This window comes from Lysinibacillus sp. NPDC093688 (genome assembly GCF_050280145.1).
Lineage (GTDB): Bacteria > Bacillota > Bacilli > Bacillales_A > Planococcaceae > Lysinibacillus > Lysinibacillus xylanilyticus_B.
Map to the genome: position 1 here is coordinate 1 of NZ_JBNNUX010000022.1, position 82,522 is coordinate 82,522.

Sequence of the window (82,522 nt, forward strand, 5' to 3'; positions counted from 1 at the left end):
TCCTTACATCCATTTTCTATTCCCTCCAATCATATATAATCCCTTTGTTCAATATTCATTTGGGGCGTGTCGTTTTGGCATAACTAATAATTTCGGGATGAACCATCTGATTACCTCCCTTACTCCACAATCTGGCCCGATTGTTGAACAACAAGTTAAAAAACACTCTTCAACTAACCTGCTTCGTTAGTACAAAAAGCGTTTGCTCTAATTAAACAAACGCACCCCGTTGTTTTAAGAAGAAAAATTACTTTTCTCCATATTTTCCATCTCTAATTGCTTTTCGATACTTTCCATCTTCTTCAATAGCTATCGCTTCATCCGTATTAATGCCTTCTATTGAATAATACTTAGTCCCCTTTTTGTACTTGTTTGAAAAGTTTCCAGAGTAAGTCCCTTCCTTATCCGAATGCTTGGTAACATGACCAATCTCTTCATTTATTTCAATTACATACTCTTCGCTAATTTCATAAATATAGCCATCCCAAATAACAAATGATGAATTCCAGTCAGCACTTGAAGAACAGCCTGCAATAACCAGAATAGAAAATATAAGTATACTGAAAATAGAATGTTTAACCTTCACAATTTCCCCCCTTGAATTTTGATATTCAAGCAAGTCTCATTCTTGAACTAACCTGCACTGTTAGTTCAATAAAGTAAAAAAGAGCTGCCTATGCAACTCAATGATCTTTAATTAACGCCCGCATTAGTGTTTAAGTGCAATGGTTCACAATCTTTTTTATTTAGTGGGTTCCAGCATAGCAGTACATTAGAGAAACGATAAAGATAAAAGTTAAGAGTGCTCCTATAACATTTTGGTTATGAGTGCTTTTTCCATTCTTTAAATTCTTCAAAAAAGTAGTGAAATTTAAAAACCACAAAACTCCTAATAATGGTACGACAAGCAAAAGTATAAATATCATAAATTAGTCCTCTCCATCCCATTTACAAAATCTTATTCAACAAAACTTCCCCGTTAGCCATCCATGTAGCGCAAAATCAACACTACACCACAGAAAATGAAAGATTTTTACGTTCTTTCATGGGAGTTTAATAATTTCTACCCAAAATTTCTATCCAAAAACAGAAGCATATAACTACCTGCACAAAGATAAATGGCAACTTGAGTTATGACATAAATCGAAATTTCAAATAAAGTTAATTTTCTTTCTCTCCTAATATTCTTAAAGTGTCTATAGTAATAGAATGAACATAGTAGTAATATTATTGCCGATACTTGGAATATGTTTTCCAATAAACTAATCAAAAAATCATCTCCTCACTTTAATAATATTTTTCATTTAACTCTTATGTTCCTACTTCAATAAATATATAAATTCCCCTTAAAATGGATAAATCCTTCTTCAACTATTCTGCGCCGTTAGTTCAATAAAGAAAAAAAGAGCTGCCTATGCAACTCAATGATCTTTAATTAACGCACTCCGTTAGTACAATAATGGGACTCGTCAGATTTATTCGGATTTACAACGATAAGACTTCAATTTTTATCACGATTTTATTCATCAAAGACTATGGTGCAACATTACTTCAAATGCTTCAAAACCTTTGCTATGACTGACTTTTAACAAAAGTGCATAAAACAACGCATAAACAATATTCATAAGAAAAGCCACGAAACGTTGTTTTAACAACATTCGTGGCTTCTTGGTGTATTTCCAAACTTGCATTTGGAAACGTAATTAGGTTTATTTATGTATACGTTATAAATCCTTGTTGTACTAAGCACCCATTAGTTGTACATAAAGATTTACACAATCATTGCACATTATATTAATGATGCGACAATAAGTAATTATTTTTTATTTTTCAGTTCTAAAAGTATAGGTGCTATATTTAGTAAAATAGAAACAATTGTCAGAAACCATAACGCCTTTTCCATAGTAGGTACAACATCCATTAAAGCCGACCAATCTTCACCTTTTACCCAATTAGATACAAGGCTATGTTCTGCACAGAGTGTCAATGCTGTAAATGATAATCCCATTGCCATCGCAAGTTTATAATCTTTTCCTGTTTTATACATATAAAAATTTATAAAAGTTGCTACTATAGCAATAAGTCCTAATATTAACCACATAATTATACCTCCATCAAATTTTTATTTAAGATGAACATTTATCTACAAATATATATTAAAAGGTCCAGTTATTTTATTTCGAAATCTGGCCCGTTTGTTGAATACAAGTAGAACACTCCGTTAGTTAAAAAAGGTTTTGTGGTTTCAGCCTAAAAATCCAATTATTTAGCGAAGTTCCTCTACCTTTACCTTTAGTTTTATATCCATAGGAAACCCTTCTTCTTCTACTAGGTAAGATATGACATAAGCGCCTTCAGGGAATCCGTCAAATACCTTCTCATAACTTTCATTACTTTTTAAAACACCATTTGCTACATTTGTTTCTTTATCTAGATTTTGAATTTTGTATAAAAAGTTTTCAGTACCAGTATTTAATAAGGTTATTTTAAATGGACTATCACCAGAATGAGTAAAATAAGATTTACTTTGACCTATAGGAGACGCTATCTCTTCATCAATCTCAAGAGGATAAAAACCTCTTATTGGTTCTTCTTTCCCCATATCCGTGACATCTAAGATAACAGGTTCCTTTTCTACAACTTCTGTCACTTCTTCTGACGTTACTTTTAAAGATGGTTCTTCTGTTTGAGAGGAAAATGCATTACACCCTGATAAAAGTATAATAAAAGTACTTATACAAGATATTTTATAACTTCTTATAACTTCTCCTATCCAAATGATTAATAGTTACAATATCACCATAAATTACAGGTTATTATTTAGTTTAAATTCGACATCTCCCACTTGATTTGACTACGTAAAATTAATGTGAATTACATTTCCTTCTTCAACTATCCTGCGTCGTTAGTTCAACAAAGAAAGAAGAGCTTCCTATGCAACTCAATGATCTTCAAGTAAAGCACCTCGTTACTTTAAGTACAATTTTTCACAAAGTAGTTGGCTCCTTAAATCAAATACACTTTACTTTAAAAACATCAATTTTTTCGTATTTATCATCAGAAACGGTTTCAAGATAGATCCATCCTCTATTTCTATAATAGTCAGATGCATCTTCTGTTCTTAAATAAAGTTCATCAAATCCCAATTCTTTGACTACATCTATGGTTTTGGCTACTAACTTTTGTCCTACACCTCTGCCACGATACTCTGGTTTCGTATATAGAGATGCAAGCCAAGGTTTATACATATCTCTTATCTTTAAATCGTTTTCAAAGATTGATACTGTTCCTAAACATTCTCCATTCTCTAAAGCAACGAGTGTTATCGGAAATGCTTTGTCCTTTGTATTTGAAAAGTGTTTAACAACATCTTCAAACTCCATACAACTATCAGTTTTTACCACAAATTCCTTAAAAATCATTTCAGAAACTTCTTTTATTTTATTGGGATGGTTTGATAAAAAATCAACATTCATACTAATCACCCTTTTTAATGTTATGTATATTTCTTTATTATATCGAATTGACCTTCTTAAAGTAACCTCCCTCTCTTTCGAACGTCTTACGTGCATTGGATTCACCATGACAAGTGGGATTCCGTATTGATCTAAGAAATAGGCTAAGTTCATCCAGTAGTGGCCTGAGGCTCAATCCCTATTATTACTTCAGTTTTCTTAGCTTCCTTCATCGTTTGAAGAATCTTTTCATACAAGTTTTCGAAGCCTTCTTTCGATTGATGTACCGCAAAAGCTTTTTCTATTACTCGCCCACGTTCATCGACAAAGCATGCGTAATGAATACGCTGGCAATATCCATGCCGACAAAGAGTGTATTTTCAGTAACTTGATTAATTTTATTATTCCATTTAAAATGCATAAAGGAGTCCTCTTTGTTTGATGATGGGTCAATGGTCATTGACACTCATGCATCATACTAGAGGGCTCCTTTTCTTTCAAGACCTCGAACATCCTTCAAACAGGAATGTTGCACCGTTAGTTGAAGAGCAACAATCTTTACGAAAACAGCCTTTTTAAAAAATGTATTTCAATCGTTTATTTCCTCTACCCTATCCAACCATTCATACATAAGGCTATTAAACAAATTAGCTTGTTCAATTTGCAAATTATGCCCAGCCTTATCTAAAATTGTGAAGGCTGCCCTTGGGAAATTATCTAAAATGGCAAAAGCGTCCTTAAAGCCAACAATCGAATCTTGTTTACCTAACAAGAAAAGACTTGGCTTGTCAAAAGTAAGTTCATCTACAGCAAAAGAAAAACGATAATTTTTCTGGACTTTTTCTAAAAACTCCATATTTGCGATTTCACACCCTGCTAACACTTCATTCGTATATCGATGACAATTATATTCATCTAAAACAACAAGATGTGAACTAAAGTCTTCTAGTTCCTCTTCCGTTAATGTCGATAAAAATTCATTATCCGACAAGACAATACTTTGTTCTGGTACTATTCGACCTTCTTTATCAGGGATAATCAAAGGACAAATAAAAGCAGCACCTAAAATTTGTTCATGATACTCCCTCATGATTCCTCGCACTAAATATCCACCATAAGATTCTCCTACCAATAAATAACGTTCGTTTGGTAGTAAGGAGTGTATTAGTTCAACTACGGCCTCTAACATTTCATCTGAGTTATTGATCTTTTCATAGTCTGTCGTATTGCCCATTCCTGGAAGGTCAATATAGATCCGTTTCCAGCCCTCCCTTTCTGTAAAAATGGGCTCCATACAGCCCTTCATTAGTCTATGATCTGGTGAATAGCCATGGAGCATTACGATTGGTGTTCCAGTTCCAATCACTTCATAGTAAATATTCGCCTTACTTACCTTACAAAATGACATAGTAGTTCCTCCAATTTTATTATAAAAATCCAGGTGTGTTGATTAACATTATTATCCACCCTAATTAATTTGAAGGCTCTGATTCCCGCTACGGGCTACGGGCTACTCGCTTTCCTGCGGGCGAGCGTCGAGCCGCTTCCTCCGCTACGCTCCGTGCAGGGTCTCGTCTGTCTCGCTTTCCCGCGGGAGTCGAGTAGCCCTACGCTACAATCAGTTAAAGATGGAAATATATCAGCAAAATAGCAACAAAAAAATCCTTTTTTCGCTAAATAATAAACCTATTTTTTCCCAATCGACACGCCTTATGAAAATTATTGAATAAGATACATAAATGTCCATAAAAAGTTGTTATGCCTTTCTCTTGTAGTAGCTGGCAGATTGGAGTGGAGACTGGGCGACTCCTTGGGGATTAGCGTCACAGATGAGACCCTGGAGCGAGCACATAAGGGAACTAAGGCTAAAAGCATCACATCCTGTGATAACTCCTTCGTGACCAACATCGTGTTGGCCCAAGCGGCTCATCGGACGCCCCCAGGAAAGCGCACAGTCGGAACGGAAATCAACCCCACATTATGGTAACACCCCAAAAATAACCAATTTTATAATTTACACTAACCCATTATTAAATCATAAACCACCATCGTCGATTCCATCGGTGTTGTATTTAGTTCACTTTTTAATTGCTGCACACATTTTTCATACCATTTTAGTGCGAGGGAACGGTTTTGTAATTGATAGTAACTATACATTAATAAGCGATAGCCTTCTTCCCATAATGCATCCTCACGAATCATTCTTTCTGCATACAAAATAGCTTGCTTATAATTTTGCTGTCGCGTCGCATTTTGTGCTAATCTTTCCAGTACTTCAATATATAATGACTGCAGCTTTTCACGATCCTGCATAAGCCAATCTAACTGCTTTTTTTCAGTATAAAGTGTATCCGTATAGCTCGTTTCAGCAAGATACAACCATTCGTTTGACAATTGTGGATCGAACTCCTCCATCCCTAATTCATAAAAATAGAGAAAGCGTTCGACATCAATTTGCAGAAATTGAATATGCTGCAATTGATACATGTTATTTTTACGCTGAATGAAAAAACTTTCTTGCCGTGCATTTCTATTAGGCTCAAGAACCTTTAATAACGTATTCAAGACAACTTTAAAATCTCGATCGAGTGATTCAACATTCCGCTCCGGCCATAATGCCTGTGCAATCTCTTCTTTTGGCGTAAAACGATTGCGATGACAATATAAATAGACAAAGAGCTCCTTCGATTTATCGCGCTGCCATTCTTTATCCTCAAGCTTTTGATGATTTCTGATTAAATCGATACTTCCTAAAAAATTCACTTGCATTTCCTCATGCGGATAAACGATATTGTCTTCCACTTGAAAATAGCTACGTATCGTCAAAATAGCGGCATTTTCCCCATCACACTTTCTACAAAATTGTAAAAGCTCATAAAAAATCATTCTATTTGGTGGACCGAGAATAGTTTTCCTTTGTAAAAAGTAGTCATAGCCATTTGTGATGCATAACTGGGCAAACTGCTGAAAATAATGATTGAATTGTTGCGGATTATTTTCTTTGAAGGCAATGACAGATTGGAAGAATAGTACATGCATCGCACCATTTTGATCGCCACAGTCGTGAAATAATCGCTGTGCCTTCATTAATAATTGTCGCGCTCGTTCATATTCATATTGAGAAAGAATGATCTTTACCTCAGCAATTAATATTAGAGCAGTCATCCAAGCATCTTGTACTTGCTCTGTTTCCTGTAAGCCAAGAGCTATATATTTTTTAGCTGAAATAATATCTCCTTGCGCATGTTTGACAATTGCTAGTCCCATGTAAGGCTCGGCTTTTACGCGAGAAATATTAATGGTATTCATTAATGTAAGGGCTTTTTCATAAGCATGGCATGCTCCTTGAAAGTCAGGAAAATCCACTAATAGGTAAGCATGTGCTTTGCGAATATAGCCAACAGCCTCAATAAAAACCGATTTTTCTCTTATTCCCCTACGAATCCCATGCTGAGCGGCATACCAAGCATCCTTCACCAGCCCTAATAGCGCATAGACAAATGATACTAACAGTTCACTCTCTCTATGTGTCGCAACAAGCTGTGGCGGTAATTCCAATCTCTTCGTCAGCAATTCCTTTGCTTCTAGTAGCTGCCCAGTTCTTAATAATATTCGAACATCGACATTTGCTCTTTGTAGCACTTCCTCCGTCAAAGCAACCTCATTTGTAAAAACTTGTGCGCCTTTCGCCTTTCCTAAATTCACCAGATTTTCAGCATACTGACGTTGCAATTCGAGAAGTTCCTCTCCGTTTAAAGGCGTATGATTCGCTAACTCTAAAGCCTTTTTTAAATGCGGCTCTGCCAATGCTGGCTGGATTGTGTCAAGGTAAATATGTGCTAAACCTGCTTGCGCTTTTGTCATAAAGAGATAATCATTCTTACTTTTTGCGATGTTTGCACAATGTTCATAGGCCTGCTTCGCTTTTTCGTAATAAGCACGATAGCGGTGGCACTCACCTTCAAAATAATACAATTTATAATATTCCAACTTTTCATCATATGTAAATCGGTTTATCTTTTCTAATAACCACTCAAATTGCCCAGCACGTACTAGACTTTCAGCATGATTTTGTAATTGCTCCCCACAAAAATCCTGATCATTCGTTTTAAATGCGTGATGAAGAACAGCTTGTATATTGTTTTGTTTTACATAATACAATGCAGCTTGTTTATGCAATGCAATATACTGTGAAGCATTTTGTTGTTGCCACTTTAGCTCTAAAAATCGACTGAACAAGGCATGAAAACGATATAAACCAACCTTCGTGATAGGTTGAATAAATAAATGCCGCTGAACAAACAGTTTTAAGGCCTGTGCAATTTCCGTACTATAAAATTGTGAAATAAACTCTTCTGAGAAAGTGGGGAAAATCGCCAGCTTTAATAATGCCTCTTGCTCAAATGCAGACATTTTAAGATAAACTTCCTCTGATAAATAAGTGAAAAGATCATTGGTAGAAATATTTAACCAATGAGCTAATGTCTCATTGTTCCATTGCTCAGCTAATAAAGAAATACTAATAGCCCATCCCTCTGTAATTTCCACAACCTTAGATATTTCATCTTCAGTTAAATGAACTGCTGCATAATCCTCGAAAAAAACAGCGATCTCCTCTGAGGAAAATGCTAATTCTCCTTCTGTAAGAACGAGTAATTTTTTTTGTAGCTTTAACCTCCTCGTAATATCCCATTTCGGCATCGTTCTAGAGGCGATGATAAAGTGTACATTCGGTGGTGAAAACTCAATTATTTTTTCCATCACATAATTTATATGAAATTCATGGTCAACGAGATGGTAATCGTCAATGACAATTAAAATCGGCCCTTCGATTTCACATAAACTATTGACAAACAGCTTAAACCAACGATTAAGTTCTTCTATTTTCGGAAAACGAGATAATTGATTCCAAGCATCAAATTCTTGGCCGAAGCCCGGAACAATTCGTGTGATACTAAAAAATAAATGCCTTAAAAACGGCAATATATTATCATCTTCCTCCGACACACTATACCAGGAAAACTTGCTTGATTGATCATGTAAAAATTGTGTAAGGATTGTTGTTTTGCCATACCCAGCTCCACTATGAATAAGTGTACAAGCATGGTCTAAGCTTTTTTTTAATGTTCTCATTAATGTAGCTCTACTAATACAATGATTAGACGGACTCGGTGGAATACATTTTGATTGAATAATAATGTCTGTCGTCATTTGGTGATAACCTCCCCATTCAACTGGTTATGTAAGGTTACAAGTCTTCAGAGTTAAAATCTTTTACATGATGAGTTCATCATTATAACGTGGGTTGATCTTGTATAATCCAATAATTTTACAATTAAGTATCAAATAAAAGCGAAAACTCACGTATCGCAATTGTTGCTAAGTCAAACCACGAGAGGAGTTTTCGCTTTGTTCTCCAAGTTTATCAAATTGATTTTACCGTTACCAACTTTTTTTCAAGTTTCTTTCCATCCGATGAATGATCAGGTTTAGCACAAATATTATTTATCGTATTTCTTAAACTCAGGAGTTTCCATTAGTCTTTGGAAAAAGATATCTTTAGCTTCTCTATAGTCATCCATTGATTTGGCTTCGTATTCTTTCTTCAATTTATCATATGCATCGCGATATTTATTATTTGCCAATAAAACTTCTCTAAATTTCCAAAAGAAATCAAACTCAGAATCAATTACAGTTAATTGAACTCCTAAAGGAGGATTACTTGTATCATCTTTAAATGCCCTAAATGTATCTGTTTTGACACTTTCATCATTTCTTTCATATAAATTTGATAATAGTTCTACTGCTTTCAAAAATTGTTCAGCACTAACACGTACTTGGATGTCTAAATCGCCTTTAGTAAAGCTATCAGGAATTGCTGAACTACCAACATGCTGGATATCAGCCTCGGGTAGTAATTCTTTTATTTTATTTTCGTGTATCAAAAAAGTTCTCTCAGCATTTTCATGAAATAGTTCACTATTAAAAAAATTTACTTTTTCCATATAAAACACCATCCCAATCTATCCTTTTTATACAAAGTAGCAACGTTACAATGTACAACTACTTTAGTAGATATTACTAAACTAATTTTATTGTAAGCGTAGTAATTTTAATTGGTACTTTATCCTTTATTTTACTATCATAGCCCACTTTTACCTATCGCCAATATGTAATGTTTCATCTGGATTCTTCGCAAGATTTATAATAATTATTCATGAAACTGCACTACCTACAGTTTTCGTTACATAAACTACTACACTTCGGGCTATCTTTTTAGCGATTGTGCCGGTCGTTAATCTTGTCATCCTAGCTTTTGGTTATGAGCCAAATTATTGACAGTTTACCATATACTATATGTTATTTAACATAATTGACTTCTTAAAATGAAAAAACCCGATTATCAACTATATGATAATCGGGTAGTTTAATAGGTTAAAATTATAAAAGTCCTTTACGTAATTCAGCAGCTGATTTTGGTGATAACAGACCGAATGGGATATCGAATACTGTTTTAGCACCTTTGTCGCCAGTTTGGTTTAAGCGATGTGCTGCACGCGCAAATGCTACTAGAACACTAGACGTGAAGTTTGGATTACTTTCAAGTTTTAATGAGAATTCTAGAATTTGTTTTTCGTTAGCGCCGCTTTCCCCACTACGAATAACGAATCCACCGTGTGGCATGCCTGTGTGGTTTGCTTTAAAGTCCTCTTCAGAAATAAAGTTTACTGTTGTGTTATACTCGTCAAAATAGTTTGGCATTGTCACAATTTCTTGCTCAACTTTTGCAGCATCTGCACTTTTCTCAAGAACAACCCAACATTCACGTGCATGTTTTTCACGAGTTGTCAGCTCAGGATTTTCGCCATTACGAACACGATCTACAGCTTCTTTAATTGGTAATGTGTACTGTACAGCGTTTTTAACACCTTCGATGCGACGTATAGCATCTGAGTGACCTTGACTTAAACCGTCTCCCCAGAAAGTATAAGTTGTGCCTACTGGTAGAACTGTCTCCCCGAGTATACGATTTAATGAGAATAAACCTGGATCCCAGCCAACTGAAATGACCGATACTTTACCAGATTTTTGTGCCGCTGCATCTACAACCTCGAAAAACTCAGGAATTTTCGCATGAGTATCAAAGCTATCAATTGTATTAAACCATTGTGCAAAGTGTGGTCCTTGCTCAGGTAAATCTGTAGCTGAGCCACCACATAAAATCATTACATCAATGTCATTTTGGAATTTTTCAGCATCATCCACTAAATATACGCTTGCATTACTTGCAATGTTTACAGTTGAAGGATCGCGACGTGTGAATACCGCTACTAATTCCATATCTGGATTTTGTGAAATAGCATACTCTACACCGCGCCCTAAATTTCCATAACCTACAATACCTACTCGAATTGCACTCATTAAAAATTCCTCCTCACGATTACGTGACTATGTGAAGTCCTTCACGTTAAATCTACTTACAATAATACGTTGTGTTAGGAAAATTCACAATAGTTTGAGTACGTGTTTTTCTCTTGAAATTATACAAGTTTTCTATGATATCTATTCGTTAATGGCATGAATACGGTTTCATAACTTCTTGCAGCGTACAAACATCCGCTGAAAGAAGTTAATGCCTCCGGCGGATGTCACGGAAATCGGAAAGGAGTTCTTTGTGCAAGCACAAAGCCGATTCCGGACGCAATTATGCCGAGGCATAATTGATTAACTAACCTTTAAGTTTTCGTTAAAGCCTTGTAAATGCAGACTTTTTCCACCGTATGTCTTGTACAATAAAACTAACGACAAAGGGGGCATGTTGAATGAAAAGTAATTGTTATTCACCAAGCACAACATTGGAACAAGGAGAATTACTTGCTTGTCCATTCCAAAATGCACAAAAATCTGCTAAAGCTCACATTGAAACTGAGGTAAAGCACAAAAAGATTCCACCCAACACACACCAATGTTTAAGGGTTATACCTTTTGGCGTTATAGAAGAAACCCTAAATATCTCCATACAAAACCAAAGAGTCAATGAGGCTAACTTTTACCATAGCGGAAAGGAGATTGCACGCTGGTTAGTAAAAAAAAGTGAGTACAATAAGTAATAGCTCTCCTCACTGTATTTCCTGTGCCAATTCAGAAAGACGCTCTTCATTTATAATGTGGTAGCCATTCTTTTTCTTCTCTAAAATTTTTTCTTCGCAAAATTGCGCAAGTACATATAATAAATGCCGATAGGAAACCCCTAAATATTCACAGATTTCAGTATGCTTTTCTTTATAGATACCTTGATCTGACGACAATTGGATAAAGGCAGCAAGTCGATTTTCAAGTGGATATGCTTGATTTTGTGTATATTTTGACGTCATTTTGGTCGCCTTTTCCCCTAAAAACACACAAAGTTTACGTAAAAAAAGTACATCCGTGAGTAACTTTTCTTTGCAGGACTGTGTAATCGAAAAACAAATCGTCTCGGTTACTGTCTGAATCCCCTTCGTATATCTCGCCTCATTTAGCAACTCAATTTCACCCATAAAACGCGGTGCCTCTGGGTATTCGATAAGCGAGACCTTTCCGTTTTTATGCGTCATATATATTTTCGCTTTCCCTTCAATCATGTAGTATAGCGTATCCGGAAATGATCCTTCGTTAAAAATCCATTCGCCTTTGTCAAACTTACATACCTCCAGAAATGGAGTTATATCAAATGAGAAAAAATCATCAATTGGATATTTATCGAGATAGTATGAACGTTCCTCAGCTGTCAGTATATGCATTTTTTACTCTCCTCTAAAAAAATGTGAGATATCTCACATTATTGTAACGATGAACGTGCTATTATTCAACATAGTTAATGGAGGTACGTAAAATTTATGAACAATCAACGATGGCTTTCTCAAAATTTCTTTGCATTTTTCTTTACTTGGGGTATTTTCTTACCTTACTGGACTGGTTGGCTTGTAGATGCCAAACATCTTACAGTTTCACAGGCTAGCGTCGTAATGGGCTGTGGTCTTTTAGCACGAGCAACATCAAATCTATTTTTCTTCCCGACGCTTGCAAAATATGTGAATAACAAACGACTCACTAGCATTCTAGCAATAGGTGCACTAATCACAACTTTACTTTACATACTAAGCACGAGCTTTATCTCGCTTCTTATTGTGACGCTTTTATTTAGCGTTTTCTATCCAGCACTGCTACCTGCCGTTGAAAGTAGCGCGGCAACGCTCGTACAGCATGGACATGTACACTATGGTAAAAGCCGCTCCTATGGTTCCCTTGGCTTTGTCATTGCAGTATTAATCATTAGTATGCTGACAGGTGCATTTGGCAATGACATTATCTTTTGGAGTATGGTGGTCGGCCTGATCGGTATGCTGTTGATGCAACAAATGGCTACTCCACAAGAGTTACTCGTTGTACCGACGAAAGAACAACGTGCAAAATCATTGTCGATGAAAACATTATGGTCTATTAAAGGCTTCCCTATCGTTTTATTAATCGTTATTTTATTACAAGGCGCACACGCTTCTTATTACAGTTACGGCTATATATATTTAGGTGATTTACATGTCGACCCATTCTACATGGGGATGATTATTAACATCGCCGTTATTTGCGAAATCTTATACTTTATGAAGGCTGATACACTATTTAACAAATGGCGCTCATCTTCTTTATTACTTTTAGCAGCTAGTGGTTCATCATTACGTTGGCTACTTATTTACCTATTCCCGAATGTCTGGGTATTTATCGCTTCTCAAACATTACATGCATTATCTTTTGCTCTCGCGCATTACGCTTTTATCAGCTATTTAACAAAAGTATTGCCGAAGGAGCAAATTCCAAATGCACAAGGCCTTTACTCTGCATTAGCAATGGGATTAAGTACAGCTATCCTTACATTTTTAGGCGGCTATCTATACGAAATTTCTCCTGGACTATCATTTGCAGCAATGCTTATTTGTACTGTTCCAGCAATCGGTATACTTCTTACTACTAGAAATAAATATCAATATTAAAATGAGCAGGTGAGATTTTCCTCACCTGCTTTTCTATATGCTCACCTTGGATAATACGAAAACCCAGGATACTTCACGACCGGCCACTTTTCCTTTCTTAACACTTGTAAGAGTTCAGGGCCAATATTTAAATTGCTTTGTACTAGCTCAGCTGGAGTAAGAGCCATCCATTGATTTAATGAAACATCTTGAAACCTATCACTTTTAAACATTTCAAGGAACCATAATGTCTCATTACCGGTATTCTCAATGTAGTGTCCATTTGCAAACGGCACGTATCCGACATCTCCTGCACGATAATCGAATGTTCTCGCCACACCATTAGCTGCAAATACTGTCATACGTCCTTTTCCTTGTAGGTAATATTGCCATTCGTCATTATTCGGGTGCCAATGCAGCTCTCTCATAGCACCAGGCTTAATCTCGACTAGTGCTGCCGCGATATTTTTAGAAATAGGAAAGTTTGTCGAATCCACAATTCTGACACTGCCACCGGGAGTTTTAATAGGAGTTTGTGCAAGCAGACGATGTTTGAAGGTTTGAGGGACCGTACCATATGGAGATTGCACTTTTTGTGTGTCAAGAGGTCCTGGAACTTGATCTTGATATATATAGACTTGTTCTTTCGGGATATGTTGAAAAGCGCTCATTGGAACACCAAAATTAGAGGACAGCACATCTTTAGGAGTATGGGCAAACCAATCAGATATTGAAAATGTACTAAGATCTGAAAAATGCCCATCGTCAAACACTAGTAAAAATTCACAGCCATCTTCAAGGCCCTGTATGGAATGAGGAATTCCGGGTGGGAAATACCATAAGTCCCCCGGGCCTACATCGGCTATAAAATTACGCCCATTTTGATCGACCGCTGTAATGCGTGCATGACCAAGAAGCATATACGACCATTCGGCTTGTTGATGCCAATGTAGCTCACGTACCCCACCAGGTGTCAAACTCATATTGACACCTGCCAATGTTGTAGCAATAGGCAGATCGCGAGCAGTAATTTCTCGAGACCAACCGCCATGCTTTAAAACCATATGCGTATCAGAAAACGAAAATTTTAAATTTGGTACAAGCCCAGCATCCGTTTTTGGAGGGACAAGCATATCAGGATTTTCCAAATCCCTCATAATATCTCTCGGCCCTTTATCCACCCCACCTGCACCATCTTTCCGAATAGGCTGCGGAACATAAGAATAGCCATCTGGCATGTTCTCCAAGTATTCACCTCTTCATAAAGAAATCGTTATTTACATATGTATGGATTATTTCGTTGGATTATTCTTTTCGATTTAGCTTGGTTGCGAGGATGGCAGAAGATGTTGGTGTTAAATAAATCTCTGTTGCTCTCAATTCCTTTTGATTTAACCAAAAATCCCTGACTTTATCAGGCTTTCCTCTCCATTCTTCTGGAAAATGTTTTTCTGGCGTAAAATCGTCCATCACTAACATATCACCAATAGCCAACGGATCCATTAGTTGAACGCCTTCAATCGTTTTAGCTGCAGCTGCATCCGCAAAAATAAATTGAAAAGGACCTTTTGCGATCGCCTCTTTCCAATCACCTACTAAAATTTCTGCTTGCTGATGACGAATTGTTTGAGCAGTAGCCTCGATTTTTTCCTTTGCATGATCCACTGAGACAAACTGAACGTTTGGTGCAATGGTAGAAAGAATCCAAGCACTCCCTACGCCATAGCCAGTCCCGACTTCAAGAATTTTCCCATGTGTGATTTGACCAACAAGTACAGATAACAATCTTCCAGCCTCATCCTAACAAGAATACTCAAAATGATGTCTTTGGGCTAACATTTTACTTGCTTTCACCAACTCTGGGATATAGGTATTGGAGCGATATTTCGTTACCATAATAACAAACCACCTTTTCGATTTTATTTCTTATTTCATATTCGCTTTTTTACTTAAAATTCCTTTTTAAATACATCGTCTCCCTAAATAGAAGTTTGTATCTACAAAAAAAATATATATGAACCATCTTAATTTAGTGTATAATAATACCTATAATTAAATAAAAATACAAAGGAGTGATGGTTTATGGAATTTATAGTTGAATCTGAGAATTTAGAAGATTACTTACTTGAATTAGATGTGGTCAATTACTCTAACCGAATTATTAAAGAGAAAATTGAGGAACTATTTAACTCAACTCAAACAGATGTTGAAAAAGCAAAGATTGCTTTTGAATTTGTTCGTGATGAAATATCACATTCTTGGGATATTCAAGGAGAAAAAGTTACTTGTCATGCATCAGATGTATTGAAGTACAAACAAGGTATTTGCTATGCAAAATCAAACCTTTTAGCAGCATTATTACGTTCGCAAGGTATTCCAACAGGTTTCTGTTATCAACGATTAATGTTGTTTGATACCCCCGAAAAAGGATATTCGATTCATGCTATGAATGCTGTATATCTTAAATCCCATAATAAGTGGATACGCTTAGATGCTCGCGGAAATAAAACTGGTGTTAATGCTCAATTTTCAATAGATGAAGAAAAATTAGCTTTTCCAATTAACAAGGAACTTGGTGAAAAAGATTATTCAGTTATTTTTATAAAGCCAAATCCCAAAACCATTGCTGTATTAAAGGAGCATACTAATTTATTGGAAATGTATAAGCACTATTTACCTGAAAGTATATAACAGCGGCTTAAATTAATTAACGTAAATATCATCACTCGTATCTATACTAAATCAAAATAAAAACGGTAAAAAAGATGCAATAGAAATTGCATCTTTAAGCATTTATTTTTTCCCAGTTGCTAGCGAGAAATTAGACTTATTCTTCAAAATGCTAGTCATTGGTGATCATCAATTATAGTCTAACTTTAACTTCAGTACCGTCCGTAGCTTTAACATCTACTAGCACAATTCCCTTATAATTTTTCAGTTCCTTGACGATAGGCTTTAGCGTGTTTTTATCTATAAGTGGAAAGGTAAAGTCTATTTTTTTTCTTTCGAAGTGCTCTTTTGTCCATTTGTTTAAATTTCGTTGCAAAAGTTTCGAAGACAAAATTGAAATAACAATGTTTAACATAGCATATGGCATTGGGATGTTAAGCCGAAAGCCTTTTGTTTTTACTTTTACATGCATCATAAGCAAATCACTATTCAATGATGACCGAAACGGTATCTCCGTTTGCTGATTTAATATCAACAATTTGGCCATCTAATTCATTTTCAATTGCTTCAATAATAAGGTTTATATCTATATCTTTAACGTATTTTTCCGCTTGAGGAACACTCGCTGCGATGCTGTGTCCAGCCAATAATACTACCTTGACAAGTTTTATAGGCAAATTGACCATGACATTATCATTTTCGGCTGATACAACACGGACTTTTAAAGTTTTATCTAAATATTTAGTCGGTTTTTCAATACTTGTTTCTTCTTTTTCCTTTAATACTTGAATCAGTTCTGATCCCTGTTCTGCATTAATCTTTCCTTCTTGAACCATTGTTAATACTTTTGCAATTTCCTCTTTCATGATAGATTCCTCCCTATTCTTCTTTTAAAAGCTTAATAGCTTCTTCTGGTGTGATTTCGCCATTTTCCAACATGGTCACAACTTTTTTCTCGTCTACTTCATTTTTCTTCTTCTGCACATATCCAAGGGATGAAATAATATCTGTTAGCTTGCCTCGAACCGTTGGATACGAAATCCCCAGTTCCTTTTCTACTTCTTTGATATTCCCTCTACAAGTTAAAAATACTTCTACAAAATGAAGCTGATCCTTTGATAAAGATGCCAGCTTAGATAATTCAAACTCATTTTCAATCGTTGTGTGACAATGAGAGCATTGCAACTTTGTAATTTTCAATGTTTTACTGCAAACAGGACAATTTGTGATAACTTGATAAGCCATAGTGATATCCCTTCCTTCTAGTTGATTTGATTATACAACAAGGAATTGAAAATGCAAATAATTAAATTTAAATATTTTAATGCTAAAAATCAATAATATTAATTAAGTGTTCAATATCATTAATTACCAACTTCTCAATTAACTTATAGACTATATCTTAACCCCGTCCAAAATGTAAAACGAGGTTTTGCTTGTTTTAGGTGTTGAAAAAATGATGACTTGTTTCCCATTTAATTCGAAAGCAACAATCCAGTCTTCTCTAAGCAAAAAATCAAAGCTAGTTTTTCAGTCCACAATTAGCTTGTCCAAATCCATTTAGGAATACCTGCTTTTGAATAATATTTTGGTTAACTTTGAAAAAACCTCAAATCACACCTTTATGGTTCCTATCTTAGAATTTCTCTTCAATAAAGGCTATACTTTCCGCTACAATATTATGGTAAAATATTTTTTAGTCTAAATTTTTCAAGAAAAGGAGGAAAGATATGGAGCATATAAAAGAAAAACCAAAAAAGACAAATAAGGACTTTAGCTCAAAGGACGCTGTTTTTGTATTCTCTTCTTTTACATTCATTTGTGCGGCAGCCATTTTTGTTCTTATCGTTTATGATGTATTCACGATACATAATTTCCTATCATTTAATCAACCATTCAGGATGGTATTGAGTATAGTTCTCTCTTCATTCGGTCTACTTTTGTTTGGCGTAATCTTAACAATGTATATTCCCTCGAATTACATGGACGAAACTAATAAAAGCTATCAAAACTATTCGTTGTTAGCTATTTCTTCCTTTATGTTTATAGCAGCATTATTTGAAGAAATGTTATTTAGAGGAATTATTCAAAATTTGCTTCTTGTATTTATTGAAAACAAATGGACTGCCATTATCATAACAACTTTATTGTTCTTAGGATTTCATATTCAATACTTCAAAAAACCTATTATGTTACTAAATATCGCCATTCCTAGTCTGATTTTCGGATGGATATATTTTGAAACAAACAATATCTTAGTACCTTTTCTTGCGCATTTTTTGATGAATATCGGAATGACACTGCTATTCAAATACAATGTAATAAGTATGAAAAGGTAATCGAGTAGGGGGGAGTGATTAGCTCCCACCTCTCACACCACCGTACGTACGGTTCCGTATACGGCGGTTCAATTAAGATAGAAAACGCTCTGATACACAATTATGTATTAAATAAAAAACAAGAATGCTAATATGAACATTCCTGTTTTATATACACTTATAAAAGTATTTATTTCCTGAAAATTCTGTATTTTCAATCGATAACTTAAATACTTTTTTAGCATTTCAATAGTTTTCATTTAATCTTATGCGTTTTTATATACTTTAAGATGTTATCAACATTTTCTGAATTATATTCTGCCTCTGTTAAAAGATAGTATCCACTTTTAGAAAAATCAATGTGATCAAGTGCACTTTTTAAGTATGGAGAAATCAAAACCAAAACGCCATCATTTTCTAATAATTCCTCTGGAGATTCAAACCCATGAGTAACTTCTACGTTAAAAGAACTCAAATTATTTTCTTTCAAAGAATTTTCTATACTTTTTTAGTCTCGTTGACCTTTTCTTCAAAAAGAATCCTTCTCTATCTAAACCTGTTGCAAATCCTCTAAACCCCATTGCTAATTTTGGATAAATATAAATCGTTTTCATTATGACCACCCTTTCAAAAAGAATTATGACCCTTTTAATACTAATCATAAATTTTTCTCCAACCATTCCTTTAAGTCAGATTAGGAAGCCCTATATTATCCTTCCATTCTATAATGTCATGTATTGAACCATTAGAAACATAAGCGTGAGGTTTCTCTGTTTTCTGTGTTCATTCATTCAAGATGGAATGCCAAGGGCTATTCTCTATTAGTTGTTCAGTCCTTTCGATTATTTCTAGACCCAATCGTACTATGACCTTGGCTAACCTCTACTTCTGTCTTCGTGTTCAGGACTTGCACACTATAGTTCATACCCACATTGGCGCACATTAAAAACATCACCCCCCTAAAGGTGTGATGTTTTTATTCTTAATGCCGTTTTACTACCGTTTCAACGACGCATTCAAATAATATTTCCAAGCCAACCTTTAATTCTTCATTTGTCGCATAGGCATATGATAATCGAATATGCTGGGTATCTTGCGGGTCATAGATATAGCCTGGATTAATAAGGACTTGTCGATGCAAAAGCTTAGTAAACAACTCTTTATCAACAATGGGTTCATGAAACTTTAGCCAAATATAGAAGCCCCCTTTTGGCTTAATCCACTCCGCAATATCATAGAATTTTTCTTGTAAAATAGTCTCTACATAATCTGCACTTTGCTGTAATTTTTGGCGTAAGCCGACGATATGCTTTTCATACTTTCCAGACTGCAGCCAATGCAGCACAATTTCCTGCGAGATGGCGCTTGATCCGTAATCTGTTTGCATTTTTATATCCGCTAACCGCTCAATAACGGTTGTTGGGCCGATTAACCAGCCAATTCTAAGGCCAGGACTTAATGTTTTTGAAACACTTCCAATATAGAGGACTTGCCCGCTTTCATCCATTGATTTTATTGGGGAAGTTGCCTCTTTAAAGAGCAATTCATGATAAACATCATCCTCAATGATGGGAATGCGAGATGCTTTACACGCTTCATAAAGCTGCTCTTTTTCAAACGTCGTCCACACGCCTCCAGTCGGATTGTTTAACGTAGGGACAGCATAAAATACAGCCTGCCTTTTTCTTTTTCGTTGAGCCAATGTTTGTGCAAGCTGTTCATCGCGATGGATAGACAGCATTTGCATACCAACAGACTGGAAAGGATGAACTGAATTTAAATAAGATGTCTGTTCCTGAAATACGATAGACCCTTGTTCAAGCAGTCCAACTGCTATAAGCTGCAATGCCTGTAGTGCACCAGAGACAATACAAACATTTTGAGGCTTTGTATGAATGCCCCTTGTTTTCACGTAGTCACAAATTGCTTCACGAAGTTTAACGCTTCCCTGCGGTGATGAATAGCCTAAAGCTTTCGACTGCAAAGATAGCTCTTTCAATGATGCTTCAATTTCAGCTGTCGGTAATAAACTTGGTGCTAGTTCCCCAGTACCTATTCGAATGACATCATCGCGCTGCTCGTATTCATTGATTAATTGAATGGTATGATAATTGGGCTTATGTAAGCTTGTGTCAATAAAGGATTGCCAATTTGGCTGTGATTGTGTAATTAAGGAATGCCAAGAATTTTGAGCTACAAATATACCTGAGCCTACTTTTGATTCCAATATTCCTGCTGCTTTTAACTCCTCTAACGCCTGCTGAACAGTACTGCGATTAACCCCAAACTGCATCGCTAGCTGTCTTTGTGTCGGTAGCTTTGTTCCTGCCACCCAATCTCCCCGTTCTATATGCTCAGTAATCCAAGTCACAATTTGTTGCTGTAATGTCATTTCACCTTGTCTTTTAGGTTGCCAGTTCATTCGTTTCACCTCAAACATATCAATTATGCCTCCGGCGGATGTTTAGGTACCCGCTGAAAGAAGATAAAATTGGATGGATAAAAAACCATCCAATTGGTCGTTTTCTTTTAGTTATAACACATCTAGAATAGTTAGTGAAAGGAGGGAATATCATTGGAAGCATTTCTTCATGGAATGATTTTAGCATTTGGACTTATTTTGCCATTAGGCGTTCAAAATGTCTTTGTCTTTTCTCAAGGTGCAACACAGCCTCATTTAGTTCGTGCCTTACCCGCCAGTATAACAGCTGCAATTTGTGATACACTTCTAATCCTACTTGCGGTATTTGGTTTATCAATAATCGTGTTGCAATTTGAATGGTTACGTATCGCCTTAATGACTGTTGGTATACTTTTCTTACTTTATATGGGCTATTCGATTTGGCGCTCAAATCCTGCATCTGCCGATAACAACGAAGCACTTCCTGTCAAAAAACAAATTTTATTCGCGGTTTCTGTATCTCTCTTAAATCCACATGCCATTTTAGATACTATAGGCGTTATTGGGACGAGTGCTTTAAAATATAGTGGGACAGAACAAATTTTGTTCACGGCTGCATGTGTTTTGATTTCTTGGTTGTGGTTTTTCGGCCTTATTATTGCTGGAGCATCGTTGAAAAGAATTGATAGCTCTGGGAAACTTATGAATATTTTTAATAAATGCTCAGCGATTTTTATTTGGGCAACCGCTCTCTATCTTTTTAGTGGAATACTATAACCTATTCACAAAAAACTTGCACTTAATATTTCAGTATCCTATATATAATGTACAACATTATAATATGCAATTTAGCTGAACTAATTTTGATATTAGTTCAGCTTTTGTTTGTGTTTAAAGATATAGCTTGAGTATATTTAAAAAAAGTATAGTATCTGTAATTTTTCTATCTGTAACGGTGCAATTTAGGTGAATAAATATCGAAGAAACAGATATATTTTTCGGAATATTTCATTTACAATTCCTTAATTTTATAGGATAATGCAATAAATTGGTATAAATTGTTATATTATGAAAGTTAGGTGAAGTTAATTGTTTAATAATTTAGGTATGTCTTTTTTATGGATGTTACTTGCTTATTCAGTCGCAACTTTAGTAGTTTTTATACATATGTTAATTTCCAATAAATTTTATGGTGTTCAAAATGCGAAACAGGCAGGCACAACTTTTTTAAAATCGCCAGTTTATGTTAAATCTAGACCCTATCAGGTTCTTTACAATGTTTTAATATTTCCAATTTTTCTTTGGCTATATAGTAAAGGGATTGATAATGATAATATAAAAGAATTTATGCTTAATACCGTTATCCAATGGACAACACTTTCAATAATAATTGACTATATTAGTTGGGTTTTAATTCCCCATAAATTTAGGTTAACACATAAAGAATTTTATATTGATTATCAACCTTATATTACTTTAATTTATGTTGCAATTTTTGTTAGTCATTATATAGTTGGATTTTTCATCTCGTAAATTTTGTAGGATTCATAAACCTTTATTTATCTTATATAGGGATACAATGATTGGAGAAGCTTTTTTTACTAACGAAGATGCTTTCCAATAATAAGTGAACTGAATGTTCTTAGTAAAATATATGAATTTGTGGATAAATGTACTTAAACAAACAGTGGCGTTAGTTGAACAACGTATAGAAAAATTCATATATACTATACTTTGTTAAATATTTTCAGACCATATCTTTATACACAAATAAGAGCTGAACTAATATCAAAATTAGTTCAGCTCGAATGTTGCACATTGTATATAGTGATACTGATCTCACCTGATCACTTCTTCTGCCTACCCGAGCAGTTTCCGGGCTTACCTAATCACTTCTTCTGCCAACCCAAGCAGTTAAAACTTAAAATAAACAGAAACTTTTTCATCAAACATTTCTGTCTCTATATATCGTTCACCATGATCGTCACTCACATAATGAATATCATGTAACAACACATTTGCCTTTAATAATGCTTCGTGCTGCTGGATGATCGTTTTTGCTTTAGCACTTCCAACAATTGAGATTGATATATACTGCTCAACAGGAAGTTGCCATTTTTTACGTGTATCTTGGATTGTGCGAATTAGTTCCCTAATTTGCCCTTCCTCAAGTAAGCTAGTTGTCATCTGAACATTCAAAAGGACTCGACAAGAAGCTTCTTCGGCTAAGATGTACTGGTCCTTTACAACGGATTCTGTTAATACGTGCGCTTTTAACAATGTTAGCTGTTCCCCATCAGTCGTTAACGCAACTGAACCTGTTTGTTGTAATAAATTTTTCTCATCATCACTTAAATTCACTACGTAATCTTTTACTTTGTTCACTTTTGCTCCAAATGCGGCACCTGCTGTTTTAAAATTAAGTTTATAATGAACCGTTTCATATGCAGAGAAATCATTTGTCCACAGGCATTCTTTTATGTTTAATTCATCTTTCACAAGCTCGCTATATGGTTGATAATCGGTTAATTCGCCGTCAACAGAGACAATCATTTCACTGAAAGGTTGCTTAACTTTAATGCCTTGACTATTACGGATGCTGCGGCCAAGTTCTACTATTGTTAAAATATTCGCCATCTCTTTTTCAAGATTCGTATTCATGAGCGCTTCATTGAATGTTGGATAGTTTTGCAAATGAACGCTATTTCCACATAATTGTCGATATAAATCCTCTGCGATAAATGGCGTGAAAGGTGCTAGTAATTGACAAATTGTCGTTAGTAACTCATACAGTGTACTATAGGCACCTCGTTTATCTTCTGACAATCCGTTAGCCCAAAATCTTGCTCGTGAGCGACGGATATACCAGTTACTTAGTTCCTCTACAAGCTTTCCGATTTCACGTGTTGCTTGTGTAAATTGATAATCGTCCATAGATTTTGTCACTAGCTGAATCGTATGATGCAATCGAGATAATATCCAATGATCTAGTTTTGTACGAGTACCCGTCTTATTAGCATCGTATTGGAAACCATCTATTTCTGCATAAAGCTGATAAAATTTGAACGTATTATCTAGCGTATCGACTAGCTTTGATTTCGCATCTATCACAATTTTCTTTGAAAAGCGTTTAGGATTCCAAGGAGAACTGTCGACTAAAAACGCCCATCTTAATGCGTCTGCTCCGTACTGCTGAATTAGTTCAACTGGCTCTAATGCATTACCTTTACTTTTCGACATTTTTTGTCCATGCTCATCTAAAACATGCCCTAAAGAAAGTACATTTTTATAAGGCGCCTTGCCCGTAAATAATGTCGATACGGCTAATAAACTATAGAAAAAGCCTCGTGTCTGGTCGATACCTTCGATGACAACATCTGCCGGGAATTGATTGTTAAACTTATCCTGATTACCAAAAGGATAATGATGCTGAGCAAATGGCATTGAACCACTATCAAACCATACATCAATCACTTCCGGTGTGCGTTCCATGTCGCCCTTACAGGTTGGACAAGTACACACAACCTCATCAATATACGGCTTGTGAAGTTCGATGTCAGCTACAGTACCTTTCGCTAACTCTTTTAAGGTAGCAATACTATTTGGTGCCTCTTCATGACCACAATCCTTACAAACCCACACATTGAGTGGCGTTCCCCAATAGCGATTTCGGCTAATATTCCAGTCCACAAGGTTTTCTAAGAAATTACCGAATCTACCGTGTTTAATGTGCTCTGGATACCATGTGACTTGATCATTATTTTGTAAAAGCTTATCTTTCAATGAAGACATGTTGATAAACCAGCTATCAGTCGCGTAGTAAAGCAAAGGTGAATCACAACGCCAGCAATGAGGATAGCTATGCTCATACTTTTCCTTATCAAACAGTAGCTCTTTTTTAGCGAGCATTTTAATAATATCGACATCACAATCTTTCACAAATTTACCGACAAGCTCTGGAACCTCTTCTGTATAACAGCCTTTCAAATCAACAACATTGACAAACGATAGCCCATTCTGCTGAACCGTTTTATAATCGTCCTCCCCATACGCAGGCGCGATATGGACAATTCCAGTTCCACTATGCTCTGTGACATAATCGGCCAGTACCACGACATGACCTTTATCAACAGCTACATATGAAAAAGGAGGATTGTACGATACACCTTCAAATTCATGCCCATTATGCTCACTTAATATTTCAACGGGTTCAGTAAACACCTTTTCCACTAACGATTTTGCCAAGATATATACTTTATCATGCTGCTTAACTCGAACATACACGAGCTTAGGATTCATAGCTAAGGCAACATTGGCAGGTAATGTCCATGGAGTCGTTGTCCACCCAAGAAAATACTCATCTTTGTCCTTCAGCTTAAACATTGCCGTTACAGATAAATCTTTGACATCCTTATAGCCTTGCGCAACCTCATGAGAGCTTAATGATGTTTGACAGCTAGGGCAATAGGGCGAAACACGGTGCCCTCTATATAAAAGTTTTTCTTTATGCACATGACTTAAAATATTCCAAACGGACTCAATGTAATCGTTACTTAGTGTTAAATAAGGGTCATCCATATCAATCCAATAGCCTAGCTGCTCTGTAAAGGAGCGCCATTTTTTCTCATAAGTAAAGACACTGCCCTTACATTCCTGAATAAATTGTTCAACACCATATTTCTCAATTTCTTGCTTACCTGAGATGCCTAGCTTTTTTTCCACGCCTAACTCAACAGGCAAACCATGTGTATACCAACCAGCTTTACGTTCAACTAAATAACCTTGCATCGTTTTATAACGTGCTACTACATCTTTAATCGTTCTGCCAAATGCGTGACCTACGTGTGGTAATCCATTTGCTGTTGGCGGTCCTTCATAAAATACAAATGGCTGCTGTCCAACACGATTTGTCACGGATGTTGCAAACGTGCCTTCTTGCTCCCACAATGCTCGAATCCTTGTTTCTCGTTCAACCGTTGTTTCCTTCTTTTGTTCTGCTTGCATATTAGTTCCTCCTATACAATTAATTTTGTATAAAAGGCATACAAAAAACCCCGTCCCAAGTAAGGGACGGGGTTAACCGCGAATACCACCCTAATTCTATTGAAGCAACGTTCAATAGCACTCAGCAACGTACAATCATACGTGTTCTTTTTAACGGTAGACACCCGGATCAGCCTACTATGTTCAGCTAATCTTCTCAGAGAGGATCTTCATGTAACACTTGCACACCGACTTCCACCAATATGTCGGCTCTCTGTAGAACAAAATGAAACACTACTCTTTCTCATCAACGAATTTGTATGCTTTTATTGTCACTCATCTTAACAAACTAATTTTCGTCTGTCAATAATTACAAAATACTAATATTTTGATAATTCCCGTTCCGACTGGGCGCTTTCCTGTGAGCGTTGATTCTCCACTCTAATCAACGCTTACACATGACATACGTTTTAATAAAATATCATCCTTAAACTTTGGTAATGTATTATTTCTTATAAGTCATCGAGACATGCTTCGATGCTTTTATGAAGAGCTGTGAACTTATGCTTTCCATTTGTTTTAATGTAAAAGCTTTTTAAAAAGCTTTTATAGTTAAAGAGTAAAATTCTGTGGTGCTGTACATCGAGCTGTTCCTTTCTTCCCTTTAAAGTTGCAGGTAGCTCTTGCAATAATTTTATGATCTCTTGCTCCTCTAAACCTTGCTCAAGCATTGTGAAAATAGGAACTAAAATCCGTTCATCTTCATTGTGAATGAAAGCATAATTTTCTTGCAAAACGGTGTTCCATAATGCGCTTACAATTTCCATATAAGAGGCTTTATTTAATTTTGGATTTTTCACTAATTCATCGATTGCATCAGCCATATGAGCAACACTATGAGCCCACCCTTTACCTGGCACGTAGCCTCTTACATCCGTTTCAGCTGATAAATAAGCTAGTAATAGATCTTTACAATCATTTAATTGATCCTTAGATAAAAACTCGCCTTCATGATCCCTATGTAAAATAAGTGCGATAAGAAGCGACGTAAATGTTCGAGTAAAAACTAAATCTGATTCTCTTTCAGTAATACCCTTAAAAAGCAGATTTTTCAGACTATAATCCAGAAGCTCCGTTAAAAGTGAATGCTCAAGTAAGTTTTTTTCTAAAATTAATTCGTAAAACGACCCATATATTAAGTCATCTCTCAGTTCACTATCTAATGAACCGATATGTAACATCATTGACTGTATGATATGTGTTTGATCCTCTTGCTGCCATGTTTTATTTCCAATGTTTATGTCTGTTAGTATTTCTTTTAATTCAATTTCATTAAGTAAGTCTTTATATACTATCATATCCAATCTTTCTCCCCTTGCCTTTTTGATTTGATAAAGAGTTTGCATATCATCTTTTACCACACCCTTTAATCATACAAATCCTTACAGCAATTGTACTCTAACCCAAATACAAAAGGAAATTAAAAAAGCTAGACATTCTTGAAATTTTTGAATGTCTAGCATTACATCACCTGATCAGATTTTCGACTACCGGAGCAGTTCCGGACTCAATTAGTCTAAATTTTCATCAGAAAAAGGCGCAATGACCGCTTTTTTAGTTGAAGAAAGCACAATATTCGTTGATGGCGTTCCATAAGGCATCGCATCATCAATAAACTGCTCTAGCGTTTCCACTGAATTGGTTGCAATTTTTACAATATAACTAATTTCACCCGCTACACGATAACATTCAAGGACATCGGGATGTTCTTTGCAAAAATTAGAAAGACTTTTACAATCAATTGACTTAAATAATATAATGGCTTGAATGTCACGATTGATCTTTTTTAAATTAACCCTAGCACCGTAACCTTCAATAACCCCTTGCTCTTCCAGTTTTCTTACACGTTCAATAACAGCTGGAGAAGATAAATGAACAGTAGCCGCTAATTCCTTCATCGACATTTTTGCATTTTGTTGTAATTGCTGTAAAATTTCACGATCTATTTGATCCATTTGTATCCACCTTTTTTTATAAATTAGTTTTAAGATAATCCCTTTCATTATAAAGTAAATCATCTAAATTACATTATACAGGTTCTGTCATTGAATGGCTTTATTCACTACAATTAAACATATAAAGGAGGCATTAACAACATGAAAAAAATATTATTACTATTAGCAAATGGTTTTGAGGCTGTTGAAGCGAGTGTTTTTACAGATGTACTTGGCTGGAATAAATGGGAGGGCGACGGTACAACAGAGGTCGTTACTGTAGGATTACATCAGCAATTGCAATGTACATGGAACTTTAACGTAGCTCCTGAAAAGTTGCTTCATGAAATATCATTAGAGGAGTTTGATGCACTTGCGATTCCTGGTGGTTTTGAGGAAGCTGGATTTTATGAAGATGCTTTTAGCGAGGAGTTCCAGGCTGTCGTTCGTCATTTCGATGAACACAAAAAACCGATTGCAACGATTTGTGTAGCTTCCCTCATTTTAGGTCATAGCGGCGTACTACAAAATCGAAAAGCTACTACTTATAATCACCCAACAAGTAAACGAATAGCACAGCTACAATCCTATGGTGCAGACATCGTCAACGAACGAATTGTTCAAACTGAACATATTATTACATCCTCAAATCCCGGTACTGCATTCGACGTTGCATTCAGATTATTAGAAATGCTGACATCTGTGGAAAATACAAAAAAGGTAAAGGATTTAATGGGGTTTAATTAATTTAATGAAGCTGTCTCAAAGCGTTAAATTGGGACAGCTTCTTTCCATTTAATTTAATAATAAATGTTGTAACTTCGATCCAAAGTCTTTGCTTTTTGTAACCAATGAAATTGTCCTTGTTCTTCCAAAATCATTAATTGGTAAGGCAAAAAGCTGAAGATGACCGATATTTTTTGCCATTAGCTCTGGTACAATCGTAATCCCCATTCCAGAGGTCACAGCCCCAAAAATAAAATCGCCAAAGTTCACTTCACTTATAATATTAGGTTTAAAGCCAAGCGTTTGTATTTGTTCTACTATATCCTTTCTTGAATCACATGGAGGCTGATGAACAATAAGCGGCTCCTCACACAATTCTGCAAGGTCAACTGCTGTTCTTGAATTAAAACGATGGTTCAAAGGAAACACAGCATAGTAAGGTTCCGTAAACAATTCGCAACTCCACAAAGATTCTCCCGTATATTTTGCATCCACAAAGACTGCATCAAGTCTACCTTTTTGTAAAGATTGCAACAGTTCATTAGAAGTATTTTGAATCATTAAGGTTATAGGTCGATCTAGTAGCTTAAGTTCATTCATTTTATTTGGCAAATAATAAGTGGCTAAGCTAGGCAGACCACCGATGGCAATTGGATTGCTCTGGTTAAATTGCTGTAATTCTTCACGAATGGCGGCTAGTTCAGTAATAACTGGTGTAATTCGAGTGTAAAAACGTTCTCCAGCTTCTGTTAATTCGATACCAATGGATGTCCTATGAAATAGCTCGATGCCAAGATTATTCTCTAAGTTTCGTATATGTTTACTTAGTGCGGGTTGGGAAAGATTCGTGATTTGAGCAGCTTTAGAAAAACTTTTTTGATTGGCAGCAGCAATAAAACTATGTAACCATTCTATATTCATTGTATTCCTCCGTACCCTATAACGATTTGTTATACCCTTATAAAATAGTGATTGTTCCATATTCAATGTTTTTTAGTAACCTATTAAATATAGAAGGTGCCTCGATTATAACATAACGTTATATGTTAGCATCTTTCATTTTATGGAGGTTCAATATATGAAAAATGTTTTATTATTATCCTTTGGCATGTTTGCCTTAGGTTTTGATGCTTATGTGATCGCAGGAATTCTCCCAGGAATTAGCGATACCTATCAAAAAAGTACATCGCAAGTTGGCCTGGCTGTGAGTATTTTTACTTTATTTTACGCTATATCAGCGCCGATATTTTCTTCTTTACTTGCAGGAAAACCAATAAAAAAAATTTTAATATGGTCAATGCTACTCTTCACACTAGCGAATAGCATCACAGCTTTAGCTCCGACCTTTTCTATTCTTCTACTATCGAGAGCAATCGCGGGGACTGGGGCTGGTTTATTTTCACCTTTAGCAGTAGCAGCTTCTACAAAGTTCGTTTCTAATGAAAAGAAAGGAAGAGCTCTAGGATTGACTATTGGAGGAATGAGTATGGGAACAGTGCTTGGCGTTCCTTTAGGTATCTATATATCTAACTTATTTGATTGGAAAGTAACACTTTGGCTATTAGTGATGATCGGTGGCATTTCTGTTTTATGTATGATTATTTTTCTGCCCGATTTCCCAATAACGCCTCCCCCTGCACTTAACGAACGATTAAAAATGTTCCTTGATAAAGGAGTAACGATAACTGTATGTATAACATTTCTCGCCAGTGTTGCTAGCCTTGGATTGTACACATATCTATCTCCCCTTTTAGAAGAAATGACAAGCTCTAGTAATTTAACAATGTACCTTTGGGCATGGGGATTCGGTGGCTTGGTTGGAAGTATAATGATTGGTTACTTAATCGACTATTTCGGAAAACCAAAAACTTTAGTTACAATCATTTTATTTACTTTAACCTTATCTATTATTTGTCTACCATTAATGCTTAATTTACCGATATTAAAATACTTACCATTCTTTGTGTGGGGAGCAATGGGTTGGGCATGCCAGGCACCTCAACAACATATTTTACTCTCATATCAGCCTAATAACGGAAGTTCGGCAGTGGCATTAAACAGTTCTGTAAATTATTTAGGCAGTGCAATAGGCGCAAGCTTAGGTGGGATTGTATTGACCTTAAAGATGGGAACAATATCATTGATTTATTTTGCGATAATTTCTATGATATTCGCAATTTGTTTACAATTTTATAGTATGAAGAAAAATTTTAGCGTATAAATTAATTTAATAATTGCGGCTCTTATCGTCTATTTGATAGTTCTATTCATCACTTCGATGGTTAGAGTCGCAACTTTGAAGACTCTATTCGTCAATTTGACGCTTCTATCAACCACTTTGGAGGTTCTATCCGCCATTTCAGCAGTTCTATCCTCGACTTTGACTTTTCTATCCACGATTTCGAAGGTTCTATCCACGATTTTAACGTTTCTATCCACGATTTCGAGGGTTCTTTCCACGACTTTAGCGTTTCTTTCCACGACTTCGATTAATTTCTAGACCGACCATTTCATTTTGAAAGAAGTGGATAAAAAAAACCGACTCCCCAGGAAATCGGTTCTGACCAAGTGCAACTGGCTACGGATACGGATGTTTTAACAACTTCCAATTTAATCCTCATTGATCTCACCATCTATAGAGATTGGAGACTTCTGTACTGTCGCTTTGCTTCCATATAAAAACCAATTCAATAAACATTACTGACAATAATTTCGCCAGTTGTTGCGTCAATATACCGGATAGGTAACCTAGTATGTCGATCACAAGCTTGATAGACAAGTTGATACGACTCTATTTCATCTTCGTAATTTTTGTCCCAAGCCAATTGAAAATCGATATTTTCTAGAAATCGACGATACGCTTTTTCCAAAGAAATAGCTGGTACTGTAGGTATTTGGCTAAGTTCATCCAAATCAAAATTCGGTCCACTATAATAATCAATCTGACCTGTTGTACGATTAACAGCAACCATAACTATATCAAAAATAAATATACCTTGATTATGGGCTTGGAATATAAATGATACTGATTCTCTTTCATCCTCTTCCTCATCTCCTCGAATTAATCGTTGAAGATAAGGATAATAGTCAGGAATTATTTTTAATAAGAAGTCTATTGCTATTTGATAACATGCTTCTTGACTAAGCTGTAAATTTCCTAAGCGTTCATGCATCCATCTAAAGCTTTGTATTTTCCCAGTTTTTTTTGAAATAAAAGCTTTTACTGTAGCTTCTGACTGCATTTTAAAGAAGCTGTTCATCGATAAATCTTTTTCTTTCATCTCCCAACTCCGCTTACGCCACACAATTCCTAGTTCTGGTCCTGTATCTACTTCTCGAATAAGCTCCAGTTCATCTGTTATGCCAATGATTGCTTCATTCGTAATTTCATTGACCATTAAGTTAGCTGGCAAAGGAGGAAGAGCTGCATAACTTTCAGGTTCATTTTCATCATGAATAATCGTTAAAGTTGGTTCTAATGCATCTGCTTTAAACTTTAAAAATGAATGCACCTCATACACGAGATGAAGTCCATCTTTCTTCACATTGTAAACATCGCGAGATATTTTTGTTATCACTAGTTGTAACGCCAACTTATTCCGCACATATTCCATCAGAGCTTCCTTCGAAACTAGCTTTGAAGGGATTTCAGGGCACGTCTTCAGTCCGTAGTAAGTAAATCCAACAATATTTCCTAATGGATCAACATCAATAAAACAACCAGCACGTGCTAATGGTACATCCATAACAAACTGTTCAAAATAAAAACGTTCTACAGACGACAGTTTTATTATTCGAGAACATGTTAAGTCTTTTAATGCTTCCGGATAATGATTCAGTAAAAATTGTTCCGCAATGCATCTTTTTTCCTCAATTGATAAAGAATCAGCCTTAGAAACAGTGTCATTAGTTTTAATTGATAAGTGTATGAGGTGACCGGTGCAATCTAACTCAACAGTCATACTTTCATCTTGTTGTTCATTAGCCCATAAGAACATCACTCGTTCATCTTCAGAATACTCTTCTATGATTAGTTTATAGTGACTTGTTAATGGAACAATGGATAAAGCCCGCCTTTTCAGTTCATCTTTTTGCAAACCAATGCCTCCCCGTACAATTTTTTTATGTATAGATAAAAACCGACCTCCTAAGAGATCGGTTTTTTATTTAAATGATTATTGAGCAGCTTTTGCGCGAAGAACCATTTGTAGGATACCACCGTGACGGTAGTAGTCTACTTCTACTTCTGAGTCGAAACGAGCTAAAGCTTGGAAAGTTTTAACTGAACCGTCTTCAGATTTAGCAGTTACTGTTAAGATTTCACGTGGTTTCACGTTGTCAGTAATGTTAACAGAGATTTCTTCTTTACCAGTTAAGCCTAAAGTATCAGCTGATTCACCTGACATGAATTGAAGTGGAAGAACACCCATCATTACTAGGTTAGAACGGTGGATACGCTCGTAAGATTGTGCGATAACTGTTTTGATACCAAGTAAGTTAGTACCTTTAGCAGCCCAGTCACGAGAAGAACCCATACCGTAGTCGTTACCAGCAAGTACTACTAAGCCAGTACCTTGCTCTTGGTATTTCATACATGCGTCATAGATGTACTCTACTTCACCTGTTGGCCAGTAAGTAGTGAAACCACCTTCTGTACCAGGAGCAACTTGGTTACGGATACGGATGTTTGCAAATGTACCACGCATCATAACTTCGTGGTTACCACGACGAGAACCGTATGAGTTGAAGTCACGGATTGCAACACCGTTTTCGATTAAATATTTACCTGCAGGTGTTTCTTTACCGATAGCACCAGCTGGAGAAATATGGTCAGTTGTAATTGAGTCACCGAACTTCGCCATAATGCGTAAGCCTTCTAAGCCTTTAATAGCTTCTGGCTCTTTCGCAAGACCTTGGAAGAATGGTGGGTTTTGGATGTAAGTTGATTTGTCATCAAATGTGTATAGAGACTCAGTTGATGTTTCAATTGCATTCCATTTTTCGTTCGCTGTGAATACAGTTTCGTATTCTTTTTGGAATAATTCACGGTTAACTACAGTACCTAATACTGCGTTAACTTCTTCAGTTGTAGGCCAGATATCAGCGAAGAATACTTCGTTGCCATCTTTGTCTTTACCGAATGAATCTTTTTGTAGGTCGACATCCACAGTACCAGCAAGTGCATAAGCAACAACAAGTGGTGGTGAAGCTAAGTAGTTAGCTTTTACAAGTGGGTGTACACGGCCTTCGAAGTTACGGTTACCAGAAAGAACTGAAGTTACGAATAAGTCGTTCTCTTTGATAGCGTCTTCGATTTCAGGAAGTAATGGACCTGAGTTACCGATACATGTTGTACAACCGTAACCTACAGTGTTGAAACCGATTTCGTCAAGGTAAGTTTGTAAACCTGAATCTTCAAGGTAACCAGTTACTACTTTAGAACCTGGTGCTAAAGAAGTTTTTACCCATTTAGGTACAGTTAGACCTTTTTCTACAGCTTTTTTCGCAACTAAGCCCGCAGCGATTAATACGTAAGGGTTAGATGTATTTGTACAAGAAGTGATCGCAGCGATTGCTACAGCACCTGTTGGGATTTCTACATCACCTTCAGCGAATTTAGCTACAGAAGTTTTTGCGAATTCATCTTCAGTTAAACCGAAACCTTGTGTACCTTGTGGTGCCACTACTGCTTCTTTGTAACGAGAACGCATTTGAGATAGTGGAATTAAGTCTTGTGGACGTTTTGGACCAGAAAGGTTTGGTTCGATATCAGCTAAGTTTACTTCTAATACGTCAGTATAAACTGGCTCTAAAGTTGGATCGAAGAACATGTGGTTAGCTTTTAAGTAAGATTCTACAACCGCGATGTGCTCTTCGTCACGACCAGTTAAACGCATGTAGTTTAATGATTCTTCGTCAATTGCGAAGAAACCACATGTAGCACCATATTCAGGAGCCATGTTAGAGATTGTCGCACGGTCAGCTAGTGGTAATTTAGTTACGCCAGGTCCGAAGAACTCAACGAATTTACCAACTACGCCACGTTGACGTAATACTTGAGTTACTTTTAATGCTAAGTCAGTAGCAGTTGTTCCGTTTGGAAGATCGCCAACTAATTTAACACCGATAACTTCAGGAATTGGGAAGTATGAAGGTTGACCAAGCATACCTGCTTCAGCTTCGATACCACCAACGCCCCATCCAAGAACGCCGATACCGTTGATCATTGTTGTATGTGAGTCAGTACCTACTACTGAGTCAGGGAATGTTTCGAAAGTACCGTCAGCATTTTCGTTTACGTGTACAACTGGAGCTAAATACTCTAAGTTTACTTGGTGAACGATACCAGTTGCTGGTGGTACAGCACGGAAGTTATTGTAAGCAGTTTGAGCCCATTTTAAGAAGTTATAACGCTCAGCGTTACGTTCGAATTCTAGGTCCATGTTTGCTGCTAATGCAGATGCATTACCGTATTTGTCAACTTGTACTGAGTGGTCAATTACAAGGTCAACTGGAATAGCAGGGTTGATTTTGCTTGGGTCGCCGCCCATTTCTTTCATAGCAGAACGTAGAGAAGCAAGGTCAACTACTACTGGTACACCAGTGAAGTCTTGTAATACTACGCGAGAAGGTTTGAATGGTACTTCAGCTTCTGGATCTGCACCGTTACCCCATTTTGCTAATTCGTTTACGTGCTCTTCTTTGATAACATATGCATCATATTGACGTAAAACTGATTCTAATAATACTTTGATTGAGTAAGGAAGGTTTGAAACTTTTGCAACGCCAGCTTTTTCAATCGCAGCTAAGTCATAGTAATTATAAGATTTACCATTAACTTCGAATGTTGCGCGGCTGTTGTGTAAATTACCTTGTGCCATTTGCGGATCCCCCTAAATATCTTTTTGAAAAGGCCTATATAAATTTTAAAGCATCTTTTCTCCAATACCCATGATAGCGCATTTATATTCATAAGTAAATTACATTAATATTATCTTTTTCAATAAGTAATCCTTATGACATTGATTTCTATCCAAATGTATTTAATTTTTTGATGTGCATGATATGAAGGTTTTACTGAAAGGAGATTTTTATACCTATGTATTGAAGTGTATTTAAATGTTTTTAACTGTGGTACAACTTGAGGTACAAACTGAGGTACAAGGAGTTTTTTATTAAAATTGTACCACAGCAAAATAATGGTAAATTAAAACTAAAATTTGGATTTCTCGGACAGGAAATTTATATAGTAGGAAATACAACTTACAACTCATTATTAAATTAGAGAAGCATGTCAAAAAAAGTAACTCATTATTTTTCAAATGAGTTACTTTTGTGTATTAATCGATCTCTTTTACATTACTTGCTCTTCAGATTGCTTCCATCATTTGTTCAGAGTAAACTTTTCTTTCAGACCCTGAATAATCCTGATAAGATTTTGTTAAGGAATGGAATAATTACTTTATCCGAAATTAAAACCAAAAAAGAAGTAATGTTGTTGTCATCATAATTTTATTGTTTCCCTTTTTCTTTTGCTAAGAACATCTCATATATTGATTTTAAATGTTCAGCTTGTAAATCAATATTATTTTCATGCATATACTTAATAGCATACCCTAGAGCCACTGTTGTCGCACCAGCTACACTTGCTCCTATTACCGACCCCGCACCAGGAACAACTTTCACAATTTGTCTAAAAATAGTTTTACCTATATTCCCAACGACTGTTGCAATTAGAAGTTCTTTAGCATTTTCTTTTGAAATAGGTTTATCATAAAGAGTGGATAGTTTAAGCATTAAACCCACTTGAACACCTGTTAGCGGAACAAAATCCGAACCTGGTATAGGTGAAGCCCCAATTACGGCTGAAGATGCTCCCCCAGCAAGAATCCAACGATTAGCAATTGAGGCTTTTTCCTTTAAATTCATCGCAAACATTAAATCTTTGGACTTTTTTTCCAATATATCAAATAGCTTATTTTGTAGCATAATAATATTTTCACCAGTCCGAGATGAAATTGGGGTTACAGGATATTTATAGTCGGTGTTATCTTGAATATATTTCACTAATGCAGGAATATCATCTGCCGCATCAATTTTGTTTAAGACAATGACGATATCTTGACTGACTTTTTCTATTTCCTTTAAATTTTTTAATTCATTTTCTGATAGGACGGTTCCGGCAGCATTTAAAAAGAATAATATTACATCTGAATTTTTATAGTATTTCAGAGTTACTTCCGTGTTTTCTTTAACTACATCGTCTAAACCGGGTGTATCAACAAAAATAATATTTTCTTTATAAGGGATTTCTTTTATTTGAATTGTTTCACCAGGTTTAGCTCCTACACTAACAATATCTTCTTTCATAAGTTTGTTAATAGTGGATGATTTACCACAGTTAACATCCCCTACCATTGTAATTAAAATTTTTCTATTTAACTGAGCATTAATTTCCTCACTTTTTTGCTCAAATGCTTCATCAAATGTCTTTTCAAATTCTTCATTAATTTCCACTATGAACACTCCCAAAATAATAAGTATGCTAAAAAAACATCTATAATAGTTAATATATATAATTGCTTATGATTTATGATGTTTATTTCAATATACGACTTGTAAACGGTAATGTGTATACAATCATTTATTTCTCACAAGCCCATCCATCACCATCACGATCCATCTTCTTGTCGTAGGCGGGGTGTCCTTCTTGCACACCATTAGGATAAACTTTGTTTAATTCTGTACAATTTTTAAAATATTCTTTTGTAGGTGTAGTTGGTTCTGGGGTCTGTTCTGGCAGTGGAGCTGGCTCTGTTGTATTAGTATCTTTCACTGGCTCACAAGCCCAACCGTCATTATCACCATCAAGTTTTGTATTATAAGCAGGATGTCCTACTCCTACCCCATCAGGATATACTTTTCTCAACTCAGTACAGTTTTTATAGGATTCTTTAACAGGCTCAGTAACAGGTGGAACAGGATTAACTTTAGGCGGGACAAATTCTTTTGCATTTATTGAATAAGTATTTCCGTCAGTAGTCACAACGATTGTCCCATCTTGTGCAGTAGCGTAAATCTTACTTCCTACAGCTTTTAAGTTAGATAGTACTTCTGCATGAGGATGACCATAACTATTATCCTTTCCATAACTTAAAATAGTTGCTTTAGGTTTAACTGCTTTTAAAAATTTCATTGAAGAACTAGTTTCTGAACCATGTTGTCCTGCTTTTAAAATTTGTACTTTTAAAGTATCGTATGAACTAACAAGTAAATCCTCTAATTCCGCACTTGCATCTGCCATTAATAGAAATTCCACGTTTTTATATCCAGTTTTCAATACAATAGAAGCATCATTTGTATCTGAAGCCTTTGCATTAACATACAGTGACTGTAAGTAAAAATCAGTATTCCAGCCCCCAATTAATAACTGTTCTATTTTCGGCTCGATATATTTAATATTCTTTTGTTCTACTAATTTTAATAACTGTTGATAGGTTTCTGTCGTATGTTCTTTACCGCTGTTAACAAATTGGCCTATAGAAATTGAATTTAATACAGCGATCAAACCACCAATGTGATCTTCATCGGGATGTGTTGCTACTACATAATCTAGCTTTTTAATGCCTTTTGATTTTAGGTAAGATACGACTACCTTGCCTGCTGATTTTGGCCCTCCATCTACTAAAATATTCTTTCCATCGTGAGATTGAATAAGTATAGAATCTCCCTGACCTACATCAATGAAATGTACTTTCATTTCACCTTTTTTAGTTGGTGCCGATGGTGAAGTTGATGTATTATTTTTCCCTGACACTACTGCATCGATTGAATCAGCATACTTTTTAAAGTCAGCATCACTCATATCACCATTCATTTGAAATAAAACTAAGTCGTTTTGGTGAGTATGTGAGTAGAATAACGGCCCCATATTACTTAATCCATCGTAGTATCCTTTAGCTTGTGCTAAACTTTTAGCGTCCTTAAAAATAAACAGCCTTCCACCAGCATCCTCACCAAGTGAAGGAATTAAAATTCGTTTACCTTCTTTGCGACCATTTCCGAATTCCTTATTAGGCAAATCGGAGACTTTGCCAACTTCTAATCCATCAGTTTTGAATTGTTTAATAATACTTTCTGTTGTGATTGATGCACTATTGTCTGTGCTTTTTTGAACAGCTTCTGTCTTGATTGGTAACGATAAAGCAATTACTAGAATAAAAGTCAGTAATGATAGTAATATTTTTTTCATGATTTCCCCTCTCCTTCAAAATAATTATACCTAATTGTGTTGAAATTGGTATAATTGTATTAATTTTCATTCATCATAGAGGGTAATTTCATATAAGAATATGGATGATTTTATATTATAAAATATCCCATAAAGTTGTAAAGAAGCTAAGGCAGCAGGATTCACAAATATTCACCAAGGACACCCAGCGTATTCATCCAAACTAGACAGAGACGGCGATGGAATAGCTTGTGATAAATAATTTCTAATAAAAATAACCAGGAGCTCACCTGCTGTTGGTTTAAAATATAGTTTGATTAAAGGCATGCTGCAAACATTGATTTTATAAATAACAATTAAGACCACCCCTCACGGAGTGGTCTTTTAGTTATTTATAAATATCTGTAAATACATTTATTTGACAACCAATTCTATTTCGGTACTTCATAATAGAACTTGCTCCCATCATCTGCTCGACTACCAAACTCACTCCCTGGTGGACTACCAACTTGATTGTTAGCCCAATAGCGATATGTCTCACCTTTTTTAAAATCATTATTTATTGTGTTTTTAGGCGATGATAAATTAAACTGCGCAATTTTACTTTTATCAACTAAAAAGTTGGAAGCAAAGTGTAAATCAGAACCATTGCTAATACTTTGAATACTAACGTCTCTGCTCGGTTTGAATGTGTACTCATAATAGATTGCAAAAATCCCTTTATTCAGTAGAATTGAATCTTCGGATTTTTCATTGAAAAACATGTCTTTAAAAATACCCTTTGGTTTAGAACCTGTTGTATCCACAAAAATGGCATGTTCAATTGTAGCGACACCAGTGTTGTTTAAATAAGTATGAGGTTTACCAAGAACATCTTCATATCCACCGTATTTTGATTTCTTGAAGTTAGAAATTGTTAAGATGTTTGTTCCTGTTTTAGCAACCTCAAGCAATTCTTTCATTCCTGTAAAGTCAGATGGTGCTTTCTTCAATGTATCCATGAAGCGGATAAGGATTATTGCTACCTCGGCACGAGTCGTATTGCCATTCGGTTTAAATGAAAAATCTTCATAACCAGAAAGTAATCCAGTCGCAAGTGCTACCCCGATATACGGAAGGTCCTTCTTGTTTCCCCCTCCACCATAAAACTCTGGAATCGGAATTAATGTAAGGCTTGAATTCGCCATTTCCTCAATCGCTTTTCCATATTCGGGATTAGCATGTGCTAATGCATTAGATAGCCAACGAGACATTTCACCACGCGTCATTGGTTTGTTAGGCTCAAATTTATTGTTCGCAAAGTCGCTCTCTCTAATAAATCCAACTGCTAATCCTTCTTGAATGGCATCAATTGCCCAATGTGAACCTACATCTTTAAACTTTACAGTAGTACGATCTTTCCCATCGAATACACGAGATAAGAAAGTCGCAAACTCTGCGCGTGTAACTTGAGCAGATGGCTTATATGTACCATCCTCATATCCTGTTACTAGACCTTTTTCAGCTACCTGTTTAATGGACTCATATGCCCAATGTGATCTAGTTACATCTTTAAATGTAGTCTTTGTTACTGAAGCCGCTTCCACATTTTCAGTTGCAACTGGAATAACGGCAGCAGCAGTCATAACACTCGAAGCTAGGGCTTTAAACATTAAATTATTTCTAGATGATTTCCTATGTAACATTCCATACCTCTCCCTTTTTACATACATGTACAATCCAAAGTTACCACATATGCCATAAATAGGGAATAATGAACTAAGGAAAAATACCTTCTTACATGTACTTCTATCTACTTACATTACAAAAGTGATTTGTCTTCCATAATAATAAAAAATCACCCATCAGAGCGGTCTTTTAAATTAATATTTTTTAATAGGATAATCAATAGAATTGGCTATCTCAATAAGCACATCAGATGTTAATTTATCAGAAACATCTTTATCAATACTAAACACATACTGCCAGTCATCTCTTTCAAAGACTAACATATTAAAATCAATCTTCGGATTGTCTATATATGCTGCATCACTACCATTTTTTAGCTTAAATACATCTGATATATATTTTTCAAATGGAATTTTATGCTGAATTGGTCGAATATTAATTTTAAAATGATTATGAGGGAATTGATCACTTATCATTGTCACTTCAAATTCATCATTGATATCGCCATCTATATTACTAAATCTTCCGAAACGATGGGTAAAACTTATTGGTGGTACTCTGAGTGGTAGCTTAAGTTCTTTTTTATAATGTTGTTCAAAATCTTTTAACGCAGACTCTACAGTTTTATATCCTATTTCAGGAAGAAATTCTTCAAGTGGTTGTGGTGAATCACTTGACTTTGCATCTACCGTTTCGTTAATGGTTATATTAATTAATACGCAACCAAATAACAATAATAACAAAAGAAAATATTTATTCATTTCATCCTCCTAAAATTTCATTTAGGAATATTTTCTCCAATTGAATAGTTAATATGCTTTTTATTTCCGCACAATATACCCTACTACACGAGGCACTATTACGGGGTTCTTCTTATCAACAGTTTTATTAACATCTATGGAAGGTTTTTAATTGGTTGTTCTATAAAATCATACATAGTCATTTGTTTTTGTTCTTCCATATCTTATATTCCCCTCTCTACCATTCCAGCCAATTTTCTAAGTTTGGTCTGCTATTAATTTGTGTACGATCATCACGTTCATTAAGCCAATTATAGAAATGGGACTTTGCACAAAGGAAGAAGTTATTAAGGTGTATGAATTAATCAGAATAGAAACGGATAATCCAGATAACTAATTACAGTTGTCTGTTTTTTATTTTCATTTTATTACTGACATTACCTGGGTAATTTGATATAGTTTCATAGTATCGTACAAATATATACATTTAAGGAGAGTATTTTACATGAAGAAATTACTATTTAGTTCTATGCTTGTTTTATCTTTGGGTTTAGCTGCATGCGGCAGTAGTGAAGGTGATGGGGATAAAACTAAAGTTCCTGCATCTGAAAAATCTGCAGAAGCTAAAACTATTAGCGAAGGGGATATTGCTAAACTATATACATCACCAAAGAAATATAAAGATTATAGCTATAGTTTCATTGGTAAAGTATTTACTACTCCTGAAAAAGATGATGACGGCGTGTATCTTCAAGTTTACGCTGATCCTCAAAAATCTGAGCATAATACTCTCGTTGCATTTGAAGACCCTGATTTTGAAGTAAATGATGGTGATTATGTTAAAATTGATGGAATTGTAAAAGATGAATTTAAAGGTGAAAATATGCTTGGAGGTAGTGTAGTAGCACCTTTAATTACAGCGAAATCAATCAAAGTAATTAGTTATGTCGATGCAGTTGCACCTACAATAGAAACGTTAACGTCCGGTGAAGAAATAAACCAACATGGTTTTGTTGTAAAGGTTGAAAAAATTGAATTCGCAAAACCTCATACTCGTTTATATTTAACAGTTACAAATAATACAAAAGATAAAATATCGTTTTATAGCCATAACGTAAAACTAGTATCTAATGGTACACAATTTGAGGAAGAAACTGATTATGAAGCAAATCTACCTAGCATACAATCGGAAATACTTCCTGGTGTATCATCTTCTGGCGTAATCACATTCCCTGCTATAGATGCTTCAACAACTACATTACAAGTAAATGCAGAAGGATACAGTGATAACTATGACCTTGATATTAAACCTTTTATATTTACAGTTGGTAAGTAACTAAATCACTCCATGAGTAGATTTTTATTTACAACCAAAAAGCCCAGGCTCAAAATTAATTGAGTACCTGGGCTTTGTTGTTACAAGGTGATTGATTTTATCATTTCACCTCATACAATTTTGTTATTTTGCTCTCGTTATTATAAACGAGCTTCAATCCTAATAAATCTGCAATTTCTCGCACTTGTACATGCGTCCTACCATCTATAATCACAGCAGGAATAGATTTTCTATCATTTAGCATTACTTTAGCTTCTGTAGTATCTTCCTTTGACTCAATTCCGTTTTTAATGTCTAACTTGAATTGTTCCTCTTTAATACCCATACTCGCTAAATATGAATATGGATCTTTATGTGTAGTACCTTTTAAATTGTCCGTAATCCAACGGTGTGATTTTATACCGTTGCCACTGCCATCTAGCGTAACAGGAATTCCAGCCTCTTTTGCCAGTTCTCTTAGAAGCCAAATGTAAGCAGCATAATCCTTTTTAAATTGCTCCTTATCATTTGTACGAGCCAATTCTACTTGTGCATAACTAAGTGGGTTTCATTTAGGACCACAACCGTACTGCACTCTATTTACAGGAGCAACTTGTACGATTTTGCCACCTCCACCTACCCAGTGAGACGTAAATGCATTTGTGGTAGTGACCCCAAAAGTTAGATTTTCGGTCTAACTTTTGGAGTATAGTTCATTTTTAGTGGCTTTTGTTTATTATCTTCTACATATTTGCGAGTTAAGAATGCAGTCAAATGAGCTCGAGTTATTTCTGTGTCGTAATGGTTTTGTTGAAGTCGTTCTTGAATTATTGTTAGTTCAACGTAATTGCAAATTCCGAGTTCGGCGCGCCAGCAAATACAACCGTTCCGTTCTTCGGCAGTTTTACTTTGTTATTGCCGCTCACAACAGTAAAATTGACGCATACACCATTCTCATCATACACCGCGAACGAACTCTTCGATGGCAACGCCACGGTCATCGTCTTCTCTGCTGCCGCTTGCGGGATCGTAAACCATTTCGCATGCCCATTTGCTTGCAGCGTAATTTTGGATGATTGGCCTGCATCCAGCGGTTTTACGTTGGATTCACTTACGTATAAAAATCCGGACATCTCCATATATTCATCGCCGCCTTCTGTATAGAAACGGGCTTCCGTCGTATCACGGCCTGTCATCACTGGAATCTGGAGCTGATGCGCAGCCGTATTTGGGCCTGTAATTTTTCTGCCGTCCCAATAGCCCTCTAGACCTTCATTGCGTTTAATAGTAAACATCATTGGTACGAGATATTGAGTAGAACTATATTTCTCGTTTACAACATAGAACTTGACACCTTCCCGCTTCGTCCATGCTGCTGTAGTTTCCTTCGATAACACGTTGTCTTCTAGTTTCTCGGCTAAATAGTAAGTCATCACTTCTTGCCCAAAACCTGGCAACGATATAAATGTGCTCTCCCTCAAATATGTTCGTCTATTCTTCTCTGTGACGAAGTTGAGCTTGGAGGTACCTTTCTCATTAATAAAGCTTCCATCCGCAGTATATACATATTTTTCTTGTGGATTAGATGTGAAGATCAGTTCTCCATTCTTCGTCATTTCTATTTTGAAATGACTGAAACTATTGCCGTAATAACCAGCTTTCGTTGCTACGTCTTGAGGCATCTTGGCCTTGACCGGCTTGCCAAAGGATTTGTTAGGCTTAATATCCTTAATTGTGCCCTTTTCTTTAAGGGCTGTAAGCAGTATATCAGTCGCCATCATTTGATTTGCAGTGCTACTACCGCCGGATGACAACACAGCCACTGCCATCTTCTGTTCAGGAAGTACGACCAGTGAAGCATGTTGCAGTATCGTGTCGCCGCCTTTAGCCAAGCCCTTTATCCCATATTCACTGAATGGATATAGTTTCACACTATCCCAGCCGAGACCATAGTTGACAATATTATCTCCATCCCCAGGCCACATTCCTTTTTTATATTCCTCTTGCTCCATCGCCTTGACTGCCTGATTAGAGAGGATCCCTTTTCCCTGTCCCATAAATAATTGTGAGAATCGCACCATATCTTCTGCTGTGGAATAGATCCCTCCCGTACCAATCACATTCAACGTTTCAGTAGGAAGCTGCTCTTGGTACGTTGGAGAATAAAGTCCAGCCAGCTTATCGTTTTCCAATTTGTCCTGCGGCGTTTTCGTATGGTTTAGCTTTAAGGGTTCTGTAAACCGTTGATGTATAAATTCGGTAAAGCTCATACCGCTGACTCTTTCCACCATAATTTCGGCTAGCGTAAAGCCGTCGTTGCAGTATACCGAGAACGCGCCAGGATCCGCCTTCAATTGCTGGTTGGACAATTGCAGCAACAAGTTATCATGGGCATAGGTATCATTATCTTTAAATAAAATTGTATTATTAAACGTACTACCTTGTAAGCCGGAGGAGTGGTTCAACAGCATACGTGGCGTAATGCTTTTGTAACGCTCGTCCTTCATCTTGAAATCAGGAACATAGTGGACGACAGGAGCATCCAAATCGACTTTTCCTTCGTCGACCAATTTCATCACAGCCGCCGCTACATACATTTTACTGACTGAACCAATCCCATATAGGGTATCTTTGGTCAGCGGCTGTTTCCCTTTCATATCGTTCTTGCCTGTCTGACCCGACAAAATAAGTTTGCCATTATCAATTAGCGCATATTGCACGCTAGTCGTCTCATAGGACTTCGTGAGTAGAGTAGCCTTCTCTGCCGCAATCTTTTTCAGTTCTTGATTAGCTAATTCTTGGCTAGCCACAACCGTAGTCTGACTGCTAGAAAACGCCATCGCCCCTGTTGGTAGGCTCATCGTTAACGCTAATGTAGCGGCTAACACCGCAGATAGTTTATTTTTTTTCATAAAATAACTGCCTCCTTGATTTCTAGAAATTCACTTTCTAAAACAATAATTAATGCCCCACAAATAAATTTTTTTGTTCACTTTAACACCTTTATTACTCCCTTCATCAAGAAATATTTTCCATTAATAGAATATCAAAGTTTTATTTACTCGTAAATACAATGATAGACTGATACCATATCGGGCTTAAGACTTATGGTTGATTATGACTAAATAATAAAAAAGACCAGCTCGGCTAAATTAGCTTTGCTGGTCATCTTCTATTGTGCTGCTACATTATTTACAACTTGCGCAAGTTTAGCTGTTTTTATTTTAGGCTGTTTTCAAAAAGATTGTTGCTATTCAACTAACGGTGCAGTTTAGTTGAATAGTGTTATCTAACTTATGTTCAACAATCGGGCCATTTTGTTGAATAAGAGTGGGAAATATAAATCCAAATATATAGTATTATCGATTCTAAGGAATATTCTATGTAATAATATATATATGAAGTTTTGTAAGGAGGCTATGCTATGAGTATAGTAGATTGATTACTCAGATTTTAAATAAGAGGAAGGTGGTAAATCAAATTTTATAGAGGTGTTCAAATTGAATAATTTAATGATTAATGCTGATTTTGGGAAGTTATGGTTTCATAATATATCTAAAATCCTAAGTGAACGTTTTCGCGAACTAATCATACCTATTATCATATTGGGTCTGTCTGGATCGCCCTTAATGACTTCATTAGTGCTTTTATTTCAGAGAATTAGTTCCGTGTTTTTTTCTATTCCAATAGGTACTTGGATTGAGAAAAAGAACCTTGTTTTGATTTCTTCGATCTGTAATTTAATATATGCTATATTATTGTTTCTATTGGCATATTTAATAACAATCGATATAACGAGCCTTTTTGTTATTGGGCCAATATTATTTTTCATAGGTTTAGTGGGATTGATGTTAAATGTTGCCCTTTCAGCTATGGTACCTAAAATTGTTGGGAGGCAACGTTTATTAAGTGCTAATAATTCATTAGAAGCCGCTGATGCGATTGTAACCTTAATTGGTCCAGCCTTAGGTGGAATTATACTTGCGAAATATGGCCCGAACATTACCTTAACTATTTGTGGTAGTTTATTACTTATTTCAATGTTATTTATTTCACTTATAAAATACCGAAATATAAGTGAGGAAACGGATGATAAGCCCATGAAGGGAAAACAGAAACTGAAGAGTTTCATTCGGGATTCCCAAGAAGGTGTAAGGTACCTCTATGCTAATGGAGCTCAAATTGTATCGACGATTTCGGCTTTGGTACTCGGATTTTCAACCTGTTTTATTGTGCTTAGTGTTATCATTCATTCTAAATATACTCTCCATTTTTCAGAAGAGTATATTGGAATACTGTTATCTTGTGCTGGTATAGGCAATGTCGTTGGCGTACTTATAATGAACAAATTTAAAAATGCAAACTGGTTATACTTTCTCAGTACTTTAATGATCATATCTTCATTTGGAATCTTATTATTGATATCAAATTCATTTATCGTCATGTGTTTCGGAATGATAATCTTTGATGGGGCACTTTCTATGGCATTTGTTGTTCAGATAACTGTTCAACAGGGCATTACTCCAGACCATTTGATCGCCAGGGTTCGAAGTTCCATATACGTTTTAGGTGGAATTGCAGCAATGTTAGCGACTATACTATCTGGTTTGATTTCTGAATGGAACTCTATGGCAGCCTTGGCATTTGGATCATTGGTTTTATTAGTCAATGGCTTGTTTATTTTTAAATATAAAAAACAAGGAGTAGCAATGGATAAAATCAGTCCAATTTATGCTGCATCCAAAAGTAGCTGAATGATGGATTTAATAAAGGTAAGGAATTATACTTCATTGTTCTACCGTTAAAGTTATTAGTAAATACAGAGTAATAGGAAGAAGAGGAGTCCACGTATACAGGTTCGTGTTTCTGAATTTCAATTTAATCAAGCTGTTGAAGCACTCTCTACCGTATATGAATCCAACTATGGATGTATAAAAACAAATGAGTTTAGGGCATTTAAAGATGATGCGAATATTCCACCTTTAGGTATACAACTTACTGTTATAGGCTCAGAATTTGATTTCTTCTGGAAGTTTCGAGATGTTTTACTGCAAAATGAACTATTTAAAATAGAGTATGATAATTTGAAAAGGGAGTTTGAAGGAAAAGACATGGAAGCTTATAGAGAAGCGAAAAATGATTTCTTCAGCAAGATAATACAGACTCCTGAATTCAGGCAATTGAAAACCAATGTTGATAGAAATGTCTAAAATTTATTCTAAGTTTGAATATATAATTATTCAATAAACGAGAGAATTGTGGAATGAAATGTGAAATGATGTACTTAAATTAAAGGGTGCTTTAATTGAAGAAGATAGCAAAACCAGAAACAACAATCTTTAAGAAAACAGCTTTATTTTATTAGCTCCTTCTTTGGCTGCTTCAGCACCAGTAAATGTACACGCCATAGCTTATCTGGAACGACTACTTCGCAACTGGTCAAGTTGATGCTGCTTCTAGTCAAGGTAATGTTAGACCTATAGGGCCTGTAATTGCTGTAGGGTACCCACTTATTTTGACTTTTTGTAAGAATTGTGGGGAAGTAGCTTCATTCCTTTGGTAATCGCCACCAATCGTAACTTTTTCATTCCAACCAATCTTCTAGACTAGCGTCATTTATTTATGAGAAAAAAAGCAACTTGAATATACAAAAATATCCCAGGCGCTCATTATTAGTGAGTACCTGGGATTTAAATTTATTTATGTAAAACAAAATTAAGCATGATAATATTCACACATATCTCAATTTCTATATTCCTCTCTAGTAATTGCTCTTCTTTAAAATCTATAAGTTCTTTTTCTGCTACTTTTATAATTTTAGACAAGCTTTCTGTTGTTATCTCATATTCCGTTAACAAACTATTCAATATTGACTTTACTCTATCTTTAGCATTAAAACCATCAAAGCCAAAATTCAACATTGTTAATTTGTACTCAATCTCTTCAAATTTTTTATCTGTGATGGTAATTGAACCTTTCATTAAATCGTCTATGTCATTTGTGGGTATATCAAACATTTTAGAGAGTTGTTGAAGCCCTAAGTTAAATTTTTCAATTAAATCTTGAAATTGTTCTCTAAGGTAATCAGATTGAGTCGGTCCATTAGTGAGTAAAGATAATTCTATTTTTTTCTGATTTCCATCCATTATATTACACCCCTTACTGAAGAAAGAAATTAGTCCTGGTTTAAATGTAACAAATGCCTCAAAGGAATTTTTTTAAATTCTAAATTATACATATTTTTTAAAATATCCTCTAATACATCATCAATCTTACCAGTAAAAAATGAAAGAACTACTTGACAATGAGCTAATGCAACATGGTCAGTTATTTGTTTAGAAAACTGGTCTATTAACTCTATATGTTCTGTTTTCACTTGTTTATCGGAGTATACTTTAACAGTGATTAAATTTTCTTTTAAATCTTCTTCAAATACCCTTACATTAGGAAGCAATTTCAGATCCTTTATTTCAGAAGCACGATTTTCATCTACAATAAACAACCGATAAGTATCTTTTCCAAATCGAAGATCCCATACTTCCATATCTTTAAATCTTAATTTTCGTTCAAAATAATCAATCATTTCCTCACTCCACTTTTTGACGTAATTCAATTTTTTAATCACAAATTTATTAACAAAAATCATGTACGAAGCCTCAACCACCGCATTATTTTTTATCCGCCTTGAAAGCTATTTGGGAAATGGTTACTCAGGTTAGGAAATAAGAAATAATTCCCCGGGCAAGCGCAAGAAATTACAATTTCAATCTCAAATTTCAGCAATTAGCGACTGATTTTATCATTATTCTCCGCATTTCTGAAAATCCAAGCAGTCAATAATACTCTAGTTTGTACATCATTCATCCAATTGAGCAACCTAATCCAGTAGATACTCAATTTCGAATGTGCCTACTTTACTTCTTTGAAGCTCGGCAATATTCGCACTTATCACATTGGTGTGTTATTTTACTTCCTAACTTCGCTTCTATATTGCTTGGGAGCATCATTCGAACGTATTCCTCCTTGAATTCAAAACATGTTGTATCGAAGTGTTAAACTGCTTTATCAGGTGGCGATTCTTTGGTTACAGCAACAATGTGTGGATTATAATAACGCCCTGTATTTTGATAGATGATTTCTCGATATACCCCCATCTACAGACATAAACGAAAGGCTTGTACAAACGAAACCCATGTATTATATTTCTCGTTCCAATAACGCTTTCGAAGTCCCAGAGTTAAATCCCCTGTTTATTTCAGAAAAAACAATAAAATTCACTTGATTATACAAGCATGCTATAGTTTAATAACATTTTTATATTTAATTTTCCGGAGGAATTATGAGCAACCCTAATAAAAATAAATTTATAGCTTCATTAGTTATTACTGCTGGTTTAATATTACCCCTTTTTCTTCCCGCATTTATTATGATGGCTTTAGTTAAGTTGTTGCCTAACGAAATTTCTTATTCAGGAATAATGTCGTTAATACTATTATCTATTGAGCTATTTATAATTATTGGTATTTCCACTAAAGTATTTAGTCTTGTAGGTTTAACAGAACAAAAGATAGACGAATTAGGATTTCTAGGTCTTATTATCTCCGTGTTGACGTCGTTTATTTTTATAATTGCAGGATATTATTGGATGAAAACTCTTCAACTAACTTCTGTTCAGTTATCTTCTACTGGTATTTTAATAATTGCAGTCATTACTACGATTATTTTAGTTGTCCAAGTAAAAATTTTAGAGAAACTAGAATAACCACAATAAGACCGCACTCCACATAATAAATAGTGGAAATGCGGTCTTCTTCTATTTATTCAGCTACTATTTTTGTAACCTGTGCTAAGTTAGCTATATTAATTTTGCTCCAGCTTCTGCTGAATCCATACCTGTAAATGTTCTTGTTTTAATAAAGCGAGTTTTATAAAATAGATCAAAACACGCTCTTACTATGTTACTCCATATATCACGACATTTTATGAAAATTCTTAAATAACTTTTGATTTTTGTAGACTTTCTAATAAGGAAATCCCTATCTTTTCATCATCATTTCTACCTAATTGATAATTGGCCAAAATTACGGAGGCAACTTTCTTTTCTTTATCTATCCCTAAAAATGAACTAAAGCATCCTGTTCCACCGCCATGCAACATAACATTATTGTTTTTCTTTAAAAGATACCATCCAAGACCCATATCATACTTCTTTGTTCCATTTCCATGTTTTTTATGACAAAGAGACAAATATGGTTTATCTTCATAAATATTTATTTTGGCATATTTAAGTAAATCTTCAGCAGTTGAACTTATTGCACCTGCGGGTGATATAAGATTTTCTTTGTTCCATTTCCAGTTGCCGCAATCATTATTTTTTCTGTTATAACCTTGTAAATTATTATTTGATGTACCTAAATAAGTATCACTTAGACCGAGCTCATTATGAAGAAAGTCATTCATTGTGTCCCAATATCCCCCGCCTGATACAATTCCCAATCCATACCCAATTAGTGACATGCCAAAATTAGAATATTCACACGAATAATCCATTTCTTTCAATTTATTTCTTTCAATTAGCATTTTCATTTTGTTAAAGTTCATATTTAATGGATTATTCCTATTAAAATCACTACCACCGCTAATCATACCTAAAATTAGGTTAAAATATTCCCGTTTATTTAATGGTAGTCTTTCTGAATATCCAGAAGAGTGAGTAGCAAGACGGAGCAATGTAGGATAATACTCGTCTTCCTTAAGTTCTTCTATATATTTTTGGATTGGATCGTTTATTGACATCTTGTTTTCAAAGACATATTTTGATAGCAAAGATACAGTAAAAGTTTTTGTAATAGAGCCAATTTCATAATGAAATTTTTTTGATGAATCGAGTTCACCATCTTCATTATAAATTTTTATAACTGTATTGTTGTCTGTTAAATAGCCTACAGTTAATTTTATATCTTTTTTTCCTTTACAGGTCTTTTTTATTAATCTTAACGTTTCATCACTAATTTCAAACATAATACTCGCTCTCCTTTATCCTTCATTTTAAAAATATATTGATATTTATTTTCTTCAAGATATTTAGCCTATCCGTTTTATTTTTCACGTTTTATTTCCATTATTAATTGCTTGAATTCTTCGCCTCTCAAATTCCTTCATTACTCTCAATTGTAATTCATTGTTATCATCATCCAGTTTTAAGTTACCCTCTTCTTCAAATCCATCCTGTTCTTCACCGTCAAAACTATAAAGTTTCTTTAAAAGGTCCCACATTGTTTCCAATTCCTCAGTTGAGAATTTTTTAAAAAGGTCTTCCAATAAGAAGATTCCTTTTTCTGCAACAACAAGCAATACCTCTTTTCCATTTTTAGTGATTATTACATTAACCGCACGTTTATCTTTTTTACTTGGAACTACGTTAACGTACCCCTTATTTTCCATGATTGTAATCAACTGTTTCGTACTCTGCTTTGTGGTACCTAATTTTCTAGCAATATTATTCAAAGTCGTTTCATCTTCAGGTAAATGCGCTATTGCCACCATTGCCATATACTGTCTTGATGTTAAAAATTCAAGAAACTTGTCACCTTTTACCTGAATTTTATTGGCTAGAGAAAATAAAGTAGCGTAAGTTTGCTGCATTAAAAAAATTTCTTTATAAATATCCATATTCACCCTCCATTTTAGACAGTTTACTGTCTAAATCAAGAGTATCACATAATTTATTTTAGTCAATATACTGTCTATTTATTTTGAAATAAACGCTCCTTTAATTCAATAAGAAAACATGAAGTGGATCGTTGTGTGTTTAATGAAGTACAAAATTTTAAAAATGCTTAAACTAAAAGGTCCTTTAATTAGATCTTTGACATCGAAAGAGAATAAAAAAGGTTAAAAAATTTAAAGCAGATTTACCAGAAAAACTAGACCAAAAACAATATTGGAAAATGACAATCGAACAGGAACCCTTTATCAATCAATTTTAGAAGAGGTTAAAGAAGAATCTAAAAAACTGACTAAACATAAACGCACTCCTTATATGATGATAATGGGGAAACTAAAGCAACTATGCGATCATCCAAGTCTTTATTTAAAGGAAGAAAAATGAACAACTTTGCAGAACGTTCTAATAAAGTTGAGCTCGCTGAGGAATTGATTATCTCAATTCTTGAGGTGAATGAAAGTGTTCTACTTTTCACTCAATACGTTCAAATGGGAATGGCTACATCTTATACACCACCACCTCCATCATTTGTTTGTTTTGGGTTATAAAAAAGACACTCACAATAGGTAAGTGTCCGTCAATTGAATATTTGATAGATATTATTTTATTCTCTCCATAATAACTAAAGATGGAAAATAGTCCATATCCAATTCATTTGTCTCTTTCTCATTTCGATTCATACTTACTCTTCCTACGTCAATACAAACTATCTAGCGATTCTCCTCGTTATCTTCAACATTTACGAATTGTACTGTTTCGCCATCTGATTCAGCTTCTTCAATTTCAATAGAATTAATAATTTCTAGCGCCTTTTGTTTATGGAAAAGTGGTTTCTCAGGACAGGAAATAAGAAATAATTTCCCGGGTAAGCGCAAGAAATGACAAGTTTAGTTTTACATTTCCAGCAACAAGCGACTGATTTTATCATTATTCTCCGCATTTCTGAAAATCCAAGCGGGCAATAAAACTCTGGTCTGTACATCATTCATCCAATTGCATCACCTAATCTAGTAGATACTCAATAAACACCTGCAACTATAACGATTCCTCCAATGAGAACTGTATGCCATTCTGCTAAATCATCCTTCTCCCAATCATATCTCTAATATTGTCCTTCTTGATTTTCATTCTCATATACTTACACATGTTGTCATGGTACTTCTTAATTGCTTTATCTAGCTGGTAGCGATTTTGTTGTATTTTCTCTTTTTATATAGTTTTGCCCTCCTATGTTTTAGCCTAAATAGAATGGCATAAACCAATTCTGAGCTGAAGCGTCTACTAACGCTGCGGCTTTTAATGTTATAATCTAGTAAAAAGGAGTTGTTTCTAATGTACGAATATAAGTTTGTTAAAATTGAGTTTAAAAAATAACAAGCAGACCTACCGAAGATTATCGAGAAGTAATTAATGATCACGCAAAAGAAGGATGGAGATTTATTCAAATTTTAACGCCTGATTTCACTTCTGCACCTGGGTTAGGACTTACTTTGAACTAATTTTCGAAAGACAACAAAATACATAAATCTATTTCTCAGGCTATAAACTATACAAACATAACTACTACGTCATATTAATAGTAATGTAAAGCTAATTTAGCCTTACACCTCCTAGATTCTATATAATGGTCACTCCTATCCCAAGTGACCATTTTTTATTGGCTTATCTCTCAAAAATATATTTTTTAATGCCTATAGCTGAATGGTTTAACACCCCTCTCCTTCTCTACAGCTAACATATTATGTATTGTAGAAAGGAGGGAAAAATAATGGGATACTACGGAAATGTTGGTGGCATTAATAATGGCTGCTATTATGGTGGCGGATATGGTAATGGTTCATCATTTGCCTTAATTGTTGTTCTATTTATACTTCTAATTATTATCGGCGCTACTTTCATGAATAGAGGATATTAACATTTCAGATTTAAGGGTCGCCTGGTAGTCCGAATGCATCATAATTTTGATGTCAGTAACCTTCCCCTCCTCGGGATGTCCATCATTCGAATTTAATTTTGAGGAGGGACCTATTATGGAACTAACCATTTATTTTGATGGACAATTTTATATAGGGCTAATAGAAAATATTTCCGAAAACAAATACAAAGCTTACCGGTATATTTTTGGAAAAGAACCTAAAGATCAAGAAGTCTTTGATTTTGTAAAAACGAATTTGTTGGATTTTATCAAAAATAATGATAAACACGTTGGAATACCTATTCAGCAAAATAAAGTAAAAAAATCAACCCTAAAAGACTTCAAAGAAAAGTAGCAAAAGAACTTAAAAAACCTAGTATTTCTACTAAGGCTGAAGAAGCGCTTAAAGCTGAATTGGATCTTAGAAAAAAAGAAAAATCTGTTGCCTGCAAACGACTAAAAGAAGAACGTAAAGAATATATTAGGGATATCAAAGTTCAAAAGTCTAAAAATAAACATAAAGGTAGGTAATATCATCTTTTTACTGACAACATTGGTTGTCAGTTTTTTTTATTATCTAGTTGTTGTGGTTGACCACCTCGATATGCTGATTGGTTATTTCCGAAAGCTTGTCCTCCATATTGTTGTGCTAGCTGCTGTTTTGCTGATATGGATTTGGTTATGCCTGATTTTATAGCATTTGTTCCCGTTCATCTGCAGAAAGTTTTTCATACATACCTAATTCTCATAACTACTCAAAATAAAAGTCTAGATATTATGAATATGGAACCACACTTTATTAACTGATTATTCCTATTATTGATTAAATTCTGTAATTGATATATAGTTTACTATGTTAGTAAAATATTACATCGAGGTGTTACATGAAAGTTTTAGAACGGTTCAGTCAGTTTGTTAGCAGTACATTTGCAATTTGGGTGCTTCTTTTTGCAGCACTTGCCTTTTTTATTCCTAGCGGATTTTCTTGGATTGGGGCGTATATCACGACATTACTAGGTATTGTAATGTTTGGTATGGGATTAACCATAACAGTTGCGGACTTTAAAGAAGTCTTAACTAGACCGAAAGATGTGGCAGTTGGTGTAGTTGGTCAATTTCTAATCATGCCAACTTTAGCCTTTTTATTGGTGAAACTATTCAATCTTCAACCGGAAATTGCAATTGGTGTAATATTGGTAGGTTGCTGCCCAGGGGGTACATCTTCAAATGTCATGACATTCCTATCCAAAGGAGATGTGGCATTATCAGTGACAGTTACATCTATCACAACTTTATTAGCTCCGATCATCACACCTGGACTTATTTATTTATTCGCAAGTGAGTACATTGATGTTGCACCTAGTGCACTTTTTATGTCGATCGTCAAAGTAATTATTATTCCGATTGCATTAGGCTTCATTGTACAAAAATTCTTTAACAAACAAGCCAAAGCAAGTGTGAAAGTGATGCCACTTGTTTCTGTAGTAGCCATCGTTGCTATTGTGGCTGCGGTTGTTGCGGGCAATCAACAAAAGATTGCTGAAACTGGTTTAATTATTTTCGCAGTTGTAGTTTTACATAATTGTTTAGGATATTTAATCGGGTATTTATTTGGAAAGGTTTTCGGTATGAACTTAGCGAAAAAGAAGGCTATTGCTATTGAAGTAGGCATGCAAAATTCGGGCCTAGGTGCATCTTTAGCCGTTGCACATTTCTCTCCATTAGCCGCGGTACCAAGTGCGATCTTCAGTGTATGGCATAATATATCTGGTCCTATATTAGCAACCATTTTTAGCCGTATGAAAGATAAAGATACGTAAATAAGATTCAACACATAACATTTAAATGTTCAAAAACTCTGGAAGCCTTAGCTTTTTAGAGTTTTTTTGTTTTATTTGCTAAAAAACTAATTATCTATGCTTGCTCAAACGATATTACATGTACCCCCAGGGTAAACCCCGCTCCGTTCATGCAGGAATACTTTGCTCATTTTTAACTGCTCAATTGCCATAGGATAATCTTTATTCTTATCGACTGTTATGCCACGAGGCTTAGAAACATAAATAGACCGCAAAGTATTCTTAAAGGAAACTTTGCGGTCTATTTATCTCTTGTTTTAAGGTTTTTGTACTAGAACCTCTTTTGCTAGCACCCCTTCTTTTCCTACCTCCCCCTCTTCTAATATTTCTCCTTTTGTATCATTTTCAAACGTATCATACATTTTCTCCTTAATGAATAGTGCAGGAATTAACCCCATAAATGCATAAGAAATACCTAACACAGCTAGTCTAAATCCAATTGATTGTGTAGTAGCGATAATTCCAATAAGGATAGGAGCTAAAGCTGCACCTATTCTTCCTGTATTATAAGCCGCACCTACAGCAGTTCCTCTAATATGAGTTGGGAAGCTTTCACTTAAATAAGTAGCATTTACACCATATGGCGCTCCATATACGAAACCTAGAACCGTCATTATAATAATGATGTTTCCTGGTGATTGATAAAAATAGATGACTGGTAGCATGACCGCTGTAAAATAGAAAAGAAGGTGAAAGCTTGGTAGATTGCGTTCCCTACCAATTTTCACCTTCTTTTTATTTCAAATAACATTAATTCTCTTATTCTATTTAACTGCTAACGCCGAAGTTGAATCTGCTGCTAATTCTACTTGTAGATCCGTATATGGTAATCCATGTGCATCAGCTATCGCTTTATATACTATTTTTCCATTTACTACGTTTATCCCCTTCGCTAAAACAGGATTATCTAAAGCAGCTTGGTGATAGCCTTTATTAGCTATTTGCAAACCGTATGGAACAGTTACATTTGACAAGCCCATTGTTGAGGTACGCGCGCAAGCACCTGGCATATTCGCAACTGCGTAATGCACAACACCGTATACTTCATAAGTAGGATTACTATGAGTAGTAATTCGATCAATTGTTTCAATAGAACCCCCTTGATCTACCGCTACATCCACTACAACAGACCCCTTTTGCATCGTTTGAATCATTTCTTTTGAAACTAATTGTGGTGCACGTGAACCAGGAATTAGCACAGCACCAATTAACAAATCTGCTGTTTTCACTGCTTCAGCGATATTGTAGGTATTTGATGCAAGTGTACGAACACGTCCTTGGAACATATCATCTATTTGACTTAAGCGTGTAATATTAACGTCTAAAATTGTTACGTTTGCACCTAATCCTACTGCCATTTTCGCAGCATTCGTCCCGACAACTCCAGCACCTACAATCACTACATTTCCAGGTGCAACACCAGGAATACCACCTAAGAGAACTCCTTTGCCTCCTTTGGAATTTTCTAAAAACTGTGCACCAATTTGTACAGACATCCGGCCTGCAACTTCACTCATTGGCGTTAACAACGGTAAGGCACCTGAATCTAATTGAATTGTTTCATAAGCAATTCCAGTAACTTTACTTTCAAGCAAAGCTTTCGTTAATTCTGGCTCTGGAGCTAAATGTAGGTATGTGTAGAGAATTAGATTCTCTTTAAAATATTTGTACTCCTCCTGAATCGGCTCCTTCACTTTAATCACCATATCAACATCCCAAGCTTCCTTAGTCGATTTAGTAATTTGAGCGCCTACATCTAAATAATCTTGGTCTGTAAATCCACTGCCTAGCCCTGCACTCGATTCAATTATTACTTCATGACCACCTTTTTTGTAAGCCACAACACCTGCTGGAGTAATTCCTACTCGATTTTCATTATTTTTTATTTCTTTAGGTACACCAATTATCATTATATTTCCTCCTACCTATTTTTTTATTAGTTTTGGTTTATAACTACAAGTTTCATTTCTGTCATTTCCTCAATTGCATACTTCAGCCCTTCTCTTCCCATACCACTTTCCTTTACGCCACCATATGGTAGATGATCTAAACGGAATGTAGGAATATCATTTATAATGACACCACCTACATGGAGTTTTTGCGTTGCCTGTAAAGCAACATGGATATTATCTGTATAAATACCAGCTTGCAAACCATATTTGGAGTCATTAACTTGATCAAATGCCTCTTGAATAGATGTAAACTTCATAATAGATACGATTGGTGCGAATACCTCCTGACAGGAAACCTTCTGCTCCGGTTTTACATTTAATAGTACGGTAGGTTGTAAGATATTCCCTTCAGATTCTCCACCAGTTGCAATAATTGCCCCTTGCCCCTTTGCTTCTTCAATCCAACTTAATGTTCGTTTTACATCTTGTGGACTAATTAAGGCTGAAACATCCGTTGTAGGATCTAGGGGATCACCAAGTTTCAACTCTTTTGTAGCTGCTACAAATTTATCTACAAACAAATCATACATTTTTTCGTGAACATAGATTCGTTGAACTGAAATACATACCTGCCCTTGGAATGCAAATGCACCGGAAACGACACGTGGAATTAATTTATCAATATTAACATTTTCATCGATAATAACAGCCGCATTAGAACCCAATTCAAGCGTTACTTTCTTAAGACCTGCTTGATTGCGTATGCCAATACCTACAGCGGGGCTACCTGTAAAAGAAATCTTTTTCACGCGATTATCCGTGACTAATTTGTTACCAATTAAAGAACCTGCACCAGTAACGATATTTAACGCACCCTTCGGTAATCCTGCCTCTACTAATAATTCACCAATAAAATAGGAAGTTAATGGTGTTTGACTTGCAGGTTTTAATACAACCGTGTTACCTGATGCTATTGCTGGCCCTACTTTATGAGCTACTAGATTCATTGGGAAATTAAAAGGTGTAATAGCTGCCACGATGCCTAATGGTTCACGAACCGTATAGGCAATGCGCCCGTCTCCACCGGGGGCAGCATCCACAGGAATTGTTTCTCCGTGTATTCGCTTTGCTTCTTCAGCAGCAAATTTATACGTTTGAATTGTACGCTGAACTTCAGCTTTGGCGGTTGAAATAGGCTTGGCTGCTTCTAGTGCTATTAGCTCAGCTGCTTCTTCAGCACGTGCTTCTAATAAAGAAGCTAATTTTTCAAGAATAATCGCACGCTTATACAAAGGCATATTCGCCATCGTTTTACGTGCAGCATCGGCAGCTACTAAAGCTGCTTCTACTTCCTCAACATTTGCCTTCGGTATTTCTGCAATGACCTCGCTACTATATGGAGAGCATAATTCTGTATACTCTGCTGCTTCCACCCAATCCCCATTGATAAATAAATTTTTCCTCATTATAATTACCTCACCTTTCGTATTACAACTTACTTGCCAATACCTGATTCTCTACTTCTTGAATCGCTTTTTCTAGAATATCTAATAAATCTCTTAACTCCTTTTGGCTTATTGATAATGGTGGTGAAAATACAACAATATCTTGAGCATCTAGTACAACAGAGCGACATATTAATCCCAACTTTGCTGCCTCTGTCACTATTTGCGGAGCGAGGAGTCTTCCTTCATAAGAGATTTCTATACCTGCCATTAAACCTAAACCTCTTGCATCTACAATAAACGGATACTTCGCTTGTAATACTTTTAACCCTGCTAATAGCTCTTGACCACGAATTTCTGCATTTGCTACTAAATTATCTTTCTCTATAATTTCAATGTTTTTCAACCCAACTGCACAGGCCATTGGATGACCACTATAAGTGTATCCATGCAATATAGTTCCTTCTGATAACTCAGAAAATTCTTGGTGTATTTTCTCTGAGATCATTACACCACCTAATTGTGCATATCCACTAGTAACACCTTTTGCAAAGCACATCATATCCGGTACCACATTAAAATGTTCCATCGCAAAGAACTTACCCGTCCTACCAAATCCTGTGATAACTTCATCAGTTATCATCAAAATACCGTACTCATTGCAAATTTCACGAATTTCTTTGAAATAATTATCAGGTGCAACATGCACCCCCCCTGCACCTTGTATTGGCTCGGTGATGAAAGCAGCTATTGTTTCTGGACCTTCAGTTTCAATCAAATCACGTAAAGCCTGTATGGAGAAATGATCTACGAATAGAAAATCCGGTGCATTAGAATTTGTAAAATCACGAAATCCTTTTAAACCCGTCGCACTTGTAGCACCGATTGCCACCCCGTGATAAGATCTCGATCTTGAGATAATTTTTTTTCGAGAAGTTTCCCCTTTTAATATCCAATAATGACGAGCCAATTTATAGGCGCTATCATTGGATTCGGAACCACCGGACGTAAAAAATGTAGTATTTAAATCACCAGGTGCTAATTCTGCTAACTTTTTTGCTAATAGAATAGCAGGCTCATTACTAAACGTTGCAAAACAAGAACTGAAGGCTAATTTATCCATTTGTTCCTTCGCTACTTCACCAAGTTCTGTTCTACCATGTCCGATATTCACATTCCAAAGTGAAGACATACCATCAATAACTTTTTTACCTGTAATATCATACAGATAAACACCTTTTCCTTCTGTAAAAATAAATGCCGGTCCATTTTCCGTCTTTACTGGTGAAGTAGGGTGTAGAAAATGCTTTTGGTCTAACACTTTAAGTTCTTCAACAGAATAATTTCTTTTCATAAAAATACATCCTCTCTTTTAAATGTTTTTAAACAATACACTCACAATTAATAAACAATAAGCTTGCCAACTACTAAAATGTGATTTACTTACATCTCGGAAATAAATTGATTTAATTTTCAATTAATTTTGAATACAGGAATTGTTTCGTCGATTTAATTGTTAAGAGAGATTTATTTTATCAAATAATTTTCCACTAATAATTTCCTGAGTTTTTTTAGTGTACAAATAATCCTCACTTATTCGTTTAGTTGTACTAGCAGTGCTAGGCTGATTATTCATAAGTGCCATCTTCTCAATATTTATTAAATGGTTTTCGATTGCCTTGTACGATCAATTACGCCTTGGCGTAATTGCGTCCGGATTTTGAATTGTGCCAGCACAATTCATTCCTTTGAAAATCCGTGACATCCGCCGGAGGCTTTTATCTTTATTCAGTAGGTGTTTGGACACCCACTGAAAAGGTACCAAAATCGCATTCATTCTCCACCTATAGAGGTGGGAGTTTTCTGCTGAATAAAGATAAATAGTCATGCGATTCAAAAGACGGCATTTATAGAAGTTGCAAAGATTGTTGCATTTCTTGTGTCATTATTAATGCTAGATATTGTTTTAAATCTAATACCAATGGCATTAAGCCTACCCCCTTTTTCCATAACATTCCTAATCATTCAGCTACCCAAGCTAGAAGCATTATGAGAGACACTATATTAGTTTGAAATGGATATTCCCAAAAGTTAACGATGATTAACTCTCGCTCCACTTAATAATATAATTTGCCAAAACATTAGTTACTTCTACTACGCTATCTAAATGAACACATTCATCTGGTCCATGCATATTTTCTCCAATTGGCCCAAAGCACAATCCTTGTTTTCCGTAATACTGAGTAAATCGTGCATCATTTCCTCCAGCTCTTCCAACCATTATTACTTTATGTCCCATAACATCTTCTGCATTTTCGATAAATAATTTTACAAAAGGGTTCTCAGGATCTTGGTACCATGGCTCCGTTGACCATCCAAACCACTCTATAACAGGTGGATTTTTATCCATCCACTCATCGCCTAAGACAGATTTCATAATCGTGTCTTGTACTAGTTGCTTTATTTCTTCGCGAGTTTCCCCTGGGATAAAACCAATTCTTCCTTCGAGGATCGCTTCCCCTGGAACTGTCGATACCCAGTCCCCAGCTTTTAGTACACCTAAGTTTAAGTGAACGGACTGTCCAGACCCCTTTTCAAATAAATCAAACTTAACATTTTTAGCACGCCATTCACTTAATTCATCCAGCGCACTAAGGATTTTCATCATTTTTAAAATAGCATTTATGCCTTCATGCGCTAAACCAGCATGCGCTGTTCTTCCCTTTACGTACACTCGGAAATACATAATCCCCCCATGACTTATTGTCATATTCAAATTATGTGGCTCTGTCGAAATGTACCCATCTGTTACGAAGCCTTCCTCCAAACATGCTAAAGCTCCGCCTCCACCACCAGCTTCTTCTTCTATTACTGAATGTAGCTGAACATCTCCAGCAATTGGATAACCTAAATCAATTAATGTTTTCAATGCGAACCAATTTGAAATAAGTCCTGCTTTCATATCGGCAGAGCCTCGACCGTATAACTTGTTTCCAATAATATCTCCACTCCATGGGTCTATCGTCCAGTTTGAATATGGTTCTGGAGAAACAACATCTACATGCCCATGAATCGTTAATGACTTACCATTGGAGACACCTTTATGTATTCCGATAATATTTTTTCGGTCTTCAAACGGAATACCTGAATCAATAAACGCTTCATGAGTTGAAACCTTCTCATATTTTGGTTCAATCTCATGCAAAATCAAGTTAAGTTCTTCATATTTTTTTTTCATGTATAATTGCATCTCTTGTTCATTACCAACAACGCTTTTTATACGTACGACATCTTGAATTGTTTTAAATAATTCTTCTTTATTTTCTTCTATATACAGTCGAATTTTTTCTTTCAAAGCAATCACTCCTTTATTTACTTCTTGTGTCATTAAAAAGAAGAAGATTATCTAAGAGATTCTCATCCACTAAATAGTTAATTCAAGACTTTAATCTTATCTTCATTAAAAATCTCTTTATCTAATGACTCCAAGTCATCAATAGAGTCCATGCTTCCAAGTTCTTTTTTAAAGAATCTTGTTATAAACAGCATGTAAATGATTCCGATTATAAGCCAAACGATTCCACCTATAAATGCATCAGCGTGTAAATGATACCAAAGAACTCCAGTAGCTAATGCTCCGAAAGAAGGCATAATTAAGTACTTAAAGGTTTCACTGCCTGATCTCCTTTTCTGACGAATATAGAAATGAACAATAACAGATAGGTTAACGAATGTGAATGCAATTAATGCCCCAAAGTTAATGACTGAAGCAATTAATTCTAAATTTGGTCCTATTGCAAATAATGATACGATTCCCGTCAAAACAATCGTAAAAACAGGCGTTCTAAATTTAGGGTGTAAGTATCCGAAAGTTTTTTTAGGAAGTACACCATTTCTGCCCATAACAAACAGCAAACGAGATGCACTTGCATGAGATGCAAGTCCTGAAGCTACAGTAGCAGCGAAAGCTCCTGCAATGAAAAGCAGTTGGAATAACTTCCCTCCTACATATAAACCAATTTCCGGCAATGTATCATCTACATTTTCGAACACAGAAACATCCGGGAATAATGCTTGTGTAAAATAAGAAGCAATAAAGAAAATACCCCCACCGATTAAAACAGTTAGAAGGATTGCTCTAGGAACTGTTGATGTATCCTTTGCTTCTTCCGTATACATTGTTATTGCGTCGAAACCGATAAACGAGAAAGCTACTACTGTTGCCCCAGTTAAAACGGCTATTAATTTCACATTTTCATGTGATAGTGGATGAATCGTGAATAAAGTACCATTTCCCATACCGTGATAAAGTTGTACAGAAGCAAGTATTATGAAGATACCTATTAAACAAATCGTGAAAACAACGAGTATAAAGTTTAAGCTGGATGTTGATTCCATACTATAAGCATTAATTGCAGTAACTACAATGACATAAGCAAAAACCCAAATCCAAACAGGTACATTCGAAAACAGAGATTCCATATATATTCGAATAATTAATGCATTAACTAAAGGTAATAATAAATAATCTAATAACGATGCCCATCCTACGAGGAATCCTAGGTGAGACCCCATTGTTTCCCGGGTGTATGTATATGCTGAACCAGCAGCCGGGAATACCTGTACCATCTTTCCATAACTAATCGCTGTCAATACCATTACTAACAAGGCGACAAAATACGCCATTGGTACTACACCATTTGTTAATTTTGATACAATTCCAAACGTATCAAAGACCACTGTAGGCGTCATATATCCTAATCCCAGTGCAACAATTGACCAAACACCTAATGACCTTTTGAGCGTAGTGTTATCTGTCATTCATCCATCCCCTTTACATATTTTTAGCTGCTTCATTAATGTTTTAAACTGCGACTAATCAATTTGATCTGTATTGAGCACTGGTGGTTTATGCTTAAGACCTTTTGTCATAAATAATAAATAAATAACACCAATTCCTAACCAAACACTACCAAGAGCAATCGAATAAACATCTAGGTTGAAAAGCAAACAAGTTGTAAGTACTGCTCCGATTAATGGAAAAATCAAATAGAAGATAATCCCCTTTAAGGAGCGTTCTTTTCGCTTACCGTAATATAAAAAAACAACGGATAGATTCACAGCAGTAAATGCAAGTAGGGCGCCAAAGTTAATGAAAGACGCGACAAAGGTTAGACTTAAAAACATTGCAGATAATGATAAAAGACCAATTAATAAAATGTTGTTAACCGGGGTTCTCGTTCTTTTATTTAGTTTTCCAAAAAAATTTTTAGGTAATTGTCCATCTCTTCCCATTGCGTATAATACACGTGCAGCACTTGCTTGAGATGCGGACGCGGAACCAAATACAACCACTGCAGTTTTTGCTAGGAATGCTGCTTGTAAGGCATTCCCGCCTACTAGGAAAACAATTTCATAGGAAGCAGAATCAGCATCTTTAAAACTCGTATAATCTGGCCAAACATTATGTGCAAAATAAGATACGACTACAAAACATAATCCACCAATTATTGTTACTAGAGATATTGCACGCGGTATGTTTTTCTCCGGATTTTTTACTTCTTCTGAAAAAGTAGAAACTGCATCAAAACCGAGGAAAGAGAAACATAATAGTGCAGCACCAGCAACTATATACTTAAATGACTCCTCGGTATTAATAAAGGGATCAAGGTTAAATAAAATGCCAGTCCCGGTTCCAGTTACTATTGATTTAACTGATAAGATGCAAAAGACAATTAGAAATAATACCGATAAGCCTATTACAATCATGTTGATATTTGCGCTTAACTTTACACCTCTAACATTTACAAACGTCACAAGAACTACTAATGTAAGTATCCAAACATACTGTGGAACTTCAGGTATTGCAGCTGAGAAGAAAATACCAAATAGTAAAAAGTTAACCATTGGAATCAAGAGATAATCCATTAAAATTGCCCATCCGACTAAGAAACCAACATGAGAATTAATCGCTTTTTGCGCATAGGTATAGGCAGATCCCGCAATGGGGTACGCTTTTGCCATTTGACCATAACTATGAGCCGTAAACATCATCACAATTAATGCAATTACATACGATCCAGCGACCATACCATGAGATATTTTAGAGGCTATGCCGTATGTGCTAAACACTGTAGTTAAAGCCATAAAGGCCAACCCAGTAACAACAACAGACGTTAAAGAAAGCGATCTAGACAAATTAACTGAATGTTTCATTTTTCCCACTCCTCGAATAGTAATAAAAAAATCTTCCCGGTAAAATGATCAATTAACTAAAATAGTAGGATAGTAGACTGATTCACTATCAATTACGCCTTGGCGTAATTGCGTCCGGATTTTGAATTGTGCCCGCACAATTCATTCCTTTGAAAATCCGTGACATCCGCCGGAGGCTTTTATCTTTATTCAGTAGGTGTTTGGACACCCACTGGGAAGGTACCAAAATCGCATTCATCTCACCACCTATAGAGGTGGGAGTTTTCTGCTGAATGAAGATAAACAACTTCACCATCCATAATTGTTAACAAAACTTTCGTTTGAAGAATTTCTTTATTTTCTACTTCAAAGAGGTTTTTATCTAGTACAATAATATCTGCTAATTTTCCAACTTCTAATGTACCCAAATCTTTTTCTCTGAATGTGCTGTATGCTGAACCTTTTGTATACGCTTTCAACGCTTCTGCGAGTGTTATCTGCTCTTGACTATTCCACTCATAATCACCAGTAAAGTCTAGTCTCGTAATCGCATGGAAAATTTCTTTAAAAGGATCTAATGTTGCTATTGGATAGTCTGTACCAAGAGCAATATACTCGACTGCGTCGTATAACGTTTTACATAAATACGTATAAGGGTCTTTCTCTTTACCGACACGCAAAGTATGACTTTCTTTTGGCATCAATGCTAGATGAGAAGGCTGTACAGATGGAACAACCCCCAATTCTTTAAATCTCTTAATATCTGTCGGATGAATCACTTCAATATGCTCTAGCGCATGTCGTGAATCTCTCACACCATTATCCATCCTTGCTGCTTCAAATATATCTAGAGCAAGCCTAACTGCGCCATCACCAATTGTATGGAAGCGAATTTGAAATCCTTCTTTGTCCGCTTTTGTCACCCAGTTTTTGATCGTTTCTACAGGAAAAGCAGTACTCCCTCGTGTTATAGGTTTGTCTAAGTAAGGATCTAACATGTATGCGGTATGTCCAGTTACAACGCCATCAATAAACTGCTTAAGTCCTGCAAGCTGTAATTTTTCGGAATTGTACTTTTCACGTAAGCTTATCGCTCTATCTATATCATCATTTAACTCAGGGTAAAGATGAATTCGAGTCGTAAGTTTTCCAGCTTCATCATATGCCTTATACATATCGAAACTATTTAACTTATCAAAACTACTTGCAAACAAATCATTTACTGATGTAATGCCTAATTGAGCTGATTTTTTTAAGAATTCTTCAAACAATTCTTCTTTCCGTTTATCCGGAAATGCGAGAGCAATATCCACAACTAAATTCATTGCTGTTTCAAGAAGAATTCCTGTGATTTCATTATTTTCATCTTTTTGAATCGTACCATTAGGAGGGTCTTCAGTTTCATTTGTAACCCTAGCATTTTCAAGTGCTAAACTATTAACCCACGAATAATGACCTTCTGCGTGGAAAAGAATAATCGGGCGATTAGGAACTACTTTGTCTAAAGAAACACGTGTCGGCAAGCATTTCTCTGCCCAATTTGTATGATCCCATCCATAGCCTATAATCCACTCATCAGCATGCACGTTTTCCGAGAATTGCTTTACTAAACTAGCAACTTCTTCTTCCGAATGAGCATCCGATAAATTGATACTTGCATGCGAGAAAAGACTACCAAACATGAGATGAAGGTGCGCATCATGAAATCCTGGCATAATGAGTTGGTTGCCATAATGATATTCCTTCGTGTCTAAACCTATAAATGGTTTTATTTCCTCCATCGAACCTACCGCAATGATTTTGTTACCTTTAATCGCAATAGCAGCTGGCTTTGCTTCATTTTCTAAACCTGTAAATACTGCTTCACTCGAAATAACTTTATCAGCGATAACCATTTATAACTCCTCTCTTTACCTAAGATTTACTTCTAATGGAACTCTTATAACAATCAATTGAAAGCGCTTACACAACTAAAGAAGTTAAATAATCGCAATAAACAATGGGCATCCACTGTTCGCCTATTAAAATAGGCGAACATAACGGACAAAAGACTCATACTAATTTAAGCTTGTAAACTGGATTTTTCCATTCTAAAAGTGTTGCATATTCTAATGACTCAACATCCCCAGGTAAATAGCCTGGCATTACTTTATTTAATACGTATCCGTTTTTCATTTGGAATGTTAATACAGGATCATATATTTTCCCTTTCATTACCTCTAGTGCATACTCATCTGCACTCATCTGCTCAGCATATTTATAGTAAAAAGGTATACGACCACCTACTAAGATACTTTCTAAGTTAAGTTTCTCACATATTCTTTTTCGGCCATCATACAAATGACGTCCCAATTGTAACCCTCTAAAATCTTCGTGTACTCCAATTTCAATACCATATAGGTTTCTACCATTAGGGTTATGATTTCGAATAAATCCTAAATCACAGATTTGAAAATATGAGTGACTATCTCCGTAATCTTCAAAATTTACAATTAGACTTAAAGCGGTTCCTACAATTTTACCGTTATATTCTAGACAAATTTGACCTTCTGGAAACAACTCAATCTGACTTTCAAAATGCTCATATTTTAATGCCATATCAGGTCCAAAACACTTCATAGAAAGTGCAGCAACTTCAGCAAGATCCTCTTTTAAAATATTGCGGACAACTATTTCTTGTCCATTGTTTTTTAAATTTACTTGAGACATAATAAATTCACCCTCTTATTTTATTGGAATTAAATTAAAGTTTATTACTTTATTAATTGTGTAGACTGTCACCCATACATTCTTTAGAAACTATGTATGGGTGACATGGAGAATGTAGATAAGTCTACTACAATATATTTAGTTACCTAGATTAGTAACATTTTTTATTATTTTAAATAAATCGATACAAACTTCTTCTCCAAGTACTCCTCAAGTCCGTACCAACCGCCTTCTTTCCCTATTCCACTTTCCTTCATACCACCAAACGGCGCTTGTACAACCACTGGAGCTGGATCATTAATACCAACAATTCCGAACTCTAAAGCACGCATCATTCGTAAGCCTCGACCAATGTCTCGCGTATAACAATAAGCTGCAAGACCATATTCAGGATGGTTTGCTCTTTCAACTACCTCTTCTTCCGTCTTAAATGTATAAATTGGTGCAACTGGTCCAAATGTTTCTTCTGTTGTAATCTTCATATTATCGCTTGCATATTGAATAACTGTGGGCTCAAAGAAGTAACCGCTACCATTATTTAATGTAAATACATTACCACCCGCAATTACTTTACCATCATGTTTCACAGCGTCTTCTACTTGACTTTTCACTTTTTCAAGAGCCACTTTATTAATTACTGGACCGACATTTACGCCATCTTCTAATCCATTTCCTACAACTAATTTAGATACCTTTTCAGCTAACTTTCCTGAGAATTCATCAGCTACAGTTTCTGCTACGTAAATCCGGTTGGTGCTGATGCAAGTTTGACCTGAGTTAATAAACTTAGACACTAAGATACCATTAACTGCTGCGTCAATATCAGCATCCTCAAACACAATATACGGTGCGTGTCCACCAAGCTCCATTGATATTTTCTTCACTGTATCAGACGAATCACGGATAAGTTTTTTCCCCACACGCGTCGAGCCAGTAAATGTGATTTTACGAACGGCTGGGTTACTCGTCATCTCGTTTCCAATTTCTTCAGCTGGGCCAATTACCAGGTTTGCAACTCCAGCAGGTAGTCCAACTTCATGAAAGCATTCGAATACTTTTATCGCCGAAAGAGGAGTTAAGTCAGCTGGTTTTAAAACAATCGTACAACCTGCAGCAAGTGCAGGTGCAATTTTTCTTGTAATCATCGATAACGGGAAATTCCATGGTGTAATAGCTGCACATACCCCAACAGGTTCGCGAATTACCATTAAGTGTTTATCAGCTGCAGATGCAGGAATTGTTTCCCCATAAATTCTCTTAGCTTCCTCTGCATACCATTCTAGATAGCCGATCGCACCTGCTACTTCACGAGTAGCATCTGGTAAAGGCTTACCATTTTCAAGTGTAATTGTTTCAGCTAATTCTTTTGTTTTTTCTTTCATCAATTGAACCACTTGAAACAGGTAGTTGCTGCGCTCATTTCCAGTTGTCTTACCCCAGAATTCAAATGCTCTCTTCGCACTTTCGATTGCTTCTTTAGTTTCAGTTTTACCACCTGTAGCAACAGTTCTAATTATTTCTCCTGTCGCAGGATTTGTTACATCTAATTTATTTCCTGTATCTCGCCATTCACCATTTATATAAAGCACTAGAGAACCTCCCCTTTTTTAACTATAAACACCACTACTCAACTTACTTTATAGGAATAGTTTAGTTGCGTGCATTTTTAAAAGCAGTAATCGAATCGTCTATAATTTGAATCATTTTTTCAATTTCTTCTTTGTTAATAATAAGCGGTGGCGCAATTGCCACAATTTGGTTATACGCTCCAAGCGCTCTTAATATTAATTGGCGATTGAAACATGCGTCAACTACCGCATTTGCTGGGAAAACAGTTGGATCAAACAATTTCCCACTTGTTGGATCTTCATAAAGTTCAAATGCAGCCAACAGACCAATTACTCTGCAATTTGTTACAATACTATGTTTTTCAGCTAAGTAATCTAAACCTTTTTTAAGTTCTTTCTCCATTTCATTTACGTGGTCAATAATATTATCACGCTCTAGTATTTCAATGTTTTTCAGTCCAATCGCACAAGCAGTCGGATGGCCACTATATGTGAAACCATGTGGGATAACAGCATCGAAGTTAGCAATTGTTTCTCTAATTTCATCATTCATCATGACCCCGCCAAGTTGCGAATAACCACTCGTAATTCCTTTTGCAATTGACATCATATCAGGGACAACATTCCAGTTGTTTACACCAAACATTTTCCCCGTACGTCCAAATCCACAAATAACTTCATCTGCCATGAAAAGGATATTGTGCTCGTCACAGATTTTACGAACTTCTTCTAAGTAACCTTCTGGTGGAATATTAACTCCGCCCGCACCTTGCACAGGTTCAATAATAATTCCGGCAATCGTCTCCGCACCTTCTCTTTCAATTGTTCCACGGATAGAATCTGCATAGTTCGGGTCACTTTTATCACCTAACTCGCTGTTTAATAGGTGGGCTGTTGCACGAACAACTCCGTCTATATTTGATGATGCGAACTTGTGGTATGCTGCAAGACCAGTAGCTGTTTGCGCTCCTATTGTTACACCGTGATAAGCATTCGTTAGCGCAATAATCTTTCTTTTTTCTGATTTCCCTTTAAGCTCCCAGTAGAAACGAGCTAATTTAATTGCTGTATCATTTGATTCTGACCCACCAGAAGTGTAGAATACACTATTTAAATCTCCTGGTGCTAACTCAGCTAATTTTTCAGCAAGTAGAATGGATGGTTCATTTGAGAATCCTTTAAATGATGATGCATACGCGAGGGTAGATAATTGACTATTACCAGCATCTGCAAGTTCTTGATTCCCATGTCCTAAGTTCACGTTCCAAAGCATTGACATCCCGTCGATGTATTCCACATCATCCGTACTTGTAACTGTAACGCCTTTACCTTTAACAAAGATAATAGGCGGTCCATTGTCAATTAAAGCCTTCGGATTTGTAGCTGGATGTAGCAAGTGCTTTTTGTCCAGTTTAGCTAACTCTACAGTTTTTGATTGTTGAGTAATTTTAGTTGTCATTGAAAAAACCTCCATTTATAAATTAATAATTTGCGATTGGATGGACACACTCTGGTATCAACTAAATTCAAACTGAAATACAGTTTAGATCCAATTTTTAAACTATTCTCAATTATGAAAATATTATATCTTTACATTTTTATAATGTAAATTATAATATTTATATGACTTCCATATATTTTATGAATACTAAAAGGAGGAGTTATCAAAATGAACCTTCATCGTTTACATTGTTTTATTACAGTAGTTGAGGAAGGTAGCATTACAAAAGCTGCTACTGCACTACAAATGACTCAACCCCCCTTAAGTATTTTAATTAGAAAATTTGAACAAGAATTAAATGTCACTTTGTTTAATCGTTTAGGTAGATCTCTTGAATTAACACCAAGTGGAGTATTTTTATATGAAAAAGGAAAAGAATTACTTGATTTATCTGAGAATACGGAGAAGAAATTAGTCGAGTTTCATGAAGGAATTAGAGGTACTGTGAAATTGGGTTGTACTACTTCAGCAAATCTATTTATTTTGCCAAATGTCTTAAAAAAAATTCAAAAGGAAACTCCTAACATAGTTACACATGTTCGCGAGGGTAATACATCATATATTTTAGAAGAACTAAGAAGTCATAAAATAGATATTGGAATTGTCCGAACTTCAGTGAGAGCGGAGGACATCCATACTTCAACACTACTAACAGAACCTTTACTTTTAGCTCTTCCACCCAACCATCATCTATGTGAAAAAGATTCTATTGATATTGCAGACTTGAAAAACGAGCGATTTCTTTTAAATACAACATCTTATGGATCAGGTGTTGCTGATGATGTGATCGAGGCATGCCAAAAAAGTGGATTTACGCCTAATGTCGTTTACTGGGGGACAGAAACATTACCAACACTTATGATGGTAATGAAAGGCGCAGGAATTTGTTTTGTACCTAGCTGTTTCAAGCTACTTAATTCTCCTGATTTACCGGTACTTAGACCACTAGCAAATCCAGTGTTACAAACAAAACTTAATATAATTACACTTAAGGATCGTTACATGACATCAATTTCCAAACGATTTCTTGCGATTACCGAAGAAGTTGCAGAGAAAATGACAAGCATTTTCAATAATTAATGTGATTTAAGTAATGGCGTTCAAGTTAAAATATTCGGTAGATAATGCATAATCCTTGTCTCATCAGAGATTTAGGAGTTCGCTGCTAAACATCCATTGCCAAAGCACTTAGCGCCACCGTTTTCCGTTGTCACGATGATCCTTTACGGACACTGAGTGATTTTTTTCAGCTTATGCCATCCTTGTTGTTTTTTCTACTTTCGCACCGTTACGTCTGCCGTTTCCAGCTCCGCTTTGGTCACAAGGCTTTAGGAGTTAAAAGCAATTAACGTGGAGTTCGCACCAATAGCTTGATACGAAGGGTATTCTGTTATAAATCTATGCTTCTATACAGGTTTGTATAGTTTTGTCTACATTTGTTGTAACAGTTTAGTTACCCATACCAATTGCTGATATGAAACGAACAATAATAAATTGTTCGTATGTCTGTACAAAAGCTAAGAGAGCGGTTCCAACTGAGAATAATATCATCATATAAGTCATCATTTTAACGCGGCCAAAGCGGTCAGATAACCACCCCCCAAAGATTCCACCAAGGGCCATCCCTAATAGAGAGAATGTACTGATCCAACCAGCAGCCTTAGTATCTAAGACGAATTCGTCAATTAGGCTCGGCATCACCAATGACAACATTTGGATATCCATACCATCGACTGTTAAACCTATAAAACTAGCTACAAATACAATTTTCCATAGATTTGAGTTCTTTTCCATAACATATCTCCCTCCGCATTCCTAGGTTGTTTTGAAAGAAGTATCTACAAGCACAACGAGGAAACTGTATAGAATGTTTTGGCAAGGAAGGTTTAATAGTATGTTTTCTAGTATAAGAGTTTCAAGTAGAGGTAGTTTACATAGAGGTAGTTTACATAGAGGTGGAGGATTCTTAGAGGATAGTTCATCTCCTACTTTTTTAACCGCGAATTATATTTTTTAATTTAATTAGAAACTAACGACACCAAAACAATTTATACGGCATTCATTACCTTCTTTTAAATGAATATACATTTTATCAAATCATTTCCAAATAATTCTAAATATTATTTTTAAAACGGATAGCAACCACTTTAATGGCTATAAATAACGGGATTTAAAATAGAGGAATCGCTATTGGAAAATGGACACATTAGTTATAAAGATAATTGAATGAACTTCCGCATACAATGAAAGAGCTTCAGACGAATCGAGACGGAGAAATACCCGTCAACTAAATTTTAAATACGTCTGCGAGCTCTTCTATTATGTGCATGTTACATTTGAACATGCACACTATGATTGTGCCGGAGCGTCAATGTAACATTTGTTCCTTTTGTTACATTTTCTATAATCTTTTCATTGAATATTAATAAGGTACAGGATAAGCATCTACAAGACAGTTTACCTGTGATTTTTCATTTTTGCTTTCAATTGTTAAGGTAACATTGCCATTAACATTTTTTTTATTCAATGTTCTTTCAAAAGATTCATATCCTCCGACTTCTTCTCCATCTACCTCTAGTATAATATCTTCAGGTTTAATTCCAGCAGCTGCAGCTACCGAGCCTTCCTTCACCTGTAAAACTCTTGTACCTCTCTCCCCATCGTTTGTTGTGTGTGCAATACCAATCCATGTTTTCCAAAACTTCGAACGTTTATCCGTTCCAGATTCATAAACACTCTTTAGATTTTCTAAAAATTGACTTGTACCAAATAACATATTTTCCTTTGTAGATTGATTCATTTCACCAATAAAGGAAGCCTGATATTCAATACTCACTTTTACGCTATCCCCAATTTCTTCTAAAGATGTAATGGTAGTAAAATCCCCATCAATGCTCTGAAGTACAAAGCGTTTCATTATATCTATTTCTGTAAATACACCCTCAGATGTTGCCCCCCAGCCATGATTCATATAACCTTTTCCACCTATACAAAATTCTATGTCAGCATTTTTTGTATACCAAAGGTTTAAATGTTCAGGCTTAGTCAATGCATCCCAAACTTTATTCAAAGGTGCATTTACAACAATTTCTCGCTTAACAGAATCCTTATTTTTCTTCATCTCGAAACTCTCCCTTTTCAACATAATCTTTTAGACTTACGAGTTGATCATCAAGTAGTTCTCCGATGTATTGAAGCATTTCATGGTAGGCAATTTGGAGTGTGTCGAGATTTATTGAATAGATACGATATTTCCCATTCAAGCTCTCTGAAATAATTTTCTCCTCCAATAAAATATTCAAATGCTTCTTAATTGCTGGCTGAGAGATATCAAATGCTTCAACTATCTCCTTTTGGGTTTTGCTTCCTTGTTTAAGCATACTTAAAATATGGCGTCGCGTTGAATCACCTAATGCTCGATAAACATTTGGCATTATCATTCCCTCACTTTTCACATAACCATTTGGTTATATGTAAAATATAAACATGTGCAGAAATAATGTCAAGACTTTTCTGAAAATACAAATTTTTATCCTTCCAGCTATTTCATCATCCGATTCAAAAGTGATCCTCTTCGTTCCATCAGCAATCGAGAGGACATAGGAAAATGGATGGCAGAGATTCTAGACCATCTTGTTAGTGATAAAAAGATTTTATCGGACATTCTGCAGGTGGGTATAAAACATTGAATATAGCGACATGCATACAAAGCAGGATCAATAAAATGGTACTCTTGTCCCCTGTTACTTCATTTGTCCCGTTTCATAAAAAAGAATGAATAAAAAGGCAGTGGGAATTCATATGTGAACCCCACTGCCTTTTATTTGAAGTTATTGCTAAATAGAAAAAATCACTCATTATTTCACTTTGTTGAAAAAGATATGTATAGAAAAGTATCCCTTAGTTTTCTCCTACTATGTGTAACAATGACAATCCTAATTTAGAAGAACATACATTATTCTGAGCTGGAGCATATAGCTTCATAATATGATCACTTCCAGCCGTGATTTTCAACTACTTCTCATAATTTCATTCAAATAAAGAGAGTATTGCTATAATCCATACACCTATCACAAGTATTAAAAACCACCAACCCGTAAACTTAACATACTTTTTTAGAAATGGTTTCTTAATGATTTTTTCTGAAAAGGAACTCATCTTTAAAAAATCTTCAGGAAACTTTAACAGCATGTATGAAAAACTGCCGAAAATTAACGTAACCAATATTGCCATAATAAACATTGCCAAAGTACCTACTCCTAAGCTTTAAGTTTTAAAACAAAACGTCACATAATAATTATATTATTTAGTAACTAGATTGCCTATCAAAAAATTCCAGAGCTTGTTAATAAAAATACGTTCTAGAATCGGGATGCACAGTCGATAGCTCCCTATTTTTTCTTAAAAACTAAAATCCTCCTTTTCGTACTTCTTCACAGCCTTGCCACTTTCGTATAAAGCATAAATATTATCGCAATTTTCACCAAAATAATTCTGTTACTTTATATAGGACGAACCTTCAAAAGAATCTCCAATAAATTCGTATGATTCGGACATAAGGAGCAAATGCTGTAGTTATGTTCAAATTCAAAGTAGTGAATTACGAAAAAAATTGGTACTTCTTTAAATGGCATTATTGCCTCAGAACATCACAAAATAACTACATCACCTTCTATAGGAGGAACAAATGAATATAAAATTACGGCTTAAAATAATGATTTTTCTTCAGTTTTTTATTTGGGGCTCTTGGCTCGTTACATTTGGTTCTTATATGATTAATACGTTGCATTTTACTGGCGCGCAAGTTGGAATCGTGTATAGTTCTAATGGTCTTGCAGCTATTATTATGCCAAGTCTTATAGGAATTATTGCGGATCGTTGGGTAAAAGCCAATGTTTTATACGGAATATTGCATTTCCTCGGTGCGATTACCCTATTTATATCTGCTCAAATTTCAGATCCAACCATGATGTTTTGGGTAATGCTTTTCAACTCAATCGTTTATATGCCAACACTTGCACTATCGAATACGATTTCTTATTTTAGTCTGGAGAACAAAGGGTTTGATATTGTAAAGGACTTTCCCCCTATTCGTGTCTATGGGACAATTGGTTTTATTCTTGCGATGTGGATTATTAGTCTTGCCAAAATTGAATTAAGTAATATTCAGTTATTTATTGCTAGCGGGTCTTCGTTAGTACTTGCACTATACACAATTTCTCTTCCGGCGTGCCCAACTTCCAATGAAATAAAGGACAAGTCATGGGTAAGCCTTTTGGGACTTGACGCTTTTGTTCTTTTTAAAGATAAAAAAATGGCTTTGTTTTTAATTTTTTCAATGCTATTAGGCGTTGCGCTTCAAATTACTAATACATTCGGTGATCCATTTTTACACGACTTCGCATTGAACCCTGATTATAAAAATACCTTTGCTGTTAAATATCCAGCTATTTTATTATCAGTTTCACAAATTTCAGAGGTATTCTTTATTCTGACCATTCCATTTTTTTTAAGTAAGTATGGCATTAAAAAAGTAATACTAATCAGTATGGTGGGATGGACATTACGTTTTGTTTTCTTTGGGTATGGAAGCCCGATTGGCGGAGGATTTTTACTATTGCTGTTATCAATGATCGTTTACGGTTGCGCCTTTGATTTCTTTAATATTTCAGGAGCGATTTTTGTAGAAAAAGAAGTCGATCATCGAATTCGCGGCAGTGCTCAAGGATTATTTAGTACGATGGTCAATGGAATAGGCGCCTATTTAGGAGCTGTCATTAGTGGAAAAGTAGTTGATTATTTTACAGTGGACGGCGTGAGAAATTGGCAAAATATTTGGTTGTTCTTTGGCGGCTATACGCTCGTTTTAGCCATCATTTTTGCCATCGTTTTTAAATATAATCATGATGAAAATGCCCTGAAAAATGGATAATTATACCCTGCATAACAAAGAGCCTAACCGGTTTTGGTTAAGGCTCTTTTACTGGATTAAATGGATTGACGATTTTTCCACTCTTCAAGAGACATCATTTTTAAATCTTCATCAACATCTAGTCTCAATGGCGCAATTAATTCTAATGAATTACCATCCAGGTCAGAAAAGTAAATTGCAGCATGCGCATGAGGATTATTTGGTAGTACTAGTGGTTGATGTTCGGGAGGAAAGCCAAATTCTGTTCGAACTTCAATACCAATTGACGATAACCACTCTTTTACATGCTCAAGATCTTCTTCGTCAATTATCAATTATGCCTCGGCATAATTGCGTCCGGAATCGGCTTTGTGCTTGCACAAAGAACTCCTTTCCGATTCCGTGACATCCGCCGGAGGCTTTAACTTCTTTCAGCGGGTGTTTGAACATCCGCTGAAAGAAGTTAAACGCTAAATGTCGGATAGATGGATGGTATTTTAATTCAACACTTTCACTCCCATAAACCTAACCAGCTTTCACCTTTAGCTATCCAGAAGAAAGCTACCTTTCCTTTTTTATAGGCGAGCTCTAACCCTAACTTTTGATAAAATACAATCGAGTTTTCTAAATTACTTACTGGTAAATGTGCTTCATATAATCCTTTAATCATTTCAATATTCTCCTATTTCATCTTGATTTAAGAAAAATTATATAAATAACATTACCCTTTTAAATCAATCTTTCGTCTGAAATTTCGATAATTTCCAGGTTGTATCAAGATTCTTGTTTATTTTTCATTGGAATGATATTACACTACGACCAGATCGAGGTATTGATACCCCCTTAAAAATATGAATAGACACTCAGTATACTTTTCTATATCATAAAGTATAAACACAACTTATTGTAGATAAAAGACACATACAAGAGAATATACTATACTTACCGAAAAAAACAGGAGGCTATTTAAATGGGGAGAGTCCAACAACTTGCACCAAATTTTTATTGTATTGATACACATGATTTAGATCGGGAACAGCGTACAAGCTCTTATTTGCTGATTGATGAAAAAATTGCCTTAATAGAGACTTCTGCCAGTCCGTCTATGCCATATATAGTAGAAGGTTTAGATGAATTACATATTTCTCTAGAGGATATTCAATATGTAATTGTTACGCATATCCATTTAGACCATGCTGGAGGCGCAGGGTTATTTTTACAAAGCTGTCCAAATGCTACATTCGTTGTCCATCCACGAGGTGTATCTCATATGGTGGATCCAAGTCGTCTAATTGCAAGTGCAAAGAGTGTTTACGGAGCAGAATTCGATCGTCTATTTGATCCAATTGTACCTATCGATGCTGAACGCATTATAGAAATTGGCCATGAGGAAGTACTATCTTTAGGTCAACATCAGCTAACGTTTTATCATACAGAAGGTCATGCAAAGCATCATGTATCAATGCTTTATTCTGCTACTAATGGATTGTTTGTAGGAGATACTAATGGTGTACGGTATCCAGAAATGGAGAGCGAATCAATTGATTTAATTATTCCTTCCACTTCACCGAATCAGTATGACCCACAAACGATGGAACAATCTATCCAGCTTTATGAAAAGTTGAAGGCTACTGAATTATATTTCGGTCATTTCGGTGCATATAGAAATCCAACTGAAGCCTACAAACAAGTGCGTTATTGGACGCCGTTATTTCTAGCTGAAGGAAAAAAAGCGTTAACCGTATCTAGTGATTTTAAAGAACAAGTACATTTTTTAGATAGTCGCTTGAAGGCACTTTTGCACAACTATTTACAGGAAAATGGAATTGTAGAAAATCACCCCGTCTATCAAACAATCCCGTTCGATACCATTGTTTCTGCAATGGGGATTCTTGATTATCTAGAAAAGAACGACAGCGACTAAATTACGGATGAGACAAGATTAAAACATTAAAATAAAGCGGACATGATCGAAGAACAAATTGAGTAACTAGTTTGAGTAAGTTATAGAAACAGAGGTACTTGAGTTGAATAGCAAGAAGAAAGTAACCATCTCATACGAGGTGGTTTTTTTGTTGTTTTAAACAAAGATTGATAATAATTAATAGAGGCTGATAAGAAATCCTGTGAACTAGGATTTCTTATGAATTACGATAAAAAAGCTGTTTCTTATAGAAAGTCTTTAATACTCCAAAATAAACTCATTGCTACCCTCTCAAGTGGAAAAAATTACATATATAAAATAAAGCAAAAAATTGTTAATATTTGATAGGAAAAGTATTCTATGGAATGAAATTGGATTGTAGATGAATTATGTCTTTTTTGTTTTACAGCAACAATCTTCCAGAACACAGTCTTTAACAAACATAAAAAGGAGCAACCCAATTGAAATTATTTTTAAATGTAACAACTTATCTAGTTACTGCTATTGCCGCAGTTCTCGCATTTTTTTCTTTAGCAACCCTTTATCATGAATTAAGTGGTAGTTATTTTGAGCTACTTGATATTCTCTTCAAGTTACCTATGACCGTGATTATTTCGTTAATTATCTGTTATTTTTTAATTAAAAGAATAACTATCAAACCGATACTGTTTGGGACAATAATCGGCTTTTGGTTGATCAAAGTTATACAAGTAGTTAATGTTTCATATTACTTATATCATTACAAATCAAACGAAGATTACATACAAAACATCTCTATTCGCAACACAATTGACCTTTGTATCCAGTTGTTGCCAATCGCGCTTGTGTTTTTATCTCATTTCTTATTAAAGAAATATAACAACTGGTTGCATATCAGTGGTTTTACATGTGGAGCAACTATCGGTTTCTTTACATCCTACGCAACAGTTCTTTTTATAAGACATATTAATAATTCATTAACTTCGTATCATTATTTTGATAACAACGAATTAATGATAGTAATCGTAGGAACTGCTATTTTCACGATTTTAGGAAGTATTATCGGACTCAAAAAATTTAATCAGACACAAGAGAAATAATTTATCTCCCCGTAACTAGAACCCGGAGTGAATGTTTATTATGTGAAAGCGAAGCGTTTATAGCTGACGCATCGCTTTCGCTACAAAAGACATTTACTAAAAGAAATTAAATTCAAGCACTCGAACCTTCTTTGGCTTTCTAATATGGGCTTCCTTTACTGCTGGTTAAACAAAGTACTATTCCGGCTGGCGGTGTTTGGGGAGATGCTGGACAGCCTGTTTCTTTCACTCCACTTATCTGGTTTTCAAATACTGCAACAGTAGATGACTTTTTTGATAGCGTTAAATGGTACGAATCCTTACAAAACTGGACAGGACAAGTTCGAAGTGGTTTCTTCATTCAGACACAACCTGAATACAAATATACTTGTGGTAATTAAGCAACGAAAAAAAGGAGACTTTGAGAAATGAAGTTCAAAGTCTCCTTAGAATATCAGCATGCTATCTAGTTCTTATTGAAAAGTAGCCAAAGGTTTGTCCTCTATGCTTATTTCAATTTAACCCCTGTAGAAATCTCTTACTTTACTAGACCGTGTGGGTCGATGACGAATTTTCTGGAAGCCCCTTTATCAAAATCTTGATATGCCTTTGGAGCTTCGTCTAATGATATTACTGTAGCATTAACAGCTTTCGCAATTTGAGCTCTTCCACTCAAAATTGCCGCCATTAAATCGCGATGATATTTCATAACAGGTGTTTGACCAGTTACAAAAGTATGTGCTTTAGCCCATCCTAAGCCAAGACGAATTTTTAACGTACCAATTTTTGCATCCTCATCAATTCCACCAGGGTCCCCGGTTACGTAAAGACCCGGTATACCTAAACGTCCTCCAGCACGTGTTATTTGCATAATAGAATTTAAAACAGTAGCAGGTGCTTCAACTGCATTAGCTCCATGTGCAGATGCTTCAAATCCTACACAATCTACAGCACAATCTACTTCAGGTGCTCCAAGTATTTGGTCGATTTGCTCTCCTAGGTTTGAATGATTTCGTAAATTAACTGTTTCGCAACCAAAGCTTCTAGCTTGAGCTAACCTTTCTTCATTTAAATCTCCTACAATTACTACAGCGGCTCCTAGTAACTGAGCTGAATGAGCAGCAGCGAGACCAACTGGACCTGCACCTGCGATATACACAGTTGATCCCGGTTTCACACCTGCACTTACGGCACCATGATATCCAGTTGGAAATATATCTGAAAGCATTGTTAAATCTCTAATTTTCTCCATTGCTTGGTCTTTATCAGGAAATTTTAATAATTGGAAGTCGGCATATGGCACCATTACATACTCAGATTGACCTCCAACCCATCCTCCCATATCGACATAACCATATGCTGAACCAGGACGATCTGGATTTACATTCTCACAAATATGAGTATTCCGCTCCTTACAGCTACGGCACCGACCGCAAGCTATATTAAATGGAACAGAAACTAAATCACCTTTTTTAATAAATTCAACATCTCGGCCTACTTCAATCACTTCTCCTGTAATCTCATGGCCTAGAACTAATCCTGTCGGAGCTGTAGTTCTCCCCCTCACCATATGCTGATCGCTTCCACAAATATTAGTTGTTACTACCTTTAAAATAACACCATGATCACATTTGCGCCCTACATTAAGTGGATTTACCCCTGGTCCATCTCGTAAAACCAAATCTGGAAAACCAATATCTTGCACTTCTACTTTTCCGGAGCCCATATAGGCCACAGCTCTATTTCCAACCATGCAATTCCTCCCCTATATCATAAATTCATACAATCTATATATATAGCCACTTTGTCCTAATCATTCCTATGAAAAATAATATTCGTTCAAATTATTCATTTCTTGTTTAACGAAATGGCTCTATCTCTCACGTCTATTTCTCTACTTTACAATTGAATTCACCCATTTCAATTAAGTAGAGATTTTTTTCCCTTGCAAACTGCATATGAACTAAAAGAAGAGAGTTAGTCCATAAAGAACTGACTCTCTTCTTTTAGTTCATACTATTAGGTCTATTTTTTCTATTTAATCAACGCTCCATTAAATGAATAGAATCTCACTTACTTATGGTACGGTTCAGCGAAACTAATATTAAATTCGTTATAAAAATAGATTTCCTTATTGGACTAACCTGCTCCTTTAGTTGAAGAAGAAAAAGATGGGATCGCTGTGGAATCCCATCTTTAAGTAAAGCAGTTTAGTTTAATAAGAACAGCGACGCTTCTTCCACAATCGCGCCCGTTAATGGAATAACTGTAAGCTAATGAAGCTTTTTTAAAAGCTGCGTTTCCCTG

74 protein-coding genes, 5 pseudogenes and 1 other annotated feature are annotated in these 82,522 nt (G+C 35.5%); of the genes and pseudogenes, 24 read left to right on the forward strand and 55 right to left on the reverse strand.

Features of this window, described 5'->3' with window-relative positions:
- On the forward strand, positions 1 to 190 hold a 190-nt coding region (locus tag ACQKN2_RS16545), incomplete at its 5' end, for a hypothetical protein (RefSeq protein ID WP_427415911.1).
- 57 nt (positions 191 to 247) lie between these two features.
- Here the strand turns inward: ACQKN2_RS16545 and ACQKN2_RS16550 are convergent.
- From ACQKN2_RS16550 to ACQKN2_RS16590, 9 genes and pseudogenes are all read right to left on the reverse strand, one after another.
- Positions 248 to 586, reverse strand: a complete 339-nt coding sequence (locus ACQKN2_RS16550; RefSeq protein ID WP_427415912.1) for a hypothetical protein — start codon at positions 584 to 586, stop codon at positions 248 to 250.
- A 1,230-nt stretch (positions 587 to 1,816) separates the two neighbouring features.
- Complete coding sequence (locus ACQKN2_RS16555; RefSeq protein ID WP_419962308.1) at positions 1,817 to 2,101, reverse strand: hypothetical protein; 285 nt, start codon at positions 2,099 to 2,101, stop codon at positions 1,817 to 1,819.
- Positions 2,102 to 2,266: 165 nt separating this feature from the next.
- Positions 2,267 to 2,650 carry a hypothetical protein gene (locus tag ACQKN2_RS16560; RefSeq protein ID WP_427415913.1) on the reverse strand — a complete coding sequence of 128 codons (384 nt, stop codon included), beginning with the start codon at positions 2,648 to 2,650 and terminating at the stop codon, positions 2,267 to 2,269.
- Positions 2,651 to 3,011: 361 nt separating this feature from the next.
- Positions 3,012 to 3,476, reverse strand: a complete 465-nt coding sequence (locus tag ACQKN2_RS16565) for a GNAT family N-acetyltransferase (RefSeq protein WP_427415971.1) — start codon at positions 3,474 to 3,476, stop codon at positions 3,012 to 3,014.
- A 57-nt stretch (positions 3,477 to 3,533) separates the two neighbouring features.
- Positions 3,534 to 3,876: pseudogene (locus tag ACQKN2_RS16570) on the reverse strand (IS110 family transposase); the annotation flags it as partial.
- A gap of 168 nt (positions 3,877 to 4,044) precedes the next feature.
- Positions 4,045 to 4,863 carry an alpha/beta fold hydrolase gene (locus ACQKN2_RS16575; protein ID WP_427415914.1) on the reverse strand — a complete coding sequence of 273 codons (819 nt, stop codon included), beginning with the start codon at positions 4,861 to 4,863 and terminating at the stop codon, positions 4,045 to 4,047.
- A gap of 611 nt (positions 4,864 to 5,474) precedes the next feature.
- Complete coding sequence (locus ACQKN2_RS16580) at positions 5,475 to 8,666, reverse strand: BTAD domain-containing putative transcriptional regulator (protein WP_427415915.1); 3,192 nt, start codon at positions 8,664 to 8,666, stop codon at positions 5,475 to 5,477.
- A 290-nt stretch (positions 8,667 to 8,956) separates the two neighbouring features.
- Positions 8,957 to 9,460, reverse strand: a complete 504-nt coding sequence (locus tag ACQKN2_RS16585; protein WP_323645789.1) for a GrpB family protein — start codon at positions 9,458 to 9,460, stop codon at positions 8,957 to 8,959.
- Positions 9,461 to 9,896: 436 nt separating this feature from the next.
- Positions 9,897 to 10,877: a diaminopimelate dehydrogenase gene (locus ACQKN2_RS16590; protein ID WP_427415916.1), complete on the reverse strand. Its 981-nt coding sequence runs from the start codon at positions 10,875 to 10,877 to the stop codon at positions 9,897 to 9,899.
- Between the two features lie 401 nt (positions 10,878 to 11,278).
- Here ACQKN2_RS16590 and ACQKN2_RS16595 point away from each other — a divergent pair, with 401 nt between their 5' ends.
- Entirely contained in the window at positions 11,279 to 11,566 is a 288-nt protein-coding gene (locus ACQKN2_RS16595; protein ID WP_427415917.1) for a hypothetical protein, read from the forward strand.
- Positions 11,567 to 11,575: 9 nt separating this feature from the next.
- Here ACQKN2_RS16595 and yeiL read toward each other — a convergent pair whose 3' ends face one another.
- Positions 11,576 to 12,238 (reverse strand): transcriptional regulator YeiL, encoded by a 663-nt coding sequence (yeiL, locus tag ACQKN2_RS16600; protein ID WP_427415918.1) that lies wholly within the window; start codon positions 12,236 to 12,238, stop codon positions 11,576 to 11,578.
- A 96-nt stretch (positions 12,239 to 12,334) separates the two neighbouring features.
- Here yeiL and ACQKN2_RS16605 point away from each other — a divergent pair, with 96 nt between their 5' ends.
- Entirely contained in the window at positions 12,335 to 13,486 is a 1,152-nt protein-coding gene (locus ACQKN2_RS16605; RefSeq protein ID WP_427415919.1) for an MFS transporter, read from the forward strand.
- Between the two features lie 41 nt (positions 13,487 to 13,527).
- Here ACQKN2_RS16605 and ACQKN2_RS16610 read toward each other — a convergent pair whose 3' ends face one another.
- Positions 13,528 to 14,703 carry an oxalate decarboxylase family bicupin gene (locus tag ACQKN2_RS16610; protein ID WP_427415972.1) on the reverse strand — a complete coding sequence of 392 codons (1,176 nt, stop codon included), beginning with the start codon at positions 14,701 to 14,703 and terminating at the stop codon, positions 13,528 to 13,530.
- Positions 14,704 to 14,770: 67 nt separating this feature from the next.
- Positions 14,771 to 15,250, reverse strand: coding sequence for an O-methyltransferase (locus ACQKN2_RS16615; RefSeq protein WP_427415920.1), 480 nt, complete (start codon positions 15,248 to 15,250; stop codon positions 14,771 to 14,773).
- Positions 15,251 to 15,547: 297 nt separating this feature from the next.
- Between ACQKN2_RS16615 and ACQKN2_RS16620 the strand changes: the two genes are divergently transcribed.
- A complete protein-coding gene (locus ACQKN2_RS16620) occupies positions 15,548 to 16,156 on the forward strand; it encodes a transglutaminase-like domain-containing protein (protein WP_427415921.1) in 609 nt (202 codons plus the stop codon).
- A 172-nt stretch (positions 16,157 to 16,328) separates the two neighbouring features.
- Here ACQKN2_RS16620 and ACQKN2_RS16625 read toward each other — a convergent pair whose 3' ends face one another.
- Genes ACQKN2_RS16625 through ACQKN2_RS16635 form a run of 3 tightly spaced genes read right to left on the reverse strand, consistent with a single transcriptional unit; the run spans position 16,329 to position 17,380 of the window.
- The gene (locus ACQKN2_RS16625) at positions 16,329 to 16,610 is read right to left on the reverse strand and encodes a hypothetical protein (RefSeq protein ID WP_427415922.1); all 282 of its coding nucleotides are present in this window, start codon (positions 16,608 to 16,610) and stop codon (positions 16,329 to 16,331) included.
- 10 nt (positions 16,611 to 16,620) lie between these two features.
- Positions 16,621 to 17,001 carry an SHOCT-like domain-containing protein gene (locus ACQKN2_RS16630; RefSeq protein WP_427415923.1) on the reverse strand — a complete coding sequence of 127 codons (381 nt, stop codon included), beginning with the start codon at positions 16,999 to 17,001 and terminating at the stop codon, positions 16,621 to 16,623.
- Positions 17,002 to 17,014: 13 nt separating this feature from the next.
- Positions 17,015 to 17,380 (reverse strand): DUF2089 domain-containing protein, encoded by a 366-nt coding sequence (locus tag ACQKN2_RS16635; RefSeq protein ID WP_053485903.1) that lies wholly within the window; start codon positions 17,378 to 17,380, stop codon positions 17,015 to 17,017.
- Positions 17,381 to 17,865: 485 nt separating this feature from the next.
- On the opposite strand from ACQKN2_RS16635, the gene ACQKN2_RS16640 reads away from it, so the two are divergent.
- Positions 17,866 to 18,474 (forward strand): CPBP family intramembrane glutamic endopeptidase, encoded by a 609-nt coding sequence (locus tag ACQKN2_RS16640; RefSeq protein WP_427415924.1) that lies wholly within the window; start codon positions 17,866 to 17,868, stop codon positions 18,472 to 18,474.
- 235 nt (positions 18,475 to 18,709) lie between these two features.
- Here ACQKN2_RS16640 and ACQKN2_RS16645 read toward each other — a convergent pair whose 3' ends face one another.
- From ACQKN2_RS16645 to ACQKN2_RS16655, 3 genes are all read right to left on the reverse strand, one after another.
- Positions 18,710 to 18,943, reverse strand: coding sequence for a hypothetical protein (locus tag ACQKN2_RS16645; protein ID WP_427415925.1), 234 nt, complete (start codon positions 18,941 to 18,943; stop codon positions 18,710 to 18,712).
- Positions 18,930 to 19,115, reverse strand: coding sequence for a hypothetical protein (locus tag ACQKN2_RS16650; RefSeq protein ID WP_427415926.1), 186 nt, complete (start codon positions 19,113 to 19,115; stop codon positions 18,930 to 18,932). Before ACQKN2_RS16650 ends, ACQKN2_RS16645 begins: the two co-directional genes overlap by 14 nt.
- A gap of 320 nt (positions 19,116 to 19,435) precedes the next feature.
- Positions 19,436 to 20,875: a PLP-dependent aminotransferase family protein gene (locus tag ACQKN2_RS16655; protein ID WP_427415973.1), complete on the reverse strand. Its 1,440-nt coding sequence runs from the start codon at positions 20,873 to 20,875 to the stop codon at positions 19,436 to 19,438.
- 153 nt (positions 20,876 to 21,028) lie between these two features.
- Here ACQKN2_RS16655 and ACQKN2_RS16660 point away from each other — a divergent pair, with 153 nt between their 5' ends.
- On the forward strand, positions 21,029 to 21,631 hold the full coding sequence (locus tag ACQKN2_RS16660; protein WP_427415927.1) for a LysE/ArgO family amino acid transporter: 603 nt from the start codon (positions 21,029 to 21,031) through the stop codon (positions 21,629 to 21,631).
- A 312-nt stretch (positions 21,632 to 21,943) separates the two neighbouring features.
- Complete coding sequence (locus ACQKN2_RS16665) at positions 21,944 to 22,387, forward strand: hypothetical protein (RefSeq protein WP_427415928.1); 444 nt, start codon at positions 21,944 to 21,946, stop codon at positions 22,385 to 22,387.
- A 381-nt stretch (positions 22,388 to 22,768) separates the two neighbouring features.
- Here ACQKN2_RS16665 and ileS read toward each other — a convergent pair whose 3' ends face one another.
- The 3 genes from ileS to ACQKN2_RS16680 all read right to left on the reverse strand — a co-directional run bounded on the left by ileS (position 22,769) and on the right by ACQKN2_RS16680 (position 27,852).
- Positions 22,769 to 25,858, reverse strand: coding sequence for an isoleucine--tRNA ligase (gene ileS, locus ACQKN2_RS16670; RefSeq protein ID WP_427415929.1), 3,090 nt, complete (start codon positions 25,856 to 25,858; stop codon positions 22,769 to 22,771).
- Between the two features lie 59 nt (positions 25,859 to 25,917).
- Positions 25,918 to 26,157, reverse strand: a binding site (T-box leader).
- 192 nt (positions 26,158 to 26,349) lie between these two features.
- A complete protein-coding gene (locus tag ACQKN2_RS16675; RefSeq protein ID WP_427415974.1) occupies positions 26,350 to 27,195 on the reverse strand; it encodes a DUF2785 domain-containing protein in 846 nt (281 codons plus the stop codon).
- Between the two features lie 213 nt (positions 27,196 to 27,408).
- A complete protein-coding gene (locus tag ACQKN2_RS16680) occupies positions 27,409 to 27,852 on the reverse strand; it encodes an Lrp/AsnC family transcriptional regulator (RefSeq protein ID WP_427415930.1) in 444 nt (147 codons plus the stop codon).
- A gap of 141 nt (positions 27,853 to 27,993) precedes the next feature.
- Here ACQKN2_RS16680 and ACQKN2_RS16685 point away from each other — a divergent pair, with 141 nt between their 5' ends.
- On the forward strand, positions 27,994 to 28,578 hold the full coding sequence (locus ACQKN2_RS16685; RefSeq protein WP_427415931.1) for a DJ-1/PfpI family protein: 585 nt from the start codon (positions 27,994 to 27,996) through the stop codon (positions 28,576 to 28,578).
- A gap of 48 nt (positions 28,579 to 28,626) precedes the next feature.
- On the opposite strand, the gene ACQKN2_RS16690 is transcribed toward ACQKN2_RS16685, so the two are convergent.
- Positions 28,627 to 29,478 carry a LysR family transcriptional regulator gene (locus tag ACQKN2_RS16690; RefSeq protein WP_427415932.1) on the reverse strand — a complete coding sequence of 284 codons (852 nt, stop codon included), beginning with the start codon at positions 29,476 to 29,478 and terminating at the stop codon, positions 28,627 to 28,629.
- Positions 29,479 to 29,635: 157 nt separating this feature from the next.
- On the opposite strand from ACQKN2_RS16690, the gene ACQKN2_RS16695 reads away from it, so the two are divergent.
- Complete coding sequence (locus tag ACQKN2_RS16695; RefSeq protein WP_427415933.1) at positions 29,636 to 30,778, forward strand: MFS transporter; 1,143 nt, start codon at positions 29,636 to 29,638, stop codon at positions 30,776 to 30,778.
- Between the two features lie 29 nt (positions 30,779 to 30,807).
- Here ACQKN2_RS16695 and ACQKN2_RS16700 read toward each other — a convergent pair whose 3' ends face one another.
- From ACQKN2_RS16700 to ACQKN2_RS16720, 5 genes are all read right to left on the reverse strand, one after another.
- A complete protein-coding gene (locus ACQKN2_RS16700; RefSeq protein ID WP_427415934.1) occupies positions 30,808 to 31,038 on the reverse strand; it encodes a hypothetical protein in 231 nt (76 codons plus the stop codon).
- Between the two features lie 206 nt (positions 31,039 to 31,244).
- Entirely contained in the window at positions 31,245 to 32,654 is a 1,410-nt protein-coding gene (locus ACQKN2_RS16705; protein ID WP_427415935.1) for a YcdB/YcdC domain-containing protein, read from the reverse strand.
- Positions 32,655 to 32,732: 78 nt separating this feature from the next.
- Positions 32,733 to 35,438, reverse strand: coding sequence for an aconitate hydratase AcnA (acnA, locus tag ACQKN2_RS16710; protein ID WP_427415936.1), 2,706 nt, complete (start codon positions 35,436 to 35,438; stop codon positions 32,733 to 32,735).
- Positions 35,439 to 36,069: 631 nt separating this feature from the next.
- Complete coding sequence (locus ACQKN2_RS16715; protein WP_427415937.1) at positions 36,070 to 37,074, reverse strand: GTPase; 1,005 nt, start codon at positions 37,072 to 37,074, stop codon at positions 36,070 to 36,072.
- A 127-nt stretch (positions 37,075 to 37,201) separates the two neighbouring features.
- Positions 37,202 to 38,809: an excalibur calcium-binding domain-containing protein gene (locus tag ACQKN2_RS16720; protein ID WP_427415938.1), complete on the reverse strand. Its 1,608-nt coding sequence runs from the start codon at positions 38,807 to 38,809 to the stop codon at positions 37,202 to 37,204.
- Between the two features lie 145 nt (positions 38,810 to 38,954).
- On the opposite strand from ACQKN2_RS16720, the pseudogene ACQKN2_RS16725 reads away from it, so the two are divergent.
- Positions 38,955 to 39,050, forward strand: a pseudogene (locus ACQKN2_RS16725) (excalibur calcium-binding domain-containing protein); the annotation flags it as partial.
- Positions 39,051 to 39,219: 169 nt separating this feature from the next.
- Here the strand turns inward: ACQKN2_RS16725 and ACQKN2_RS16730 are convergent.
- On the reverse strand, positions 39,220 to 40,473 hold the full coding sequence (locus ACQKN2_RS16730; protein WP_427415939.1) for an S-layer homology domain-containing protein: 1,254 nt from the start codon (positions 40,471 to 40,473) through the stop codon (positions 39,220 to 39,222).
- 177 nt (positions 40,474 to 40,650) lie between these two features.
- The gene (locus ACQKN2_RS16735; protein WP_427415940.1) at positions 40,651 to 41,217 is read right to left on the reverse strand and encodes a hypothetical protein; all 567 of its coding nucleotides are present in this window, start codon (positions 41,215 to 41,217) and stop codon (positions 40,651 to 40,653) included.
- Between the two features lie 484 nt (positions 41,218 to 41,701).
- Here ACQKN2_RS16735 and ACQKN2_RS16740 point away from each other — a divergent pair, with 484 nt between their 5' ends.
- Positions 41,702 to 42,532: a DUF4352 domain-containing protein gene (locus tag ACQKN2_RS16740; RefSeq protein WP_427415941.1), complete on the forward strand. Its 831-nt coding sequence runs from the start codon at positions 41,702 to 41,704 to the stop codon at positions 42,530 to 42,532.
- A 273-nt stretch (positions 42,533 to 42,805) separates the two neighbouring features.
- On the opposite strand, the pseudogene ACQKN2_RS16745 reads toward ACQKN2_RS16740, so the two are convergent.
- Positions 42,806 to 43,172, reverse strand: a pseudogene (locus ACQKN2_RS16745) (N-acetylmuramoyl-L-alanine amidase); the annotation flags it as partial.
- A 172-nt stretch (positions 43,173 to 43,344) separates the two neighbouring features.
- A complete protein-coding gene (locus ACQKN2_RS16750; RefSeq protein WP_427415942.1) occupies positions 43,345 to 45,423 on the reverse strand; it encodes a serine hydrolase domain-containing protein in 2,079 nt (692 codons plus the stop codon).
- Positions 45,424 to 46,011: 588 nt separating this feature from the next.
- Between ACQKN2_RS16750 and ACQKN2_RS16755 the strand changes: the two genes are divergently transcribed.
- Positions 46,012 to 47,265 carry an MFS transporter gene (locus ACQKN2_RS16755; RefSeq protein ID WP_427415943.1) on the forward strand — a complete coding sequence of 418 codons (1,254 nt, stop codon included), beginning with the start codon at positions 46,012 to 46,014 and terminating at the stop codon, positions 47,263 to 47,265.
- Positions 47,266 to 47,361: 96 nt separating this feature from the next.
- Positions 47,362 to 47,721 carry a GrpB family protein gene (locus tag ACQKN2_RS16760; RefSeq protein ID WP_427415975.1) on the forward strand — a complete coding sequence of 120 codons (360 nt, stop codon included), beginning with the start codon at positions 47,362 to 47,364 and terminating at the stop codon, positions 47,719 to 47,721.
- A 486-nt stretch (positions 47,722 to 48,207) separates the two neighbouring features.
- On the opposite strand, the gene ACQKN2_RS16765 is transcribed toward ACQKN2_RS16760, so the two are convergent.
- From ACQKN2_RS16765 to ACQKN2_RS16775, 3 genes are all read right to left on the reverse strand, one after another.
- On the reverse strand, positions 48,208 to 48,657 hold the full coding sequence (locus ACQKN2_RS16765; RefSeq protein WP_427415944.1) for an HTH domain-containing protein: 450 nt from the start codon (positions 48,655 to 48,657) through the stop codon (positions 48,208 to 48,210).
- A gap of 29 nt (positions 48,658 to 48,686) precedes the next feature.
- Positions 48,687 to 49,157: a hypothetical protein gene (locus tag ACQKN2_RS16770; protein ID WP_427415945.1), complete on the reverse strand. Its 471-nt coding sequence runs from the start codon at positions 49,155 to 49,157 to the stop codon at positions 48,687 to 48,689.
- A 406-nt stretch (positions 49,158 to 49,563) separates the two neighbouring features.
- The gene (locus tag ACQKN2_RS16775) at positions 49,564 to 49,665 is read right to left on the reverse strand and encodes a PD-(D/E)XK nuclease-like domain-containing protein (protein ID WP_427415946.1); all 102 of its coding nucleotides are present in this window, start codon (positions 49,663 to 49,665) and stop codon (positions 49,564 to 49,566) included.
- A gap of 185 nt (positions 49,666 to 49,850) precedes the next feature.
- Between ACQKN2_RS16775 and ACQKN2_RS16780 the strand changes: the two genes are divergently transcribed.
- Positions 49,851 to 50,273, forward strand: coding sequence for an epimerase (locus tag ACQKN2_RS16780; protein WP_427415947.1), 423 nt, complete (start codon positions 49,851 to 49,853; stop codon positions 50,271 to 50,273).
- A gap of 230 nt (positions 50,274 to 50,503) precedes the next feature.
- Here the strand turns inward: ACQKN2_RS16780 and ACQKN2_RS16785 are convergent, their stop codons facing one another.
- The gene (locus ACQKN2_RS16785) at positions 50,504 to 51,532 is read right to left on the reverse strand and encodes a serine hydrolase domain-containing protein (RefSeq protein WP_427415948.1); all 1,029 of its coding nucleotides are present in this window, start codon (positions 51,530 to 51,532) and stop codon (positions 50,504 to 50,506) included.
- 84 nt (positions 51,533 to 51,616) lie between these two features.
- On the reverse strand, positions 51,617 to 52,183 hold the full coding sequence (locus ACQKN2_RS16790; protein WP_427415949.1) for a MarR family winged helix-turn-helix transcriptional regulator: 567 nt from the start codon (positions 52,181 to 52,183) through the stop codon (positions 51,617 to 51,619).
- A gap of 435 nt (positions 52,184 to 52,618) precedes the next feature.
- On the opposite strand from ACQKN2_RS16790, the gene ACQKN2_RS16795 reads away from it, so the two are divergent.
- The 6 genes from ACQKN2_RS16795 (at position 52,619) to ACQKN2_RS16820 (ending at position 55,973) form a co-directional block, all read left to right on the forward strand.
- Complete coding sequence (locus tag ACQKN2_RS16795) at positions 52,619 to 52,786, forward strand: hypothetical protein (RefSeq protein WP_427415950.1); 168 nt, start codon at positions 52,619 to 52,621, stop codon at positions 52,784 to 52,786.
- Positions 52,787 to 53,644: 858 nt separating this feature from the next.
- Positions 53,645 to 53,737, forward strand: coding sequence for a hypothetical protein (locus tag ACQKN2_RS16800; RefSeq protein ID WP_427415976.1), 93 nt, complete (start codon positions 53,645 to 53,647; stop codon positions 53,735 to 53,737).
- A gap of 269 nt (positions 53,738 to 54,006) precedes the next feature.
- The gene (locus ACQKN2_RS16805; protein WP_323645754.1) at positions 54,007 to 54,153 is read left to right on the forward strand and encodes a YjcZ family sporulation protein; all 147 of its coding nucleotides are present in this window, start codon (positions 54,007 to 54,009) and stop codon (positions 54,151 to 54,153) included.
- Positions 54,154 to 54,268: 115 nt separating this feature from the next.
- Entirely contained in the window at positions 54,269 to 54,508 is a 240-nt protein-coding gene (locus ACQKN2_RS16810; protein WP_427415951.1) for a DUF2992 family protein, read from the forward strand.
- A gap of 23 nt (positions 54,509 to 54,531) precedes the next feature.
- Positions 54,532 to 54,684, forward strand: coding sequence for a DUF2992 family protein (locus tag ACQKN2_RS16815; RefSeq protein ID WP_427415977.1), 153 nt, complete (start codon positions 54,532 to 54,534; stop codon positions 54,682 to 54,684).
- A 353-nt stretch (positions 54,685 to 55,037) separates the two neighbouring features.
- Positions 55,038 to 55,973 (forward strand): bile acid:sodium symporter family protein, encoded by a 936-nt coding sequence (locus ACQKN2_RS16820; RefSeq protein ID WP_427415952.1) that lies wholly within the window; start codon positions 55,038 to 55,040, stop codon positions 55,971 to 55,973.
- Positions 55,974 to 56,134: 161 nt separating this feature from the next.
- Here ACQKN2_RS16820 and ACQKN2_RS16825 read toward each other — a convergent pair.
- The 12 genes and pseudogenes from ACQKN2_RS16825 to ACQKN2_RS16880 form a co-directional block, all read right to left on the reverse strand.
- Positions 56,135 to 56,239: pseudogene (locus tag ACQKN2_RS16825) on the reverse strand (IS6 family transposase); the annotation flags it as partial.
- A gap of 30 nt (positions 56,240 to 56,269) precedes the next feature.
- The gene (locus ACQKN2_RS16830) at positions 56,270 to 56,740 is read right to left on the reverse strand and encodes an MFS transporter (RefSeq protein WP_427415953.1); all 471 of its coding nucleotides are present in this window, start codon (positions 56,738 to 56,740) and stop codon (positions 56,270 to 56,272) included.
- Positions 56,741 to 56,776: 36 nt separating this feature from the next.
- The gene (gene ald, locus ACQKN2_RS16835; protein ID WP_427415954.1) at positions 56,777 to 57,922 is read right to left on the reverse strand and encodes an alanine dehydrogenase; all 1,146 of its coding nucleotides are present in this window, start codon (positions 57,920 to 57,922) and stop codon (positions 56,777 to 56,779) included.
- A gap of 26 nt (positions 57,923 to 57,948) precedes the next feature.
- Positions 57,949 to 59,370, reverse strand: a complete 1,422-nt coding sequence (locus ACQKN2_RS16840; RefSeq protein ID WP_376077170.1) for an aldehyde dehydrogenase family protein — start codon at positions 59,368 to 59,370, stop codon at positions 57,949 to 57,951.
- A gap of 22 nt (positions 59,371 to 59,392) precedes the next feature.
- Positions 59,393 to 60,703, reverse strand: a complete 1,311-nt coding sequence (locus tag ACQKN2_RS16845) for an aspartate aminotransferase family protein (protein ID WP_427415955.1) — start codon at positions 60,701 to 60,703, stop codon at positions 59,393 to 59,395.
- A 747-nt stretch (positions 60,704 to 61,450) separates the two neighbouring features.
- Entirely contained in the window at positions 61,451 to 62,704 is a 1,254-nt protein-coding gene (locus ACQKN2_RS16850) for an ArgE/DapE family deacylase (protein WP_427415956.1), read from the reverse strand.
- 77 nt (positions 62,705 to 62,781) lie between these two features.
- The gene (locus ACQKN2_RS16855) at positions 62,782 to 64,170 is read right to left on the reverse strand and encodes an APC family permease (RefSeq protein WP_427415957.1); all 1,389 of its coding nucleotides are present in this window, start codon (positions 64,168 to 64,170) and stop codon (positions 62,782 to 62,784) included.
- A gap of 54 nt (positions 64,171 to 64,224) precedes the next feature.
- Positions 64,225 to 65,565: an APC family permease gene (locus ACQKN2_RS16860; RefSeq protein WP_427415958.1), complete on the reverse strand. Its 1,341-nt coding sequence runs from the start codon at positions 65,563 to 65,565 to the stop codon at positions 64,225 to 64,227.
- A 239-nt stretch (positions 65,566 to 65,804) separates the two neighbouring features.
- On the reverse strand, positions 65,805 to 67,439 hold the full coding sequence (locus ACQKN2_RS16865; protein WP_427415959.1) for an amidohydrolase: 1,635 nt from the start codon (positions 67,437 to 67,439) through the stop codon (positions 65,805 to 65,807).
- Positions 67,440 to 67,596: 157 nt separating this feature from the next.
- Positions 67,597 to 68,253 (reverse strand): GNAT family N-acetyltransferase, encoded by a 657-nt coding sequence (locus ACQKN2_RS16870; RefSeq protein WP_285395967.1) that lies wholly within the window; start codon positions 68,251 to 68,253, stop codon positions 67,597 to 67,599.
- Between the two features lie 167 nt (positions 68,254 to 68,420).
- On the reverse strand, positions 68,421 to 69,842 hold the full coding sequence (locus ACQKN2_RS16875) for an NAD-dependent succinate-semialdehyde dehydrogenase (RefSeq protein WP_427415960.1): 1,422 nt from the start codon (positions 69,840 to 69,842) through the stop codon (positions 68,421 to 68,423).
- Positions 69,843 to 69,903: 61 nt separating this feature from the next.
- The gene (locus tag ACQKN2_RS16880) at positions 69,904 to 71,280 is read right to left on the reverse strand and encodes an aspartate aminotransferase family protein (RefSeq protein WP_427415961.1); all 1,377 of its coding nucleotides are present in this window, start codon (positions 71,278 to 71,280) and stop codon (positions 69,904 to 69,906) included.
- A 210-nt stretch (positions 71,281 to 71,490) separates the two neighbouring features.
- On the opposite strand from ACQKN2_RS16880, the gene ACQKN2_RS16885 reads away from it, so the two are divergent.
- Entirely contained in the window at positions 71,491 to 72,402 is a 912-nt protein-coding gene (locus ACQKN2_RS16885) for a LysR family transcriptional regulator (RefSeq protein WP_427415962.1), read from the forward strand.
- A 369-nt stretch (positions 72,403 to 72,771) separates the two neighbouring features.
- Here ACQKN2_RS16885 and ACQKN2_RS16890 read toward each other — a convergent pair whose 3' ends face one another.
- The 4 genes from ACQKN2_RS16890 to ACQKN2_RS16905 form a co-directional block, all read right to left on the reverse strand.
- A complete protein-coding gene (locus ACQKN2_RS16890) occupies positions 72,772 to 73,116 on the reverse strand; it encodes an MFS transporter (RefSeq protein ID WP_427415963.1) in 345 nt (114 codons plus the stop codon).
- Positions 73,117 to 73,744: 628 nt separating this feature from the next.
- The gene (locus ACQKN2_RS16895) at positions 73,745 to 74,443 is read right to left on the reverse strand and encodes an SRPBCC domain-containing protein (protein WP_427415964.1); all 699 of its coding nucleotides are present in this window, start codon (positions 74,441 to 74,443) and stop codon (positions 73,745 to 73,747) included.
- Positions 74,430 to 74,756, reverse strand: coding sequence for a metalloregulator ArsR/SmtB family transcription factor (locus tag ACQKN2_RS16900; protein ID WP_427415965.1), 327 nt, complete (start codon positions 74,754 to 74,756; stop codon positions 74,430 to 74,432). Before ACQKN2_RS16900 ends, ACQKN2_RS16895 begins: the two co-directional genes overlap by 14 nt.
- 595 nt (positions 74,757 to 75,351) lie before the next feature.
- Positions 75,352 to 75,564: a hypothetical protein gene (locus tag ACQKN2_RS16905; RefSeq protein WP_323646148.1), complete on the reverse strand. Its 213-nt coding sequence runs from the start codon at positions 75,562 to 75,564 to the stop codon at positions 75,352 to 75,354.
- A gap of 445 nt (positions 75,565 to 76,009) precedes the next feature.
- Here ACQKN2_RS16905 and ACQKN2_RS16910 point away from each other — a divergent pair, with 445 nt between their 5' ends.
- Complete coding sequence (locus ACQKN2_RS16910; protein ID WP_427415966.1) at positions 76,010 to 77,254, forward strand: nucleoside permease; 1,245 nt, start codon at positions 76,010 to 76,012, stop codon at positions 77,252 to 77,254.
- A 56-nt stretch (positions 77,255 to 77,310) separates the two neighbouring features.
- Here the strand turns inward: ACQKN2_RS16910 and ACQKN2_RS16915 are convergent, their stop codons facing one another.
- Positions 77,311 to 77,568 (reverse strand): hypothetical protein, encoded by a 258-nt coding sequence (locus ACQKN2_RS16915; RefSeq protein WP_427415967.1) that lies wholly within the window; start codon positions 77,566 to 77,568, stop codon positions 77,311 to 77,313.
- 127 nt (positions 77,569 to 77,695) lie between these two features.
- Positions 77,696 to 77,903, reverse strand: a pseudogene (locus tag ACQKN2_RS16920) (VOC family protein); the annotation flags it as partial.
- A 300-nt stretch (positions 77,904 to 78,203) separates the two neighbouring features.
- Here ACQKN2_RS16920 and ACQKN2_RS16925 point away from each other — a divergent pair.
- Positions 78,204 to 79,157: an MBL fold metallo-hydrolase gene (locus ACQKN2_RS16925; RefSeq protein WP_427415968.1), complete on the forward strand. Its 954-nt coding sequence runs from the start codon at positions 78,204 to 78,206 to the stop codon at positions 79,155 to 79,157.
- 461 nt (positions 79,158 to 79,618) lie between these two features.
- Positions 79,619 to 80,236, forward strand: a complete 618-nt coding sequence (locus ACQKN2_RS16930; RefSeq protein ID WP_427415969.1) for a hypothetical protein — start codon at positions 79,619 to 79,621, stop codon at positions 80,234 to 80,236.
- A gap of 517 nt (positions 80,237 to 80,753) precedes the next feature.
- Here ACQKN2_RS16930 and fdhA read toward each other — a convergent pair.
- Positions 80,754 to 81,968 (reverse strand): formaldehyde dehydrogenase, glutathione-independent, encoded by a 1,215-nt coding sequence (gene fdhA, locus ACQKN2_RS16935; protein ID WP_427415970.1) that lies wholly within the window; start codon positions 81,966 to 81,968, stop codon positions 80,754 to 80,756.
- Positions 81,969 to 82,522: the final 554 nt, after the last annotated feature.

Coding starts and splice junctions, on each gene's coding strand:
- ACQKN2_RS16555 (WP_419962308.1), bottom strand. CDS start 2,101: ATGTGGTTAATATTAGGACTTATTGCTATAGTAGCAACTTTTATAAAT.
- ACQKN2_RS16565 (WP_427415971.1), bottom strand. CDS start 3,476: ATGAATGTTGATTTTTTATCAAACCATCCCAATAAAATAAAAGAAGTT.
- ACQKN2_RS16575 (WP_427415914.1), bottom strand. CDS start 4,863: ATGTCATTTTGTAAGGTAAGTAAGGCGAATATTTACTATGAAGTGATT.
- ACQKN2_RS16580 (WP_427415915.1), bottom strand. CDS start 8,666: ATGACGACAGACATTATTATTCAATCAAAATGTATTCCACCGAGTCCG.
- ACQKN2_RS16585 (WP_323645789.1), bottom strand. CDS start 9,460: ATGGAAAAAGTAAATTTTTTTAATAGTGAACTATTTCATGAAAATGCT.
- ACQKN2_RS16590 (WP_427415916.1), bottom strand. CDS start 10,877: ATGAGTGCAATTCGAGTAGGTATTGTAGGTTATGGAAATTTAGGGCGC.
- ACQKN2_RS16595 (WP_427415917.1), top strand. CDS start 11,279: ATGAAAAGTAATTGTTATTCACCAAGCACAACATTGGAACAAGGAGAA.
- yeiL (WP_427415918.1), bottom strand. CDS start 12,238: ATGCATATACTGACAGCTGAGGAACGTTCATACTATCTCGATAAATAT.
- ACQKN2_RS16605 (WP_427415919.1), top strand. CDS start 12,335: ATGAACAATCAACGATGGCTTTCTCAAAATTTCTTTGCATTTTTCTTT.
- ACQKN2_RS16610 (WP_427415972.1), bottom strand. CDS start 14,703: ATGCCAGATGGCTATTCTTATGTTCCGCAGCCTATTCGGAAAGATGGT.
- ACQKN2_RS16620 (WP_427415921.1), top strand. CDS start 15,548: ATGGAATTTATAGTTGAATCTGAGAATTTAGAAGATTACTTACTTGAA.
- ACQKN2_RS16625 (WP_427415922.1), bottom strand. CDS start 16,610: ATGATGCATGTAAAAGTAAAAACAAAAGGCTTTCGGCTTAACATCCCA.
- ACQKN2_RS16630 (WP_427415923.1), bottom strand. CDS start 17,001: ATGAAAGAGGAAATTGCAAAAGTATTAACAATGGTTCAAGAAGGAAAG.
- ACQKN2_RS16635 (WP_053485903.1), bottom strand. CDS start 17,380: ATGGCTTATCAAGTTATCACAAATTGTCCTGTTTGCAGTAAAACATTG.
- ACQKN2_RS16640 (WP_427415924.1), top strand. CDS start 17,866: ATGGAGCATATAAAAGAAAAACCAAAAAAGACAAATAAGGACTTTAGC.
- ACQKN2_RS16650 (WP_427415926.1), bottom strand. CDS start 19,115: ATGATTAGTATTAAAAGGGTCATAATTCTTTTTGAAAGGGTGGTCATA.
- ACQKN2_RS16655 (WP_427415973.1), bottom strand. CDS start 20,875: ATGAACTGGCAACCTAAAAGACAAGGTGAAATGACATTACAGCAACAA.
- ileS (WP_427415929.1), bottom strand. CDS start 25,858: ATGCAAGCAGAACAAAAGAAGGAAACAACGGTTGAACGAGAAACAAGG.
- ACQKN2_RS16675 (WP_427415974.1), bottom strand. CDS start 27,195: ATGATAGTATATAAAGACTTACTTAATGAAATTGAATTAAAAGAAATA.
- ACQKN2_RS16680 (WP_427415930.1), bottom strand. CDS start 27,852: ATGGATCAAATAGATCGTGAAATTTTACAGCAATTACAACAAAATGCA.
- ACQKN2_RS16685 (WP_427415931.1), top strand. CDS start 27,994: ATGAAAAAAATATTATTACTATTAGCAAATGGTTTTGAGGCTGTTGAA.
- ACQKN2_RS16690 (WP_427415932.1), bottom strand. CDS start 29,478: ATGAATATAGAATGGTTACATAGTTTTATTGCTGCTGCCAATCAAAAA.
- ACQKN2_RS16695 (WP_427415933.1), top strand. CDS start 29,636: ATGAAAAATGTTTTATTATTATCCTTTGGCATGTTTGCCTTAGGTTTT.
- acnA (WP_427415936.1), bottom strand. CDS start 35,438: ATGGCACAAGGTAATTTACACAACAGCCGCGCAACATTCGAAGTTAAT.
- ACQKN2_RS16720 (WP_427415938.1), bottom strand. CDS start 38,809: ATGAAAAAAATATTACTATCATTACTGACTTTTATTCTAGTAATTGCT.
- ACQKN2_RS16730 (WP_427415939.1), bottom strand. CDS start 40,473: ATGTTACATAGGAAATCATCTAGAAATAATTTAATGTTTAAAGCCCTA.
- ACQKN2_RS16735 (WP_427415940.1), bottom strand. CDS start 41,217: ATGAATAAATATTTTCTTTTGTTATTATTGTTATTTGGTTGCGTATTA.
- ACQKN2_RS16740 (WP_427415941.1), top strand. CDS start 41,702: ATGAAGAAATTACTATTTAGTTCTATGCTTGTTTTATCTTTGGGTTTA.
- ACQKN2_RS16750 (WP_427415942.1), bottom strand. CDS start 45,423: ATGAAAAAAAATAAACTATCTGCGGTGTTAGCCGCTACATTAGCGTTA.
- ACQKN2_RS16765 (WP_427415944.1), bottom strand. CDS start 48,657: ATGGATGGAAATCAGAAAAAAATAGAATTATCTTTACTCACTAATGGA.
- ACQKN2_RS16770 (WP_427415945.1), bottom strand. CDS start 49,157: ATGATTTTTGTTAATAAATTTGTGATTAAAAAATTGAATTACGTCAAA.
- ACQKN2_RS16775 (WP_427415946.1), bottom strand. CDS start 49,665: ATGGGGGTATATCGAGAAATCATCTATCAAAATACAGGGCGTTATTAT.
- ACQKN2_RS16780 (WP_427415947.1), top strand. CDS start 49,851: ATGAGCAACCCTAATAAAAATAAATTTATAGCTTCATTAGTTATTACT.
- ACQKN2_RS16785 (WP_427415948.1), bottom strand. CDS start 51,532: ATGTTTGAAATTAGTGATGAAACGTTAAGATTAATAAAAAAGACCTGT.
- ACQKN2_RS16790 (WP_427415949.1), bottom strand. CDS start 52,183: ATGGATATTTATAAAGAAATTTTTTTAATGCAGCAAACTTACGCTACT.
- ACQKN2_RS16795 (WP_427415950.1), top strand. CDS start 52,619: ATGAACAACTTTGCAGAACGTTCTAATAAAGTTGAGCTCGCTGAGGAA.
- ACQKN2_RS16805 (WP_323645754.1), top strand. CDS start 54,007: ATGGGATACTACGGAAATGTTGGTGGCATTAATAATGGCTGCTATTAT.
- ACQKN2_RS16810 (WP_427415951.1), top strand. CDS start 54,269: ATGGAACTAACCATTTATTTTGATGGACAATTTTATATAGGGCTAATA.
- ACQKN2_RS16820 (WP_427415952.1), top strand. CDS start 55,038: ATGAAAGTTTTAGAACGGTTCAGTCAGTTTGTTAGCAGTACATTTGCA.
- ald (WP_427415954.1), bottom strand. CDS start 57,922: ATGATAATTGGTGTACCTAAAGAAATAAAAAATAATGAAAATCGAGTA.
- ACQKN2_RS16840 (WP_376077170.1), bottom strand. CDS start 59,370: ATGAGGAAAAATTTATTTATCAATGGGGATTGGGTGGAAGCAGCAGAG.
- ACQKN2_RS16845 (WP_427415955.1), bottom strand. CDS start 60,703: ATGAAAAGAAATTATTCTGTTGAAGAACTTAAAGTGTTAGACCAAAAG.
- ACQKN2_RS16855 (WP_427415957.1), bottom strand. CDS start 64,170: ATGACAGATAACACTACGCTCAAAAGGTCATTAGGTGTTTGGTCAATT.
- ACQKN2_RS16860 (WP_427415958.1), bottom strand. CDS start 65,565: ATGAAACATTCAGTTAATTTGTCTAGATCGCTTTCTTTAACGTCTGTT.
- ACQKN2_RS16865 (WP_427415959.1), bottom strand. CDS start 67,439: ATGGTTATCGCTGATAAAGTTATTTCGAGTGAAGCAGTATTTACAGGT.
- ACQKN2_RS16870 (WP_285395967.1), bottom strand. CDS start 68,253: ATGTCTCAAGTAAATTTAAAAAACAATGGACAAGAAATAGTTGTCCGC.
- ACQKN2_RS16880 (WP_427415961.1), bottom strand. CDS start 71,280: ATGACAACTAAAATTACTCAACAATCAAAAACTGTAGAGTTAGCTAAA.
- ACQKN2_RS16885 (WP_427415962.1), top strand. CDS start 71,491: ATGAACCTTCATCGTTTACATTGTTTTATTACAGTAGTTGAGGAAGGT.
- ACQKN2_RS16890 (WP_427415963.1), bottom strand. CDS start 73,116: ATGGAAAAGAACTCAAATCTATGGAAAATTGTATTTGTAGCTAGTTTT.
- ACQKN2_RS16895 (WP_427415964.1), bottom strand. CDS start 74,443: ATGAAGAAAAATAAGGATTCTGTTAAGCGAGAAATTGTTGTAAATGCA.
- ACQKN2_RS16900 (WP_427415965.1), bottom strand. CDS start 74,756: ATGCCAAATGTTTATCGAGCATTAGGTGATTCAACGCGACGCCATATT.
- ACQKN2_RS16905 (WP_323646148.1), bottom strand. CDS start 75,564: ATGTTTATTATGGCAATATTGGTTACGTTAATTTTCGGCAGTTTTTCA.
- ACQKN2_RS16910 (WP_427415966.1), top strand. CDS start 76,010: ATGAATATAAAATTACGGCTTAAAATAATGATTTTTCTTCAGTTTTTT.
- ACQKN2_RS16925 (WP_427415968.1), top strand. CDS start 78,204: ATGGGGAGAGTCCAACAACTTGCACCAAATTTTTATTGTATTGATACA.
- fdhA (WP_427415970.1), bottom strand. CDS start 81,968: ATGGTTGGAAATAGAGCTGTGGCCTATATGGGCTCCGGAAAAGTAGAA.